This window comes from Bacillus mesophilum (genome assembly GCF_008923265.1).
In the GTDB taxonomy this organism is placed as follows: Bacteria; Bacillota; Bacilli; order Bacillales; family Cytobacillaceae; genus Cytobacillus; species Cytobacillus mesophilum.
The window spans coordinates 57,672-173,014 of the sequence record NZ_WBOT01000003.1 but is presented as its reverse complement, the minus strand read 5'-3'; the positions used below and the strand labels follow the sequence as shown (position 1 = coordinate 173,014).

At 41.4% G+C, this 115,343-nt stretch carries 121 protein-coding genes, 2 pseudogenes and 2 riboswitches (1 of these 125 only partly in view); of the genes and pseudogenes, 22 read left to right on the top strand and 101 right to left on the bottom strand.

Going from position 1 to position 115,343, the window contains the following annotated elements; genetic code table 11:
* Nucleotides 1–4 precede the first annotated feature (4 nt).
* Nucleotides 5–235, bottom strand: a complete 231-nt coding sequence (locus F7732_RS10630) for a hypothetical protein (RefSeq protein ID WP_151573842.1) — start codon at nt 233–235, stop codon at nt 5–7.
* 89 nt (nt 236–324) lie between these two features.
* A riboswitch (cyclic di-GMP riboswitch) is annotated at nt 325–438 on the bottom strand.
* 592 nt (nt 439–1,030) lie between these two features.
* On the opposite strand from F7732_RS10630, the pseudogene F7732_RS23445 reads away from it, so the two are divergent.
* Nucleotides 1,031–1,567: pseudogene (locus tag F7732_RS23445) on the top strand (methyl-accepting chemotaxis protein); the annotation flags it as partial.
* 45 nt (nt 1,568–1,612) lie between these two features.
* On the opposite strand, the gene trhO reads toward F7732_RS23445, so the two are convergent.
* A complete protein-coding gene (gene trhO, locus F7732_RS10620) occupies nt 1,613–2,563 on the bottom strand; it encodes an oxygen-dependent tRNA uridine(34) hydroxylase TrhO (RefSeq protein WP_151573841.1) in 951 nt (316 codons plus the stop codon).
* Nucleotides 2,564–2,982: 419 nt separating this feature from the next.
* Here trhO and F7732_RS10615 point away from each other — a divergent pair, with 419 nt between their 5' ends.
* From F7732_RS10615 to F7732_RS10605, 3 genes are all read left to right on the top strand, one after another.
* Nucleotides 2,983–4,020, top strand: coding sequence for a C40 family peptidase (locus F7732_RS10615; RefSeq protein WP_151573840.1), 1,038 nt, complete (start codon nt 2,983–2,985; stop codon nt 4,018–4,020).
* A 176-nt stretch (nt 4,021–4,196) separates the two neighbouring features.
* Nucleotides 4,197–5,816: an SWIM zinc finger family protein gene (locus F7732_RS10610; protein WP_151573839.1), complete on the top strand. Its 1,620-nt coding sequence runs from the start codon at nt 4,197–4,199 to the stop codon at nt 5,814–5,816.
* Nucleotides 5,809–8,625: a DEAD/DEAH box helicase gene (locus F7732_RS10605; protein WP_151574489.1), complete on the top strand. Its 2,817-nt coding sequence runs from the start codon at nt 5,809–5,811 to the stop codon at nt 8,623–8,625. The genes F7732_RS10610 and F7732_RS10605 overlap by 8 nt, the downstream gene beginning before the upstream one ends.
* Nucleotides 8,626–8,673: 48 nt before the next feature.
* Here F7732_RS10605 and F7732_RS10600 read toward each other — a convergent pair whose 3' ends face one another.
* The 3 genes from F7732_RS10600 to ssb form a co-directional block, all read right to left on the bottom strand.
* The gene (locus tag F7732_RS10600) at nt 8,674–9,027 is read right to left on the bottom strand and encodes a hypothetical protein (RefSeq protein ID WP_151573838.1); all 354 of its coding nucleotides are present in this window, start codon (nt 9,025–9,027) and stop codon (nt 8,674–8,676) included.
* Between the two features lie 273 nt (nt 9,028–9,300).
* On the bottom strand, nt 9,301–9,531 hold the full coding sequence (locus F7732_RS10595; protein WP_151573837.1) for a hypothetical protein: 231 nt from the start codon (nt 9,529–9,531) through the stop codon (nt 9,301–9,303).
* Between the two features lie 5 nt (nt 9,532–9,536).
* Nucleotides 9,537–9,893, bottom strand: a complete 357-nt coding sequence (gene ssb, locus F7732_RS10590) for a single-stranded DNA-binding protein (RefSeq protein WP_151573836.1) — start codon at nt 9,891–9,893, stop codon at nt 9,537–9,539.
* Nucleotides 9,894–10,161: 268 nt separating this feature from the next.
* Here ssb and F7732_RS10585 point away from each other — a divergent pair, with 268 nt between their 5' ends.
* Nucleotides 10,162–10,581: a YwpF-like family protein gene (locus F7732_RS10585; RefSeq protein WP_151573835.1), complete on the top strand. Its 420-nt coding sequence runs from the start codon at nt 10,162–10,164 to the stop codon at nt 10,579–10,581.
* Nucleotides 10,582–10,711: 130 nt separating this feature from the next.
* On the opposite strand, the gene F7732_RS10580 is transcribed toward F7732_RS10585, so the two are convergent.
* From F7732_RS10580 to spoIIID, 8 genes are all read right to left on the bottom strand, one after another.
* Nucleotides 10,712–11,092 carry a hypothetical protein gene (locus F7732_RS10580; protein ID WP_151573834.1) on the bottom strand — a complete coding sequence of 127 codons (381 nt, stop codon included), beginning with the start codon at nt 11,090–11,092 and terminating at the stop codon, nt 10,712–10,714.
* A 312-nt stretch (nt 11,093–11,404) separates the two neighbouring features.
* The gene (locus tag F7732_RS10575) at nt 11,405–11,695 is read right to left on the bottom strand and encodes a hypothetical protein (RefSeq protein WP_151573833.1); all 291 of its coding nucleotides are present in this window, start codon (nt 11,693–11,695) and stop codon (nt 11,405–11,407) included.
* A gap of 451 nt (nt 11,696–12,146) precedes the next feature.
* Nucleotides 12,147–12,569, bottom strand: a complete 423-nt coding sequence (gene fabZ / locus F7732_RS10570; protein ID WP_151573832.1) for a 3-hydroxyacyl-ACP dehydratase FabZ — start codon at nt 12,567–12,569, stop codon at nt 12,147–12,149.
* Between the two features lie 223 nt (nt 12,570–12,792).
* Nucleotides 12,793–13,065: a DNA-directed RNA polymerase subunit beta gene (locus F7732_RS10565; RefSeq protein ID WP_151573831.1), complete on the bottom strand. Its 273-nt coding sequence runs from the start codon at nt 13,063–13,065 to the stop codon at nt 12,793–12,795.
* Nucleotides 13,066–13,078: 13 nt separating this feature from the next.
* Nucleotides 13,079–13,927, bottom strand: coding sequence for a flagellar hook-basal body protein (locus F7732_RS10560; protein WP_151573830.1), 849 nt, complete (start codon nt 13,925–13,927; stop codon nt 13,079–13,081).
* 31 nt (nt 13,928–13,958) lie between these two features.
* Entirely contained in the window at nt 13,959–14,798 is an 840-nt protein-coding gene (locus F7732_RS10555) for a flagellar hook-basal body protein (RefSeq protein ID WP_151573829.1), read from the bottom strand.
* Nucleotides 14,799–15,068: 270 nt separating this feature from the next.
* On the bottom strand, nt 15,069–16,070 hold the full coding sequence (gene mreB, locus F7732_RS10550) for a rod shape-determining protein (RefSeq protein ID WP_066442369.1): 1,002 nt from the start codon (nt 16,068–16,070) through the stop codon (nt 15,069–15,071).
* 499 nt (nt 16,071–16,569) lie between these two features.
* Nucleotides 16,570–16,842 (bottom strand): sporulation transcriptional regulator SpoIIID, encoded by a 273-nt coding sequence (gene spoIIID, locus F7732_RS10545; RefSeq protein ID WP_066442368.1) that lies wholly within the window; start codon nt 16,840–16,842, stop codon nt 16,570–16,572.
* Between the two features lie 717 nt (nt 16,843–17,559).
* On the opposite strand from spoIIID, the gene F7732_RS10540 reads away from it, so the two are divergent.
* Entirely contained in the window at nt 17,560–18,216 is a 657-nt protein-coding gene (locus F7732_RS10540) for a LysM peptidoglycan-binding domain-containing protein (protein ID WP_151573828.1), read from the top strand.
* Between the two features lie 139 nt (nt 18,217–18,355).
* Here F7732_RS10540 and F7732_RS10535 read toward each other — a convergent pair whose 3' ends face one another.
* Nucleotides 18,356–19,345 carry a stage II sporulation protein SpoIIQ gene (locus tag F7732_RS10535; protein WP_151573827.1) on the bottom strand — a complete coding sequence of 330 codons (990 nt, stop codon included), beginning with the start codon at nt 19,343–19,345 and terminating at the stop codon, nt 18,356–18,358.
* A gap of 140 nt (nt 19,346–19,485) precedes the next feature.
* Between F7732_RS10535 and F7732_RS10530 the strand changes: the two genes are divergently transcribed.
* Nucleotides 19,486–19,920 (top strand): VanZ family protein, encoded by a 435-nt coding sequence (locus F7732_RS10530; protein WP_151573826.1) that lies wholly within the window; start codon nt 19,486–19,488, stop codon nt 19,918–19,920.
* A 258-nt stretch (nt 19,921–20,178) separates the two neighbouring features.
* Here the strand turns inward: F7732_RS10530 and spoIID are convergent, their stop codons facing one another.
* From spoIID to glyA, 17 genes are all read right to left on the bottom strand, one after another.
* Nucleotides 20,179–21,198, bottom strand: a complete 1,020-nt coding sequence (gene spoIID / locus F7732_RS10525; RefSeq protein ID WP_151573825.1) for a stage II sporulation protein D — start codon at nt 21,196–21,198, stop codon at nt 20,179–20,181.
* Nucleotides 21,199–21,466: 268 nt separating this feature from the next.
* On the bottom strand, nt 21,467–22,774 hold the full coding sequence (gene murA / locus F7732_RS10520) for a UDP-N-acetylglucosamine 1-carboxyvinyltransferase (protein ID WP_151573824.1): 1,308 nt from the start codon (nt 22,772–22,774) through the stop codon (nt 21,467–21,469).
* Between the two features lie 33 nt (nt 22,775–22,807).
* Nucleotides 22,808–23,557 carry a YwmB family TATA-box binding protein gene (locus F7732_RS10515; protein ID WP_151573823.1) on the bottom strand — a complete coding sequence of 250 codons (750 nt, stop codon included), beginning with the start codon at nt 23,555–23,557 and terminating at the stop codon, nt 22,808–22,810.
* A 230-nt stretch (nt 23,558–23,787) separates the two neighbouring features.
* Nucleotides 23,788–24,048, bottom strand: a complete 261-nt coding sequence (locus tag F7732_RS10510) for a DUF1146 family protein (RefSeq protein WP_151573822.1) — start codon at nt 24,046–24,048, stop codon at nt 23,788–23,790.
* Between the two features lie 357 nt (nt 24,049–24,405).
* Nucleotides 24,406–24,813 carry a F0F1 ATP synthase subunit epsilon gene (locus F7732_RS10505; RefSeq protein ID WP_151573821.1) on the bottom strand — a complete coding sequence of 136 codons (408 nt, stop codon included), beginning with the start codon at nt 24,811–24,813 and terminating at the stop codon, nt 24,406–24,408.
* Between the two features lie 22 nt (nt 24,814–24,835).
* Nucleotides 24,836–26,254, bottom strand: a complete 1,419-nt coding sequence (atpD, locus tag F7732_RS10500; RefSeq protein ID WP_066442358.1) for a F0F1 ATP synthase subunit beta — start codon at nt 26,252–26,254, stop codon at nt 24,836–24,838.
* Between the two features lie 353 nt (nt 26,255–26,607).
* Nucleotides 26,608–27,465, bottom strand: a complete 858-nt coding sequence (locus tag F7732_RS10495; RefSeq protein ID WP_151573820.1) for a F0F1 ATP synthase subunit gamma — start codon at nt 27,463–27,465, stop codon at nt 26,608–26,610.
* A gap of 97 nt (nt 27,466–27,562) precedes the next feature.
* Nucleotides 27,563–29,071 (bottom strand): F0F1 ATP synthase subunit alpha, encoded by a 1,509-nt coding sequence (gene atpA, locus F7732_RS10490; protein ID WP_151573819.1) that lies wholly within the window; start codon nt 29,069–29,071, stop codon nt 27,563–27,565.
* 24 nt (nt 29,072–29,095) lie between these two features.
* Complete coding sequence (locus F7732_RS10485; RefSeq protein WP_151573818.1) at nt 29,096–29,632, bottom strand: F0F1 ATP synthase subunit delta; 537 nt, start codon at nt 29,630–29,632, stop codon at nt 29,096–29,098.
* The gene (gene atpF / locus F7732_RS10480) at nt 29,629–30,150 is read right to left on the bottom strand and encodes a F0F1 ATP synthase subunit B (protein ID WP_151573817.1); all 522 of its coding nucleotides are present in this window, start codon (nt 30,148–30,150) and stop codon (nt 29,629–29,631) included. The genes F7732_RS10485 and atpF overlap by 4 nt, the downstream gene beginning before the upstream one ends.
* Nucleotides 30,151–30,304: 154 nt before the next feature.
* Nucleotides 30,305–30,517 carry a F0F1 ATP synthase subunit C gene (atpE, locus tag F7732_RS10475; RefSeq protein WP_066442353.1) on the bottom strand — a complete coding sequence of 71 codons (213 nt, stop codon included), beginning with the start codon at nt 30,515–30,517 and terminating at the stop codon, nt 30,305–30,307.
* Between the two features lie 69 nt (nt 30,518–30,586).
* On the bottom strand, nt 30,587–31,300 hold the full coding sequence (gene atpB / locus F7732_RS10470; protein ID WP_151573816.1) for a F0F1 ATP synthase subunit A: 714 nt from the start codon (nt 31,298–31,300) through the stop codon (nt 30,587–30,589).
* 5 nt (nt 31,301–31,305) lie between these two features.
* On the bottom strand, nt 31,306–31,695 hold the full coding sequence (locus F7732_RS10465) for an ATP synthase subunit I (RefSeq protein WP_066442351.1): 390 nt from the start codon (nt 31,693–31,695) through the stop codon (nt 31,306–31,308).
* Between the two features lie 599 nt (nt 31,696–32,294).
* Nucleotides 32,295–34,547: a S8 family serine peptidase gene (locus F7732_RS10460; protein ID WP_151573815.1), complete on the bottom strand. Its 2,253-nt coding sequence runs from the start codon at nt 34,545–34,547 to the stop codon at nt 32,295–32,297.
* A 258-nt stretch (nt 34,548–34,805) separates the two neighbouring features.
* Nucleotides 34,806–35,954: a non-hydrolyzing UDP-N-acetylglucosamine 2-epimerase gene (gene wecB, locus F7732_RS10455; RefSeq protein WP_151573814.1), complete on the bottom strand. Its 1,149-nt coding sequence runs from the start codon at nt 35,952–35,954 to the stop codon at nt 34,806–34,808.
* Nucleotides 35,955–35,971: 17 nt separating this feature from the next.
* Nucleotides 35,972–36,601, bottom strand: a complete 630-nt coding sequence (upp, locus tag F7732_RS10450; RefSeq protein ID WP_066442348.1) for a uracil phosphoribosyltransferase — start codon at nt 36,599–36,601, stop codon at nt 35,972–35,974.
* A 215-nt stretch (nt 36,602–36,816) separates the two neighbouring features.
* Nucleotides 36,817–38,058, bottom strand: coding sequence for a serine hydroxymethyltransferase (glyA, locus tag F7732_RS10445; RefSeq protein WP_151573813.1), 1,242 nt, complete (start codon nt 38,056–38,058; stop codon nt 36,817–36,819).
* Between the two features lie 252 nt (nt 38,059–38,310).
* Between glyA and F7732_RS22625 the strand changes: the two genes are divergently transcribed.
* Nucleotides 38,311–38,460, top strand: a complete 150-nt coding sequence (locus tag F7732_RS22625; protein WP_161598862.1) for a hypothetical protein — start codon at nt 38,311–38,313, stop codon at nt 38,458–38,460.
* Nucleotides 38,461–38,496: 36 nt separating this feature from the next.
* On the opposite strand, the gene F7732_RS10440 is transcribed toward F7732_RS22625, so the two are convergent.
* From F7732_RS10440 to prfA, 15 genes and pseudogenes are all read right to left on the bottom strand, one after another.
* The gene (locus F7732_RS10440) at nt 38,497–39,069 is read right to left on the bottom strand and encodes a TIGR01440 family protein (protein ID WP_151573812.1); all 573 of its coding nucleotides are present in this window, start codon (nt 39,067–39,069) and stop codon (nt 38,497–38,499) included.
* Nucleotides 39,070–39,096: 27 nt separating this feature from the next.
* Nucleotides 39,097–39,537, bottom strand: coding sequence for a ribose 5-phosphate isomerase B (gene rpiB, locus F7732_RS10435; RefSeq protein WP_151573811.1), 441 nt, complete (start codon nt 39,535–39,537; stop codon nt 39,097–39,099).
* A gap of 217 nt (nt 39,538–39,754) precedes the next feature.
* On the bottom strand, nt 39,755–40,684 hold the full coding sequence (locus tag F7732_RS10430) for a methyl-accepting chemotaxis protein (RefSeq protein WP_420837692.1): 930 nt from the start codon (nt 40,682–40,684) through the stop codon (nt 39,755–39,757).
* Nucleotides 40,685–40,702: 18 nt separating this feature from the next.
* Nucleotides 40,703–40,996, bottom strand: a pseudogene (locus F7732_RS23440) (HAMP domain-containing protein); the annotation flags it as partial.
* Between the two features lie 80 nt (nt 40,997–41,076).
* On the bottom strand, nt 41,077–41,526 hold the full coding sequence (locus tag F7732_RS10425; protein ID WP_151573809.1) for a low molecular weight protein arginine phosphatase: 450 nt from the start codon (nt 41,524–41,526) through the stop codon (nt 41,077–41,079).
* Nucleotides 41,527–41,637: 111 nt separating this feature from the next.
* Nucleotides 41,638–42,189: a manganese efflux pump MntP gene (locus F7732_RS10420; RefSeq protein ID WP_151573808.1), complete on the bottom strand. Its 552-nt coding sequence runs from the start codon at nt 42,187–42,189 to the stop codon at nt 41,638–41,640.
* Nucleotides 42,190–42,326: 137 nt separating this feature from the next.
* A complete protein-coding gene (locus tag F7732_RS10415) occupies nt 42,327–43,370 on the bottom strand; it encodes an L-threonylcarbamoyladenylate synthase (protein ID WP_151573807.1) in 1,044 nt (347 codons plus the stop codon).
* Between the two features lie 166 nt (nt 43,371–43,536).
* Nucleotides 43,537–43,983, bottom strand: coding sequence for a GNAT family N-acetyltransferase (locus tag F7732_RS10410; protein ID WP_151573806.1), 447 nt, complete (start codon nt 43,981–43,983; stop codon nt 43,537–43,539).
* A gap of 239 nt (nt 43,984–44,222) precedes the next feature.
* Nucleotides 44,223–44,597: a glucose starvation-inducible protein GsiB gene (gsiB, locus tag F7732_RS10405; protein ID WP_151573805.1), complete on the bottom strand. Its 375-nt coding sequence runs from the start codon at nt 44,595–44,597 to the stop codon at nt 44,223–44,225.
* A 152-nt stretch (nt 44,598–44,749) separates the two neighbouring features.
* Nucleotides 44,750–45,436, bottom strand: a complete 687-nt coding sequence (gene spoIIR, locus F7732_RS10400; protein ID WP_192913018.1) for a stage II sporulation protein R — start codon at nt 45,434–45,436, stop codon at nt 44,750–44,752.
* A gap of 128 nt (nt 45,437–45,564) precedes the next feature.
* Nucleotides 45,565–45,894 carry an ArsR/SmtB family transcription factor gene (locus tag F7732_RS10395; RefSeq protein WP_151573803.1) on the bottom strand — a complete coding sequence of 110 codons (330 nt, stop codon included), beginning with the start codon at nt 45,892–45,894 and terminating at the stop codon, nt 45,565–45,567.
* Nucleotides 45,895–46,311, bottom strand: a complete 417-nt coding sequence (locus F7732_RS10390) for an SRPBCC family protein (RefSeq protein ID WP_151573802.1) — start codon at nt 46,309–46,311, stop codon at nt 45,895–45,897.
* A gap of 458 nt (nt 46,312–46,769) precedes the next feature.
* Nucleotides 46,770–46,964, bottom strand: a complete 195-nt coding sequence (locus F7732_RS10385) for a hypothetical protein (RefSeq protein ID WP_151573801.1) — start codon at nt 46,962–46,964, stop codon at nt 46,770–46,772.
* A gap of 108 nt (nt 46,965–47,072) precedes the next feature.
* Complete coding sequence (gene prmC, locus F7732_RS10380) at nt 47,073–47,933, bottom strand: peptide chain release factor N(5)-glutamine methyltransferase (RefSeq protein WP_275670923.1); 861 nt, start codon at nt 47,931–47,933, stop codon at nt 47,073–47,075.
* Nucleotides 47,926–48,999 carry a peptide chain release factor 1 gene (prfA, locus tag F7732_RS10375; RefSeq protein WP_151573800.1) on the bottom strand — a complete coding sequence of 358 codons (1,074 nt, stop codon included), beginning with the start codon at nt 48,997–48,999 and terminating at the stop codon, nt 47,926–47,928. Before prfA ends, prmC begins: the two co-directional genes overlap by 8 nt.
* 369 nt (nt 49,000–49,368) lie before the next feature.
* Here prfA and F7732_RS10370 point away from each other — a divergent pair, with 369 nt between their 5' ends.
* Nucleotides 49,369–50,331, top strand: a complete 963-nt coding sequence (locus F7732_RS10370; protein ID WP_151573799.1) for a DMT family transporter — start codon at nt 49,369–49,371, stop codon at nt 50,329–50,331.
* 44 nt (nt 50,332–50,375) lie between these two features.
* On the opposite strand, the gene F7732_RS10365 is transcribed toward F7732_RS10370, so the two are convergent.
* The 9 genes from F7732_RS10365 to F7732_RS10325 all read right to left on the bottom strand — a co-directional run bounded on the left by F7732_RS10365 (nt 50,376) and on the right by F7732_RS10325 (nt 58,675).
* A complete protein-coding gene (locus F7732_RS10365) occupies nt 50,376–50,834 on the bottom strand; it encodes a YajG family lipoprotein (RefSeq protein WP_151573798.1) in 459 nt (152 codons plus the stop codon).
* A gap of 101 nt (nt 50,835–50,935) precedes the next feature.
* Nucleotides 50,936–51,556, bottom strand: a complete 621-nt coding sequence (locus tag F7732_RS10360; protein ID WP_151573797.1) for a thymidine kinase — start codon at nt 51,554–51,556, stop codon at nt 50,936–50,938.
* A 141-nt stretch (nt 51,557–51,697) separates the two neighbouring features.
* Entirely contained in the window at nt 51,698–51,901 is a 204-nt protein-coding gene (gene rpmE / locus F7732_RS10355) for a 50S ribosomal protein L31 (protein ID WP_066442311.1), read from the bottom strand.
* Nucleotides 51,902–52,077: 176 nt separating this feature from the next.
* Nucleotides 52,078–53,349, bottom strand: coding sequence for a transcription termination factor Rho (gene rho / locus F7732_RS10350; RefSeq protein WP_066442309.1), 1,272 nt, complete (start codon nt 53,347–53,349; stop codon nt 52,078–52,080).
* A 391-nt stretch (nt 53,350–53,740) separates the two neighbouring features.
* Entirely contained in the window at nt 53,741–54,703 is a 963-nt protein-coding gene (gene glpX, locus F7732_RS10345) for a class II fructose-bisphosphatase (RefSeq protein ID WP_151573796.1), read from the bottom strand.
* A gap of 40 nt (nt 54,704–54,743) precedes the next feature.
* The gene (locus F7732_RS10340) at nt 54,744–56,030 is read right to left on the bottom strand and encodes a UDP-N-acetylglucosamine 1-carboxyvinyltransferase (RefSeq protein WP_151573795.1); all 1,287 of its coding nucleotides are present in this window, start codon (nt 56,028–56,030) and stop codon (nt 54,744–54,746) included.
* Nucleotides 56,031–56,346: 316 nt separating this feature from the next.
* Nucleotides 56,347–56,991 (bottom strand): fructose-6-phosphate aldolase, encoded by a 645-nt coding sequence (gene fsa / locus F7732_RS10335; RefSeq protein WP_151573794.1) that lies wholly within the window; start codon nt 56,989–56,991, stop codon nt 56,347–56,349.
* A 246-nt stretch (nt 56,992–57,237) separates the two neighbouring features.
* Nucleotides 57,238–58,095 (bottom strand): class II fructose-bisphosphate aldolase, encoded by an 858-nt coding sequence (locus F7732_RS10330; protein WP_151573793.1) that lies wholly within the window; start codon nt 58,093–58,095, stop codon nt 57,238–57,240.
* A gap of 208 nt (nt 58,096–58,303) precedes the next feature.
* Nucleotides 58,304–58,675 carry a response regulator gene (locus F7732_RS10325; RefSeq protein WP_151574487.1) on the bottom strand — a complete coding sequence of 124 codons (372 nt, stop codon included), beginning with the start codon at nt 58,673–58,675 and terminating at the stop codon, nt 58,304–58,306.
* Between the two features lie 211 nt (nt 58,676–58,886).
* Between F7732_RS10325 and F7732_RS10320 the strand changes: the two genes are divergently transcribed.
* Entirely contained in the window at nt 58,887–59,408 is a 522-nt protein-coding gene (locus F7732_RS10320) for a DUF2529 family protein (RefSeq protein WP_338024099.1), read from the top strand.
* A 61-nt stretch (nt 59,409–59,469) separates the two neighbouring features.
* On the opposite strand, the gene F7732_RS10315 is transcribed toward F7732_RS10320, so the two are convergent.
* From F7732_RS10315 to F7732_RS10275, 10 genes are all read right to left on the bottom strand, one after another.
* A complete protein-coding gene (locus F7732_RS10315) occupies nt 59,470–61,071 on the bottom strand; it encodes a CTP synthase (protein ID WP_066442292.1) in 1,602 nt (533 codons plus the stop codon).
* Nucleotides 61,072–61,385: 314 nt separating this feature from the next.
* Nucleotides 61,386–61,943, bottom strand: a complete 558-nt coding sequence (gene rpoE, locus F7732_RS10310; protein WP_066442288.1) for a DNA-directed RNA polymerase subunit delta — start codon at nt 61,941–61,943, stop codon at nt 61,386–61,388.
* Between the two features lie 317 nt (nt 61,944–62,260).
* On the bottom strand, nt 62,261–62,419 hold the full coding sequence (locus F7732_RS22620; protein WP_161598861.1) for a hypothetical protein: 159 nt from the start codon (nt 62,417–62,419) through the stop codon (nt 62,261–62,263).
* A 178-nt stretch (nt 62,420–62,597) separates the two neighbouring features.
* Nucleotides 62,598–63,263, bottom strand: a complete 666-nt coding sequence (locus F7732_RS10305) for a TetR/AcrR family transcriptional regulator (RefSeq protein WP_151573791.1) — start codon at nt 63,261–63,263, stop codon at nt 62,598–62,600.
* Nucleotides 63,264–63,374: 111 nt separating this feature from the next.
* On the bottom strand, nt 63,375–64,517 hold the full coding sequence (locus F7732_RS10300; protein WP_151573790.1) for an acyl-CoA dehydrogenase: 1,143 nt from the start codon (nt 64,515–64,517) through the stop codon (nt 63,375–63,377).
* A gap of 24 nt (nt 64,518–64,541) precedes the next feature.
* Nucleotides 64,542–65,672 carry an acyl-CoA dehydrogenase gene (locus tag F7732_RS10295; protein ID WP_151573789.1) on the bottom strand — a complete coding sequence of 377 codons (1,131 nt, stop codon included), beginning with the start codon at nt 65,670–65,672 and terminating at the stop codon, nt 64,542–64,544.
* A gap of 30 nt (nt 65,673–65,702) precedes the next feature.
* A complete protein-coding gene (locus tag F7732_RS10290; RefSeq protein WP_151573788.1) occupies nt 65,703–66,554 on the bottom strand; it encodes a 3-hydroxybutyryl-CoA dehydrogenase in 852 nt (283 codons plus the stop codon).
* 16 nt (nt 66,555–66,570) lie between these two features.
* The gene (locus tag F7732_RS10285) at nt 66,571–67,758 is read right to left on the bottom strand and encodes an acetyl-CoA C-acetyltransferase (protein ID WP_151573787.1); all 1,188 of its coding nucleotides are present in this window, start codon (nt 67,756–67,758) and stop codon (nt 66,571–66,573) included.
* 396 nt (nt 67,759–68,154) lie between these two features.
* The gene (locus F7732_RS10280) at nt 68,155–68,901 is read right to left on the bottom strand and encodes a hypothetical protein (RefSeq protein ID WP_151573786.1); all 747 of its coding nucleotides are present in this window, start codon (nt 68,899–68,901) and stop codon (nt 68,155–68,157) included.
* 162 nt (nt 68,902–69,063) lie between these two features.
* Nucleotides 69,064–71,175, bottom strand: a complete 2,112-nt coding sequence (locus F7732_RS10275) for a 4Fe-4S dicluster domain-containing protein (RefSeq protein ID WP_151573785.1) — start codon at nt 71,173–71,175, stop codon at nt 69,064–69,066.
* A 176-nt stretch (nt 71,176–71,351) separates the two neighbouring features.
* Between F7732_RS10275 and cls the strand changes: the two genes are divergently transcribed.
* Both cls and uvsE read left to right on the top strand, forming a co-directional pair.
* Nucleotides 71,352–72,560 (top strand): cardiolipin synthase, encoded by a 1,209-nt coding sequence (cls, locus tag F7732_RS10270; protein WP_151573784.1) that lies wholly within the window; start codon nt 71,352–71,354, stop codon nt 72,558–72,560.
* 59 nt (nt 72,561–72,619) lie between these two features.
* Nucleotides 72,620–73,576 (top strand): UV DNA damage repair endonuclease UvsE, encoded by a 957-nt coding sequence (gene uvsE, locus F7732_RS10265; RefSeq protein ID WP_151573783.1) that lies wholly within the window; start codon nt 72,620–72,622, stop codon nt 73,574–73,576.
* 22 nt (nt 73,577–73,598) lie between these two features.
* Here uvsE and F7732_RS10260 read toward each other — a convergent pair whose 3' ends face one another.
* From F7732_RS10260 to speE, 5 genes are all read right to left on the bottom strand, one after another.
* On the bottom strand, nt 73,599–73,778 hold the full coding sequence (locus tag F7732_RS10260) for a XapX domain-containing protein (RefSeq protein ID WP_151573782.1): 180 nt from the start codon (nt 73,776–73,778) through the stop codon (nt 73,599–73,601).
* Between the two features lie 554 nt (nt 73,779–74,332).
* A complete protein-coding gene (gene argS, locus F7732_RS10255; RefSeq protein ID WP_151573781.1) occupies nt 74,333–76,003 on the bottom strand; it encodes an arginine--tRNA ligase in 1,671 nt (556 codons plus the stop codon).
* Nucleotides 76,000–76,443 (bottom strand): YwiB family protein, encoded by a 444-nt coding sequence (locus F7732_RS10250; RefSeq protein ID WP_151573780.1) that lies wholly within the window; start codon nt 76,441–76,443, stop codon nt 76,000–76,002. Before F7732_RS10250 ends, argS begins: the two co-directional genes overlap by 4 nt.
* 184 nt (nt 76,444–76,627) lie before the next feature.
* Entirely contained in the window at nt 76,628–77,503 is an 876-nt protein-coding gene (gene speB, locus F7732_RS10245; protein WP_080843800.1) for an agmatinase, read from the bottom strand.
* 54 nt (nt 77,504–77,557) lie between these two features.
* Entirely contained in the window at nt 77,558–78,385 is an 828-nt protein-coding gene (gene speE / locus F7732_RS10240; protein ID WP_066442262.1) for a spermidine synthase, read from the bottom strand.
* Between the two features lie 465 nt (nt 78,386–78,850).
* Between speE and F7732_RS10235 the strand changes: the two genes are divergently transcribed.
* Nucleotides 78,851–80,929, top strand: coding sequence for a transglycosylase domain-containing protein (locus tag F7732_RS10235; protein ID WP_151573779.1), 2,079 nt, complete (start codon nt 78,851–78,853; stop codon nt 80,927–80,929).
* A gap of 189 nt (nt 80,930–81,118) precedes the next feature.
* Here the strand turns inward: F7732_RS10235 and F7732_RS10230 are convergent, their stop codons facing one another.
* On the bottom strand, nt 81,119–81,625 hold the full coding sequence (locus tag F7732_RS10230; protein ID WP_151573778.1) for a YwhD family protein: 507 nt from the start codon (nt 81,623–81,625) through the stop codon (nt 81,119–81,121).
* 16 nt (nt 81,626–81,641) lie between these two features.
* A complete protein-coding gene (locus tag F7732_RS10225; protein ID WP_151574486.1) occupies nt 81,642–82,301 on the bottom strand; it encodes a site-2 protease family protein in 660 nt (219 codons plus the stop codon).
* 192 nt (nt 82,302–82,493) lie between these two features.
* On the opposite strand from F7732_RS10225, the gene F7732_RS10220 reads away from it, so the two are divergent.
* On the top strand, nt 82,494–82,682 hold the full coding sequence (locus F7732_RS10220) for a 2-hydroxymuconate tautomerase (protein WP_066442257.1): 189 nt from the start codon (nt 82,494–82,496) through the stop codon (nt 82,680–82,682).
* 47 nt (nt 82,683–82,729) lie between these two features.
* Here the strand turns inward: F7732_RS10220 and F7732_RS10215 are convergent, their stop codons facing one another.
* The 3 genes from F7732_RS10215 to F7732_RS10205 form a co-directional block, all read right to left on the bottom strand.
* On the bottom strand, nt 82,730–83,239 hold the full coding sequence (locus F7732_RS10215; protein WP_151573777.1) for a YwgA family protein: 510 nt from the start codon (nt 83,237–83,239) through the stop codon (nt 82,730–82,732).
* Between the two features lie 55 nt (nt 83,240–83,294).
* Nucleotides 83,295–84,605: an HD domain-containing protein gene (locus F7732_RS10210; RefSeq protein WP_151573776.1), complete on the bottom strand. Its 1,311-nt coding sequence runs from the start codon at nt 84,603–84,605 to the stop codon at nt 83,295–83,297.
* Nucleotides 84,606–84,896: 291 nt separating this feature from the next.
* Nucleotides 84,897–85,121, bottom strand: coding sequence for a YuzB family protein (locus F7732_RS10205; RefSeq protein WP_151573775.1), 225 nt, complete (start codon nt 85,119–85,121; stop codon nt 84,897–84,899).
* A 336-nt stretch (nt 85,122–85,457) separates the two neighbouring features.
* Between F7732_RS10205 and F7732_RS10200 the strand changes: the two genes are divergently transcribed.
* On the top strand, nt 85,458–86,228 hold the full coding sequence (locus tag F7732_RS10200; protein WP_151573774.1) for an RsfA family transcriptional regulator: 771 nt from the start codon (nt 85,458–85,460) through the stop codon (nt 86,226–86,228).
* Nucleotides 86,229–86,657: 429 nt separating this feature from the next.
* Here the strand turns inward: F7732_RS10200 and lipL are convergent, their stop codons facing one another.
* Nucleotides 86,658–87,503, bottom strand: a complete 846-nt coding sequence (gene lipL / locus F7732_RS10195; RefSeq protein ID WP_151573773.1) for an octanoyl-[GcvH]:protein N-octanoyltransferase — start codon at nt 87,501–87,503, stop codon at nt 86,658–86,660.
* Nucleotides 87,504–87,910: 407 nt separating this feature from the next.
* Nucleotides 87,911–88,888: a phosphate acetyltransferase gene (pta, locus tag F7732_RS10190; RefSeq protein WP_066442247.1), complete on the bottom strand. Its 978-nt coding sequence runs from the start codon at nt 88,886–88,888 to the stop codon at nt 87,911–87,913.
* A 351-nt stretch (nt 88,889–89,239) separates the two neighbouring features.
* Between pta and hemQ the strand changes: the two genes are divergently transcribed.
* The 3 genes from hemQ to gerQ all read left to right on the top strand — a co-directional run bounded on the left by hemQ (nt 89,240) and on the right by gerQ (nt 91,134).
* Nucleotides 89,240–89,986, top strand: a complete 747-nt coding sequence (gene hemQ, locus F7732_RS10185) for a hydrogen peroxide-dependent heme synthase (RefSeq protein WP_066442245.1) — start codon at nt 89,240–89,242, stop codon at nt 89,984–89,986.
* Between the two features lie 203 nt (nt 89,987–90,189).
* Nucleotides 90,190–90,612, top strand: coding sequence for a cell wall hydrolase (locus F7732_RS10180; RefSeq protein ID WP_151573772.1), 423 nt, complete (start codon nt 90,190–90,192; stop codon nt 90,610–90,612).
* A 39-nt stretch (nt 90,613–90,651) separates the two neighbouring features.
* Nucleotides 90,652–91,134: a spore coat protein GerQ gene (gene gerQ, locus F7732_RS10175; RefSeq protein WP_240056593.1), complete on the top strand. Its 483-nt coding sequence runs from the start codon at nt 90,652–90,654 to the stop codon at nt 91,132–91,134.
* Nucleotides 91,135–91,191: 57 nt separating this feature from the next.
* Here gerQ and F7732_RS10170 read toward each other — a convergent pair whose 3' ends face one another.
* From F7732_RS10170 to F7732_RS10145, 5 genes are all read right to left on the bottom strand, one after another.
* Nucleotides 91,192–92,145 carry an ABC transporter substrate-binding protein gene (locus F7732_RS10170; RefSeq protein WP_151573771.1) on the bottom strand — a complete coding sequence of 318 codons (954 nt, stop codon included), beginning with the start codon at nt 92,143–92,145 and terminating at the stop codon, nt 91,192–91,194.
* Nucleotides 92,146–92,155: 10 nt separating this feature from the next.
* On the bottom strand, nt 92,156–92,683 hold the full coding sequence (locus tag F7732_RS10165) for a hypothetical protein (protein ID WP_151573770.1): 528 nt from the start codon (nt 92,681–92,683) through the stop codon (nt 92,156–92,158).
* Nucleotides 92,684–92,896: 213 nt separating this feature from the next.
* Nucleotides 92,897–93,085: riboswitch (cobalamin riboswitch) on the bottom strand.
* A 63-nt stretch (nt 93,086–93,148) separates the two neighbouring features.
* Nucleotides 93,149–93,520, bottom strand: a complete 372-nt coding sequence (locus F7732_RS10160; protein WP_151573769.1) for a DUF423 domain-containing protein — start codon at nt 93,518–93,520, stop codon at nt 93,149–93,151.
* 176 nt (nt 93,521–93,696) lie between these two features.
* Nucleotides 93,697–94,014 (bottom strand): YwdI family protein, encoded by a 318-nt coding sequence (locus F7732_RS10155; protein ID WP_240056592.1) that lies wholly within the window; start codon nt 94,012–94,014, stop codon nt 93,697–93,699.
* Nucleotides 94,015–94,269: 255 nt separating this feature from the next.
* Entirely contained in the window at nt 94,270–94,947 is a 678-nt protein-coding gene (locus F7732_RS10145; protein WP_151573767.1) for a uracil-DNA glycosylase, read from the bottom strand.
* A gap of 161 nt (nt 94,948–95,108) precedes the next feature.
* Between F7732_RS10145 and F7732_RS10140 the strand changes: the two genes are divergently transcribed.
* On the top strand, nt 95,109–95,441 hold the full coding sequence (locus F7732_RS10140; protein WP_066442223.1) for a YflT domain-containing protein: 333 nt from the start codon (nt 95,109–95,111) through the stop codon (nt 95,439–95,441).
* Between the two features lie 52 nt (nt 95,442–95,493).
* Here the strand turns inward: F7732_RS10140 and F7732_RS10135 are convergent, their stop codons facing one another.
* From F7732_RS10135 to F7732_RS10060, 17 genes are all read right to left on the bottom strand, one after another.
* Nucleotides 95,494–96,042, bottom strand: a complete 549-nt coding sequence (locus F7732_RS10135) for a chromate transporter (RefSeq protein ID WP_151573766.1) — start codon at nt 96,040–96,042, stop codon at nt 95,494–95,496.
* Nucleotides 96,039–96,617 (bottom strand): chromate transporter, encoded by a 579-nt coding sequence (locus F7732_RS10130; protein ID WP_151574484.1) that lies wholly within the window; start codon nt 96,615–96,617, stop codon nt 96,039–96,041. Before F7732_RS10130 ends, F7732_RS10135 begins: the two co-directional genes overlap by 4 nt.
* 32 nt (nt 96,618–96,649) lie before the next feature.
* Nucleotides 96,650–98,257: a gamma-glutamyltransferase family protein gene (locus tag F7732_RS10125; RefSeq protein WP_151573765.1), complete on the bottom strand. Its 1,608-nt coding sequence runs from the start codon at nt 98,255–98,257 to the stop codon at nt 96,650–96,652.
* Between the two features lie 210 nt (nt 98,258–98,467).
* On the bottom strand, nt 98,468–98,602 hold the full coding sequence (locus F7732_RS23435; RefSeq protein WP_420837684.1) for an Lrp/AsnC ligand binding domain-containing protein: 135 nt from the start codon (nt 98,600–98,602) through the stop codon (nt 98,468–98,470).
* Nucleotides 98,603–98,752, bottom strand: a complete 150-nt coding sequence (locus F7732_RS23430; protein ID WP_420837683.1) for a hypothetical protein — start codon at nt 98,750–98,752, stop codon at nt 98,603–98,605.
* Between the two features lie 525 nt (nt 98,753–99,277).
* Nucleotides 99,278–100,297 (bottom strand): MoeB/ThiF family adenylyltransferase, encoded by a 1,020-nt coding sequence (locus F7732_RS10115; RefSeq protein WP_151573764.1) that lies wholly within the window; start codon nt 100,295–100,297, stop codon nt 99,278–99,280.
* Between the two features lie 6 nt (nt 100,298–100,303).
* Nucleotides 100,304–100,537 (bottom strand): molybdopterin converting factor subunit 1, encoded by a 234-nt coding sequence (gene moaD, locus F7732_RS10110; protein WP_151573763.1) that lies wholly within the window; start codon nt 100,535–100,537, stop codon nt 100,304–100,306.
* Nucleotides 100,530–100,994 carry a molybdenum cofactor biosynthesis protein MoaE gene (locus tag F7732_RS10105; RefSeq protein ID WP_151573762.1) on the bottom strand — a complete coding sequence of 155 codons (465 nt, stop codon included), beginning with the start codon at nt 100,992–100,994 and terminating at the stop codon, nt 100,530–100,532. Before F7732_RS10105 ends, moaD begins: the two co-directional genes overlap by 8 nt.
* A gap of 41 nt (nt 100,995–101,035) precedes the next feature.
* Nucleotides 101,036–102,949, bottom strand: coding sequence for a molybdopterin biosynthesis protein (locus tag F7732_RS10100; protein WP_151573761.1), 1,914 nt, complete (start codon nt 102,947–102,949; stop codon nt 101,036–101,038).
* Nucleotides 102,950–103,034: 85 nt separating this feature from the next.
* A complete protein-coding gene (locus F7732_RS10095) occupies nt 103,035–104,264 on the bottom strand; it encodes a molybdopterin molybdotransferase MoeA (protein WP_151573760.1) in 1,230 nt (409 codons plus the stop codon).
* On the bottom strand, nt 104,261–104,860 hold the full coding sequence (gene mobA / locus F7732_RS10090) for a molybdenum cofactor guanylyltransferase (RefSeq protein WP_151573759.1): 600 nt from the start codon (nt 104,858–104,860) through the stop codon (nt 104,261–104,263). Before mobA ends, F7732_RS10095 begins: the two co-directional genes overlap by 4 nt.
* Before the next feature lie 18 nt (nt 104,861–104,878).
* Complete coding sequence (locus F7732_RS10085; protein ID WP_151573758.1) at nt 104,879–105,682, bottom strand: formate dehydrogenase accessory protein FdhE; 804 nt, start codon at nt 105,680–105,682, stop codon at nt 104,879–104,881.
* 92 nt (nt 105,683–105,774) lie between these two features.
* Nucleotides 105,775–106,461, bottom strand: a complete 687-nt coding sequence (locus tag F7732_RS10080; protein WP_151573757.1) for a formate dehydrogenase subunit gamma — start codon at nt 106,459–106,461, stop codon at nt 105,775–105,777.
* Entirely contained in the window at nt 106,454–107,266 is an 813-nt protein-coding gene (locus tag F7732_RS10075) for a 4Fe-4S dicluster domain-containing protein (RefSeq protein WP_151573756.1), read from the bottom strand. Before F7732_RS10075 ends, F7732_RS10080 begins: the two co-directional genes overlap by 8 nt.
* Entirely contained in the window at nt 107,266–110,253 is a 2,988-nt protein-coding gene (gene fdnG / locus F7732_RS10070) for a formate dehydrogenase-N subunit alpha (RefSeq protein ID WP_151573755.1), read from the bottom strand. The genes F7732_RS10075 and fdnG overlap by 1 nt, the downstream gene beginning before the upstream one ends.
* Before the next feature lie 176 nt (nt 110,254–110,429).
* The gene (gene fdhD, locus F7732_RS10065; protein ID WP_151573754.1) at nt 110,430–111,197 is read right to left on the bottom strand and encodes a formate dehydrogenase accessory sulfurtransferase FdhD; all 768 of its coding nucleotides are present in this window, start codon (nt 111,195–111,197) and stop codon (nt 110,430–110,432) included.
* A gap of 342 nt (nt 111,198–111,539) precedes the next feature.
* Nucleotides 111,540–111,794 (bottom strand): hypothetical protein, encoded by a 255-nt coding sequence (locus tag F7732_RS10060; RefSeq protein ID WP_151573753.1) that lies wholly within the window; start codon nt 111,792–111,794, stop codon nt 111,540–111,542.
* Nucleotides 111,795–111,970: 176 nt separating this feature from the next.
* Between F7732_RS10060 and pdxK the strand changes: the two genes are divergently transcribed.
* From pdxK to bshB2, 3 genes are all read left to right on the top strand, one after another.
* Nucleotides 111,971–112,789, top strand: a complete 819-nt coding sequence (pdxK, locus tag F7732_RS10055) for a pyridoxine/pyridoxal/pyridoxamine kinase (protein WP_151573752.1) — start codon at nt 111,971–111,973, stop codon at nt 112,787–112,789.
* Nucleotides 112,790–112,997: 208 nt separating this feature from the next.
* Nucleotides 112,998–113,345, top strand: a complete 348-nt coding sequence (locus F7732_RS10050) for a YojF family protein (RefSeq protein ID WP_151574483.1) — start codon at nt 112,998–113,000, stop codon at nt 113,343–113,345.
* 50 nt (nt 113,346–113,395) lie between these two features.
* Nucleotides 113,396–114,061, top strand: a complete 666-nt coding sequence (gene bshB2 / locus F7732_RS10045; protein WP_151573751.1) for a bacillithiol biosynthesis deacetylase BshB2 — start codon at nt 113,396–113,398, stop codon at nt 114,059–114,061.
* A gap of 117 nt (nt 114,062–114,178) precedes the next feature.
* Here bshB2 and F7732_RS10040 read toward each other — a convergent pair whose 3' ends face one another.
* Both F7732_RS10040 and F7732_RS10035 read right to left on the bottom strand, forming a co-directional pair.
* Nucleotides 114,179–114,637, bottom strand: coding sequence for an SRPBCC family protein (locus F7732_RS10040; RefSeq protein ID WP_151573750.1), 459 nt, complete (start codon nt 114,635–114,637; stop codon nt 114,179–114,181).
* 72 nt (nt 114,638–114,709) lie between these two features.
* A protein-coding gene (locus F7732_RS10035) for a PQQ-dependent sugar dehydrogenase (protein WP_151573749.1) crosses the window boundary here: on the bottom strand, nt 114,710–115,343 show its 3' portion. It continues 425 nt past the right edge of the window; only the last 634 of its 1,059 coding nucleotides appear in the window; its start codon lies beyond the right edge, outside the window; its stop codon occupies nt 114,710–114,712.

Genomic DNA, 115,343 nt, shown 5'->3' with positions numbered 1-115,343 from the left:
GTTTCTAGCAGGGAATCTTTTCTAGCTTTTGATCCGTGGCTTGAAGCAGTTTTTTTGAAGCCTGTGAAAGATTTTGCAGGCATTCTTTTCTTAAGTCTTCATGGCAAACGAAGTTAAACTTAAGGTCTAATTCCAGATTTTCGGCAATCTGAACAATTTTATTTTTCTCTTCCTTTAAAACATGACGCCGAATTTCCTGTTCAAAGTAAGCTACTGTTCCAAATAATACCTCCATCGTCCTCTCTCCTTGTCTATTTTTTTAACACCCGTTCATGCTGGCAGCCCGACCATCATAGTCCAATATAATTAGAGACACCTCTTCTTTTCGGCAGCAAGACTAATCGTCATTACTTCCATGCCAAAGGTAGAGAATGTCAATCAGACCTTAGATTCGCGGCTTTGCGTCCTTATTTTTCAATAAGTTTGCCTTTAAACATCTGTTACTTTTATCTTAAGTCTTTATTCTCATTATTTCAACAACTTTCAACCATCTTCAACAATTTCCCCGGAAATATTTAAAAATGAGTGATATGAAGCACAATTGATAGGAAATAGTGGCGATATAATAGAAAAGACGACCAAAAATCATAGGGATTGGGGTAATTACATGCTGCTGATAGGAAAGAAAAAAACAAAAATGCTAGAGTTAGATCGGAAAGAGTTAGAAGATTCCATTCGAAAGCAAGTTGAGGAAGAAATGGCATTTAAAGAAGTCGCACTGCAACTGACTATTTCCGAGTTTCTCCATGACTTACAGCACACCCTGCATCAGCACGAATTGGTAAATGGACAGCATCATACACTTGGCTCATTAGTTGGCAGCATTAAAACTCATTTTGATCATGTTAAGTCATTAAGTGAAGACTCCGTTCTAAATTCAAAAGACCTCTCACAAAAAGGAGAGGTTCTCATTCATTCTGCCGGGGAAATGGTATCGCGTTCAAACGATGGGAGAGCTTCTATCTTAAAATCCGAAGAACTGATGAAGCAGCTTGGCGCTCAATTAGAGGAAAATTCCCGTAAAATGGAGCAGCTCAATGAGCGATCGAAGGAAATTGAAATGATTGTAAAAGTAATTAAAGAGATTGCTGATCAAACCAATCTGCTTGCCTTGAATGCTTCGATAGAAGCTGCTCGTGCAGGAGAACAAGGGAAAGGGTTTGCTGTTGTTGCAGAGGAAGTTAGGAAACTGGCGGAAAATACAGCTGAGAGCACAGCAAATATTAGCAGTTTGACTAAAAACATTCAGCAGGATATTGGGGCAACTCTGCAATCAACCCTGCAAAGCTCCAATCTCATTCAAGAAGGAATGAAGATCAGCAGCGGTTCAACTACAGCGATTGATTCCATCAGCAGCATCATTACTGCAGTACAAAAAGAGGTTGGTGAAGTCATTCAGCAAATCGGCAAGCAGACACATCAATCTCAGGAAACAGCAGACGAAATCAGCAAGACGAAACATATTTTTGATGAAGTAAATGCTTTGCTGAAGCAGCATATAGATGATGCAAGTGTTGTAGACGAAAAGCTTGAAAAGGTTATTAATCAGCTTTCCAATAAAGAATAGCAGGAAAAAGGGCATCCAATCTGAATGCCCCTTCTTATTCATGTTTTACGCTTCGATTTTTTCTAAACGATTCTGTACTTCTTCCTCGCTCAATTCGTGCTGAATAATATAGCGGTTGCTCGGGTTTGTACGGCATTCATCTGAGCAGCTGCGCATATATTTATGCTCATTTTCTTCAGAGCATAAGATTTTTTTGTTGCAGGCAGGGTTTGCACAGTTCACATAACGCTCACAAGGTTCGCCTGAAAAATAATCGCGGCCGACGACCACATGCTCTTTCTGATTGACAGGTACGCCAATTCTTTCATCGAATACATACAGCTGCCCATCCCAAAGCTCACCTTGGACTTCTGGATCTTGGCCGTATGTGACGATGCCGCCATGAAGCTGAGCAACGTCTTTAAAGCCTTCTTTCAACAGCCAGCCTGAGAATTTTTCACAGCGGATTCCGCCTGTGCAATACGTAACAATTTTCTTATCTCCAAGCAATTCTTTATTTTCACGCACCCATTGTGGAAGGTCACGGAAGTTTATGATATCCGGTCTGATCGCACCGCGGAAATGACCAAGATCATACTCATAGTCATTGCGCGCATCTAGGACCACAGTGTCTTCATCATTTAAACGCTCATAAAACTCTTTTGGGCTTAAATATTGCCCAGTCAATTCATTTGGATTCACATCATCTTCAAGACGAAGTGTAACGAGCTCCTTGCGATGGCGAACCTTCATTTTCTTAAAGGCATGTTCCTCTGCTTCATCAATCTTGAAAATCATTTCAGCAAAGCGAGGATCAGCTTTCATTGCAGCCATATATTGATCTGTCTGTTCAACTGTACCTGAAACTGTTCCGTTAATACCCTCATCAGCGATTAGAATTCTTCCTTTTAAGCCAAGCTCCTGGCAAAAAGCAAGATGCTCTTGCGCATATTCTTCAGGATTTTCAATTGGGACATACATGTAATACAGTAATACACGATAATTCTTTTCATTCATTCTTTTTTCCACCTATCAATTGTATATTTGCAAGATATATTTGTATTCAATAGGTTTTAAACACAATTCTTACGTTTTACAGTATAACAAAAGTCTATATAAGTGCGCTAGATTACACCTCAAGTAATTTATGCCACCCATTCCAGCCATCAAGGGCTCTCCATAACCCATATTCGACATCAACAGATAAAGAAAATGCAGCGGTCAGCAAGCCAGAATACTGTAGCCAGAGGTTTAAGCGCACTCCTATATTCTTCTAAGCAGGCAGATTTGTGATCTTTTTCCCAGGAGATTATTATTCGATAGTATAAAAAGAATGAAATTTTTTATGAAAATAAACCTATTTTCAGTAAAACTTTCCACTTTTATGCCGATATTAGGAGAAAACACCCGATCTAATAGAAGGAGAGATTAAGAGAGTGAAAAAGGAAATCGTATCTATTGCTGCAATGGCGATCATCTCTTCTGCTTATGCAGCCCATGCTTCCGCCGATACGCATGTGGTTCAAAAAGGAGATACACTTTGGCAGTTATCAAAGAAATATAGTGTTTCTGTTGCAGAGCTTAAGAGTATAAACGGATTATCTTCAGATTTTTTAAAGATCAATCAGCCTATTAAAATCGTTAAAACTGTAACAGCTCCTGCCACAAAACCAGCTCCTCCCGCTGTAAAAGAGCCAAGCAAGCCCAGCAGTAAACCCGTAACACATACATACATAGTGGCATCAGGCGACACCCTATCAAAAATTGCTGTAAAACATAATATAAGTCTGCAAACATTGATGAATTTAAATGGACTGACGACACATCTTATTTTCCCAGGGCAAACATTGAAAGTCACATCTTCATCCAGCCAGGGACCAAAAGAAGAAGTGAAACCAGCTCAGCCTTCACAGCCAGCACCTGCTCTTACACAATACATGGTAAAAAAGGGTGATACATTAAGTAAAATTGCTGCACAGACGAAAACAAGTGTAAGCGACTTGAGAAAGTGGAATGGCTTAAGCGGCGATTATATTTTTGTTGGACAAGTGCTGATGCTTCAGAAAAATACGGCAATTGCTCCTGAAGGTCCTGCCGTTCAGGTTCCAAAGGACGTGCAGGAAATCATCTCAGCTGCTAAAAACCTTCTAGGCACACCTTATATCTGGGGCGGATCAACATTAACTGGGTTTGACTGCAGCGGATTCATCTATTACGTACTAAAGCAGACTGGTTCACAAATGGGCCGGTATTCAACGGATGGCTATTATAGCCGCTCCTACTATGTATCCACGCCGCAGCCTGGCGATATTGTCTTTTTCGAAAATACGTATCGCAAAGGAATTTCTCATATGGGCATTTACTTAGGAAATGATGAATTTATCCATGCAGATTCAACACTTGGAGTCACCATTTCAAACATCAACAGTGCTTATTATCAAAAACACTTTGATGGATTTAAACGTTTTTATTGAATAAAACAGTTTTTGCTGCCTTTATTAAGGCAGCTTTTTTTGCGTTTGATCGCTGGTTTTTTGTCTTCCCTTCTACCTCCCACTTTGAAATGTTATAATAAAGAAATGCAGAAAATGAGGTGACCGCCACCTCACTTTTCATTATTGACCGTGGAATTAAAAGGAGGCTTGGCAGGATGAGAGGAATTCCAGAGCATTTAGAGGAGCCGTTGCAGCTTGCTTCTCAAGAACTTAAGGGCATGCTTCATGCAGATGCCGAGGATGATGTAAAGCTTGTCCATAAAGGTCTGATGCTGTATCGGCAAGGACTTGTCGGCAGCCTTAGTGTACAAGGCGAAACCATCTCGGCCGTAGTTCAGGATGTGACGCCAGCGAATGTTTTGCTCAATCTTGATTTTTTTTCAATGAGTGAATGCTCCTGTCCTGCCGATGGGTTTTGCCGGCATCAAATGGCTGTGTTTCTTCAATTGCTTTCGCGGGCACACAGTGTTTCCGAATGGGTTGAAGAATGGCGCAGACCGCTGAAGGAAATGCAGGATGCTAAAGGCTGGGGTCTGCAGAAAGCACGCGACTTGCTGAAAACAGCAGGTATGATGAAGCCTTCTTATGATAAATGGATTGAAACGTTTGAAATTAGCTTCGAGGAGCTTTTTTATAGCAAAGGCATTATTAAACCTTACATTATTCCTGAAATCTATTCTATTTATATACGCCGCTTACGAGCAGGAGCGCCTGCTGAGCGGGAATGGCGCCTTTTATACGAGCTGATTGGCTCTATCTACACATTCCGGAAGCTCGCAGACTTATCACAGCGATTAGAATATGAAGAGGCTGTGATTCACCGTTATTATGGCCATGTGTTTCAGTCGATCATGGACGATGTTTTCGAACGAATGAGGACTTTATCCGCGCAGTCTTTTCCATTTGCCTTTGATGAATTTATTGAAAGAATGAAAGTTGATTCCATAGAGATTTTAAAGGGAGATGTTCCATTAGAGTATGAACGGATTCATCTGTATCGAATTCTCTGGACGACCTTCTTCACGAAAAAAAACTGGCGTCAGGATGAACGTGAAAGACTGCAGGAAAGCAACGATTCCCACTCCTTCTCTCTAAGTGCTGCAGCAATTCATATTGATTTTCTGCTGCGGCAGGATGAAGATGCCTTACGTGCCCTTAGCGAGAAGGATCCCAGCCTTACCACCTATATGCTTTATTGGATCGAGACGCTGAATTCGCAAAAGGATTGGAAGCGGGCAGGCTTATATCTAGAAGTGTTTATCAGCAAGCTGCACGATTACTTGCAGCAGCAGCCTGATTACTACACTTGCCGCGATTTTACCAGATTGGCGATTAAGGTTATCTCTCCATTCTGTACTGAAACCGGCAGCATGGATCTTTTCGAGCGTGCACTTGAGGAAACTCTGCCATACAGTTATAACGAGTATGAATACCTTCTTTTTGAAAATCAGGAATACGAAAAATGGGGCGATTTGCAGGCGTATATTGGTTTTGATATGGGAATCCTGCAAAATGACCGGATTAAAACATTAGAAAAGGCCGATCCAATCATCCTTCTCCCTCTTTATCACCATGGAATTCAGAGTGATATTGATATGAAAAACCGTGATCATTATAAAGCGGCTGTCAGGAAAATGAAGAAACTGCGCACGCTTTACAAAAAGCTGAAGCGAATGGATGACTGGTCGCTTTATCTTGATGAGATTTTACTTAAAACAAAGCGCCTTCGCGCCTTTCAGGAAGAGTGCAAAAGGGGTAAGCTGATTGATGCTTAAAACAAGATATCTTCATATTAAATTGGATAGAGCTGCTGATGGCCGTTACTTCCTTTATGCCGTGGACGAATATGGAGCTCCATATGATCCTCATCACTGGAAACAGCTGCTCTTTGGCCGTCATGCAGGCAGCTTTTATGGAACCATGCTGACGGAGGACAACCGAAACGGCGTTAGCGGCGTATTGTTAAACGGATGGGAGCTTGTTTCGCTTTTTTCTGCAGAACAGTTCAATAAGCTGATTGAATGGGATTGGGATGAATATACACAGCTTTGTCTCGCAGCTGCTCCAGCCTTATATGATTCAATTATTCATAAGGATTGGATTCCCGACTTTTCCGTCTGGGAACAAGATGAGTTTCGCTGGGAGCTGCCTAAGAATGTACTGCATGAATTTGATCCATCCTTTTGGGAGCAGAATGTGGAGGGTATCCCTGTACAAAACTTCATCGGTGACATGTTCCATTATGCACTCGGAGAATATTTAAACCGCAACCGGGAAGCACGTTCAAGCTTTGGCGAAAAACTTGAGAAGCTGAACAGTGAACATTTATCCGCAGCGCATCTTGCTGCCTATTTTGATGAAGAAAGCTTTCAGCGCTGGATGGGGATCAAAGAAGACGATACGCCTTTTACGATTGGTCTTAAGCTTGAGGAGCCTGGTGAAGCAGAACTTCATTGGAATGTGACGGTTTTTCTGCGCGGAAAGGCTGACCCTGAACTTTTTGCCGATTATAAAGACTACTCTAATTATCAAACAGATTGGCATGACCATGAAGATAAAGTAGAGCTTGAGCTCGAGAGATGGCTAAAGCTGTTTCCATGGCTTAGTAATGGTAAAAATGGGATTACCTCTTTTCTGACTGAAGATGAGGCTTGGATGTTCCTAACAGAAGCTAGTGAAACATTGCTTGCACTAGGTGTGGACATTCTGCTTCCTTCCTGGTGGCAAGCCATGAAAAATGCGAGCATGAAGGTGAAAGCACGGGTAAAGAGCTCTCAAAGTCATCGCCCTTCCTTTGTTGGCCTTCAGTCGATGCTGGATTATGACTGGCGCATTTCAATGAATGGAGTCGATTTGACCGAGGAAGAATTTCACGGCATGGTCGAGGAAAAAAGAAAGCTTGTATACATTCGCGGCCGCTGGATCAAGCTCGATCCGCAGTTTATTCGTCATATTCAGGATATGATGAAAAGAGCGGAAAAGGAAGGCTTGCATGTACGGGATCTTATTGAACAAGAGCTTTTAGCGGAGGAAGCTGGATATGATGAAGAGCTTGAAAATCCGCAAAGCTATGCACGCATTCAAATTGAATTAAATCGTCAATGGAAGCAGATGATCAAGCAGCTGAGAAATCTGAAGGAGATTCCTTTAGCTGATAATGCAGAAGGCTTCCACGGCGAGCTTCGTCCGTATCAGCAGCTCGGAATGAGCTGGCTTCTGTTTCTGCGCCGGTACGGATTTGGCGCGATTCTCGCCGATGATATGGGGTTAGGAAAAACGATTCAGCTTATTTCTTACCTTTTAAAAGTACGGGAGATGGAAGAAGGACCGGCATTGATTATTTGTCCGACCTCCGTGCTTGGCAACTGGCAAAAAGAGATCGAACGATTTGCACCAGACATGAACGTTTATTTGCATTACGGTCCAAATCGTCCAAAAGGTGAAGCATTTGCTGAGACCTGTCATGGTGCAGATGTGGTCCTTACCTCTTATGGTCTGACACACTTAGATCTTGAGGAGTTTGAAGCGATGGATTGGAGCTCTATTTCCATTGATGAAGCCCAAAATATTAAAAATGCTGGGACAAAGCAATCAAGAGCAGTGCGCAAATTAAAGGGTAAACACCATATTGCTCTTACCGGAACACCTATGGAAAACCGCTTATCGGAGCTATGGTCCATTTTCGACTTCACCAACCACGGCTATCTCGGCAGTCTTGGACAATTTCAAAATAAATATGTTCTGCCCATCGAAAAGGACGACGATAAGGACAAGGTTCGCCAGCTTCAAGCCTATATTCGCCCCTTCCTTTTGAGAAGGACGAAACGGGATGAAGAGGTTGCTCTGAATTTACCGGATAAGCTCGAGCAAAAGGAATATTGCCCGCTGACAGCCGAGCAGGCTTCCCTATATGAACAGCTTGTCCGCGATACGTTTGCGCAAATCGAAACATTAACCGGGCTTGAACGCCGCGGTATGGTCCTGCAGCTGCTTGGCCGCTTAAAACAATTATGCAACCATCCAGGACTGTATTTAAAAGAAGAAAAACCAAAATCCATCCTTTCGCGTTCTTCTAAGCTCGAAAAGCTGCATGAGCTGATTAGCGCTGTTCGGGAACAAGGGGAAAGCTGTCTTATTTTTACTCAGTATATTGAGATGGGCAGGATTATTCAGCAGATGCTGAAAAATGAATTCCAGCTTGATGTGCCATTCTTAAATGGGAGTGTGCCAAAACAGGAGCGCGACAACATGATTGCCCGTTTTCAAAACGAAGAGTTCCCTGTCTTTCTTCTGTCTCTAAAAGCCGGAGGAACTGGGCTGAACTTAACAGCAGCAAGTCATGTCATCCATTTTGACCGCTGGTGGAACCCAGCAGTAGAGAACCAGGCAACTGACCGCGCTTATCGGATTGGCCAAAAACGATTTGTTCATGTTCATAAGCTGATCAGCACTGGAACTCTTGAGGAAAAAATAGATGTGATGCTTGAGAAGAAACAGTCCTTAAACGATCAGATTATTCAAAGTGAAAGCTGGATTACTGAGCTTTCAAATGATGAATTGCATGATCTTGTTTATTTGAGTTGATTTAGCTTAAAGCAAGCGGGAAAAATTTCAAGTTCCCGCCTGCTTTTTTTATAGCAATCGATCCACGTTCCCTTTCGCCAGTGGTTTTTTTCTTGCTGCTGGATTTAAAACATAGCTGACCCAATTTCCCTCTTTAATTAAAATACTATAGAAAAATTCCTTTCCATCTGGCTCAGGGAAACAGATTTCTAAATGATTATTATGTAGTTGGTATTGAACCTGATTCTTTGGGTGATTTGTATTATATTGAAGTGTCAGCGGCATGTTTTCTATTAGCGGGAGTCTTTGGTAGGATTTGATCTTTGGACGTTTACTCAGAAGCACCGCATCTCCAAAACTTGGACGATGCATCGTGTCAATTTCATTACAAACCCCTTTATAAAAAAGAAATTTCTCTTCCATGATTTCACCTCCTCGTTCCTAAATTATTTACTCATGTAAACCGGGTGTTTCTTCTCAGTTCTTTTCTCCTATAACTTTCCATAATCCTCCTTTTTTCTTTGTTTTTCCTCTTTTTTTATGTCAATTTTGTGAATGCATTATTTATATTCTTATAAAATCAGTTAGAAAAAACCAGTGCAGCTGCACTGGAAAATGGGGATTGGGGGCGTTATTTGATTTTCTCTAATGAGGGTGTGTTTGGGGAATTCCTTTTAGCAGTATTGAATGTCATCTTTATTGAGCTTGCTGGCTTTGTGCTTTTTGATGTGTCAATTCTCTCCTTTCTTCCTCCATGTCAACCAGCTGGCGGGCATGCTCATTTTTGCATTGCGAAAGAATGATGAGCTCAAGCTGCCCCACTCTTTTTGACAGCTCTTCTACTCTTTGATTCGATTTTCCCAGCATTCTAATCAAACTCTCAAGCATGCATTCGACGGTGTTATCTGAAGCAGCTCTATCATACATACTTGTTAAAACTCCCTTCCTGCTGGTACTTCAATTGGTTCCTTCCGTCTTTCAAGGAAACGTACGCTCTCTGCAACCACCTCGGTTACATAAACTCGTTTTTGTTCATTGTTTTCATAGTGCCTCGTTTGGATTCTGCCTGTAATGCCAATCAGTGAGCCTTTTTTGCAATAGGAGGCTGTGTTCTCAGCCGTTTTCTTCCATAGTGTGCATTGAACAAAATCTGCGTCAATTTCTCCCTGCTGGTTTTTGTATTGACGATTGACGGCCAGCACCACATTTGTGACCGGCTTGCCATCCTGTGTTCTCTTCAGCTCAGGATCTCTTGTAAGACGCCCAACTAAGGTGACTTGATTAATCATTTGTATTTCCAGCTCCTTTCTTTTGATGATCCCAGCTTAATGGAAATCTGCAGCATATGTAAAATCGCCGAAATTTAATTTTTGGACAGAAGCGATTGCAAATACTTATATATTTTCTAGTAAGAAATAACGTTTTTGTCTTTTAATAATTCAATTTTACAATTTCAGACAAAAAAATCGTTAGATCAATTCTTTTAGGAAAATTCGCTTTCATTCGCCAATGTGTTATACTTTTACTAATAAATAGGATCGAATGGAGGCAGCGCGCATGAAGACGTTTAAGTTAGTTTCTATGCAGGTGGTCGAAGAGGATAAGCTTACGGATATTGAGCTTGATGACGGTTTGATCATTAATAAAGAAGACGAGAATAGCACATGGCTTTTGGAAACATATATAAACAGTCAATATAAAAGCTATTTTCAGCAGAAGTCAGATCAAGAACTTGTTGTTCAAGTAGTCATTTCTAAAAAGGAAAACGATCCGGCTGCTTTCTTAACAACCATTTTATCAATGAACGAATTTGATGACCATATTAGCATTTTATTTAAAGGTCAATTAAAGCGCACAAGAAGTGATTTCGCTGAGACTCTTCTCCAAGATCTATTAACACAAGGTTTAACTGGCGAAGACCTCATGAATGAATTTAAACTAAAGATGCGGAGCCGCCCGAAATTAGCCGCTAAATAACGTTGCTATATGCCGCACGATTTCTATAAAAGCTTTACTAAATACAAAAAAACAATCCCTTTATGAGGATTGTTTTTTTATTGTGCTGTCACTTTTGGTCGATCATGCCTTATTCGGCAGTGTGACATTCTTAAGCATTTTTCAATTGCTCAATCACATATTTTGCTTCCATTTTACAGGAATAGTCCATTTCCTTGCCCGTCTGCTTTTGGAGAGATTCGATCTCCTCCATTTGTTCATCTGATGGCTTTTCTGAGAAGATTTTCTCGATTATTTCGTTAATTTTCGCAGCAAGTTCTTGATGAAATTCAGGGTCGGCTTTCATTTCGTCACTGACCTGACTATACCAGGAAGAATGATTCTGTATATACTCCTGCCACTCTGAAACAAAGCGCTGAATATCAAATTGCTCTTCGTCCCATTGAATATTGCTCATATACCGTTCAAAAGAAGTTGTAATGGAACGAGATACACTTATTTTGATTCCTTGCGAAAGATCTTTAAACGCCATGCTTTTAAAAGTACCCCCAATCTAAGCTCTGCAAATGAATAAAGTCTATTTGTAATCATACCATAAAAATATTGTTATTAGTAAACAGTAAGTGTCATAAATAGTCGATTCCTCTATAGTTTTTTACATAATTAGAGAAAATATGTCTTACTTTTCTTCTTTAGGTCACACTATTTTAAGCATAACATGTATCGAATTTTGTTTAAAGGAATATTGGTGTGTGTTTGGGTTACTGGAGGAGGTTTGAGCTTTTTCTTGTTGAGCAGGTTATTTGAAGAAGGACAGGCCCTAAAGCCTGTCCCTTAATTAGAATTACTGATTGTTTTCTTCGTCGTTGTTTTCCATTTCATCTTCGATCATATCTTCGCCAGGATTTTCTTCGTCATTCATGATTCCATCGTCATTATTGTCATCTTGGTTCATATCTGTATCGCCGTTGTTGTCATCATTCATGTCCATATCCATGTCCATGTCCTCGTCACCAGCTGGATCCTCCACATTGTTATCCTCTGGCGGCGGGTCCTGCTCGTCATTTCCGCATCCTGTAAGAAGCATGGCTGAAAGCAGAGAACCTCCAACGATCTTTAAAAGTTTGTTATTCATAATGTTAGCTCCTTTCTTCGCTGTTTATTGTCGACCTGTTATTCGGTCTTTTTTTATGTTTCCCAAAACAACAAACAACTTGCATGAAATATTTTAAAAGCAGTTAATTTCTGATCTTGCCCTTGCATATTACATACATACACTTTTTGGAGAGGTTATAAACGCTGGTTGGTTGTCCAATAATATCCAGTTTATTTGGTAAAGAAAGCGGTTAATTTATATGATTTAACTTTTCCCATCTAAAAAAGGGAGGAAGCAAATCCTCTCCAGCAAGTCTACAGGATCTCAGCTCTTTCTTTTTGAGCAGCAGGGTTTCGATTACTACATTTCAACCATGTGTAAAAGTAATGTGAAACAGCAGAAATTAAAAACCCGAGTGATAAGAAATGTTATTCTTTCATCACTCGGGTTTATAGTTGATTTTAAATTTAAGCCAGCATATACCTAATTCTTATTTCAACGCAAACATGATTTCTGCTTCGCATACGATTTCACCGTCTACGGTTGCAGTGCCTTTGCCTTTGCCGATTGGGCCTTTCACACGAATAATTTCAACTTCAAGGCGAAGCTGGTCTCCTGGTTTTACTTGGCGTTTGAAGCGGCAGTTATCAATGCCTGTAAAGAAGGCAAGGCGGCCTCTATTCTCTTCTTTCTTTAGCATAGCAACTGCTCCGACTTGTGCAAGAGCCTCAACGATCAGGACACCAGGCATCACTGGATAATCAGGGAAATGACCATTAAAAAACTCTTCATTCGCCGTCACATTTTTAAGGCCAATCGCTTTTTGCCCTTCCACAACCTCTAACATTTTATCAATAAGCAAAAACGGATAACGATGCGGAATGATTTCTTTAATTTGTGTAATATCGAGCATTGTTAGTACCTCCTCCTATTATTAGGTATTATTGTACTAAAAAACCCGTTGAACCGCAAAGTTAAATAGGGAAAGAACAAGGAAGAGAGCTGTTTTTGTTTTAAAAAAATTATTTCCGCCGTTATTTCAATATATCCGCTGAAAACACCCAGATCTCCGCCGAACTACAGCTCACCCTCCGAACATAAAAAAGCAGACCTCCTAATTAAAGTCTGCTAACAATTTATTCTTTTTCGACGAGATCGATAATATGAGTCCAGGTTGACTTTTTAAAGATGTCCTTTGCATCGCCATCCCCCATGACTCCATACCCGACTGCAGCACCTGCAATGGCACTGATTACAATCAAGGCAGCGACAATTATAATCCGAAGCCAGATCGGAATAAGACGAATGCGGATCCGTCTTGCACGCGGTTTTTCTTCGTTTACTTTTCGTTCTTTTTTAACTTGTTCGCGCGTTTTCGCCGCTTCTTGATTATGACTGTTTACTGACATGTTCTAAGCTCCTTTAGCGAATTCCGTTGACTAGACCCATCATTTGGTCTGCCATCGAAATCGATCTGGACTGAAACTGGTAGGAACGCTGAAGATTGATCAGCTCGGTCATCTCTTTTGATAAATCAACATTGGATTGCTCTAATACCCCTTGAGCGATTCCAATCTGATTACGAAGAGGTCCATTCAGCTCTGTTAAAATCTCCTCTGCTTCTACTCCCAGATCAGCCATATTTTCAGGCAGACCTAATAGGTTTCCGCCCTTTTGTTCTAAAAACTGTGGCTTATTCACATATGAAATTCCCAAATCATAACTTGCCGTTCCTCCGCCAGGGACATCAACGGTTAGTCTGCCTGTTTCCGAAAGAGCAAAGTTAGAAGCTTGTGCGTTAATGGTGATTGGATTATTATTTTCATCCAGAACAGGATAGCCATTTCCCGTTACAAGCATTGTTTCGTTTTGAGAGATCGGCGTTAAATAAAAAGCACCGTCTCTTGTATATCGAATGGCAGAACCATTATCATTCTGCTCAAGCACTCTGAAAACCTGTCCTTCTGCTGTTAGCGCCATATCAAGCGGGCGATCCGTTGTTTTCAGGTTGCCCTGCGCCATCACAATCTTTGAAATCGCAAGCTTTGCACCTGTTCCCTGACGAATGCCATTCGGTGTCAGCCTCCCAGCATCCCCTGCCCCTGGAGCACCTGGTCCATTGTTAAATTGCTGAAACAGCAGATCAGTGAAGTTCGCTTCTCTTCTTTTGAATCCATTTGTATCAATGTTGGCTACATTGTTGCTGACAATGTCCATTTGCTTCTGCAGCTGTGCCAATGTATTGGTTGCCGTGATCATCGTTCTATTCATTGTTCTTCTCCCTTAGAAAGTGTAGACATGATTATCCGATGCGCCCAACTTCATTTGCAGCCTTTTCCATGCTGCGGTCATATGCCTGCAGAACCTTCTGATTCGCTTCAAACGCACGATAGGCTGTCATCATGTCGGTCATCGTGCGGCTGACATCTACATTTGAGCGCTCAAGGAATCCCTGCTGAAGGTTAAACTGCACACCGCCAGCCAGATAGGCACTAGGCAAATTGTTGCCATCTTCAGTCCGGTAAAGGCCATCTCCTTCTTTAATCAAGCTGTTGGCATTGTCCGAATAAGCAACTCCAAGACGAGCCACTTCGCCATTTGCACCTGTCAGGATACCTTCCTCATTAATGGAGAAGTCATCACTTGTCAGCTGAATCTGCTGCCCAGCATCATTAAGTACATACAAGCCGCTGGCAGTTGTTAAATATCCTGCTCCATCGAGAGTGAAGTTTCCGTTACGTGTATAACGCTCTTCTCCAGAAGGTCCAGTAACAGTGAAAAATACAGAACCAACTGCACCATCCTCCCCATTGTCAGGGACATTCACATTGATTAAGGATACATCTGTATTTAAACCTGTTTCTTTTATATCACCTTGAAGGAAATTAGGAATCACTTCCTGCATATAGACCCCTGTGCTTATACTGCCAATTGTTGTGTTTCCTGGTATATTTAAACCCTTCTCTGTCGGAATAGATTGCTGATCCATACGCTGAAGCAGCATTTCCGGGAAGCTTCTAATAGCAGACTGATCCGCTTTAAATCCTGGTGTATTCGCATTCGCCATGTTATTTGAAAGCATTTCTGTTCTCCGCTGCTGAGCAAGCATTCCGGAAGCCACTGTATAAAATCCTTTAAACAAAATTCTCACCTCTTAAAATACTGAACGTCTCTTGAAAAAGACGAAGCAGCGGATCGAAAACGCAGAAAAAATAGAACCTCTTTACGTCTTACTTTTATTATAAAAAAAAAATCAACAATATACATTAAAAAAATAAAGGAAAAAGTCATATTTTGATAAAAATTGGCGAAGCATCTGCAAGCTATTATGAATTTCCGATAATGCATGTCTGCATGTTTCACTGTGATACTGAAAAAAAGCTGCCAGAATTTTTCACTGGCAGCTTTTTAATTAACTAAATTTCCGCTTAGGCAGCTTGTCAATATTATCAAGCATAATGCCTGTTCCGATTGCTACACAATCCATTGGATTTTCGGCTATGAGCACAGGAACCTTCAGCTCTTCTGCTAAGAGCATATCGATGCCGTGAAGCAAAGCACCGCCGCCTGTTAAAATAACACCGCGGTCAATAATGTCTGCTGAAAGCTCAGGCGGTGTACGCTCAAGTACGCTCTTAGCTGCCTGAACAATAACAGATACCGATTCTCTTAACGCCTGCTCAATTTCTTCTGAATACACAGTAATGGTTCTTGGCAGACCTGAAACCATATCACGGCCGCGAATATCCATCTGCTCACTTCTTGAACCAGGAAAAACAGTTGCGATCGTTGTTTTAATATCCTCTGCCGTTCTTTCCCCGATTAAGAGTTTATATTTTCTTTTGATATACTGAAGAATTTCATTATCAAATTTGTCGCCAGCCATTTTAATGGATGAAGACGTGACGATGTCGCCCATTGAAAGAACTGCTACGTCTGTAGTACCGCCGCCGATATCAACTACCATGTTTCCGCTCGGAAGGAAAATATCCATCCCCGCACCAATTGCAGCGACTTTTGGTTCTTCTTCAAGGTATACTTTTTTGCCGCCGCTCTTTTCTGCTGCTTCTTTAATGGCTTTTTGCTCAACGCTTGTAACATTTGTCGGACAGCAAATTAAAATGCGCGGTTTTGATAAAAATCCTTTGACATCAAGTTTGTTGATAAAATATTTTAACATTGCTTCTGTTACATCAAAATCAGCAATTACGCCATCTTTTAAAGGACGAATTGCAACAATATTTCCCGGTGTACGGCCAACCATGCGGCGGGCTTCTTCGCCAACGGCAAGTACCTTGTTTGTATTTTTATCAATTGCCACAACTGAAGGCTCGTTCAAAACTATTCCGCGGCCTTTCACATGTATGAGCACATTGGCCGTCCCTAAATCAATTCCAATATCCCTAGCAAACATTCTCTTTCTTTCCTCCTTGAAATTTTGGCCCGCATTGTCCGCAGCGGCTTAAGCAGTAAGACACAGACATTGATGATCACTTCAAAGCCTGAGGTGGCCTATATCAGTTTTATTGCAGTACATATCTCTAATTACCTCTGAGAAGTTCTTAACAATTGTCGCAAATCATTCTCAGCAAACGATGTCTTTATGAAAAATTGCGAGCAGAAAAAGACAGAAAAAAAAGAGCCTTTTTTCCCACATCTATTAGCTAAACTAAGTTATTATCCTAATTGTATATTTTAGCACATCTATCTATAATAAAGTAACTTTTTGTCAAATTATATAGAACAAATTAAAGAATTTGTCGAATTCGTTCCTATCCAGTTTGTTGTCCCAATTTCTGGAAGAACCTAGGTCCCTTGTCCATCATATAAAAAACACAAACGGTATACATAGAATACAGAAAACATTCTTTGCATACCGTTTGTGTTACGTCTTCTTTTGTGTGGTTCCCTTATTAATTGATGGGCTCCCCCTCTAGCTCTTCCTTTTTGTACTTCATTTTAGTGGCTTCTCCCCCACGGAGATGTCTGATGGATTTATGATAATCTAAAATTTCCTTTACTTCATTTGCAAGATCGGGATTAATTTCAGGAAGTCTTTCTGTTAAATCTTTATGGACTGTACTTTTGGATACGCCAAACTCCTTCGCAATCACGCGAACTGTTTTTTTCGTCTCCACGATATACTTTCCAATCTTGATAGTTCTCTCTTTGATGTAATCGTGCACACCACTCGCCCTCCCTAAATTGGATGTGAGAAGTGTGAAATGAGACTCGCTTTTATCTTTGTCCTATACGATAGTCCGCACAATTTACCTGCGGAAGAAAGGCAAAACCTTTCCATTTACCTGCTGTAAATAATCATCTGCCCCTGCTCATTCACTGATAGCATTAAAACGATACCCACCTCAAACATTCTCTTTGTAAGGTTTGTAACATTTTATTAGCTTGGATGAAGATATATGCACGATTTCATGAATCGGGACAAGTCATTGCTTATTTTTTTCAGAAAACTTACAAATTTGCTTGTTTTTTACGTAGCTTTTAAAAAAAATTCTGCTATATCATCCGTATTAGTTCGATAGATTCGTGTATTATGACCCATTTCTTTCAGCTGATTAAAAAATACCCTTAGGACAATATCTCTTAAATTTCTTCAGTCTTTCCCCCATTTGCATTATAAAAAATAACAAACCTTATTCTCCCCGTATCCATCTGCCTACCGATTCAATAATTCCTTTCCAAATTTGCAGTTCTATTCGTCTATTGATTAGTTTTGTATTCACTGTTTTCGTGTATATAGTAACAAAAACCGCTATGATTTCTTGCCTATTGTCGCTTTGGGTCTATTCACATACACTTATGCTGACCAAAACGTTCATAAATATGGGTATACAACCAGAATCACCCAAACATATATAAAAGATAAATAAAGGAGATTTGAGATGGAAAAAGCTGTTTTAAGACCTAGGAAGGCACGGATTGATGAAATGCGGAAGAAAAAAATGAAGAAAAGAAACGTACAGCTTGCGACAGTTACGGTGGCAGCCGCTGTCACCGCCTCTAGTATTGGTCTCGGCGGTAAAGAAGCAAAGGCTTCTGCGGGCATGTATGAAGTGGAAAAAGGCGATACTTTGTACCGGATTTCGAAGGATTTTGATTTAACCGTTCAGCAGCTCAAGGAAATGAACGACTTACATTCGGATAAAATTTTTCCAGGACAGAAACTGGAGGTGCCAACTGAATATCACACAACGGAAACTTTTCTTCAGCACGCCGCTATTTACACAGTAGTCCCAGGTGATACATTGTGGAGCATCGCAGATCGTTATGGCGTGCCAGTATCTGAATTAAAAAGCTTGAATCATCTTCAAAATGATATGGTACTCATCCACCAGCGCCTGATCATTATGGAGGATATTGCTGTTCAATCTGCTAAAATTATCGGAGCTGCTGATAATTTTACCGTTGAATTTCAAGCAGGCGGCCGCCATTTCGCATTAAAAGTTCCTTATGGCACGGCCCAGGAATATCAGCGCCTTGCGGGTAAAACGGTCATTGTGACACATAAAAACGGATCTGTTATTAATATTCAGAAATAGAAGTGAAATTAAGTTTATCGTGGTGAATGTAAAGCTGCTGCTGTACCTCCTATTCTTGAGCGTCATGCACAAGGCTGAATCTATTTGCTAAACAAGAACAAAAACCCGCACATTATGTCGGGTTTTCGTTTTTATCATCTTATGCGTTAGCTGAGTCTTCTTCAGAATGGTCACCAGTATGGTCCCCTTCTTCTTCAGAACCGCCTTCTGTTTCAGTTTCTTCATCAGAAGTGCCTTCATCTTCAGCTTGGTCATTTGGATTTGTTGTGCTGTCTTCACCAGGTGCTGTTTCAGTGCCTTCTTCTGGAGCAGAGCCGTCTTCAGGCGCTGTTTCTTCTCCATCTTCAGGTTTTGCTTCTTCATCACCTTCAGGAGCAGAACTTTCTTCAGAACCATCTTCATTGTCAGCTGTCTCTGTATCTCCAGATAAATCAGCTTCCTGTAATGCACTTAGAGATTTGTTAAAATACTCATGCGGATTAACTGCCTGTCCATCCTTGCGAATTTCAAAGTGGACATGTACACCTGCATCTTCATTAAATAGGCTTTGTCCTGCTTTAGCTAAAACATCGCCTTGCTTAACTTGATCGCCAACCTCAACATTCATCTCAGTAACAGATTGATATTGTGTTACAATACCTTCTGTATGTTCGATTTCAATTTTGTTTCCAAGCGTTCTATCTTCCTCGACCTTTGTCACTGTACCGCTTAGTGATGCAAGGACATCAAATGTCTCCCCATCCTTCATAGCGATATCTATACCAGTGCTAGGGTGGTAGATGTTATTATAAACGATGAGCGCAGCCTCTTGATCTGCAGTGTCAGCACTATGATCATAAAACTGTGTTTGAATAACAGCAGTGTCTTCATCAGCTACAGGCATTTTGAAGTCTTCTAGTGAATTTGTTACTTCAATTGCCGGTTCTTCTGTTTTGCCAGTAATATCGGTAGCTTCATGATTAAATTCATCTGACTCTATCGCGCTATCACTGCTATTTTGATACCATAGAACCGCCGATAAAATAATAGCTGCACTTGCAATGTAGATTGCTGGGAATGCCCAACGCTTCTTTAAAAAACGCTTAAAACTTGAATCTTGAGAAGATCGTTTCTTTTCTTCCTCTCTCATTATCATCACCTCAGCAATCAGTCTGAACAGATTGCAAGGATTATATACCTTTTTAAAAATATTTTTTTAGATGTTATTTTTCGACAAAGCTGATTAAATTATTCATATTTCTTATAACTTTTTTCAAAGGAGTTTTTATCATGTTAAAATGGCTGCTTCGCCTCCTTCCTATTTCTTATATGATTCTTATTTGGGTTCTATCAAGTCTCCCGCATAATGCAGTAGTAGAGTTGCCTGACTCCGCTTTTGATCGTTTCTTCAAAGAATCGATGCACCTTGTTGAATTTGGCATCCTGTATCTTCTGCTTGTTGGAGCTGCTTTTACTTTCAAACAACCCTTTACGTCTAAAATCAACCTTCTCCTGGCCGTCCTAGCCTGCCTCTATGGCGTTACAGATGAAATACATCAGTATTTTGTGCCGTACCGTTCTGCAACCCTTATTGACGTTGTGAAGGATGTTATAGGTGTGGCAGTTGCCTATTGGGTAATTTCTCAAGCTGTTTTTGGAAAAAGGTTTCAAAAAATCGGCCGCTTTCTGGAAAGTATCAAAAGGGTGACGGCTGCGGGGAAGTAATTGTTTGTTGTATTTAGGTGAAAAAAATAAGTGGTTCTCTGCTGTAAAATGGAACAGTGCTCGCGATATAGCAGAGTTCGCCACTTGGATATTCGCTGTCCTGGAAACATAATCGCCGTTAGCATAACCTTATTCGCTGTTAAAACATTATTATCGCCGTTATCTCCATTTTTTCGCCCAAAATAATAATATATTCGCCAAACCCAATTTTACCGCAACAAAGCCGCCGAATGCCTTCGGCGGCTCTTTTGTTTCTGTCTATTTTTTCGCCATCACTTTAGCGAGCATCGTATCAGATGTTGAGATCTCGACTCCCTTATAATAGTGATTGACGATTTCTTTATATGTTTTTCCTTCTGCAGCCATGCCATTGGCTCCGTATTGGCTCATGCCAACACCATGTCCGTACCCCTTCGTTTGAATGACCACATTATCGCCTTTTCTTTCCCAAGTAAAATCAGTTGATCTTAATCCTAGTTTTTCACGGATATCGACACCTTTTAATTCCTTGCCATTAATATTCACCTTGGAGACTCTTTTTCCTGCTGTTCGCTCTGTTACACTTCCGATTGCTGGACCTTCGGGCAATGACACGCCCAGCTTTGCTTCAAAGTCGGGCACTGCTATGACCAATTGGTCTGTAAACTCTGGTGATTTCTGGTCCCATGGGCTCTCAACACTTTTTAAGTAAGGAATGGCATTTGTCCATACGGACTCTGAATTTTCGGTAAAACCATTGCTCGTTGAAAAGAATTGTGCCTGTATAGGATTACCTTCATAAGTAAGGATCTGACCTGCTGTAGCACGAACAGCTTCTGTCACCTTCTTAATATTAGAGTCATATTCTTCTTTCCACTGCTTCTTTAGCTCTTCTTTATTTTTATATACCTGATGGTCGACTGTATCATATACTTGTGCATCTCCAGGAATATTCAGATCTTGATCCTTCATTAGATGCTGAACAATATAGGTTCTTGCTGTCAGTGCCTGTGCTTTTAGAGCTTCATTTTCAAACTCTGCAGGCATCTCAGCTGATACGACTCCAACTAAATAATCTTCCATTGCCAGATTTTCAACCTTTTTTGTCGCTGTTCGGAACACAGCCACTTCAATGGCAGGTTCAGTGCCTGCTGGTTCAGCCACCGTTTCCTCCAGTTCCTCATCCAGCTTTCCTGTCTCTTCATTATTTGAAAAGGGGATAACCAGAAGAGACGGAACAATGATCGTGACGGCAAAGAGAATCGACGCTAGTAGAATGAATGGTTTGATTTTTGTCATATGTAAGCCTCCGTAGTTTCAGTCTCATTCCATTCATATGGGACTGGACAAGCTAATATGACAAGTATTCGAAGAAATTTTGAGTAGCCGTTTCTGCCGCAGCCTTAAGAGTCCAGCTTTACTATTATAGCTAAAGAGCATTTGGTTTAGCTGCTTTTATAATTCCTCATATTAAGCAGCGAGGCAATCATACATAATAAAAAAACCGCAAACCGTTCTGTCCTTACAGACAAATCAGTGTTGCGGTTTTTCAATATATCCCAGTTGATTAAGCGTTTAAATCTGTTACAAACTTTTCAGTTTGCTGCTCTTCAACTTCTGTAATACGTTCAATATCTGCACCTAACGCAGCCAGTTTCTCATGGAAGCTTACATATCCGCGATCAAGATGCTTTAGTTCTGTAACGCGTGTAATTCCATCAGCAACAAGACCTGTTAAAATTAACGCAGCAGCAGCGCGAAGATCCGTTGCAGCTACTTCTGCTCCCTGCAGATTAGAAGGGCCATTCATGATAACCGAGCGGCCTTCAATTTTAATTTCAGCGTTCATGCGGCGGAATTCTTCGACATGCATAAAACGGTTTTCGAACACCGTTTCTGTGATCACACTAGTGCCGTTTGCATGAAGCAATAACGCCATCATTTGTGCTTGCATATCAGTCGGGAACCCAGGATGAGGCATTGTTTTAATATCTACTGCTTTCAGCTTTTCAGGTGCTAATACACGCACACCTTCTGCCTCTTCAATAAATACAACACCCATCTCTTCCATTTTTGCGATTAAGGATGTAGAATGCTCTGGAACTGCTCCTTTAATGAGTACATCTCCACCTGTAATCGCTGCAGCAACCATAAATGTTCCTGCTTCAATGCGATCTGGAATGATGTTGTGGTCTGCTCCGAAAAGCATTTCCACTCCCTCAATGCGGATCGTTCCTGTACCTGCGCCTCTTACTTTTGCTCCCATGCTGTTTAGGAAATTAGCAAGGTCTACAATTTCAGGTTCTTTTGCAACATTCTCAATTACTGTTGTGCCAATTGCAAGTGTTGCTGCCATCATAATGTTTTCCGTTGCGCCTACGCTTGGGAAATCTAAATATATTTTTGCTCCGCGCAGACGGCCATCTGCTGCTTCAGCTTCAACAAATCCATTTCCAACCTTTACTGTCGCTCCCATTGCTTCGAAGCCCTTTAAATGCTGATCAATAGGGCGAGAGCCGATTGCACAGCCCCCAGGCAATGCCACTCGTGCACGGCCATTTCTAGCAAGAAGCGGTCCCATTACTAATGAAGACGCCCGCATTTTACGAACATATTCAAAAGGTGCTTCTTCTCTTAACTCTCTTGATGCATTAACGATTACTGTATTATGATCAAACTCCACTTCGGCGTTTAAATAGCGTAATACTTCATTAATTGTAAATACATCGGAGAGAGTAGGGACATCACGAATTATGCTTTTTCCATCACTTGCTAACAGTGTAGCAGCGATAACCGGCAAAACAGCATTTTTTGCGCCTTCAACTTTAACAGTTCCGCTTAGCCGATTCCCGCCGCGGACGATGATTTTTTCCAAAGTGTATTCCCCTCCGCGTCCATTATCTCTATATTAATATTCAATCGTAATGATGGGTGTGCCAATAACTATGGTTGTATTAGCGCCCATCCCTTCAGTTCTTAATCCAATTTGTACATTCATTTTCTGTCCGCCAGCTGCAACCGATTCATGGAACATCGGTGAATTAGCAGTTGTCGAAACAAAGCTTTCTTCTTCTAACGTTTCAATTTCTTCTGCATCAAATACTTCTAGTAAATGACTTGCAGTATTTGACAAAGACCCATTAATTTTATCATTGAATTCGCCTTTCATACAAGAGAAAATTGTGGTATTTCCGCGAAATAAGTCGGAAAGTCTGCTTTTCAGCTTATTTTCAGCCAACTGCTCAGTATCGCTGTTCCATAAGCTGCCTTTCATCTCATATGTCAAGTAGGATTGGATCTCTCCGCCAGCTTCTGCAGACATCACTTTAATGCTTTCAGCTATGCCTTCATCATCTGTTTTTGAAGCAGTTGCTTCCCATTGATCAGACTCTGACTTTACTGTCCATTCCCAATCAGCATATGCCTTTTTTAGCTGATTTGTGTATCCTTCAGCTTGGTCAAGCGTTTCAAAACTTTCCATTTTTTCTCTTGCATGTAAAGACCACTCAGATATCATAATATTCTCGTCTTCCATTACAGAAGCAAACTTTGATAGGTCAAGTTCTTCATATGCTACAATCGTCTTATTCCCAGTCGTTAAGCCCATAAAACCAATTACGGTAATAATTGCTAATAAAATCGCTTTTTTATCTTTCATTTTGAATCTCCTCCCCTTAGTATCATTGTTACCAAGGAGAAGCACGACATACTTAAAAACTCTCGTCACTTTTTGACAATCATCAAATATGTACTCGTCAAATTCAGAATGTACTCTGTCTTTTGTCCAACTTTGAAAAATGCTTCACAAGAGTATAAAAACGCGTAATATTTTTTCACAACAAGAGAATCATACTGAAAAATGGCATAAAAGAAAACATGCACGAAGACCTATATTTGAGATAAGCCTATTGTTTGTAAAATCAGAGGCAGCTGCTGTGACCATAATAAATAGTCAAGGAAAAAATTACTAGCAGCAGAACCAATTATAATGGATAAAAGGATATACAGAACTCTTGCCTGCACAACCCGATTTGGCTTTAATAATTGGTCTAGACGAATAGCCTGCAATGCCCACCAGGCAAGGGCAATAAATACAAGATGCGACATAATGCTGATGAGCGCCTGCTGCCCAAAGTCTCCTGTAATCATCTTAACTCCTCCTCCAGTTTAAAGGCATCCATAATAGACACTCCAAATCCATCCTATCATTCGACGTATATTCAAGCTAGTAAGTTACACTTTATTTAAAAAAAATTTACATTCATCCATATTTTTTCTTTATGAATGCTTTTTAACTGCAGCTAAACTTGTTTTATTCTTGCACCGAATTGAGCGGTCTTCTGTAAACTTGCCCACTATCAGATCTTACACTAGGGATTCGAGGCAAAAGTGGTTGATATACATTGCGAGGTTTTTATAACGGATGGATACGGTGTAATGAGCTAAATCGGCAGTATACTAAAAAAACACCTCACAGTTAGTTCTGTGAGGTGCCTTTAACATTCATTAAAAATGTCTCTCAGATACGTTAATTCGATTCATGGCACGCTGAAGAGCAAGTTCTGCTCTGCGGAAATCGATATTCTCACGCTTCTGTTGGTGAAGACGTTCTTCAGCTCGAAGTTTTGCACCTTTAGCTCGTTCTACATCGATTTCTTCAGACTGCTCAGCTGATTGCGCCAAGATCGTCACCTTTTCAGGCTTTACTTCAATGAATCCGCCACTAACAGCGACTAAATCCGTTTTTCCGCCGTTTTTTAAACGGACAGCTCCAATTTGTAACGGCGCTACCATTGGAATATGGCCAGGCAAGATCCCGAGCTCACCGCTTGCGGCCTTTGTACTCACCATTTCTACGTCTGATTCATACACCGGGCCGTCAGGAGTAACAATATTGACATTGATTGTCTTCATTTTTTACCCTCCTGGTCCAGATTTAGACCTCTACGCCCATTTTCTTTGCACTTTCGATCACTTCTTCAATTCTTCCTACAAGACGGAAAGCATCTTCTGGTAAGTGATCGTATTTGCCTTCAAGAATTTCCTTGAAGCCTTTTACAGTTTCTTTAACAGGTACATATGATCCCGGCTGGCCAGTAAACTGCTCAGCAACGTGGAAGTTTTGTGATAAGAAGAACTGAATACGGCGAGCACGTGCAACGACTAATTTATCATCGTCAGAAAGCTCGTCCATACCAAGAATCGCAATGATATCTTGAAGTTCTCTGTAACGCTGTAATGTTTGCTGTACTTGACGAGCAATAGAGTAATGCTCTTCCCCAACGATTTCAGGTGATAGAGCACGGGAAGTAGAAGCCAACGGATCTACCGCTGGGTAAATTCCCATCTCAGAAAGCTTACGTTCAAGGTTTGTTGTTGCATCTAAATGAGCAAATGTTGTAGCTGGAGCCGGATCCGTATAGTCATCGGCAGGTACGTAAATCGCTTGGATAGATGTAACAGAACCTACGTTAGTAGATGTGATACGCTCTTGTAGTTTACCCATTTCTGTAGCAAGTGTTGGCTGGTAACCTACCGCTGAAGGCATACGGCCTAATAGGGCAGAAACCTCAGAACCTGCTTGTGTGAAACGGAAGATGTTATCCATGAAGAAAAGAACGTCTTGTCCTTGGTCATCACGGAAGAATTCAGCCATTGTCAGACCCGTTAGTGCAACACGCATACGTGCTCCAGGCGGCTCGTTCATTTGTCCGAATACCATCGCTGTTTTCTTGATAACTCCAGAGTCAGTCATTTCATGGTAAAGGTCATTACCTTCACGTGTACGCTCTCCAACACCGGCAAATACAGAGATACCACCGTGCTCTTGTGCGATATTATTAATCAATTCCTGAATTAAAACGGTTTTACCTACTCCGGCACCACCGAATAGACCGATCTTACCACCCTTAATATAAGGTGCAAGCAAGTCTACAACTTTAATACCAGTTTCTAAAATCTCAACTTCAGTTGAAAGCTGTTCAAATTTAGGTGCTTCTCTGTGGATTGAGTCACGGCGAATATCGCCAGCAATGACAGGATCCAAGTCAATTGTTTCACCAAGTACGTTAAATACACGCCCCAGTGTAACATCACCTACAGGAACAGAGATTGCTGAACCAGTATCAACAACTTCGCTTCCTCTTGTTAGACCATCAGTTGAAGACATTGCGATTGTACGTACAGTATCGTCACCTAAATGAAGGGCAACTTCAAGGGTTAAGCTGATTCCAGCTCCAGACTCACTCGCCGAATTGGAAATAGTCAAAGCATTATAGATCTCAGGAAGCTGACCGCTTTCGAACTTAACGTCAACAACTGGACCCATAACCTGAAGAACGCGTCCTTTATTCATCTTTTTCCCTCCTACTACGAAAAGCGTAAGCGTCTCGCCCAGCCCCGACAAGCATAAGGCAAGATGGCCAGAAGGTTGTTCTTTAACCTTTTGGACAGATTGACTTATGACCTCGAGGGGCTAGACGCTGAAGCTAGACACCATTCAAATTTTAAAGTAATTATACAATGTTATCTCTTTAGAAAAGCGTAAGCGCCTTTATAGATGCTGAAGCTAATCATTAATTTAAATATACATCTATTACATAATCTCTTATTCATAGAAAATGACGCCGGCAGCCGTAAAAACGGCTTGCTTTCAAACACAGAAGCCAGAGCAACATCTCCAGCTTCCCCGTTTCATTCGTCATCTCTCTATTCTAATGCAGCTGCTCCGCCAACGATTTCCGTAATTTCCTGGGTAATCGCTGCTTGTCGAGCACGGTTGTATACCAGACTAAGAGAGCTGATCAGATCACTTGCATTATCAGTTGCATTCTTCATAGCTGTCATCCGGGCAGCATGTTCGCTTGCTTTGCTGTCCAGCAGTGAGCCATAGATGAGGCTTTCAGCATATTGAGGAAGAAGCACTTCCAAGATCTCTTCAGCATTTGGTTCGAATTCATATGAAGTCAAAGTGCCAGTAGATGAGATATCTGTAAGCGGAAGAAGTTTTCTCTCCGTTACATCCTGCTGAATCGCGCTGACATAATGACTGTAGTATAAATTAAGTTCATCAAATGTTTCATCTAAGTACATTCCGACTGTTTTGCTGGTAATATCTTTAATTTCCGTAAATGACGGCTGATCAGATACTGCAACAATATCAAGAATCACATTCATGCCACGCTTCTTGAAGAAATCACGGCCAGTTCTGCCAATTGCGATGATCGCATATTCATCAGTAGATTTATGACGTTTTTGGATTGTTTGATATACAGTTCGGATAATATTGCTATTGTATGCACCAGCTAAGCCACGATCAGATGTTATTACTAAATAACCAGTCTTTTTAACCGGCCGGCTAGTAAGCATCGGATGATTTGCATCCTGGCTGCCAAGTGCGATTGAGGCAGTAACCTCTTGAATCTTTTCCATGTAAGGAACAAATGACTTAGCATTCATTTCTGCACGGTTCATCTTAGCTGCAGATACCATCTGCATGGCTTTTGTTATTTGACTCGTCTTCTTTGTAGAAGTAATACGAGATTTTATATCGCGTAATGATGCCACAGGTTCTCACCACCCTCATTCAAAGTTTGTTGACTAAAATAGGAGCCTGATAGGATTTTAGGAGAGGCTTCCCTCTCCAATACTCGAAAGACTTCTATTATTCAGATACTGCGAACGTTTTCTTGAAATCATTGATCGCAGCAGCCATATCGTCATCAGAAGGAAGCTCTTTCGTTGTTACGATATGATCAAGCAACTCTTTGCGGTTGTGGTCTAACCATGTTAAATATTCATCTTCGAAGCGGAGGATATCATGTACAGGGATATCATCCAGGAAGCCGCGTGTAAGTGCATAAAGAATCGCAACTTGCTTTTCAACCTTTAGAGGTTTGTTCAAGTCTTGCTTCAACACTTCAACCGTACGAGCACCACGATTTAATTTTGCTTGTGTAGCTTTATCAAGATCAGATCCAAACTGAGCAAATGATTCAAGTTCACGGTAAGAAGCAAGGTCAAGACGCAGGGTACCTGCAACCTTTTTCATTGCTTTGATCTGTGCAGATCCACCTACACGTGATACAGAAAGACCTGCGTTAATCGCCGGACGAACACCAGAGAAGAAAAGGTCAGACTGAAGGAAGATTTGTCCATCAGTTATGGAAATAACGTTTGTAGGAATATAAGCAGATACGTCACCTGCTTGTGTTTCAATAAATGGCAATGCTGTAATAGAACCTGCGCCCTTTGCATCGCTCAATTTAGCTGCACGCTCTAATAGACGGCTATGCAAGTAGAAAACATCCCCTGGATATGCTTCACGGCCCGGAGGACGACGCAATAATAGGGAAAGCTCACGGTATGCAGATGCTTGCTTAGTTAAGTCATCATACACAACAAGCACATGCTTGCCGTTATACATGAACTCCTCAGCCATTGATACACCAGCATAAGGTGCTAAATAAAGCAATGGTGCAGGCTGTGAAGCAGATGCAGTAACAACAATTGTATATTCTAAAGCACCATTTTTACGCAATGTTTCAACTGCGTTACGAACTGTAGATTCTTTTTGTCCAATCGCAACATAGATACATACCATATTTTGATCCGCCTGGTTCAAAATAGTATCAATTGCAACGGATGTTTTACCTGTTTGACGGTCACCGATAATAAGCTCACGCTGTCCGCGGCCAATTGGCACAAGAGCATCGATCGCTTTAATACCCGTCTGCAATGGTTCATGAACAGATTTACGATCCATAACACCAGGAGCCTGGCTTTCAATTGGACGTGATTTAGTTGTGTTGATTGGACCCATTCCATCAACAGGCTGTCCAAGAGGATTCACTACGCGGCCAATCAGTTCTTCACCAACCGGTACTTCCATGATGCGGCCTGTGCGGCGCACTTCGCCACCTTCACGGATTTCTGTGAATGGTCCTAAAATGATAATACCAACGTTATTTTCTTCCAGGTTTTGTGCCATACCCATAACGCCGTTTGAAAATTCAACAAGTTCTCCAGCCATGACATTGTCGAGGCCATGAACACGGGCAATTCCATCTCCAACAGAGATTACAGTACCCACTTCACTTACTTGAATTTCCGACTGATAGTTTTCAATTTGCTTCTTTATCAGTGCACTGATTTCTTCAGCTTTGATGCTCATGAGTTTCACCCCTATCTACGAATCTTATCCTAACAATTGACGCTCAAGACGATCTAACTTACCGCGCAGGCTTCCATCGAAAATAGTGTTCCCAATTCGAAGCTTAATACCGCCCAGCAGATTAGTGTCTATAATATTGTCAATACGAAGTGATGTTTTTCCAATCTTTGCTGCAAATGTTGCTGATAAAGCTTCTTTTTCAGCGTCAGTCAATGGTCTTGTTGTATAAACCTTTGCTTCAGCAATTCCTCTAGCTTCATTTGCAAGTCCGATAAATTGGTCTGCCACTTCAGCAATAATATCCTCGCGGTGGCGTTCAATTAATATCATTAATGTATTTACAACGAAAGCGTTTAACGAAGCAAAAGCATCCTTCACAATCTCTTTCTTCTTTTGAATAGAAATTTTCGGAGATTGAAATAGCATTTGGAATTCTTCACTATTTTGAATGACATTTTTTACTACGAGTAACTCTTGCTCCATGCTGTCGATCAGCTGGTGTTCTTTGGCAAGGTCAAAAAGAGCAATTGCATAGCGTTTTGAAACCGCAGCGCTCTTCATCGTTTTTCCCCTGCCTCTTTAATATATTCATCAATTAACTGCTGTTGGTCTTCTGCAGTTAATTCTTTTTCGATAACTTTAGACGCAATTAAAACGGAAAGTGATGCTACTTGATCACGAATTGCCGCTACAGCCTTTTCCTTCTGCTGTTCAATTTCCAGTACAGCAGATTCTTTCAGACGCTGTGCTTCTTTTTGTGCCAACTCAGTAATTTCCTGGCCTTGAATGTCTGCTTGCTTCTTTGCATTGTCAATTAATGTTTGTGCTTCTGTACGAGCTTCTGTTAATAACTGACGCTGTTCGTCCAGATACTTTTTCGCCTCAACTCTGCTAGTTTCAGCTGCTGTAATTTCGTTTGCAATGTATTCTTCACGCTGCTGCATCATGCCCATTAATGGACCCCATGCAAACTTTTTTATTAGAAATAGCAATATAATAAATGTGAAGATTGTAAAAATGATATCTCCACCGGTAAATACACCAGAAGATGCCCCTAAGGCAAAACCATTTAATAGCACGGACGAGTTCACTCCCTTCAGAAATCTTCATCTGGAATCTAAGATAGTATCTATATTTCGTTCGATAATTGATTCACTAATCCAAATATTAGGCATAAAGGAATGGCGAAGGTTCTTATCGATCGACTTCGCCATTTCTAATTTTATATACCGATTATTGACCCATTACCATAAACGCGATAACAACCGCCATGATTGGAATCGCCTCTACGAAAGCTACCCCGATGAACATTGTAGATTGAAGCATACCACGAGCTTCTGGCTGACGAGCGATTCCTTCCACTGTACGAGAAACGATCATACCGTTACCTAAACCTGCACCTAATGCTGCTAAACCAATTGCGATTGCTGCTGCTATTGCACCCATTTTGTATTTCCTCCTTGAATTGTATATAGTTTATTTTTGTTTTGTTCAATAAGCTGAACATATAATATATTAATGGTCATGATTTACTTTATGAGACATGTAGACCATTGCTAACAGAGTAAAGATAAATGCTTGGATAGAACCGATAAATACGGAGAATCCTTGCCATACTACCGTTAATGGAATTGCTAGTATGGTTCCCCACCAGGTTGAGTATGCGAGGGAAGTAGAGAGTAGAGAAAGTAAAATTTCACCTGCATATATATTTCCATATAAACGAAGACCTAGTGTTAGTGTGTTTGAAAATTCTTCTACAATCTTCAGCGGAAACATAAACGCCTTTGGCCTGAAGAAGTCTTTTCCATATTCTTTTAACCCCTTCATTTTAACACCATAGTAGTGTGATAGTGCGATCACCATCGCCGCAAGGGTTAATGTAACAATTGGGTCAGCGGTAGGTGATTTCCACCATAGTTCATGGTCGAGGACTACAGCGAATGGCAGACCTAACATGTTGGAAACGAATATGAACATAATAAGCGTGATTCCCAACACATGGAATCTTCCACCTGTTTTCCAATCCATTGAACTGTTAATAATGTTTTTAACGAAGTCCATAACCCACTCAATGAAATTCTGCTTGCCCGTTGGTTTCATAGAAAGGTTGCGGGTACAGACGTACGCTATAATAAATACGATAATACTAGCTACAGTTATCATGAGTATATTAGATAAATTAAAATGCAAACCCATGATTTCTACAGTAGGAGCACCATGATTCAAATTTTTCACCTCTCTCCCTTGCTGAGTGCTGATTGTAATGTCTGAATGGCAAAATCTATCATAATGACGATATAAGCTGTCATTAATCCTATAATTACACTGATGAAATGCACTTGATCAGGATATCTCGTGGCAATCAGCACTGCTAATGCAGCTACTGCCATTCTAGAGATCATGCCGATTGAATACACTTTCCGGCCAGTGGCAACCGCTTCTCCAAATTGATCTATTTTTCTGACCATTGACCATAAAATATACATACTCAAGGCTGTTCCTATGATCAAACCTAAGTATATATGCTGATGGGAAGTGAATCCCCAGCCAAGAACATAGATCGCTAGAAGATAAAACATATACTTTCTTTGCCTAATAAACATTAATTTAAATTCTGGCATATCCCTTTTCTCCTGTCCGCCGTAGAGAACCATTTACCAACGGCCGTATTCATCCTCTTATTAATAGTATGTATGGATTTCTTTTTAAAAGAGGGAGAAGTGCCTGCGCCAAAAACAACAAGAAAAGAGCAACAGAAAGAGCTTATTAATTGATCGGATTTATACAGCAGGTTAAAATTCTCCCCTTCAAATCAACACGATTTTATGTATAAAAACCAAAAGCAAAGGGAGGTTTTAAACCTTAACAACATGCCAATATTGCTTTGTAAACCCTATCAATTATACCCTTTGTAAGCATACAATAGGGGCTTGTCAATGTCAATGCGTTTCAAGCCAAAAAGTTCACAACCTAAACCTGGAAAAATCAGAGTTCACATATTGTTCATATTTTTTCTTTTTTACCTCTTGCAAGCGCTTTACAGCTATGATTCTTATATAAACTCTGGTTTTAAAATGCAGTTTATAAGAGAAGGATTATTAAATAAAACTATTTAAAGAGAGACTGCTTTATTTGCGCAAAGGCTGCTGCTCTTCGGTTACAAAAAGAAATCCACTGCCCATTTGCTCTGGATAGTGAATTTCTTTATTGATATATATAGTCAGTTTAAATCTTTGTTCCCATCCTTCTCGTTCTGCTGTGTTAATTCACCATGCGGTCCAACAACTAAATAGGTTTCAATCCAGTCCTCTTTCCCTGATTTCTTTGCAAATATCTTCGTTAAGTAAAGGCCAGTTGCCGGCAGCTTCGATTCTTCAATCTCCTCTTCCAGCTGTCCTTTCTTCACTTTCCGTTTCCAATCAAGAAAACCAATAAACCGGAGACTTTCAGGATCAAACAAAGCGATTCCGAATTCTTCTGCACCTCCAGGAAGATATGCTTCGTAGCGGTATACACCCGGTTTATCGCCTTTCCCAATTGCAAAGCCCATCACTCGTGGATAATTAGGTTCCTCTAATACATATAAGTAAGGAATCTTAATCTTGTCTGCTCCGGCGTTTAACGTAAGACTACCATCATATATTTTTTCGGTAAGTTTTCTCGGGTCGGCTGACATTTTGATATCAACTTTCTTTCTTTTACCTGGTGCGATTTGAAAAGAAAGCGGCAATTCCCACTGAATCCCTTCAACTTTGTGCGGAATGTTAAATGAATAGGTTATATCTGATCTGCTTGTATTCTCTATTTCAATCGACGTTGTATGCATATGCTGCTGATCGGCAAGCTTGAACTTTCCAAACTGCAGAGAACCCGGCATCACCAGCGACTCTGTTTTCAAGGCTTTTTCCAGCTGAATCCTTCCTGCACCTTGTTCGTAAGTTTTGTATGGAAGTCCTGTCTGGTTCACAAGCTGTTTCGCCGTATTCATTAAGGCTGACTTAATTTGTACAGGTCCCCAATCAGGATGGGCCTGTTTTAAAAGTGCACATGCCCCTGCTACATGCGGCGCTGCCATACTTGTTCCCTGCAGCGGGAGATAACCGCCTGGAATAGTACTTTTAATTGCTACTCCAGGAGCAACTACATCCGGCTTAATTTCCCATGTAGAAGTCACAGGGCCGCGCGAACTGAAATCGGCTAATAAATCTTTTTCTTCTATTATATTGGTATGAGCTAACAAGGTTTTGTTTTTCATTTTTTTGATAAGACGGTTTCCATCTTTTTTTGAAAGCGATGCTACAGGAATATGATGTTTACCTTCAAGATTTCCTTGGAAATGACCATTTGTATTGTTATAAATCACAACAGCTTCAGCACCTGCTTCAAACGCATTTTGACTTTTTTCCGAAAAAGTCAGCTCGCCTCTTTCAATAAGCACTATTTTCCCTTTCACATTCTTTAAATCCGCTTTTGTGCCGATCCCTCCATCTGCAAGTGGATATGATTTATCAAGCTTCCATGCAGGAGAACCCTGCAATAGCTGCAGGCGTGTGTTTCTTCCTTCTACTTTTAGATACGGAATCATGAGAGAGGGAGTGGATGCACCTACAGAGATGGCTTTCGTAGCAGTACCTGGCGAGCCGACACTCCAAATATTAGGACCTGAATTGCCTGATGATGCGACAGCGGTAATTCCTTCGTCAACCGCCTTATTTAAAGCCATGCTAATCGGCAAGTCTGGCCCGTTAACGTTGTTGCCTAGTGATAAATTCAATACATCTACCTTATCTTTGATTGCTTCTTCGACCGCTGCAATAACTTGCTCCGTTGTGCCGCTGCCTCCTGGCCCTAATGCACGATAGGCAATAATCGTCGCTTCTGGCGCAACCCCTTTTAATCTGCCGTTCGCAGCAATAATGCCCGCCACATGAGTGCCATGCAGAGTGGATTTCCCTGCATCAGCCCTTGTTTCCATCGGATCGTCATCCTCGTCAACAACATCATGGCCGCCTCCATAATTCCTGGCCAGATCCGGATGATGATAATCAAGACCCGTGTCAATAATACCTACTTTTACTCCCTTCCCAGTTAACCGATGATCTTCGTCATCAAAATAACCACGGATTAAATCCCCGCCAATTAATTCAATATTATTTTCTGAGTGAACAGAATACGTGTTAACAGAAGAGATAAAGGAAACGGCGGTCTCCGCCTGCAGTTCTTGAATTGCGGATGAATTTCCTTTAACAGAGATTGCGTTTAAAGCAATATGATAAGTACGGCGGACCTCAAGCCCAGCTTCAATAGCACGCTTTTTCACGTTTTGAACATTTTGCCCGTCCTTTAGTACAATGATTGCAACCTCTTCACCATCCTCCTTGCTGGGAATCGGCGGTGTCTCCAGTGGGGTGCTATATGCAGATAAGGGGAAAATAAGGATAAAAACAAGAAACAATAGAAGAAAATATCTCATAGTGATGCACCTCTTTTTACTGCTTAGCGTTTTCTTTTTGAGATGGGAGTATGCATCTTTTGCTGAAATGCATGATTAGGTGGTGGGAACGTGTAAGAACGGTCCTATTAGGCTGCCTTTTTAATATCCTTAATTAGCAAAGTCTTAAATTTCATAATAATTTACAAAAAAAGCAGTCCAATTCAATAAGAATTAGACTGCTTCTGCTGCATTAATAATCCAAAGCTGATACCACAGTGCGTCCGAGTTAATCAGCACTTATTGCGGATTATATTCTTCCGGACGGTTTTCCAGCTGTTTAAAATGATAGCGGATTGCTTCGCAAATACGATAAGAAGCATGCCCATCGCCATACGGATTGACAGCATGAGCCATTTTTTTGTAGGCCTCTTCATCTGTCAAAAGCTCCGTTGCCATTTCATAGATTGGCTGTTCTTCAATTCCGGCTAACTTTAATGTACCTGCTTGGATTCCTTCTGGACGCTCTGTTGTATCACGAAGGACAAGAACCGGTACACCAAGAGAAGGAGCCTCCTCTTGAACACCGCCAGAATCTGTCAAAATTAAATAGGCACGGGAAGCGAAATTATGGAAATCAATCACATCAAGTGGTTCAATTAAGTGAATGCGATCGTCATTTCCTAAAATTTCCCCGGCAATTTCCCGAACAGCAGGATTCATATGAACTGGATATACGACTTGAATATCTGACTGCTCGTCTACAAGCCGTTTAATCGCTTTAAACATATTGCGCATCGGTTCACCAAGATTTTCACGGCGGTGTGCTGTTAGTAATACAAGGCGATCAGATCCAATCTTGTCGAGCACTTCATGATGATATTCATCTTTAACTGTTGTTTTCAAAGCATCGATTGCGGTATTGCCAGTTACAAAAATGCTTTCTTCCTTTTTGTTTTCACGAACTAAATTCTGTGATGACTGCAGAGTTGGAGAGAAATGCAGATCAGCCATCACACCTGTAAGCTGACGATTCATTTCTTCCGGGAATGGCGAGTACTTATTCCATGTCCGCAGTCCTGCTTCAACATGTCCTACAGGAATCTGATTGTAAAATGCAGCAAGTCCTGCAATAAAGGTCGTTGTTGTATCACCATGCACTAGAACAATGTCAGGCTTAACTTCCTTCATAATAGCATCCAAGCCTTCCAAACCTCTTGTTGTAACATCAATCAGGGTTTGGCGGTTCTTCATAATATTTAAATCATGATCAGGTGTAATACCAAAGATCGTCAGCACTTGGTCAAGCATTTCACGGTGCTGAGCCGTAACAGTAACAATAGATTCAAAGTGCTCAGGATATTTTTGCAGTTCAAGAACAAGCGGCGCCATCTTAATCGCTTCTGGTCTTGTCCCAAAAATCGTCATTACTTTTATTGGACGTTTCATGATCATCGTCTCCTCCCTTATTTTGTGCCAAATAAACGGTCGCCGGCATCGCCAAGACCTGGAACAATATAACCATGGTCATTTAACTTTTCATCGAGTGCAGCAATATAGATATCAACATCAGGATGTGCTTCCTTCACTGCTTCTACCCCTTCTGGAGCAGCAATTAAGCACATAAATTTAATATGTTTGCCGCCTCGTTTTTTCAGGGAATTGATCGCTTCAATCGCAGATCCTCCTGTTGCGAGCATCGGATCCACAACGATAAAATCTCTTTCTTCCACATCACTCGGAAGCTTTGCATAATATTCAACCGGCATTAATGTTTCAGGATCACGGTAAAGTCCGATATGTCCAACCTTTGCAGCTGGAATCAGCTTCAGAATTCCATCTACCATCCCAATGCCCGCACGCAGAATCGGAATGATCCCCAATTTTTTACCGGACAGTACTTTTGACTTCGTGGATTTTACTGGTGTTTCAATTTCGATTTCTTCCAAAGGCATGTCTCTCGTTATTTCAAATGCCATTAACGTAGCCACTTCATCAACAAGCTCCCTGAATTCTTTTGTACCCGTATTCTTTTCACGTATGTATGTTAGTTTATGCTGAATTAATGGATGATCAAATACATATACCTTTGCCATCGAAATCTCTCCTTTTTTGTTTAAAATAGTTCTGTTTGCACTTCGTCTAATTTTACAGAAAAATAAATACGAGGGCAACTATCAAAGCAAATTGTTAAGGAAGTGTCATGAAAGAAAGAATATAGGTGAAGGAAGACGCACGCCTGCGGTCTGTTTCTCAGCAGTAAAAAATCCCGGCCAGGTGAATCTGACCGGGATTTCAATTTATTTTCATGTTATCTATCAGGATAAAGTGTAAATTGGCTTGTCAAAGCTTCTACACGCTGTTTTGCTTCTGAGAGCTTTTCAACATTCTCATGATTCTTCAGCGTTAATGCAATAATAGAAGCAATTTCATCCATTTCTTTTTCACCAAAACCGCGTGACGTAACAGCAGCCGTTCCAATACGAATACCGCTTGTGACAAACGGACTTTGCGGATCAAATGGGATAGTGTTTTTGTTGACAGTAATACCGATCTCATCCAAAACTTTTTCCGCTACTTTTCCAGTTAAATCTAAAGAGCGTAAATCAATAAGCAGAAGGTGATTATCAGTTCCGCCAGAAACTAGGTTGATTTCTTCTTTCGCAAGTGACGCCGCGAGATGCTGAGCATTTTGAATAATGCTGCCCGCGTACTCCTTGAAGCTGTCCTGCAGCGCCTCACCAAATGCAACTGCTTTCGCAGCAATCACATGCATAAGCGGTCCGCCTTGAAGACCAGGGAAGATGGATTTATCAATCTTTTTAGCAAACTCCTCTTTGCAAAGAATCATGCCGCCGCGCGGTCCGCGTAATGTTTTATGTGTTGTTGTTGTGACAAAGTCAGCATAAGGCACTGGATTTTCGTGAAGGCCTGCAGCAACTAAACCTGCGATATGAGCCATGTCCACCATTAGATAAGCGCCCACTTCATCGGCAATTTCACGGAATCGCTTGAAGTCAATCGCACGAGGATATGCACTTGCACCCGCAACAATCAGCTTCGGCTTATGCTCACGCGCTTTTTCTAGGACATCATCATAGTTAATGTATTGCGTCTCTTCATCAACACCGTATTCAACAAAGTTATATTGAATTCCACTGAAGTTTACTGGACTTCCGTGTGTTAAATGCCCGCCATGTGAAAGATTCATACCAAGAACGGTATCACCATGCTGAAGTACAGTATAATAAACCGCCATGTTTGCCTGTGCACCAGAATGCGGCTGCACATTGGCATGCTCCGCTCCAAAAATTTGCTTCGCGCGGTCACGGGCAAGATCCTCAGCTACATCCACATGCTCACAGCCGCCATAATATCGGCGTCCCGGGTAGCCTTCTGCGTATTTATTGGTCAGTACAGAGCCCTGTGCTTCCATTACGGCTTCGCTGACAAAGTTTTCGGACGCAATTAACTCAATTTTTGTTCTCTGTCTCTTAAGCTCATCTTGAATCGACTGAAAAACCTGCTCATCCTGCTGTGCTAAATGCTTCATTTATAATCCTCCCCTTGTCCAACAGCTTATTATCGCGTTCTTCACAAGCAGTCTTGTTCCTATAAAGGCAAGTCATCCCGACGTGATGCCATGAAAAACCTTGTTCTGCTTGTTAAAACGCGTCCTATGTACCAAAAATCTCTTTCATTTTAACATGTTTTTCTGTTTTAATCTTTAAAAAAATCGAATCGTTTTTGGGGCTCTCGTTCTTTATAAACAATCTGTTTTTTTGGAGGATGCACCATTTACAAGATGATTGAAGCAATGATTGGGATTTTTCAAGCCATTGTTTGGTGCTATGACTGTCTGCCAAAAGGGGTGCATGCTGGATTTCTCCCTAAAATGGGGTTGTTCCGTTTTTTCGCTGCAAAAGGAATATATTCGCCAACCGATCAAACCTAACTTCAGTCCATAAAAAAACCTTTGCATACGCAAAGGTTAGCAGGATTCATTTTCTGTCTTTTTTTCATAGACAGCTCGTACTCCGCCGATTAATTTAGGCCGTGTTGTTGCTAGTGTGACATGCGCTGCACCAACATTTTTCTGCGTTGTTCGAATAGGGACAGCTACATGTTTTAAATGCATGCCAATGAATGTGTCTCCTATATCAATGCCTGCATCAGCTTTTATATGTTCTACAACTACAGGGTTACTCATTGAGCCGTAAGCATAGGTCGCCATGGCACCTCCGGCTGTTCGAACGGGAATGACACTGACTTCTTCCCACCCTTTAGACCCAGCAGCCTGCCTCTCGATCACAAGTGCTCGGTTCAGGTGTTCGCAGCATTGAAATGCCAGGGAAGCTCCGGTCTCACTGGTCAATTTCTTCAGCGAATGAAAAATCATTTCTGCGACCTGCTCTGTTCCAGCTGTTCCGATCCTGCTTCCAGCAACCTCACTTGTGCTGCAGCCGATAACAACCACACTTTTTTCATTTAAAAAAACTGCTTGTAAAAATTGCTCAACAATCTCGTCCAGCTCTTTTTTCCATGTCTGCAATTCTTCTGCCATTGTCTTCACGCTCCTGAGACAGGTAGATTATTTATTTTCATATGCCGAAACTTTTCCAACGCGCGTTTCATGACGGCCGCCTTCAAAATCTGTACCAAGCCATATGCTTGCAATTTCACGCGCGAGACCAGGTCCGATTACACGCTCGCCCATCGCCAGCATATTACTGTCATTATGTGCCCGCGTCGCTTTTGCACTAAACGTATCGTGTACAAGCGCACAGCGAATACCTTTCACCTTATTAGCTGCAATACTCATGCCAATGCCTGTCCCGCATATTAAAATGCCGCGGTCAAATTCTCCACTGGCCACCTTTTCAGCAACTGGCAAAGCATAATCCGGATAGTCAACAGATGTATCACATTCACAGCCAAAATCTTCATACTGTATGCCCATTTCATCCATTAAGCTTTTTATTTCTTCTCTAATGTTAATTCCGCCGTGATCTGATGCAATCGCTACCTTCATGTTAACAGCCTCCTCTATTTTCTACTCTTATTTTTACATAAAAGCGCTTAATTATAAAGTTTATATTCGGGGCGCGATTCGGCGTGTGTTTTGGGCGTATTCGGGGCGTCACAGTGACGCCCCGAATACGCCCCGAACCATGTCGCAACATGTCGAACCCCCGCCCCTCAAAATTCTTCATCCGCCACTCCACAAAAAAAAGAGCCCGCAGGCCCTTTTAGGAAGTATGAAATCTGGTGATGGTGTTTTTAAGTTTTTCTGCTTGTGTTTTTAGTTCGTTGGCAAGGACTTCAACGTTTCCAATGACATTTGTTTGCTGTTGAGAAGAAGCCGCCACTTCTTCTGCACCAGCAGAGGTTTCTTCTGCGATGGCTGCAACCTCTTGGGATTGCTGAGATGTGTGATGAATGCTCTCCATCTGTTGACCAACAAGTCCTGTAATTTCAGAAACAGATTCAGCCATTTCATTGACCGTTTTCGTCATTTCTTCGATTACTGCATTTGTTTCAGTCCCTTTTTTTGCTTCCATATTAGCTGATTGAACTTGCTGACTGATTTGACTCACAACATTTTTCACTTCTTGCTGGATGTTTTTAATCAATTCGGAAATGCCCTGCACTGCCGTCGCACTTTCATCCGCAAGCTTGCGCACTTCATCCGCAACAACCGCAAAGCCTTTCCCATGCTCACCCGCACGCGCCGCCTCAATGGAAGCATTTAATGCAAGAAGATTGGTTTGAGCTGCAATATCGCCAACAAGTTTGATAATCTGTTCGACCTTGGAGGCATTATCTTCTAATCTCTTAACCGTCTCTAATGACTGTTCATTTCCAGCTGCAAGCTTTTCAATGCCAGAGATCAAAGAATGAATCACCTTCTTGGAATCAACAAGGTCATCGATTAACTCCTTTGAAACGCTTTCAGAATCTTCGGCTTTTTTCTGTACAATTTGGGCAATCTGTATGACACTCTCCACTGACTCAGCCGTTGACTGAATAGAAACCGCTGAATGATCGGCACCAGCTGAAATTTCTGCAATAGTTCTGGAAATGACCTCAGCCTGCTCAGCCGCTGCTGTTGATTCACGTGAAATGGAGATTACCTTATCATTGGTTTCTTGAAAGTTCTCTTCTATTTTCTGAACCATATCCTTCAAGTTGTAGAGCATATGATTAAAAGCTAAACCCAATGAACGGATTTCATCATCAGATTTAGAAAGCTCCACTTCCGTATTTATATCGCCATGTGCTGCTTTTAAAGCCGTTTTTTCCAGCTTTTTCAGCGGGTTAATGAGGAATCCAGCTGCAAAATAAGCCAGGATACCAGACCAAATTGCACCGAGGCTCAGCGTAATAATCGTAAAAATAACTTGTCCAACTGGAACTAAATCTTTAATAAACGGATAAACCACATATAAAAACAAGGCACTTGTCGTGTATGTAATGATGGCCAAAGTCATTATAAATACAACAAGCTTTCTGCGCAGACCAAACTTATACTTCGTTTTCTCTTCCATAACTTTCCCCCTGCAAAGCCGATTTAGTTGCGTTCCTGCTTTTCCCAAGATTTCTCTACCAGATCAATCGCTTCTTTTAAATCATTGAAGGTGGCTCTGTAAATCTCAAGAGATCCTCCGAATGGGTCAATAATATCTTTTGCTGCATTCCCTGCAAATTCCTTCAATGTAAAAACCTTTCCCTCAACCCCATTAAAACGGTCTAAAATTAGCCGCTTATGATCGGAAGTCATAGTAAACACATAATCGGACCACTGCAGAAGCTCAGCTGTTAATGGTGATGATTCATGGTTAAATGGAATGCCCTGCTCTTGCAGAACTTGCTGCGCATGCAGAGAGGCTTTGTTTCCAGCACCTGCATAAACACCGGCAGATTTCACCTGGAGCCCCGGAATTCCTTTGCTTTTTAAAATGGCTTCAGCCATCGGGCTTCTACAAGTATTGCCTGTACAAACAAATAGTATATTCTTCATATTTGCTGCCCCCTCTCCTATATTATAAGACAAAACACCCAAATCCCATAGACTAGAATGCAAAAAAGGAGAGAAAAGTCACACCTTCCCCCCAAAGTTTTCTATATATTGTCACATAAACAGCAATTTAATGCCAAAGGCGAGCAAGATCGCTCCACCTAGAGTTACACTGTATGAGCCCAGCCAGCCTTGCACTTTCCGGCCAATGAAAAGTCCGACCCATGTTAATATAGCAGCTGCAGCGCCGAACATGGTTAAAACAACCGCTGTTTTAGCTCCGAATATTCCCAGCGATAAGCCGACTGAAAAACTATCCAGACTCACACTCACCGCGAATAATAGCAAACCAAATCCTACAGGTGAAATTAAGCTGTTTTCTTCTTTTTTAAAGCTTGATAACACCATTTGAATTCCGAGTAAAATCAGCAATCCTCCGCCAATATAGGCGGCAATTTCCCCAAACTTGTCCGACAGGAATCTGCCGGTAATTATGCCTAACATGGGCATGAGGACGTGAAACAGTCCTACGGTCAATCCAATCTTCACAATTTGCCGCAAACGGAGCTTAAACATTCCCATTCCCAATCCTATTGAGAAGGCATCCATTCCTAGCGCGAATGCCATTAAGCCGATTGTGAGTAATTCGCCAAATATTTCTGCCATGTTGTATATCGCCCCCTTGGACTTGCTAATTCAAGATATGCAAGTCCAAGATCATTTAGACGATGTTTTTCACAATGTCCAGTTTTTCTCGTTATAGCAGCACAAAAAACCGCCTCACTTGGAGACGGCTAAAAAAATTATAAGGAAATAACACGATACCCGGCCGCTTTAACAAGACGATTCATAATAGCCTGTCCAACACCTTCGTCTGGAAACATTTCACTTAGAATAAGGTCAAGATCCGCGCTGTTAAAATTCCTTAACGTATCATATAAGGAGCCAGCAACTGATTCCAGATTTTCTCTGCTTCCGCATGCAATAACCTTGTCTGCCTGATAAAAAGATTCATTTTCCTCAGTTGTCAGGACACCAACCTTTAGTCCCTCCTGCTGCTTTTCGAGTATAAGCCGCTGAATATCCTCCCGTTCTCCTTTAACCAGAACAAGCGCTGCATCTGGAGCATAGTGGCGATACTTCATCCCAGGTGACTTTGGTTTCTGCCCGCTGTCAAGCAATGCAGGATCAACCGTAATTTCCCCAATAACTTCTTCAATTTGCTGGGCAGTAATCCCGCCTGGACGCAATATGACTGGCACCTCTTCTGTACAATCCAGAACGGTAGATTCCAGCCCTACTCCCGTTGGCCCGCCATCGACAATTCCAGAAATTTTTCCATGCAGGTCGTCCCAGACATGTTCAGCGGTTGTGGGACTTGGTCTTCCGGAAGAATTGGCGCTAGGTGCGGCAATAGGAAGATTTGTACTCTGTAATAAAGCAAGAGCTACTGGATGATCTGGCATGCGGATTCCCACTGTGGATAACCCAACCGTTGCCTTTTCAGACAGTACCCCCTCCTTCATTTTTAAGATGATCGTAAGCGGTCCTGGCCAATATGCCTTCATCAATTGCTTAGCCTTTTCAGGAATTTCCTCCACAAAGTCTGAAACCACCTCTTCATCCGCAATGTGGATAATAAGCGGATTATCCGCTGGCCTGCCTTTTGCTTCAAAAATTTTTGCTACAGCCTGGTCATTTAAAGCATTGGCTCCCAATCCATATACCGTTTCTGTTGGGAACGCAACAACTTCATTATTTAATAAAAGATCTGCTGCCTGTGTTATTTGTGGGTAACCAGTTAAATTATCCACATTTTTATCCACTGACCATCTTTTTGTATCCATCTAAATTCACCTTCAATATTTCTTCTTATGAATGCCTATATTGCTCACTTTTCTACGAATCACTTTTGAAAGTATAAAAGAAGTTAGAGGATAACTCAAGCTTTTATCCACAAATTGTGCATAAAAAAGGCTTTTTTGTGTATAACTTTGGCATTTTATCCACATTTCATATGGAAAACTTCAAGAAATACGAGTTATCCACAGAAAGGATGTGTTTGACATGTTCAGATTCGTATAAGTCCGCGGGCAGCTTAGTGGAATCATGAGGCTGAAACCCCATTAGCGTAAAGAAGAGAGCAGCACTTTGTTTGTTTGAAGCCATGTACAGCTCCGTTAACCCCTTATCTCTAGCCAACATTAAAATTTGTTCCAGTAATATAAACATATCCTTTTCAGTAGAGTTCGGGCTAAGCACCAGAGATCGCAGCAAACCAACCTGCCCATGAGGCTCTATCCCTAATGATGCCTGAATCTGGCCCATATCATTCTCACTCAGTAAGAAATAATCAATGGAATCTTTAATCCCTTCAGAACTTACCTTTGCATTCTGTAAAAATAATGATAACTTTTCAACATCCTCAATACCAGCACAACGAACTTCTGCGTTATTCATTCCTCTCACCCCATCTTCAAATAATGAACTTAATCTATGAATATGATTGATAGGAAGACAAATAGAACAGAAAATGATAGAAAAGATGAAATATATGTTGGGGAAAACTAAAAGCTATACAAACCCGATAGTATCAAAGCACAATTAAACACTCAAAGTACAAAAAAAACACGGCAGCCACTGGTTGACTGCCGTGCTATGCTGGACGCATATCGATATCCTTTAGAATACCAAATCTATTAATCGTTAGAGTTTCCGCCTTTACGGCCGATCTCGCGATAAAAGTCTTTATCATGATTTTCACTTGTTGCTTCCCCGCCTTTGCGGCCAATTTCCTGATAGAATTCTTTATCATGATTTTGACTCGTTGCTTCTCCGCCCTTGCTGCCAATTTCCTGATAGAATTCTTTGTCATGATTTTCGCTAGTTGCTTCTCCGCCTTTGCGGCCAATTTCCTGGTAGAAATCTTTATCGTGATTTTCGCTAGTTGCTTCTCCGCCTTTGCGGCCGATTTCTTGGTAGAATTCTTTATCGTGGTTATTGCTAGTAGCCTCTCCGCCTTTACGGCCTCTTTCCTCACGAGACATTTTACCGTTATTGTTGTTGTTAGCCATTGTATCCATCTCCTTTGTTGTTTGATGTTACATTCATATAAATATCCGATTTTGATAGATTGAAACACCTTAAAGAAAGTTACTATAATTTTCCTCTATACTTTACAAGAAAAAACGCAGAGAAAAAAGTCATCTCTGCGCCCCACAAATGCTTATCCAAAAATCTTATTCCAAATTTCCACTAGGAAAAACTTAACCTCTACCTCTTCTTCATCCTGTTCCCCTGTGTATACCGGTTCTTCCTGTTCTATCTTTTCTTCCTTTTCAATTTTTTCATCTGTATTCACTTCTTCAGCAGAAGCTTTTTTTCCATCTTCCTCAAACCCTTCACCAACAGCTACGCCATTTGAAAAATCAAGGAAGCACAGTGGAGGAAACAGGACACACCACCAGTTTGCTCCGTCGCCATCTCCAAGCGTGATTAGAATGGCTTCATATTCACCGGCTGGATATAAAAACTGACCATATAGCTTTGTAGGGAACTCGACATTGCCAAACTCTGCTTTGACTGACTGCGGGACATTCTGCTCTTCCACCACTCTCTCAGCAATTGCTTGGATCTCCGGCAGACGTGACTGAAGCAGTTTGCGTGATTCTTCAACAGATGTTAAATCAGACACCCATTCTGTAATTTTTTCATTGACTGCATCTCGTACCAGTCTTTTCACGTTTTGATCTGCTTCTGAATCACTGTTGGCAAGAATCCGCAGCCGAATGGCTTCATTAGGAATCACCAATTCTTCATCAGCCGTTACCTCTGTCTGCGGAATATATAAACTAAAAATTGTTCCAATCGATAATAATAAAATGTATAAGTTCACAGTCCATTTTGTTTTCATTTCCGGCACCACCCTTTCGATATCCTCATTGTGGACAGATTCGGAAATTCTTAAACTAGTAAAATGGAAAAAAATTATTTGTTCTTTATTAAATAGAAAAACTGCTTAAAATAAGCAGTTTTAGGAAGTCATCTATTTTGGCTGTCGTCGCTTTCAACGATATGTTTTAGAATTGACAGTTTGTTATGCCAAAATTGCTCGTAATAAGAAAGCCATTGCTGAACCTCTGTCAGCGGCTCAGGATGAAGTGTGTATATTTTTTCTCTTCCTACCTTTTTTCCGGTAACCAATTTTGCCTCTGACAGGATATGAAGATGTTTGGCAACCGCTGTGCGGCTAATCGGAAAGTGATCGGATATCTTTGAAATTGGCAGTTCCTCGTTGGCCAGCAGACGAAGCACTTCTCTTCTCGTAGGGTCTGCAATAGCCTGAAAGACATCATGTTTAACTGCAGACATTTAACCTTCAACAGCCTTGCGAAGGTTTTGAACAATGCCGGCCCAGCCGTGATCCATTCGATCTCTTATAACAGAACTTTTTTCATTCGGCTTTGGAAGAATTACATCTGGAGCCTTCCATCCGCCATGGATAAGAGTGAATTCTGTTAGATTCCCCACCTCTTTTAATAGAAAGGTAACAACCCAACCATCTGTATCCCAAGAAAAAGAAATTTTGTTAGGCTCATCAATTTCTAAAACTTTGCATGGTGATGGTCCGAAAGGAGATTGAACATGAAACTCATAGCCCTCCTCAAGTTTAAAATTATTAGGCATAAACCATAATTCAATTCCTTCTGAAGTTGAAACTTTATCCCACACTTTTTGAATTGGCGCTTCGATCATCACTGTTTGATTAATATCTTGTAAAGCTTCCATTGGAAATCCTCCTTAAATATAACCATTTGGTTTCACTTTCGTATAATATAACACCTTTCGGTTATATGTCAATTATATGTATCGTTAAGATTATTTCCTTAAATGATTGATTGTATGAGTGGATGTGAGGAGTTGGTTGCATGTGGTTTGCAGGAGTGGGATGGAGTGGTTTGGGTTATTTTCATGAGTTTTTTGATCATTTCGGTTTATCAATTAGACTCGCAATAGAGTCTTATTTAGGGGCCTATTTTGCACGGAGAAGTGCGTACCCCAGTTATTTCCATGGGTTTTTCCGATCATTTCCCAGGTCAATTCGATCATTTGAATCGGTTTTTCGGTCTTTTTGCTTGGTTTTACGATCATTTCCTTCGCGTTTTCGGTCAAACTCTCATTTTGGTCTTATTTAGAATGGTTTTAGTGCATGGAATGTGCGAATTTCGATTTTTTCTCTAGATCTCTCAATCATTCGAACCGGTTTCCGCTCTTTTTATTGAGCTTTCCAATTCATTTCCTCTCTTTCCTATCAATTTTTTTAACTTTCCTATCAAACTAAAGGGGTTTCCTATCAAATTTTCTGGGTTTCCTATCAAATTTTCTGGGTTTCCTATCAAAATTTTCGTTTTTCCTATCAAAATATCATCTTTTCCTATCAAACTGTCTCTTTTCTCTTAAATCCGATATCTCCCAGCTAGCCGAGGAAAGCGCTCCAGCAAAGATCCCACATTATATACAAAAAACTATCCCCGCCCAGAGATAGTTTTTTACATTTCCGCAAAGACCATACGATCTTTGCCATTGATATCATATACAACTTGAATAGCTGCTTTTGGAAAAGTATCCTGCAACAGCTGCTTGACTGCTTCACTTTGTCCTGCTCCGACTTCGAAGCCCACAATGGCTGATAGATTTAAGACAGCGGGCAGCTGCTTTATGAGATCACGATAGATCGTCAGTCCATCTACGCCTGCAAACAAAGCCCGATGAGGTTCATGCGCTGTAACAACCTCGGACATCCAGCTTTTATCACTGTCTGGAATATAAGGCGGATTTGAAAGAATAACATCAAAGGTTCGGCCTGCCTTAGTGAAAGGTTCAAGCAGATTCCCTTCAATGAATTCAATATCAGCATGAAGCTCCCCAGCATTATGTGCAGCCATTTGAAGTGTCGGTGCATAAATGTCTGTGGCTGTTACTCGAAGTTTGGGCATTTCAAGCTTTAAGGTGACCGCAATGGCTCCGCTGCCTGTGCCAATATCCGCTGCAGTGATCTCAGGCTGATTAAATTTGCGCTCTATCCTTTTCATCGCTTCTAAAACCAGTTCTTCTGTTTCCGGCCTTGGAATAAGCGTATCCTCATTCACTCGAAACATACGGCCGTAAAAATACTCATACCCCATAATGTACTGAACCGGTCTTCCTTCACCATGAAGAGTCACAGCATCTTGAAATTGAGCGAACAGCTTCTCATCAATGACATCCTGAAGGGAAGCAAGCATTTGAGCATAACTCATCTCTAAGAAATGCCTCAGCAAAATGTCTCCCGCATTTTCATCTCTTCCTTTATCCTTTAAAAAGGAAGAAGCCCAATTAAGGGCTTCAAACACTCGCATGCTATTACTCATTCGAAGCCGCTTCCAGCTTAGCGGATTGCTCTTCCATAATAAGTGTATCAATCACTTCATCAAGCTTTCCTTGAAGGATTTGATCCAGCTTTTGAATCGTTAAGCCGATGCGGTGATCGGTAACGCGGTTTTGCGGGAAGTTGTACGTGCGGATACGTTCTGAACGGTCGCCTGTCCCTACCGCAGATTTACGCTGCTGATCATATTCCGCTTGAGCTTCTTGCTGGAATTTATCATATACACGCGCACGAAGAACCTTCATTGCTTTTTCTTTGTTTTTGATTTGTGATTTTTCATCCTGACATGATACAACAACACCAGTCGGCAAGTGAGTCAAACGGACAGCTGACATCGTTGTATTAACACTTTGCCCGCCTGGACCGCTTGATGCGAATGTATCCACTCGGATATCCTTATCATGGATGTCGATCTCCACTTCTTCTGCCTCTGGAAGGACAGCAACGGTTGCTGTTGAAGTATGGATACGGCCGCCTGATTCTGTTTCAGGGACACGCTGTACCCGGTGCGCACCGTTTTCAAATTTAAGCTTTGAGAAAGCTCCGTTTCCGTTAATCATAAAAATGATTTCTTTGTAGCCGCCAACGCCAGTTGAACTTGCTTCAATGACATCAATTTTCCAGCCCTGAACTTCCGCATAGCGGCTGTACATCCGGTATAAATCCCCAGCAAATAGAGCGGCTTCATCTCCGCCTGCTGCTCCGCGAATTTCCATGATAACGTTTTTATCATCATTCGGATCCTTAGGTATTAAAAGAATTTTTAAGCGCGCTTGCAGCTCTTCAATGGTTTCTTCGAGCTCAGATAGCTCTTCCTTTACCATTTCACGCATGTCTGCATCCAGCTTTTCTTCCAGCATTGCTTTTGCATCCTGAAGCTGTTCTTTTACACTTTTGTACTCTCTATAAACTTCTACTGTTTCTTGAATACCTGATTGTTCTTTAGAATACTCACGGAGCTTTTTCGGATCGTTGACAATTTCCGGATCACTTAAAAGCTCATTCAGCCGGTCATAGCGGTCTTCGACTGCTTGAAGACGATCAAACACAGTTCTTCACCTCAATTGTTATTAAGAAAAGTTACGCTTCATAGGAAGTGCTTGACTCCCTGGGAAGATAAACTTTATGTAATTTTTTCTAAAAAATGCATGGCTGATATCTAGCTATCTTGAAACATTTACAATCAGCCAGCAGATCAAACCGTATGGATAACATTCTAATTATAGTATAGCCGTATTCTACAGTCAAAATGAAATCAAAATAAGGTCTTGCTCCCTCTTCCTATATCCCTTATAGTAAATGGAAAGAATGGGAAGTTTATTATACTTCATACGTTATACTAAGCCCGCTGCTTAGGTTAAACAAGGTTTCCTGCTCTCTTATACTTTATCGCTGTAAATGGTTAAGGAGGTTTTACAATGAAGGCTATACTGCTCGGAGTCTTGTCTGCTTTTTTCTTCGCTTTTACGTTTGTCCTGAACCGCTCAATGGAGATGGCAGGGGGCAGCTGGCTTTGGAGTGCATCACTCCGCTATTTTTTTATGATTCCGCTTCTAATTATTATTGTTTCGTTTCGAGGGAAACTAAAGCCTGTTTTCACTGAGTTGAAAAAGGCACCGGGAAAATGGATGCTCTGGAGCACTATCGGCTTTGGACTGTTTTATGCCCCCCTCTGTTTTGCAGCCGCCTACGGTCCTGGCTGGCTCATTGCAAGTACATGGCAGATTACAATTATCTCGGGCTCCCTGCTTGCACCACTATTTTATGAAAAGATCACAACGCCCAATGGAACGATACAGGTGCAGGGCAAAATTCCTTATCGCGCCCTTTCCATGAGTCTGATCATTTTGGCAGGTGTCGCCATCATGCAGTGGGATCACGCTTCAAGTATTTCTATTAAAGAAATGCTGCTATGCATAATTCCAATTGTAATAGCGTCGTTTGCTTACCCTCTCGGAAATCGCAAAATGATGGAGGTTAGTGCAGACAGATTAAACGCCTATCAGCGCGTGCTTGGCATGACGATCGCAAGTTTACCGCTTTGGATCATTCTGGCGATTGTCGGCTTTGTCACATCTGGTATGCCAAGCACGGCTCAATTAACACAATCAGGTCTTGTCGCTCTTTTATCAGGCGTATTCGCAACGGTGTTATTTTTTGCAGCTACTGACCTTGTGAAAAATGATATGCAAAAGCTAGGTGCCGTCGAAGCCACACAGTCAATGGAGGTCCTTTTCGCCCTTGCAGGTGAGATCCTCTTTTTATCTGCAGCTTTCCCAACCCCGATTTCGCTTACCGGCCTGTTACTTGTTATGATTGGAATGGCTTTGCAAAGCTATGTATCTGTTTCAAAACCCTCTTTAAAAAAGAAAGCCGCTTGATCCGGGCTATAAAGTAACGGCAGCAGCTGCTGCCGTTTTTTGTTTTACCGTTCTTCATTTACTCGTACTTCTATGTCATAACGAGGCAGCGCCTTCACAAGTGCTTTATGCAATTTTGCTTCTGCATCAATTTTTTCTTCCTGGTTCATCCTGTCATTGTGATAAGCAGTTACCCACAGCTTTTCTCCATTTATCCATACCTGGTCCGTTTCAAAGCCAGCTATACGCACCGTTTCTTTCGCATGATTGATATCATCAGATTGATTAACTGCATTGCCGTCTAAATTTAAGAAGTTGGGATTTTGTTCGTCCATCGTATGCTCCCGTGTACGCTGAATTTGCTCGTCCCGCTCATTATTAGTATTTGAAAGAAACGTGGTACCTTTTAAGGTTTCGTTTTGACCGTAAAGGCTGCGCGTATTTTGTACATCGTTTTGGGTTCCATTTTGCGCACATCCTGCCATAAAAAATGCCGCAAAAAGCATAATAAAGAACACTTTCATGCTAACACCTCCTGTTATTAGGATATCCGCTGAGACGAACGTTTCTCAGTCCAAATAAAGGAAGTAAAAAAAGCTGTCTGGCAAGATCCAGACAGCTTAGCTTAAGATAATGTTTCTGTTTCAGTTGAATTCTTTAACGTATTAGGCGATTTCGGTACTTGATGGTGATGTCTGCAGCGAGGCTCATACGCTTCGGATGCGCCAACAAGGATAATTGGATCATCATATGAAGCTGGTTCGCCGTTGATTAGCCGCTGTGTTCTGCTGGCTGGTGACCCGCAAACAGCACAGACAGCTTGAAGCTTCGTCACTAGCTCGGCAATAGCCATCAAGCGCGGCATAACTCCAAAAGGCTCACCGCGGAAATCCTGGTCTAAACCTGCTGCAATCACACGATGTCCGCTATCAGCCAGATGCTGAATAACATTCACAATCTCATCGTCAAAAAATTGAACTTCATCTATAGCAATCACTTCAATGTCAGAAGTGATATTCTGAAAAATTTCAGTGGAATGAGCAATCGGTTTTGCCATAACGGATGAGCCGTCATGTGACACAACAGCTTCCTCACTATATCTGTTATCTATTTGCGGTTTGAAAACAGCAATCTTTTGCTTTGCAAACTGAGATCGTCTGACACGACTGATTAATTCCTCAGATTTACCAGAAAACATACTGCCGCAAATTACTTCCACCCACCCATGATGTTTCATTACATACACAAACGGCATCTCCTTCCTACAGCCTCATCTGCATGCAAAATGCAGCGATGATAAGGGAAAAATCAGGTTTATAAGTAGTATTATTGCAATAAAAAACAGGCAAGAGAGAAAACTTGCCTGTTTTTGTGTTGTTTATGTTTATTATTTCTTAATGCCGTATTTTTTATTGAAACGATCAACACGTCCGCCAGCTTCAGCGAATTTTTGACGTCCAGTATAGAATGGGTGGCACTCAGAGCAAGTTTCTACGCGGATTTCTTCAAGTACAGAACCCGTTTCGAATTCATTACCGCATGCACATTTCACCATTGCTTTTTTGTAGTTAGGATGAATTCCTGCTTTCATTCTTTTCATCTCCTTCCGCCCTGAATCATGCTGAGACAGAGTTATATGTTACGGATAAACCGTAAATTAAAAACGCACTGGAATCATTATAACAAGTACAAACATTTTTTGCAAATATCATTTTTCATCTATTGTCGAAACATAAATGATTTTAACATTTACATATAAAACAAATTTTATGACTGCGAACGCTTAGACTTCATTTCTTCAGCAAGATTAGCATAAAATTCTTCATTTGATTTTGTCTGCTTTAACTTGCGCAAGAATTTATCGGCAAAATCTGGTGAATCTGACATGGACTTGCGAATCGCCCAAAGCATATCAAGATGTTCCTTCTTAATAAGAAGCTCTTCTTTTCTTGTGCCTGAACGGCGAATATCAATTGCAGGGAAGATTCTTCTTTCAGCAAGAGCACGATCAAGATGCAGTTCCATATTTCCTGTACCTTTGAACTCCTCATAAATCACATCATCCATACGTGAGCCTGTGTCTACTAGCGCAGTTGCTAAGATCGTTAAGCTGCCGCCTTCTTCAATATTACGGGCAGCACCGAAAAAGCGTTTTGGACGATGGAAAGCAGCCGGATCAATACCGCCTGATAAGGTTCTTCCGCTTGGCGGAATGACCAGGTTATAAGCACGGGCAAGTCTAGTAATACTGTCCATAAGGATGACAACATCACGCTTATGCTCAACAAGACGCATTGCTCGCTCAAGCACCAGCTCTGCCACTTTGATATGATTTTCAGGAACTTCATCGAAGGTTGAACTGACAACGTCACCTGCTACAGACCTTTCAATATCAGTTACCTCTTCCGGACGCTCGTCTATTAAAAGAACAATTAATTCTGCTTCCGGGTGGTTTGTTGTAATGCTATTGGCAATTTCCTTTAACAGCATTGTTTTCCCAGCTTTAGGAGGGGCTACGATTAAGCCACGCTGTCCAAATCCGACTGGCGCCAAAAGGTCCATTATACGTGTAGAAATATGCCTTGTTGTCGTTTCAAGGTTCATCAGACGATTTGGATATAATGGCGTCAAACCAGGAAAGTGAACACGTTCCTTAGCCGTTTCTGGATCATCATCATTAACAGCCTCAACTTGCAGTAAGCCAAAATAGCGTTCATTTTCTTTTGGAGGACGCACTTTTCCTGAAACTTTATCTCCGTTTCTTAAGTCAAATCGGCGGATTTGCGATGCAGAAATGTAGATGTCCTCTGAGCTTGGGGAGTAATTAATTGGTCTTAAGAATCCAAAGCCTTCCGATTGGATAATTTCCAGGATTCCTTCCATGAAGAAATAGCCTTCTTGCTCCGCTCTTGCTTTCAAAATGGCAAAAATAAGCTCTTTCTTTGATAATTTGCTATAATAAGAAACTTTATATTCGCGTGCTAGCTCATAAAGCTCCTTTAATTTCATATTTTCTAAACTCGATATATTTAATCCCATATCAAACAACACCACTCTTTTGAATTTTCAATCAATATCCCTATACGGTTTTATAAACTGAATCAATTTAAATAAGGAAAGATAAATAAGCATGAGGTTTCTAGAAGTTATTGAAGAATCCTTGATTTATGTTTGAGAGATCACCGCAGCACGGATTGTATTGAGGGGTCCCGTAAAACAATCTCTATTTTACCCTTTACGTTCAGTGTTAATCAACTGTATTTTTTTGTAATTATTTATGAAGGAATGGAAGGGTTGGAGCTAAGCAGCGATCCAGCTAATGTTTAAAAACAGAGGCTTCGCTTATTTTTAAACTGTTTATGTTTATCAGGTTAGAAAAAGCAGGGGAAACTGCATCTTTCCCAGTTCCCCAATATTGTGATCTATGCAATTATCTCATAACAAGATTTGGTTTCTTTTTCAAACTATGACGGCCTTCAATGAAACGGACGGTTCCTGACTTTGCTCTCATAACAACAGAATGTGTAGAACCATATGAGCCTTTAAATTGCACCCCTCTAAGCAATTCGCCATCTGTTACACCTGTAGCAGCAAAAATGGCGTCATCTCCTTTTACGAGGTCTTCCATTAAAAGTACATTATTCACATCGAGACCCATTTTTAAACAGCGTTCTAATTCAGCATCATTTTGAGGAAGCAATTTCCCTTGAATTTCACCGCCTAAGCTTTTTAGGGCCACTGCTGCTAAAACACCTTCTGGCGCTCCGCCTGATCCGAATAATATATCAACACCCGTATGATCAAATGCAGTATTAATGGCTCCAGCCACATCTCCATCATTGATTAGCTTTATTCTTGCACCAGCTTCGCGAAGCTCGTTAATAATATGAGCATGACGCTCTCTGTTTAAAACCGTTGCCACAACGTCCTCGATATCTTTATTTTTTGCCTTGGCAACAGCCTTTAAGTTATCTAAAACAGATGCATTAATATCTATTTGGCCAACCGCTTCAGGACCAACCGCAATTTTATCCATATACATATCAGGTGCATGAAGCAAATTCCCATGATCTGCTACTGCTAAAACGGCAAGAGCATTCCAGCCGCCAGAGGCGACAATATTAGTTCCTTCCAACGGATCTACTGCAACATCTACACGCGGACCATAGCCAGTTCCAAGCTTCTCACCAATATAAAGCATTGGGGCTTCATCCATTTCGCCCTCTCCAATGACAACCGTCCCCTTCATAGGTACGGTGTCAAAAACGTCTCTCATTGCAGATGTAGCAGCATCATCGGCTTCATCCTTTTTACCTCTGCCCATCCAGCGTGCTGAAGCAAGCGCAGCTCCTTCAGTTACTCGGACAAGTTCCATTGATAAGCTTCTTTCCATCCGTTGTTCCTCCCCAGATAACGACATTTCTCTCTATTATTTACGCATTATTTAATTGCTCAATCTCTTCTTTCGTCAGCTTCTCGCGCCAGATGGTCGCACCAAGACCGCAAAGCTTGTCCACCAGATGACTATATCCGCGGTCGATATGCTCTAGTCCGGTTACCTCTGTAACACCTTCAGCCATAAGTCCGGCTATGACAAGAGATGCACCTGCTCTAAGGTCACTTGCCTTCACTTTTGCTCCCTGCAGCTTAACTGTGCCATTTATGATGGCTGAGCGTCCTTCTACCTTTATATTGGCATTCATTCTTCTTAGTTCATCAATATGCTTAAAACGAGCGCCATAGATCGTATCTGTCACCATGCTTGTTCCTTCAGCTGCTGTTAAAAGCGACGTAAATGGCTGCTGGAGGTCTGTTGGAAAACCGGGGTATACAAGCGTTTTTATATCAACCGCTTTCATTTTGTCTGCCGGCCCCACAAATACCTGATCATCGTTTGCTTCAATCTGAACGCCCATTTCTCTGAGTTTTGCGATCAAAGATTCTAGGTGATGAGGAATCACATTGTCTATCAGCACACCATCTCCAGCTGCTGCACCAAGAATCATATAGGTCCCTGCTTCAATACGGTCAGGAATAATTGTATGTCTGCAGCCATCAAGGCTATCCACACCATCGATGCGAATGACATCTGTTCCTGCTCCCTTAATTTTAGCACCCATATTGGTTAAAAGTGTGGCTACATCAATAATTTCAGGCTCTTTTGCTGCGTTTTCAATAATCGTTCTTCCCTTAGCCCGAACAGCAGCAAGCATAATATTAATAGTCGCTCCTACACTTACTACGTCCAAATAGATTCTTGCACCGCGCAGTTCATCTGCCCGCAAATAGATCGCACCCTGCTCGTTGGTCACATGTGCACCTAATGCTTCAAATCCTTTGATATGCTGATCAATTGGGCGAGGACCGAGATGGCATCCTCCGGGCAAGCCAATCACGGCCTTTTTAAAACGGCCGAGCATCGCACCCATTAAATAATAGGAAGCCCGTAATTTTTTTACCTTCCCATTTGGCAAAGGCATGGAAATCATTGAAGATGGATCAACAGTCATATCATTATTCTCGAAACTGACTACCCCGCCAATTTCTTCAAGAAGTCCTTTTAAAATCTGAACATCAGAAATATCCGGCAAACCTTCAATCGTCACAGGCGACTCTGCTAATATCGTTGCGGGTATTAAGGCGACGGCGCTGTTTTTTGCACCGCTGATTCTGACCGTCCCTTTTAATGGACTGCCGCCTGCAATCATAAGCTTTTCCATTATGATCTCCCTTCTTTTGCCTGGTATGTCAATGCAATAGTTGCAATTGCAGTCTTTCCTGCGGACAGGCATGTCCTCGTCTAATCCATAATTTTTGATAACACCATCTGAATCCGGCCTATCCTTACACTACAGTTTACACGAAAATTTACCAGTCATATACTGATATAAAAAAAGTGGTTATATTTTGAATAGCGAGTTAATTGTTATCTATAATTAAAACTTTTTTATGTCATCAACTACCGCATTTTTAAGCTGTTGAGAAAAGTTTTGTCCAAATGCTGACAAAAACGATGAAAATATGAAAATCGTTTAATTAAGACCGAGAGTTCCAGTCTGCTAGGAAGGCTTCAATGCCTTTGTCTGTTAATGGATGTTTGAAAAGCTGCTGAATTACTTTGTATGGAATCGTGGCAATATGCGCTCCCCGCAAAGCCGCGTCCGTTACATGCTGAGGATGTCTAATAGAAGCTGCAATAATTTCAGTGTCAATATCATGGATGGCAAAAATCTCAGCAATGGTTGAAACTATATCAAGACCATTATGACCGATATCATCTAATCTTCCAAGGAATGGGGAAACATATGTAGCACCTGCTCTGGCAGCAAGTAATGCTTGATTAGCACTGAAAATAAGCGTAACGTTTGTTTTAATGCCTTCTTTTGTAAAAACATGGACTGCTTTTAGTCCTTCTGGTGTCATTGGTACTTTAATTGTGATATTTGGAGCAATTGCGGCAAGCTCTTTTCCTTCTTTAATCATGCCTTCTGCATCAAGAGCGATAACTTCGGCACTTACCGACCCGTCTACCAGCTCTGTAATTTCCTTTAAGCGATCATGAAAGGATACGTCTTTTTCTTTTGCAACAAGTGATGGGTTTGTTGTTACCCCTGCTATAATCCCTAAAGCGTGTGCTTCTTTAATTTCTTCCATATTAGCTGTATCAATGAAAAATTTCATTTTAATTCCTCCCTATTTTCAAACCGTACCATTTTTATGAACAAAAATCGTTGAGTTTCAAAACTATCCCAGTCTCACTTTTAATCTCTTATGTATGTCAATGAAAGAATCAATAATGATCAAGAGGCTAAGAAAGAAGAACCAGGGGAATATATCTGTTCTAAACTAGTAAACATTAAGGAAGATTACCTTTTTATAATGAAGGGAAACCGCCTTTTGGTAAAGGCGGTTCCTTTTCACGTTCAATTATGCTTTTGCAGATGAACCAAATTCACGCATTTTGCCGATAACTGTTTCTTTAATCGCCTCACGTGCAGGTCCTAAGTATTTGCGCGGATCATATACTTCACTATCCGCTGCAAGTACTTCGCGAACGCGTTTTGCAGATGCAATTTGGTTTTCTGTATTTACGTTGATTTTTGCAGTACCTAGAGAAATTGATTTTTTGATATCGTTAGTTGGAATTCCAGTTCCGCCATGAAGTACAAGTGGCACACCAGTCAGGTTCCCAATCTCTTCCATCTCTACAAATCCTAGGTTTGGTTCACCCTTGTAAGGACCGTGAACAGATCCTAATGCTGGAGCAAGGCAATCAATGCCTGTGCGTTTTACAAGCTCGTCACATTCTTTAGCATCAGCATAAATAACGCCTTCAGCAACGACATCATCTTCCTGTCCGCCTACTGTTCCAAGCTCAGCTTCTACAGAAACACCTTTTGAATTAGCATATTCAACAACTTTAGTAGTTGTTTCAACATTTTCTTCAAATGGGTGGTGTGAAGCATCGATCATAACAGATGTGAAACCAGCATCAATTGCTTCTTTACATTTGTCGAAGCTTGAACCGTGATCTAAATGAATGGCAACTGGGACAGTGATTTTATAATCTTCAAGAAGTCCTTCTACCATTTTTACAACTGTTTTGAAGCCGCCCATATAACGAGCTGCACCTTCTGATACTCCTAAGATAACAGGAGATTTTTCTTCTTCTGCTGCTTGAAGAATCGCTTGAGTAAACTCAAGGTTGTTTAAATTAAATTGACCTACTGCATAACCTTCTGCTTTTGCTTTATTCAGCATGTCAGTCATAGAAACTAAAGGCATTATACTTCCTCCTTAATAATGATCGCTTGTTGATACAGGTTGTCTGCATTTAAGTTTACCCTATCATGCTGCTGATTATGTAGCAGAGAAACCTGAAGCGACCTATGGAATTCATTTGTATCATACCAAAATGGACAAGGAATTGCTATTATTCCATTGCAATTTTATAAACTGTCATAAAGCAAGCGCTACCATTGGAAAATCATGCTTATTGCGGGACAGGCAAGTACTTTTTAACGGCAGCTCTAATGTCATCAATATCAAACGGTTTGGCAAAATGTGTTAAAGCACCTAGATCTTTTGCTTCTTGAATCATATCTAATTCGCCATACGCTGTCATAATAATGACGCGGATTTCTTTGTTATCGACGCGCATTCTTTTTAAAATTTCAATCCCATCCATCCCGGGGATCTTCATATCTAATAGGACCAGGTCCGGTGTATGCTTTGCGACAATATCAAGAGCTTGAACTCCATTAGCAGCTTGAAATGTTTCGTAGCCTTCTTTCTGCAATACTTCGTTCAGCAATATACGGATGCCAAACTGGTCATCGACAATTAATATCTTCCCTTTCAAAATAGCCACCTCATTGATTATATTTTTTCGAAGAGCTTGTAAATACTATGTAAAAATGTAGCTTTCGCCCAGTCTCATCTTGTAAAATTCTCCTTACCCAATGATAATTCCTGCCTTATTCTTAATTTCGCGTTTTTAATTTCACCTTTTCCACTTGTTTTACTATAATTAAAATTCATACATGCTTAAGAAGGAGGAAATTCGTTTGTTAAAAATGTTTTCTACACAGCTGACAGGTGTCTTTAACACCCTGCAGGAAAAAGAATCTGAGACCATTGAAGACGGTGCACGGCTGCTGGCTCAAGCGGCTGCAGGAGCAGGTACCATCTATATATATAGCACACACGAAATGAAGGCTATTGCTTATGAGGCGACAGAAGGGGCAGAGCCGCTGCAGAATGCTAAAATCTGGAGCGAGGAGATGCCGCTTAGCGAGATCCATGATACTGATCGCTTTTTAATCGCTGCGCGAAGCGGAAATGACGAAGAAGCTCTAAAGCTTGGACGGGCACTATCTGATCGGTATATTCCTTTTGTTGCGATTTGTGCTAATAGCAAGAGTGATGCAGGAGAAACGCTTGAGGCTCTTGCAGATGTCTGCATATCGCTAAAGCTGACAAAAGGACTTCTGCCGGATGATGTTGGGAACCGTTTTGGTTTTCCATCCGCTATTGCTGCTTTATTTGCCTATCATGGCATTAAATTTACTTTAGATGAAATCATGGCGGATTATTAATTTATTCCTTTTATTAGAGAAAAAAGCGGAGAAAACACAATGTTTTCTCCGCTTTTTAATATTATTCACCTTGTTTAAGTGACGCACCTATAAAGTCGCGGAATAGCGGCTGCGGGCGTGTTGGTCTTGAAATGAATTCTGGGTGGAATTGTGAAGCAACAAACCAAGGGTGATCTTTTACTTCAATGATTTCTACAAGTCTTCCGTCTGGACTAGTACCAGAGAAGACAAATCCTGCCTTTTCCATATCTTGACGATAATGATTGTTAAATTCATAACGGTGGCGATGACGCTCATAAACAACTTCATCCTGATATGCATCAAAAGCAAGCGTATCTTCCACAAGCTTACATGCCTGCAGACCAAGACGCAGTGTACCGCCAAGATCTTCAATATCTTTCTGTTCTGGCAATAAATCAATAATTGGGTGTTTCGTATCTGGGTTAATCTCAGCAGAATGAGCTCCATCAAGTCCTAAGACGTTACGGGCAAACTCAATGGATGCCAGCTGCATGCCAAGACAAATGCCTAAGAATGGTTTCTTTTGTTCACGGGCATATTGAATCGCAAGAATCTTCCCTTCAATTCCCCGATCTCCAAATCCGCCTGGCACCAAAATACCGTCAGCATCACTTAAAAGCTCAGAAACATTTTCAGCTGTTACATTCTCTGAGTTAATCCACTTTACATCAATATCTGCATCATGAGCGTAACCTGCATGCTTTAATGCTTCAACAACGGAAATATACGCATCCTGCAGTTCAACATACTTTCCAACAAGTGCAATCTTTGTTTTCTTCGATAAATGCAGAACTTTATCAACCAATTGCTTCCATTCAGTCATATCTGCTTCCTTACAATCAAGCTTAAGGTGCTGACAGGCGATTTGATCAAGATTTTGTTCCTGCAATGCCAGCGGTACTGAATATAATGTTTCCGCATCCTGGCACTCAATAACTGCCTCTTTATCAATATCACAGAATAATGCAAGCTTGTCCTTCATTTCTTGGGAAATTGGCATTTCTGTTCTGACAACTACTACATTCGGCTGAATGCCAAGGCTTCTTAGTTCCTTAACACTATGCTGTGTAGGTTTTGTTTTCATTTCACCAGCAGCTTTAATATAAGGAACAAGCGTACAGTGAATATACATCACGTTATCACGGCCGATATCGCTCTTAATTTGGCGAATCGCTTCAAGGAAAGGAAGAGACTCAATATCTCCTACCGTTCCGCCGATTTCAGTGATCACTACATCTGAATTTGTTTCATGACCAGCGCGGAACACTTTATCCTTAATTTCATTTGTAATGTGCGGAATTACCTGTACAGTGCCGCCATTGTAATCTCCACGTCTCTCTTTTCTTATTACAGTGGAATAAATTTTCCCTGTAGTAACAGAGCTGTACTTTGTTAAATTGATATCTACAAAACGCTCATAGTGTCCTAAATCCAGATCTGTTTCCGCTCCATCACCTGTTACATATACTTCTCCGTGCTGATATGGACTCATCGTTCCCGGGTCAACATTAATGTATGGATCAAACTTTTGAATGGTAACGCTCATGCCCCTATTTTTTAATAGACGGCCAAGTGAAGCAGCTACAATTCCCTTTCCTAATGACGATACAACACCGCCTGTAACAAAAATATATTTTGTCATTTACTATTCCCCCTTCAATACAGTTTGTGCAATTTTTTCTTTCTTTAAGGCTGTTTTTGTAAACTTTGTTGCTTTTAGAGGGAGATGACTTTTATAGATTTTACTGCCCCGATCTGCATGTGTTTACGCGTGGTCATGTACCTCACTCATCTCCAGCCATACCTTAAAAATGAATTGGACACTTCCGCAGAAAAAACAAAAAGCGCTCCACTTACTATTTTTCAAGTAAGGGAGCGCTGTAAGCGTATCATTTATCGTTCCTTTTTTAAGGAGCCCAAAAATGATTCTACAAGCCTTATATAAAAAAGTCAAGATTATAAATCCTCTTCGTCCTCATCTTCATCCAGGTCTTCGTCGAGGTCATCTTCATCGTCTTCTTCATCAATATCTTCGATTAGATCGTCGTCTTCTTCTTCAAACTCATCAAGATCATCATCAAGAAGATCATCGTCTTCATCGTCATCTTCATCAATATCATCGTAATCTTCAATGTCGTCGTAATCGATTTCTTCTTCATCAAGCTCGTCATAATCTTCCAGTTCAAGATCATCATCAGCCGTTTTCTTCGCCTTTTTCTTTTTAGGCTTAATGACTGTAACAACTTCCTCTTCATACTGATCAACAGGATACCATGTACGAAGTCCCCAGCGATTATCTCCAAGGCCAATAAAGCGGCCATCAATATTCATATCCGTATAAAATTGTGAGATTTTCGCTCTCACTTGCTCATCCGTCATTTCTAAAAGATCCTTCACTTCATTCATAATATCATTGAATGCAGCAGGTTCTTTCTTTCCTTTTAAAATTTCATATGCGATTTCAATTAAAGACATTTCCTGCAAATCTTCTTTTGTGAATCCCTGTAAAGCCATCTTCGCACGTCCTTTCACTATGTAAGGCTTTATGCAAGCCGATTAATCATATCAGTAAACCCTTTTATCCACTGCATTTATAGGCAGTGAAGGCATATTCTTCATTATAAACAAATTTCAAGGGTTTATGCTAGTTATATCTTTTAGGATTATTCTTTTTTAGACGACAAAAAAACACAAATCAGCCAAAAGCTGTTATTTTTACAGCGGCCAATTTGCATATAAAAACAGAGTCTAAAAGGAGTGCTTTCAAGTTTTGGTCTGCTGACCGTTCGGAAGATTTACAGCGCATGAAAGCAAGACAGGGCAGGATAGGATCATCTATTTCCGCCTGTCTCTTTCATTTGTTTATATGCAAGCCGGCTAAAGTAGATCGCTAACATAAAGAATGGAATGGCGCCAAGCTGCCATTGATATAATAGATAAAAGAATATGATAAAACATGAAATCGCGCTAAACCAAATAATCCGTCTCAATTACTCACATCCTGAATATCAATATCTGTGAAGTTCAAGCCAGAATACAATCAATTTTATTATAAAGGATATTGTATGCCATTGTATAATATTAATGTCAGAAAAGTCACTACTAAGTAGAAAAGGTCTGCGATAGACTAGTGCAGACCTTTTAAATTATCATAATATTTAACTACTATTACTTTTGTGACCTACTATCTGGCTGAAACTCCACAGCCGAGGCACTTCCTTGGATGCCTTGAAAAAGCAGCTCGGTCTGCAGCTGAATATATTGCTCTAAGCTATACATTTTTTGCAGTGTCCAACGGCGGAAAGCCCACATTTGTCCTTGAACGAAAATGTTATGAGCGATCATCTTTACTTCTTCCATAGCCAGATCCAGTTCCCCGTTCTCCACACAGAGCGTAACCACATGCTCAAACATAGCAACCATCTCAAGCTCTTTTTTCAAAACATATGGCAAGGCATCTTTAGATAAGGACTTCACTTCCTGATACATGACCAGTACTTCATCCTGCATTTCATCCACTACTTTGAAATAATCAGAAATTCCTTGCTTTAGACTTTCAATTGTCCCTTTTTTAGTATCCAGTCCTTCATACAGCCTCTCTCGCACTTGATCATATATGCTGTCGCAGACAAGATAGAGGACATCCTCTTTTGTGCGAATGTATTCATATAAAGTGCCAATGCTAAATCCAGCCGCCTTTGCAATTTCCCGTGTTGTTGTCCGATGAAATCCTTTCTGGATAAAAAGTGTAACAGCGCCTTTAATCATCTGATCACGCCGTTTTTTAACAAGACGTTCATCTTTTACGGAAGCCTGCACCTGTCTTTTTTTCATTTTATCAACACCTTTTATTTCATCCATTGCTAATTAGTTGTGTAGGATAAAATCTTGGCTGTAACACCACTACTTTTGTTGAACCTTAATAAAGACTGTTCCATAAGTTTATCAGGATTGGGTGAGCATTCTTGAGATGACGAGGCGCTGGATTTCTTGGGTGCCTTCATAGATTTGGGTGATTTTGGCGTCGCGCATGTAGCGTTCTGCTGGATAGTCTTTGGTGTAGCCATAGCCTCCGAAGATCTGGACTGCTTCTGTTGTCACTTTCATGGCCGTGTCTCCTGCGAATAGTTTGGACATAGCAGATTCTTTGCCATATGGGAGACCAGCGGATTCTAGCCATGCAGCCTGGTAGGTCAGCAGTCTAGCTGCCTCAATGCCTGTTGCCATGTCAGCCAGCTTAAAGCCGATGCCTTGCTGGGCTGCAATTGGCTTCCCGAATTGATGACGTTCCTTGGCGTAATCACTAGCGGCATCAAGCGCACCTTGTGCAATGCCGACCGCTTGTGCTGCTATGCCATTTCTTCCTCCGTCGAGGGTTTTCATCGCAATTTTAAAGCCTTCTCCCACTTTTCCTAACACATTCTCAATAGGCACTTTGCAGTCTTCAAACATAATTTCAGTTGTCGGAGAAGAGCGTATGCCTAATTTCTTCTCTTTTTTGCCCACAGAAAACCCTTCAAAATCAGCTTCTACAATGAATGCAGTTGTTCCCCTCTGTTTTTCCTCGGGGCTTGTTAGTGCAAACACCACATAAATATCAGCAATTCCGCCATTTGTAATAAAGATCTTTGAACCATTTAGAATATAATGATCGCCTTCTAAACGGGCCGTCGTTTTCATGCCGCCTGCATCTGATCCGCTTCCAGGCTCTGTTAATCCGTAGGCGCCAATTTTTTCCCCCAGCGCCATAGGCTTTAAGTACTTTTGCTTTTGTTCTTCATTTCCAAATGTATAAATAGGCCAGCCAGCAAGCGACGTGTGCGCGGACAGTGTCACGCCAGTAGAGGCGCATACTCGAGATAATTCCTCGACTGCAATACAGTAGGCTAAATAATCACTGCCAATTCCGCCATACTCTTCCGGCCAAGGAATTCCTGTTAATCCGAGCTCAGCCATCTTATCGAAAATCTCACGATCAAAGCGCTCCTCTTCATCACGCTCAGCAGCGGTAGGAGCCACTTCATTGCGGGCAAAATCACGGACCATTTTCCGAATCATCTCATGCTCTTCTGATAATTTGAAATTCATTTTCTCCCCTGCCTTCTTCATTCACTAAAGGTTTTTGCTGATCACAATCCGCTGAATCTCACTAGTACCTTCATATATTTCTGTAATTTTGGCATCCCGGAAATAACGTTCGACAGGATAGTCCTCTGTATAGCCATAGCCTCCAAAAACTTGGATGGCCTCTGTCGTCACTTCCATCGCTGTTTTTGATGAAAACAGCTTTGCCATGGACGCTTCTTTCCCGCATTTCTCTCCATATTGGCGCATCTGTGCAGCACGATAGATTAATAGTTTAGATGCTTCAACACCCGTTGACATATCGGCGAGCTTGAAACCAATTCCCTGCTGAGTAGCGATTGGCTTGCCAAATTGCTGCCTCTGGGTAGCATAAGCGGTGGCTGCTTCCAAAGCGGCCTCTGCAATGCCAAGCGATTGCGCAGCAATTCCAATACGCCCTGCATCAAGGTTGGCAAGAGCGATCTTAAATCCTTCTCCTTCTTGCCCGAGCAGATTTTCCACTGGCACTTTCATATCTTCAAAGCTTATTTGAACAGTCCTTGAGCCATGCAGCCCCATCTTTTTCTCATCTTTGCCAATTACAAAACCAGGAGTATTTTTTTCAACAATAAAAGCCGAAATGCCCTTACTCCCGAGTGCAGGATTAGTAGAAGCAAAAACAATATAAACATCCGCTTCGCCGCCGTTTGTTATAAAAACTTTCGAACCATTTACAATATAATGATCTCCGTTACGAATGGCTTTTGATTTTAAAGCCGCAGCATCAGAGCCTGCGTTTGGCTCTGTCAGGCAGAACGCACCTAAATATTGTCCGGATGCGAGCTTGGTGACATATTTCTGCTTTTGCTCTTCTGTTCCAAAATAAAGGATCGGATTCGTTCCTACGGAAGTGTGGACAGATAAAATCACTCCTACCGTTGCGCTCACCTTAGAAATTTCATGAATCGCAGTAATGTATGAAACAAAATCCATCCCTGAACCGCCGTATTTTTCAGGAATTGGGATGCCCATTAAGCCTAACTCACCCATTTTATTAAGGATATCGCGAGGAAAGACACCGCTTTCCATTTGTTCAACAAAAGGGGCAATTTCCTTTTGCGCAAAGTCACGCACCATCACCCTCATCATTTCCTGCTCTTCAGAGAATCTTAAATCCATCATTTGTTCCTCCCAGATGCTCACATTGAATTAATTGTATTCATAAAAGCCGCGGCCCGTTTTTTTGCCGAGCCAGCCTGCCTTCACATATTTTCTCAGCAGCGGACACGGCCGGTATTTATCGTCACCAAACCCTTCATGAAGCGTTTCCATAATATAAAGGCAAGTATCTAAGCCGATAAAATCAGCAAGTGTGAGCGGTCCCATCGGATGATTCATGCCGAGCTTCATCACCTCATCAATTGCTTCTTTTTCAGCGACTCCCTCATACAGTGTAAAAATGGCTTCATTAATCATCGGCATAAGCACACGATTTGAAACGAACCCAGGAAAGTCATTTACTTCAACCGGCACTTTTTTCAGCCTGTGTGTTACGGCTTCAATCTCTTCATATACTTCGTCAGCTGTCGCCAATCCGCGGATAATTTCAACCAGCTTCATGACCGGAACCGGATTCATGAAATGCATGCCAATGACCTTCTCTGGGCGATTTGTACTGGCTGCAATTTCTGTAATCGGCAAAGAGGATGTATTGCTCGCTAAAATGGCATGTGTTGGTGCCCATTCATCCAGCTGTTTAAAAATGCGCGACTTAATTTCCATATTTTCAACAGCCGCTTCAATAATCAGGTCACATTCCTTGGCATCTGCAATATCTGTAGACACGGTAAGTTTGTTTAAAGTGGTGTTCAATTCTTCTTCGGCCAGCTTTCCTTTGCTGACCTGCCGAGATAAGTTCTTTTGTATTCCTGTCATGCCGCGGTCAAGGTGATCGTCGGTTAAATCATTTAGAATGACCTCGTAGCCAGCTGCAGCGCACACCTGTGCGATACCTGAGCCCATTTGCCCTGCACCAATGACCATAATTTTTTCAATCTTCATCTTTACTCCCCCACCTTTACGATTTTGGAACTTCAATCATGATGGCATCTCCTTGACCGCCGCCGCTGCAAATGGCTGCGATTCCGATGCCGCCGCCTCTTCTCTGCAGTTCATGCATGAGTGTTAAAATAATTCTCGTCCCGCTCGCACCAATCGGATGCCCAAGTGCAACAGCTCCGCCGTTTACATTAACTTTATTTTCATCCAATCCTGCTATCTTCTTGCTCGCCAACGCTACAGCTGCAAAAGCCTCGTTAATTTCAAACAGATCAATATCTTCCAGTCTATGCCCTGTCTTTTGAAGCAATTGATTGATGACAAGTCCTGGTGTTTGCGGAAAATCCTTTGCTTCAACAGCCAATGCTGTATGTCCAAGAATGTATGCGCCGATTTTTTTCCCTTCCTTTTGTGCTCGTTCTTCGCTCATGAGCACTAAAGCGGCAGCTCCATCATTGACTCCCGGTGCATTTCCGGCAGTAATCGTGCCTCCGTGACCAAACGCAGATCCAAGCTTAGACAGCCGTTCAAGTGAAGTATCCTTTCGTGGCGATTCATCCTCTGCCACCATAACCGGTTCGCCTTTGCGCTGCGGTACCTCAACGGAAACGATCTCTTCGGCAAGTTTTCCTGATGATATCGCTTCTATCGCACGCTCATGGCTTCTTAAAGCCCACTGATCCTGCTCTTCACGGCTGATTTCCAATTCTTCCGCTGTACTATTTCCATACGTGCCCATATGTGCACCTGTAAAACTGCAGCTAAGTCCGTCACTAATCATTGAATCCTGAACAGTTCCATCCCCCATCCGCAATCCCCATCTCGCTTTTGCCAGGAGGTATGGCGCATTGCTCATGGACTCCATTCCGCCAGCTACAATAACCTCTTCATCTCCAGCACGAATGATCTGATCGCCGAGTGTCACACTTCTCATACCTGATGCACACACCTTGTTAATGGTTTCCGTCTTGACATCCCAAGGCAATCCGGCTTTTCTGGCAGCCTGGCGGGAAGGAATCTGCCCCTGTCCTCCTTGAAGCACCGTTCCAAGAATCACTTCACCGACATCCGCTGGACTCACATCTGCCCGTTTCAGAGCCTCCCTGATCGCAGCGCCCCCTAAATCTGATGCTGTTAAACTGCTTAAACCTCCAGCAAACTTTCCTAAAGGTGTTCTAACTCCTGCTAAAATAACAGTTTTCCCCATGTTTGTTCGCTCCTTTTTTATTTGATTTTAGCTAATTCACCGGAATTCATATAATGACTGAACGCTCACTCAATTTTCAGCTGTAAAAATGCATCTGATAAAAAGGATGTTTATTGCCTTTTCGGGATGTTAATAGTTCACTTTTTGAAAGCGCTTTAATTTTATTCTATTTTACCTTAAAAGTTATTAGAATTGAAATACTTTACTTAATTTTCTTAAAAATAGTTAGTTTTATTCAAATAGATAGTCATTAATGATCCCTTGCTGTTAGAAATCCCCTGAATGATAAAAGCACGCCGTAACGGCGTGCTAAGAAAACGTATTGGTCATGTTCCCATTTCCATCTGAATTGTCCTAAGAATCTGCTTGTATTAAATGCTTAGGCGTCTTTAATCATCAAGGACAATTACTTACCACCAATTCACCATTTCCAAGCTGTGTTGTAGAAGCTGTAAATGTGTTGGTGCCATTAATTGTTAATGAGATGCTCTTGTTATTCATAACACCATTTAACCGTAAGATATACGTCGGCGCATTTCCAAACAATTGAGGATTATTTGTTACTCCTTGACCAGTAATGACTACTTCACCAGTCGGACAGTGCGGAACATCAAAAGTGACCGCTGTAAACGTAAATGGCGGTACGCCATCTGCACCAAAATAGGTAAACGTGAACTCATTATCGTCGAAACAATTCTCACATGTGTGGCCATTATACCTAACTCGCCCATGATCATTGCTGGGTAATAATATTCCATTAATACTTACTGTTGTGTTGTTAGCACCATTTCCTCTGTTAATATTGAAGTTATTACCTGCTTGGTTAGATGTTTCACATCCGCAATCTCCAGGTGGTGGTGGCGGCGGGTTTGGCACTACTTTGCTGAAACCGCAAATGCAGTCGCAGTCTAAGATAAGCTCGTGCAGTTCATATGTGTAATCAGCCGGCAGCCAGTAATAAAATAAAGCACAGCCATTTTTGTCAATTACGCCCGAAAACCAGAATTCTTGATTTTGCCCTACAGTCAGGAATTCGTTCCCTTTTAGAAGAATACGGTACCAGCCTGGTCCTGATTTTTTTAATAGCTTACAAGCACAGTCTTTACAATGATCTTTTGGGTTTAACCAATTGCATAAACACATAATCTTCACCTCCTTTATGGCATAATATGCCAACAAGAAGGTGTGGACAGGGTGCTTGTACTATCAGATATAAAATAGGCTTGAATTTGTGTTTCTGTATAAAACTAAAGTTAGATCCAGCAAAGAGTAATTTATCTTAGCTGGATCTCTGTATATATTTTTTTAAGAAGCAAGCTCCTCTTTTTCTCCAACAACAGCTTTCTCCAGAATTTCAGCCACATCATATGTGTGTACCTGCTCTTCTACTTCCTTCGCTTTTGTGCCGTCAGACAGCATCGTTAAGCAATACGGACACCCTGAGCTGATGACTGAAGGGTTCACGGCCAGTGCTTGTTCGGTACGAGCAACGTTGACGCGATGGCCTGTTTCTTCTTCCATCCACATCAAACCTCCTCCTGCACCGCAGCACATGCCGGTATCACGATTTCTTTCCATTTCAATGAGCTTAACACCAGGGATTGCCTTTAAGATCTCACGCGGCGGATCGTATACCTCGTTATATCGTCCTAAGTAGCAGGAATCATGGAAGGTAATGGTCTCATTCACCTCAAAGATTGGCTGCAGCCTTCCCTCTTCCACAAGTTTTGCCAGCAGTTCTGTATGGTGATAAACCTCTGCCTGTAAACCGAAATCTGGATATTCATTTTTAAAAATGTTATAGGCATGCGGATCAATTGTAACAATTTTTTTCACTTCGTTTTTCTCAAATTCCTCTATATTTTTCACTGCCATCTCTTGGAATAGAAACTCATTCCCAAGTCTTCTTGGTGTATCTCCAGAGTTCTTTTCCTTATTGCCGAGAATGGCAAATTTGACGCCGGCTTCGTTTAAAAGCTTCGCAAATGACAGCGCAATTTTTTGACTGCGGTTGTCATAAGAACCCATGGATCCAACCCAGAATAAATACTCAAACTCTTCGCCTGCTTTTTTCATTTCCTTGACTGTTGGCACATGTACATCCTCACGTGCTTCTCTCCAGTCTTCTTTTTCCTTGCGGTTCAGTCCCCAAGGATTGCCCTGACGTTCGATATTCGTCATGGCCCGCTGTGCATCTGCGTCCATTTTTCCTTCAGTTAATACTAAATAACGTCTTAAATCGATGATCTTATCCACGTGCTCATTCATTACCGGACATTGATCCTCACAGTTGCGGCATGTTGTACACGCCCAGATTTCTTCCTCTGTAATAACCTCGCCAATTAGGCTCGGGCTATATGCAAGGCCGGCAGCCGCTTCTTCTGCTCCTTGTCCTGCAGCAGCAAGTGCAAGCTGATTTCCTTTCGTATTCGAAAATGCGAATGTTGGCACCCATGGCTGCTTCTGTGTAACCGCTGCACCGTGATTTGTCAGATGATCACGCAGCTTCAAAATGAGATCCATCGGTGACAGCATTTTCCCTGTTCCTGTGGCCGGACACATATTCGTACAGCGTCCGCATTCTACACATGCATAGAAGTCAATCATCTGATGCTGTGTAAAGTCTTCAATTTTCCCAACACCAAAGCTCTCTTGTGATTCATCTTCAAAATCAATCTTCTGCAGCTTGCCAGGGTTTTCAAGACGGTTAAAATAAACATTGGCAGGACCAGCAATTAAATGAGCATGCTTTGATTGCGGCACATATACAAGGAATGCGAGCAAGAATAACAAATGCATCCACCAGGCCGCATAGAAAACTGCAATGGAAGCTGTCTCACCTATCCATGAGAATGCGATGGCAAATAGAGATGCGATTGGTTCTGTCCAGACTGGATCATGTCCATGCCAGATTAAACTCATCCCATTTCCCAATAGCACTGAAAGCATTAATCCGCCTATAAAAATTAATACTAAACCAGATTTTAATCCTCTTTTTAAACGAACGAGTTTTTCAATGTATCTGCGGTAAAATGCCCATACAACCGCAATGAGGATCATGAATGTCACGATTTCCTGGAAAAACGTAAAACCTGGATATAGCGGTCCAAGCGGCAAATGTGCACCAGGTTTAATTCCTTTTATAATGAAATCAATGGCTCCGAATTGGACAAGAATAAATCCATAGAAAAACATGACATGGATGATGCCGCTTTTCTTATCCTTCAGTAATTTCTTCTGACCAAACACATTGACCCAAATTTTGTTCATTCGCTCTTTAATATTGTTGTCAAACTCCACCTTTTTCCCAAGCTTGATATACTGTATCCTTGTTCTAATGACATACACAAACAACCCTATTGCGTAAGCGGTTACAAAAACAAATGCAATCAGATTGAGCCAAAGCAAACCGTTCATGATAATCTCCTTCCTATTTTCAGTTAAATATCTAATTTTCTGAATTTATACTTAGTCCTATCATATATAATGAATGAGCATTCAGTCAATACATAAACACAATTTTCTCGATAATAATTCATCTATGATAGAAATGTTATTTGCGGAGATACTATAGAGAAACGCTTAAGGAGCTGATGCTATTGACTATACTTCAAACGATTTTATTGGTTTGCCTTGTTTTAATCGTCTGGATCGTTATTGATTTTCAGCTCGGTAAAAAAGCACATAAAAAAAAGACGGATATGTTCGATCCAATTACACGTGAAAGCGAAATTCAATTATTTACATCAGGTCTTGAACTCTACACGGATCTTTTTACTGGAATGCGAACAGCGAAACAACATATTCATGTGATGTTTTATATTGTAAAAGATGATGAAATCAGCAAGGAGTTTTTTGGCATTTTATGTGACAAAGCGAGAGAAGGAGTAGAAATTAGGGTGTTACTCGATTGGGTCGGCAGCTTTCCTCTTCGCAAGAACGTCGTTCCAATGCTGAAGAGCCAAGGAATACAATTTTCATATGCTAACGCGCCAAAGCCTCCTTTTTTGTTTTACTCCTCTCAAACACGCAACCATCGTAAAATTACCGTTATCGATGGAAAAACAGGCTATATCGGCGGATTTAATATTGGCAAGGAATACATGAACAACGATCCGAAATTGTCACCGTGGCGGGATTATCATTTAAAAATAACTAATGATGGTGTCCGAGATCTTCAGGCCGGATTTCTAAAAGATTGGCATAAAGCAACCAAAACCAATTTATTAAGCAATTCCATCTATTTTCCCGAATTGCCTAAGGGACCCATCCGCCATCAGATCATGCCGACAGATGGTGTTTATTTGGAAGGAAGTTTTTCTGCTTTCATTAGAAATGCTAAATCTTCAGTGATCATCGGCACTCCTTATTTTATTCCAAGCAAAAGACTGATGGATGACCTTTGCCATGCCTTGAAGAGGGGCGTAGATATTCACATACTTGTTCCTAAAAAAACAGACCATTTACTTGTTAAGGAAGCTTCTTTTCAGCACCTGCGAAGGCTCATTAAAGAAGGTGCATACGTTTACGAGTATTTACATGGTTTTTACCATGCAAAAGTCATGGTCGTTGACGAGAGCATATGCGATATTGGAACTGCCAATCTGGACAAAAGGAGCTTATTTTTAAACGAAGAAATCAATTGCTATATTTTTGACGAAGCATTTATTAAAATGGTGAGGGATGTCTTGAAGAAGGATATCTCGAACTCAAAACGGGTAACGTTAAAAGAACTAAATACGCTCAATCCAGCTACCCTATTTAAAGAAACCATCGCACGCAGTGTTGCCAGTTTCCTTTAATGGAAGCGGAAGCCATGGTACATATGGCATTAGGTGTATAGAAAAAGCAGGTGTTTTACATGAAAATACGATTTGGCTATGTATCAACAGCAATTAGCCTATGGGACTCCTCCCCTTCAAAGGCATTAACCTTTGCCCGCTACTCACAGCTCGGCAAGGAAGAACGGAAGGAAAAATTACTTTCCGTAACGGCAGCCAACTTAGCGAATACGAAACGAATGCTGCATTATAATATTGCTCATCAGCTGGAAATATACCGCATGTCCAGTTCAATTGTTCCGCTGGCTACACATCCTGAGGTAATGTGGGATTTTACCACGCCTTTTCGGGACAGCTGGTTAGAAATCGGCCAGCTTGTCAAAGAGCATCAATTGCGGGTCAGCTTTCACCCCAATCAGTTCACGCTATTTACTTCTCCGCGCGAAGAAGTAACAGCCAATGCGGTCAAGGATATGGGATATCATTATCGGATGTTTGAAGCAATGGGACTGGCACAGCAAAGCTATATCAATATTCACATTGGCGGTTCTTATGGAGACAAGGAAAAAACCATTGTTCGCTTTTATGAAAATCTGAAAGAGCTGCCGCTGCACATTAAGAAGCAGATGACGCTGGAGAACGATGATAAAACGTATAATACAGACGAAACTTTGCTTGCCTGTGAAAAAGAAAGCGTTCCGTTTGTCTTTGATTATCATCATCACATGGCCAACCTGGGAGAATTGACGCTAGAAGAGTTCCTGCCGCGCACCTTTGCAACTTGGGGACATACCGGACAGCCTCCCAAAATCCATATTTCCTCTCCTAAAAATGAAAAAGCCTTCCGCTCCCATGCGGACTTTGTTGATGTTGAATTTTTAAAACCGCTGCTGAGCGTACTTCATAATTTGAATGTGGATGTTGATTTTATGATTGAAGCGAAAGCAAAAGATCAGGCTGTATTAAAGCTTATTGAGGATATCAGTAAAATTAGAGGGGTAAAAAGAATATCTGGCGGAGCAGTAGAATGGAAATAAAAGCGGCCTGGGGCCGCTTTTTCTATTTCATTAATTCCTGAAACCATGGCGCAATCACTTCAAACGCTTTAAAGCCTAAATAAATACCCACAATCCCCATAATCCCCGGTAAAGCCGGCGGAGCTGGAATCGGCAGCTTTAATAGCGCAAAAAGAAATCCTACTAAAAAACCGGTAAGTGTAGCCAAAATAACAATTTTCATTGTAATCCTCCTCGTTTAACATCCATTTTTGATAGTATTTCCCTTAATGAAAATAATATATGGAGAGATTTTATACAAGAGGAGTTGAAGTTTGTCAGCTTTAGATATGTTATTATTTTTGGAATTTCGGTAATTTATTCTGGACTTTTGGTTTCTCGATATTAGGTGAGCTGTAACCGCTCAAATCAGCTGATAATTTCATGAATGAGCTGGCATTCGGTCATTTCCCAGAGGTTTTCGATCATTTCCCAATGTTTTTCGGTCAAATTGGTTTGCTTTTCGGTCATTTCGAACCTGTTTTCCGTCATTTACGCCGTTTTTTCGATCAATCCCTGGATTTTAGTGATTACAGAAGTTACTCCTTTTTGGTCTGGATCGTGTTCCTATCAAATATATGTGCTTTCCTATCAAATTTGAGCAATTTACCATCAAATTCTCCAGCTTTCCTATCAAAAATTATGATTTTCCTATCAAACAGAACGACTTTCCTATCAAATCGCTATTTTAGCACATAAAAAAATCCCCCTGCTCTCTCGCAGGAGGACAAACTGTACTTACATTTTTTCTGGTGCAGAAACGCCGATTAATGCAAGGGCATTTTTTAATGTGGTTTGGACGGCTTTAATAAGAGCCAGTCTAGCTTTTGTTCTTTCCGGATGTTCAGCATCCAGTACTTTTTCAGCATTATAGAAGCTGTGGAAAGTAGAAGCTAAATCAAAAATATAGTTGGTAATTCTGTGCGGTGTACGTCTTAACGCTGCCTCTGAAACGGCTTGCGGGAATTCACCGATCTTTTTCAATACGTCCATTTCTTTTTCCGCTTCAATTAATGAAAAGTCAGCTTGGTGATCGAATTCGAAACCTTGCTCACTGCCTTGACGCAGAATGCTTGAGATCCGTGCGTGTGCATATTGCGCATAATACACTGGGTTTTCATTTGATTGTGATACAGCAAGATCCAAATCAAAATCAAGGTGCGTATCAGCACTTCTCATCGCAAAGAAGTAACGAGTTGCATCTAATCCAACTTCTTCTACCAGATCACGCATGGTAACAGCCTTACCTGTACGTTTGCTCATTTTCATTTTTTCGCCGTTTTTGTATAAATGAACAAGCTGAATGATTTCTACTTCCAGTGCATCTTTATCATAGCCTAATGCCTGGATCGCTGCTTGCATACGAGGGATATAGCCATGGTGGTCTGCTCCCCAAATATTAATCAGCTTTTCAAAACCGCGCTCAAGCTTGTCTTTGTGATAAGCAATATCTGGTGTTAAATACGTATAAGAGCCGTCATTTTTAATTAAAACGCGGTCTTTATCATCACCAAAAGTAGTTGAGCGGAACCATGTTGCACCGTCTTCTTCATAGATATGTCCGTTCTCTCTTAGCGCATCAAGAGCGACGTCGATTTTTCCATTATGATATAAGGATGTTTCTGAATACCAGACATCAAATGGAACACGGAAATCTTCAAGGTCATTCTTTAACTTTTCCATTTCATATTTCAATCCGTATGAGCGGAAGAAGTCAAAACGCTCTTTTTCATCCGCCTCAACATATTTGTCGCCATATTCTTCAGCAAGCATTTTCCCAATGCCAATAATGTCTTCGCCGTGATATCCATCCGCAGGCATTTCTTTTTCTAAGTCCAGAGCCTGGAAGTAACGCGCTTCAACGGATAGTGCCAGGTTGTTGATTTGGTTGCCGGCATCATTAATATAATATTCTCTTGATACCTCATAGCCTGCTTTTTGCAGGATGTTGCTTAGAGAGTCACCTACTGCTGCACCGCGGGCATGTCCAAGATGCAGATCTCCTGTCGGGTTTGCAGAAACGAACTCGACTTGAACCTTCTGACCATTGCCAGTTGCTGTTTCCCCATAGCTGCTTCCTGCTTCCAACACCGTTGGAATGAGATTCGTTAGATAACTATTGTCCATGTAGAAATTGATAAAACCAGGACCCGCAATCTCCATTTTTTTAATAGAAGCCTTCGATTGATCAAAGCCTTTAATTAATTCTTCAGCGATCACACGCGGTGCTTTTTTGGCCACACGCGCAAGCTGCATTGCCATATTTGTGGAGTAATCCCCATGAGCTTTTTCCTTTGGTGTTTCTAAAACAACAGCGGGAATCTGCTCTTTTTCTGCCAGACCTGCTTTCACAACCGCCGCTTCAATTTCTTCTTTTAACTTACTTTGAACTTGTTCGACTATATTCACTTTGCATCCTCCTCAAACGTAATCTTTAGATGATAAGTGCCTGTATTCGCACCTTGTGTTTTCAACTCATATAGAAGCTCAATCGAGCCTTGTTTTGTTGTTTCATTATATGTATGGTCAAATCTCTTCGTTGTGGTTAACATCTCAAGAGTGCCATATGGCAGTTCATAGCTGCCTCTCATTTTCTTGTTAAGCCGAAATGGCAAGCGCATTTTGACAGCGCCGCTTCTTAAAATGACCCCATCTTGATCGCCCATTTTAATAATCGTTTTTGCCGTGCCAGCTTCCATGTTTTCATCATATTGCAAAAAGTGTGCTTCTCCTTTTTGATGAAAACGGCCAAAGGCTGTCAGATCGAAGGTTTGCTTTTCGCCACGGTCTCGGATAACCGTCTTTACGTTTATTTTTACCGGCATTTGCTCTGCAGGAAGATTCGCCATTCTTACACTTCCTTTGCTTATATTTCTTGGATAACCTTTTTAGTATAGTACAAAAAAGGCTCGTTCACCACCTAGAATTGCTACTAATAATGCATTTTACCCTATTTTCACTTATTTCATTAGTTCTAGAATGCTGAATCCTTTAAAGTACAAAAAAACGGAGACCATCGTCTCCGTTCATTTCTTATTTCTGAATCCACCCAAGAATCATCTCACGCAGAAGTTTGCTTGCTGTATTTGCTGTTTGTTCTGAGTGATCGTAAATCGGAGCTACCTCTACAAGGTCAGCGCCGACAACATTTACTTCAGAACGGGCAATTTCATGAATCGATGCGAGCAGTTCACGAGAGGTGATGCCGCCTGCATCAACTGTTCCTGTTCCAGGAGCGTGGGCTGGGTCGAGCACGTCAATATCGATTGTTACGTATACCGGTCGGCCAGCAAGCTTAGGCAGAATTTCTTTTAGTGGCTCAAGCACTTCAAATTTTGAAATGTGCATGCCAGCTTCCTTTGCCCATTGAAATTCCTCTTTCATGCCGGAACGGATGCCAAAGGAGTATACATTTGGAGGGCCGATTAACTGTGCTGCCTTTTTGATCGGTGTTGAGTGTGATAAAGGCTCGCCTTCATAATCATCGCGAAGGTCAGTATGAGCATCCATGTGAATAATCGCCAGGTCAGGATATTTTTTATACATTGCCTTAATAACCGGCCATGAAACGAGATGCTCACCGCCGATGCCAAGTGGAAACTTGCCGTCTTTTAAAAGTCCATCGACGTATTCTTCGATCATCTCAATGCTTTTTTGCGGGTTACCGAATGGAAGTGGAATATCGCCTGCATCAAAGTATTTTACTTCCTCTAGTTCACGGTCAAGGTATGCACTATATTCTTCAAGTCCAATTGATACCTCGCGTATGCGCGCTGGGCCAAAGCGTGAACCTGGGCGATAGCTGACGGTCCAATCCATCGGCATTCCGTATAATACCGCTTCGCTTTCCTCGTAATTCGGATGACTTTTAATAAACACATTACCAGAATAAGCTTCATCAAAACGCATGTCTTTTATCCCTCGCTTTATGTATAAAAGCAGGCATGAGCCTGCTTCCTTTTATTATTTCACTAGATCTTGTACAAATTTAGGCAATACGAATGCAGCTTTATGAAGCTCCTTCGTGTAATATTTCGTTTCAATCTCATGGAAGCGCTCTTCGCTCACTTCTAATGGATCATGCTTTTTTGAACCTACTGTGAATGCCCACATTCCGCTTGGATATGTTGGAATGTTTGCCGTGTAAAGGCGTGTGATCGGGAAAATTTCTTTAACATCCTTTTGAACGTCGCGAATTAAATCTGCTTTGAACCAAGGATTATCTGATTGTGCAACAAAGATTCCGTCTTCCTTTAATGCCTTTGAAATGCCTGCATAGAAGCCTTTTGTGAATAAGTTAACCGCTGGGCCAACAGGCTCAGTTGAATCAACCATGATGACATCATACTCATTTTCGCTATTGGCAATATGCATAAAGCCATCATCGACTTGAACATCCACACGAGGATCATCAAGCATGCCTGCAATTTCCGGCAGATACTTTTTAGAGTATTCGATTACTTTCCCATCGATATCAACAAGTGTTGCTTTTTTCACGCTTGGGTGCTTCAGCACTTCACGAATAACGCCGCCGTCACCGCCGCCTACTACAAGAATATTTTCTGGATTTGGATGTGTGAATAATGGAACATGCGCAACCATCTCATGGTAAACGAATTCATCTTTCACAGAAGTCATGACCATATCATCAAGTAAAAGCATGTTGCCCCATTCTTCTGTCTCGACCATATCTAGTTTTTGAAAATCTGTCTGTTCTGTATGTAAAGTGCGCTTAACCTTCATTGTAATACCAAAATGATCTGTTTGTTTCTCAGTAAACCAAAGACCCATTTTATTCAACCCTTTCTTTTTAAAAAAGTATTTTCCTTCTAAAAGGAAACAAAGATTCAACCTTTATAGTTCCCTAAAGGCATAAATACAAACATCAGAAAAAGTATAGTTGATTCTAGCGAAAATGCAAGAGAAAAAAATCTTATGAGTGACTGTTTTGTCCTGTTTTACAAAACTATGGAACGGAAGGGCGCGAGACTCCTGGGGGATAATTGGATAGGTTGAGTCCCGACAGGCGTGGGAGCGCGATGAGGCTAAGGCTTCCATCCGAAAAAAGCGATTACCCTGAAGTGGAAATCTACCAACCCCTCTTTCTCTTCTATAAACCTGAAAACTAATACTTTTTATTTTAATGGTTACCGGGAATAAGCATTCTTTTTAACACTTTCATGTTTAAAATAACAAAGTTATTTAAATACTAGTAGAAGTGGAAATTTATACAAAGATGAAAGCGGGGTGGCTTGAATGGAGATTATGACGGATCAGCGGTTTCGGAAAACGTTTAAATATTTGCGTGCCTTATTTTTTGCGGCGCTCATTATGCTCGGGATTTCAATCCTTTTGGTGATCGGTATTTTAGTCTACGCAAAGGTACTCGGGCCGCCGCCGCTGACGGTGCCTCAATCTTCTTTAATTATGGCTGATGACGGAACAGTCATCGGTGAAAGTCATAATGGGGAGAAGCGATATTGGGCAAGACTGAAGGACATGAGCCCAGAACTGATCAATGCCACCATTGCCATTGAGGATAAAAGCTTTTATGAACATAACGGCTTTGACTATAAACGAATTGCCGGTGCTGCTCTTGCTGATCTTAAAGCAATGGCAAAGGTTCAAGGAGCAAGTACCATCACTCAGCAATATGCCCGCAATCTCTTTCTCGCCCATGAAAAAACATGGAAACGAAAACTGCGCGAAGCGTTTTATACGATTCGCCTGGAAATGAATTATACAAAAGATGAAATATTAGAAGGCTATTTAAACACCATTTATTACGGAAATGGTGCGTATGGTGCACAGGCGGCAAGCCAGTTTTACTTTGGGAAGGATACTGGTGAGCTTACACTTGCTGAGGCCTCCATGCTGGCAGGCATTCCGAAAGGGCCAAGCATTTACTCACCCCTTTCCTCTCTTGAAAAAGCAAAATCGAGACAAAAGATTATTTTAACGACCATGCATGAGGATGGTTACATTCAAAAAGCTGATATTGAAACAGCCATTAATGAACAGCTTACTATCATTGGCGAGCACCCTCACAACCAGACGGAGACCGCACCGTACTTTCAGGATGCCGTCCGCTCAGCATTAAAAAATCAGCTGAAGCTGGATGAACGCACCATTGAAACAGGGGGACTAAAGGTCTATACGACACTTGATCTAAAACAGCAAAAAATAGCCGAAGATACCGTGGAAAAGATCCTATCTTCTGAAAGTGATATCCAAACGGGGCTAGTGGCGATGGATCCAAAAACGGGCCATGTAAAAGCATTGGTTGGCGGCCGGGATTATGAAGAAAGTTCTTTTAACAGAGCCATACAAGCGGTAAGACAGCCTGGTTCTACCATTAAGCCGCTTCTCTATTATGCAGCCCTCGAAAATGGTTTTACGCCCGCTACAATGGTTCGCAGTGAACCAACGACCTTCCGTTTTGATGATGGGAGAGCTGAATATTCTCCGCATAATTTTAATAGCAAATATGCGGATGGCGAGATTACGATGATGCAGGCACTCGCCCTCTCGGACAATATATATGCGGTTAAAACTCACTTGTTTTTAGGAGAAGATACGCTTGTAGACACCGTGAAGAAATTCGGTATTTCATCTGAAATGGCTGAGGTTCCATCCCTTGCCCTTGGAACCTCGGGCATTCGGGTAATTGAGCTTGCGGGCGCCTATAGCATGCTTGCAAACGGAGGAAAAGATGTCTCCCCTGTTTTAATCACCAAGGTTGAAAACCATAAGGGCGAAATCATCTATGAAAATAAAAACAGCACAGAGCAAATATTAAAGCCAGATTTGGCGTTTGTTACCGCCCATATGATGACAGGCATATTTGATAGAAGATTAAATGGGTATACCAGTGTAACCGGCAGCACCTTGAGTGATGAACTGACCCGACCTTATGCCGGCAAATCAGGATCAACAGAAACAGATAGCTGGATGGCTGGCTTTTCGCCTCAGCTTGTGACAGCCGTGTGGACAGGCTATGATCAGGGGCAGAAAATAGAACTTGCGGCCGATAAAGTCTATGCAAAAGATATTTGGGCTGAATTTATGGAGGAAGCGCATAAAGGAATGACTGTAAAAGGATTCAAAGCGCCAAAAGGCACAGTTGGCGTTTATATTGAACCAGAATCAGGCCTGCTGGCTACACAGAACTGTCCTGTAAAACGGCTCACCTACTTTGTATCCGGGACCGAGCCGACTGAATATTGCTCTTCCCACCTTCCTCAATATGAAGAATCTGAACAGAAACAAGATGATCACAAGGATGAGAAATCAGAGGAAGATGTACCGTGGTTCCGAAGATTTTTTAGCTGGTAGAAGTATACATGTGATAAAAATGTGAAAAACCTCAAGGAAAAAATCCTTGAGGTTTTTCGTGTCCTAGTTCTATACCGTGCATCTGCACTGTAAATTAGTTTACTTTTTTTATTTCCATTGAGCAAGTGTTTCGAAAAGTACGTCAACAAACTGTCACAATTTAGACAAATTTATGGACTTTTTTACCTTTTACCCTTGCAAATCTTTTTTTAGCTGATCTGAAGATCTTTCCCACATAGACTCATCATGGCTTTTTAAGAATTGAGCTAAAATCTCTTTCGATTTCGCATCCATATGATCGACGATGATATGATGTTTCATTGATTTATCCATTCTGTTTACATGCTCCGGCAGTGATTTATAGCCTCTGCGAATGGAACGGTCAACCGTCATTTCACAGGCAGTAACACCTGCAAAATATGGGCCGCCTTCTTTTCTGTCAATCGTCACCCAAATAAGCCAGTATGGCTTTCCGTTTGGCACTTCTTCTTTTGTTTTCAAAAATTTAATGCCGCGCTCCACTGCACTTCTCGCATGCATCGCCCCAATTTCAATGGAAGCTTCCCCTGCATCGACATCAATAATAACCGGTGAAACATTATCCAGACTGAAACTTCCCGCTCCAAAGCCGCCATGCCCTTCAGTTGGATCATTTTTGATAATGTTAAATTCTAAGCTTTTCTTTTTCTCAGACATCTTCTAAACCTCCGTATTAAGTCATTAATAATCGATAAAAGAACTCATCTAATCCTTGACTAAGGAAAGGTAAAACTGTTGCAAAAATCGGCTGAATCGTATAATTGCCTAAAGGCGTAATTACGAGAATAATAAAAATGAGTGACCCATACACTTCAAATTGTGTCATTTTCGCTCTAATGTTAGCTGGAGCTAAGTCTTCTATTATTCGATAGCCATCTAATGGAGGCAGAGGCAGCAAATTAAAAACAAACAGCACCAGATTTAAATTAATGAATGTATCTAAAAATTCAATAACAAACAATGGGGTTGATGGTAATACCCCAAGACCGCCCAGTCCATAAAAGATGATAAAAGCTAAAATGGCCATCAATAGATTGCTCAATGGTCCGGCAATGGATACCGTTATACCGGCTAGCTTCGGGTTCTTAAAATGATAACGATTGACAGGCACCGGTCTCGCCCATCCAAAACCAGCGATTAAAATTAAGATGGTTCCGATTGGATCCAAATGCTGGATGGGATTTAATGTGACTCTTCCCTGATTTTTTGCCGTCGGATCTCCAAACTTATAAGCTGTGTAAGCATGGGCAAATTCATGCACCGTAAAAGCAATCATCAATGTGATGATAACAAATGGGAGTTGACTGAGAGGAAACGCCAACACACTCTCCAAAAAATCCAAAGCTCCAGCTCCTCACTGAATATATTCGATCATTCTTTTATATGTATGGAATCATCTAGTAAAATTATACATGATCTACTCCCTAATGTGAAAATATCACGGCAGAAACAGCGCTTGCATATAAGGCGATTTTATGAAAAACTACTTTTAGAATGCAAATTATTTCAAGAGGAGGTTTTACATATGCCATATGTAACAGTTAAAATGCTGGGCGGCCGTACCGAGGATCAAAAGAAAGCACTAGTAGAAAAAGTAACAGATGCGGTCAGTGAAACAACTGGAGCTCCAAAAGAAAATGTAGTCGTGTTTATTGAAGAAATGCAAAAAAACCACTATGGTGTTGCAGGCGTGCGTTTAAGCGACAAGGAATAACCAATGAAAGCCGGACTCTATATAAGTCCGGCTTTCCATTTGCTTGCTCAGTGCACTCTAGCTTTATTTTTAAGAGACTCTATATACGCATAAGCCTCTTCGATTTCCTCATCCGTATAACGCTGTTTGCTTTTGAGAGTAAATACTTTTTCCGATACCTCTTCTTTAGGAAGATTATCAAAATATAAAACCGTCGAAACAAGCTCAAGAAATCTGGCATTCTGCTCGTTCATATCTTTTAAACATTCCTGCAAAAAAGGCATATCTGTTTCATGCAAGCCTAAAAATTCACGGCCGCTTTCCGTCAATGTATAGCGGTATTGATAATAGCCGCCTTTTTTCTCTTTTACTTCATTTACAAATCCCATATTGCACAGCTCTTCCACCCTTAAAGTCAGTTCTTCTGAATAAGGTCCGTAAAAATGAAATTGAAACCGCTCTTGAAATGGAAAATCTATTTTCCTCGCAATATAGATCATTTTCTGCAACTTTTTGCGTCCAATAATTTCATCGGCATCAGCAATGGCCTGCATTAGCTTTGCGTGGTCTTTCAACAAGGCAAGTCATCTCCTACTTCAATTAGTACTGTGTCTATTGCATATCGGGGCCTGATTACATTCGTTCACTTATTTCCAAAAGCTCTCGAATTTGCTTTTTGATTTTGGGGTTCGTGCTATTGTCTCTTAATACATCAACAGGATAATAAAGCTTATGATCTGTTCTTCTTTTTCCTGAGACAGCTTCCACAATAGAAGATTCACGCGACAGTTCACGGATATCCCCATTTTTCATCTGTAAATTGATTGGCAGACGCTCTTCTTCTTCGCCTGGACGGTAAAAATCGTACGGCAAATCAGACGATGAGTCGACAACTAAGTAATATTCAGGGTCAAGACCCACTTTTTCAAACAGCCTTGACAGCTCAGCCAGCTTTTTATATTCCTTGGCAGGATCAAATTCGGCATACTTAAAGAGATTGCGATCCATAAACCGGCAGCAGAGATCTCTGAGGATCGAATCTTCCTCTTCCTGCCACATTTGAAAATAATAAAGAACAATCGATTCGTCCAGCTTAACATAATCTTCAACTGTTACTTCGCCTTTAAAGAAGGAATAAAAGTGAGTAGGCTCCAGCTTAAATGCATACTTTTGCTGAAATAAATCCTTTGCACGGTGCAGGATTTTTGTGAGGATAACCTCTGCACTGCGGGTAACAGGATGGAAATACACCTGCCAATACATTTGATAACGGCTCATGATATAGTCTTCAATTGCGTGCATGCCGCTATGCTTGATCACGACCTGATCTTCCTGCGGCCGCATAACACGCAGAATTCTCTCCATATCAAAATGACCATAGCTTACACCGGTAAAATAAGCATCACGCTGCAAGTAATCCATCCGGTCTGCATCAATCTGACTGGAAATAAGACTAATGACCAGCTTATTTTTTGAGGTTTTAGCAATGACTTCCTGAACTTTCTTCGGAAAATCTTCTCCAGCTCTGCGAAGCACTTTGTTCACTTCGGTATCTCCTAAAATGATCGCCTGTGTAAAATATTCATGATCTAAATCAAACACCTTTTCAAAGGAATGAGAAAAAGGACCATGTCCTAAATCATGAAGCAAGGCAGCACATAAAGATAAGAGGCGATTTTCGTCGTTCCACTCCGGCCTCCCTCTAAACACATCGTCAGAAATCCTGCGTACAATTTCATACACCCCAAGGGAATGGTTGAAACGGCTGTGTTCTGCTCCATGGAAGGTTAAATAGGTAGTGCCGAGCTGTTTAATTCTTCGAAGTCTCTGGAATTCCTTTGTGCCAATTAAATCCCAAATCAGCCTGTCTCTCACATGAACATACCTGTGCACGGGATCTTTAAATACTTTTTCTTCGCTTAATTTTTCCGACGAATAAGCCATTCTTTCCCTCCGTCAACTTGAAGATCAGTTCTAATGGCTGTGGATTGAGACAGCCACTCTAATATATGTGTTTCGTCCATTATAGCTAAAATTAAGTATCCGTTCACGCGGCATTTTTCCAACAAAATTGGAAAACTGCTTCATGACAAGGCTTCTGCACAGCAAAAAAAATTTTCGACTTTTCCCATTTACCCCTAACAGGTAATCTACTAACTAACAGCTGCCTCCGAAATACCTAATCTATAATCGAATTAAAAAAAATCACCTAAAGACGAATGGTCAGGAGGCGATTTATTTTTTTAGCTTGTTATTGATTTTTTCCATTAATTCTTCTTCCGTCAGTGCTGCAAGCGGACGATTATTAACAAAGGCGAATGTTTTCTTCCTGCCTGGACCGCAATAGGATTGACAGCCAATATCGATCTTTGCCTCTCCATCAATATCCTTCAGCTTCGGAATCAGCGTCTTTAAATTCACTGCCTGACAATCGTCGCAAACACGAAATTCGTTTGCCATCTTTACAACCCTCTCTTCGTCATAAAACGACATAAGCTAAAGGGTATTTTACAATTTTTCAAAACTGAATGCAAGCTGCAGAGATTAGCATGAAAGACGTATTTAACCAGTTTAATGGATAGTAAAGCGGATGATGACAGGGATTTGCTTCATTTACTGACGGAAGGTTGTCTATTTGTCCTTTTTGTGAAATTTTCATGTGCATGTAAGAAAACATACCTATCTATTGAAAAACTCTACTATCCTGTTAAACATCGATGTATAAATACTTTCAATGTTGTCAATCCTTTAGATAGAGCTTCAGAAAAAGTGAAAAGATATATGGGAGTTGAGGATATGAAAATACGTCAAGATGCATGGACTGATGAAAATGACTTATTGCTCGCAGAAACGGTATTAAGACATGTTCGTGAAGGCAGCACGCAATTAAATGCGTTTGAAGAGGTTGGAGATAAACTGAATCGGACTTCGGCAGCTTGCGGTTTCCGCTGGAATGCAGTGGTTAGACATCGCTATGAAAAAGCTTTACAGCTTGCCAAAAAACAAAGAAAGCAGCGCCAGAGAATGCTAGGCAAAGAACAAGCCGGCAAAAAGAAACTGCTCTATTCACCGCCAGTGCCAAGTATGCAAGAGATTGAATCTATTATTCCACCAGCAGAAGAATCCTTTGAGTTTGAAATGCCAGCACTAGAGGGCACTGCAGAGCTTACAGAGGAAGCAGAAGGCATGGAGCTGGAGGAAGAAGCAGTTTACCATGTTCCTAGCTATTCTTCTATTCCGCAGCCAAGCACTCGGTCTGGAATTGAATTAGACGATGTAATAGCTTACTTGAAAACTTTAAATCACACGGATATTCAAACAGATATATTAAAATCGGAGAATCAAAGACTCAAACGCGAAAATGCCGATTTGAGATCACAGAACCAAGAGCTGGAAGCCAAAATCAGCAAACTTGAACAAAACACCGTCACTATTCAAGAGGACTACGAAACACTCATGAACATTATGAACAGAGCCCGAAAACTCGCCATCCTAGACGAAGACGAACGCCCAGCCACCAAATTCAAAATGGACCGAAATGGCAACCTGGAAAAAGTAGCTGAGTAACAAGAAAAGCGGAGGGCGCTCGTTCAGCCCCGACAAGCATAAGACGAGATGGCATAAAGGTCGTTTCTTTGACCTTTAGGACAGATTGGCTTATGACCTCGAGGGGCTAGCGCCCGGAGCTAGACATCTTGAAAAGCGGAGGGCGCTCGCCCAGGGGCGACAAGCATAAGACAAGATGGCATAAAGGTTGTTCTTTAACCTTTAGGACAGATTGGCTTATGACCTCGAGCCCCTAGCGCCCGGAGCTAGACATCTTGAAAAGCGGAGGCGGCTCGTTCAGCCCCGACAAGCATAAGGCAAGCCGGCCAGAAGGTCGTTCTTTGACTGCATCAAATTTTATAAAATAGATAGCCTTAATGGAGAAGTTGGCAGCAGCACCAATTAAAGAGCCGTGAGCAGATTTGCTCACGGCTTTTGAATGATCAGATATTAAATAATGTCTGCCATAATCTTGGCATTCCGTTCAACGACTCTTTTCAAGTAGCCTTCATATAATGACGTTTCCTCAGGAGACATTCCTGCTGAATAAAGGTGCTCGCTTCTATTTTTAATAGCATTAAGAATGCGGAACATTAGATCGTTAATTGTCAGCTCTGTATTTAGCAACTCTGAAAGCGAAGCCATAACACCCGGTTCAATGTCCGGATATACGAGCTTTGTGACAGCATCCTTTTTTGCTCTTCCATAAAACTCTTTAATTAGTTCGGCGCGTTCGCTTCCGCTTTTGTTTACGCAAAGATAAATTTGAACGGCAATGCCTCCCCGCAGCCTGCGCTGAGATATACCGGCAAATTTCTTGCCGTCAATACTCAAATCATAGCTGCCAGGGCAATAAGAACCAACAATTTCCCGCGCTTCTATCTCTTTATGAAAATCAGAAAACATTTCCTTAATAAGCTGCCACATGGCTTCATATCCGCGATTGATGTCAATGCTTTTTTCATGCTCAGAAAATAGCAATGATAGATTCAATACACCTTCATCCAAAACAACAGCAAGACCGCCCGAATTCCGGACAATAACGTCATAGCCTTGATCCTTTAAAAAAGCCACTCCCTCTTTTAAGTAGGGCAGCTTTGTATCCTGAATGCCAAGAACGACTGTATTCCCGTGCACCCAGCTCCTCGCTGTCGGAGGTGATATTCCAGCTCCAATGGAGGCGCATAAGCTATCATCCATTCCAAAAGAATGCAAGGCGCTTAAGTGAAGTCCTGTTACGGATTCATCGATAATTCTCCATTGCTTTTGCTGCAATAAATCTTGAACAGCACTCATATTATAAATCCCCTTTTCGGAAAAACATTTCTAGTAAACAAGAGTATTATAGCAAGAATGAAGCCAATAGTGAAAGGCTGTACAAAAGGGAATGCTTAGAGGGAAATACAGGGTGAATTCCTTTTTCAGGCACAAAAAATAGAATGGGGTCACAACCTTGGGTCCATTTTAATGAAAATGAGCCATTTTAAAGTTTGGATTGTCTTAAATATAAGAAAAAATAAGAAAAACCAACTCTAAAATACCCAAGAATTATGGATCTCCGCCGTTATTTTAATATATCCGCCGTTAAATTTTTTTATCCGCAAAAACACGCATTTGTCCGCCAAACTCAAACTCCCCGCCCCTACTCCATGCTTCCCCCATAAAAAATGGCCAGACCCATTCGGGCCTGGCCAGCATCTATTTTATTGATTTAAAGCCTGTGCTGCTGTAATTAAGGCAAGTTTATAAACGTCTTCTGCATTGCAGCCGCGGGAAAGGTCATTCACTGGACGGTTCAATCCTTGTAAAATTGGACCAACCGCTTCAAAGTTGCCTAAACGCTGCGCAATCTTGTAGCCAATGTTTCCTGCTTCAAGGCTTGGGAATACAAATACATTCGCATCACCCTGCAGCGGAGAGTTTGGCGCTTTCTTTTCAGCAACAGATGGAACAAATGCTGCGTCAAATTGAAATTCTCCGTCTAAGATTAATAGAGGATCGCGTTTTTGTGCTTCTTGAACAGCAGCTGCAACCTTTTCTGTTTCAGGAGACTTTGCAGAACCTTTTGTGGAGAAGCTTAACATCGCAACGCGTGGTTCAATATCAAACATTTTTGCCGTTTTTGCACTTTCAATCGCGATCTCAGCAAGGTCATTGCTGTCTGGTGCGATATTGATGGCACAATCCGCAAATACATATTTTTCTTCATCGCGTACCATGATGAATACGCCAGACGTTTTGCCTACGCCTTCTTTTGTTTTAATGATTTGCAAGGCCGGTCTTACCGTATCAGCTGTTGAATGAGCTGCTCCGCTGACAAGCCCGTCTGCTTTGTTTAAGTATACAAGCATTGTTCCGAAGTAATTTTCATCCAGAAGGATTTTGCGTGCATCCTCTTCTGTTGCTTTTCCTTTACGTCTTTCAACAAATGCAGCTACAAGCTCGTCCATCATCGCAAAGTTGTTTGGATCATAGATTTCAGCTGATTCTAAAGAGACATTTAAATCTTTCGCTTTTGCTTCAATTTCTGAAATGTTTCCGATTAAGATCGGTGTAATAGACTTCTCTGCAGCAAGACGGCCTGCTGCTGTTAAAATTCTTTCGTCAAGTCCTTCAGGAAAGACAATCTTTAAATTGTTACCTGTTACTTTTTCTTTTAATCCTGAGAATAAGTCACTCATATTATTCAATTCCTCCAAGCAATTAAAATTTATGTATATACCCTAAACACAAATCGAAATGATCTACATTTTCTAGCATACCCCACACATAATAAATTTCAAGGATTTCACCATTTTGTTATCGCTTACACCCGAAATGTCTTTCTTTTCTGTCATCTATTGTTCACATTACCCGTTTCTTACGTTAATATTTCATTTCTTGTTTAAAAATATCCATTAAATTATCGCAGCCTCTTTTCGCTTTTTTAAGATCCATTATCAATGTGTTTTCTTCAAGTTTTATTCACATGATATATGGCCAAACTATGTTATAGTTATTTTGTGATAAGTACATATATAGGAGTGATTTTCATGAGTGAAGCAGCCAAGACACTAGACGGCTGGTATGTGTTGCATGATTTTCGTACTGTGGACTGGACTACTTGGAAGATGCTTTCAAGCGAAGAGCGCCAGGAAGCCATCCATGAATTCTTGTCGTTAGTGGAAAAATGGAATAAGACGCAGGCAGAGAAAAAAGGAAGCCATGCGTTATATACGGTTGTTGGCCAAAAAGCAGACTTTATGATGATGCTTCTACGTCCAACAATGGAAGAACTGAATGAACTTGAAACTGAATTCAATAAAACAAAGTTTGCGGAATTTACAATGCCTGCTCACTCTTATGTTTCAGTAGTAGAGCTGAGCAATTATCTGCCATCTGATCAGGATCCTTATCAAAGCCCTGAAATCCTGGCACGCTTGTATCCAATTCTTCCAAAAGCAAAATATGTTTGCTTCTACCCAATGGACAAGCGCCGCCAAGGGGAAGATAACTGGTATATGCTTCCGATGGAAGACCGTCGCAGCATGATGAGAAGCCACGGCATGATTGGCCGTCAATATGCAGGAAAAGTAAAACAAATCATTTCCGGTTCTGTAGGTTTTGATGATTACGAATGGGGCGTTACCTTATTCTCAGATGATGTCCTTCAATTTAAGAAACTCGTATATGAAATGAGATTCGATGAAGTAAGTGCCCGCTATGGCGAATTTGGTTCTTTCTTTGTTGGCAATCTGCTTGAAGAAGACAAGGTCAGCCACTTTTTACATGTAAATTAATACTTGCAGCTCCCCAGGCAAAACTGCCTGGGGAGTTTTTTATATTCAATTTCATGGCTGCCCTTATTTCATCTCGCATTATGATTTTGTTGGCATAAAAAAACAAGCTCCATCATAGGAATGAAATAGTGAGTTGAATTATTTTGATAACCCAGATTTTACATTTCACCAATCAGCCAGAAAACATCTTAGGGGGTGAATGGATGGGTGTTATTGCGTACAACGAAGAAGATGTCAGACTGTTGGCAAGATTGATGAGAGCAGAAGCCGAGGGAGATGGAAATCTTGGCATGCTGATGGTCGGCAATGTTGGCGTAAACCGGGTGCGGGCAGACTGTCTTGATTTTCGCGATATCCGATCCATTAGGCAAATGGTCTATCAAACTCCAGGCGGCTTTGAAGCGACTCAGAAAGGTTATTTTTATCAGGGAGCCAGACAGGGTGAAATTGATTTAGCCCGAAGAGCCATTAAAGGGCAGAGAAATCATCCTGCAAGCAATTCTTTGTGGTTTTTCCGTCCTGCAGGTAATTGCCCTGCTCAATGGTATAACCAATGGAATTCCGGGCGGTTTAAGGCACATTGCTTTTATCAGCCGACGCGGCAGGATTGTCCAACTGTTTTTTAGCATGTTGAAATTATAGGAATCATTAGGAGGGGAAAAGAAGTGAGTCAATCAAATTTTAATCAATATCCTTATTATGGTTACCAGCAGCAGCAACAACCTTACACAGCAGCACCTAAAGCAAATACTTATCCTGTTCAGCAGCCTGTTGCCTATCCGCCGCAAATGCCATCTGGAGCAGTGCTTCCAGCCACTGGCGGTCAAGCGCCAACTCAGGCACCGCAAGTACCTGGCATGCTGCCAATTGAGCAATCGTATATCGAGAACATTCTTCGCTTAAATAAAGGAAAGCTGGCGACAGTTTACGCTACATTTGAAAACAATACAGAATGGAATGCGCGCATTTTTAAAGGTCTTATTGAAGCAGCTGGAAGAGATCATCTCATTTTGAGTGATCCGGAAACAGGTATACGATACTTAATCCCAATGATCTACTTAGATTATGTAACATTTGATGAAGAAATTGAGTATGATTATCCTACGTTCGGCGGGGTGCAGGGATTAACTCAATATAATCCTAGATAAATACATCCATACAAAAAGCGTGAAAGGATCTTCTTTCACGCTTTTCTCATTGGACGATTATTGAAAAACTTCAGGATATACGGTTTCTGCCACCAATTGCACAGCTTCTCCGATTCGCGGTCCTGGTCTTGATGTAATATCACTGTCAAGCTGGTACACAGCATCGCCAGAAATAGCAGTAATTTGGTCCCAGCCTGTACGGCTCTTTAATTCTTCAATTGGATTATCAACATAGTTAACGGTAGTTGCAATCACTTCTGGATTACGGCTGATGATGTCTTCTTCTGATACTTTAATCCATCCTTCTTGATCTCCAAACACATTACCAACATGTGCAGCCTTTAAAATTTCCTGCTGGAATGTGTTGCTTCCTGTTGTATAGATGTCTGGAGCAGGACTAATCTCTAAATAAAGCTGTTTGTCTTCTTCCACTCCTGCCAGCTTTTCACCAACTGAAGCGATTTGATCCTGAATGCTTTGAACAAGCGCTTCGCCTTTCTCCCCTACACCCATTACATCAGCGATTTGCTGAATATCTCCATATACATCTTCAAAAGTTAAAGCAGACTGAATGACAAAAACAGGGATACCTGAATCAATGATCGGCTGCAGCTGTTCTTCCGCACCAACCGTATAAGCGATCACGACATCTGGGTTCAGTTCAATGACCTTCTCTGCATTTACTGTCATCGAATCAGAAACCTTTTCGATTTCCTGGACTTCTTCAGGATAATTATCTACATCTGTTACACCGACTACTTTATCTCCGGCATCTAAAGCAAAAAGAATTTCCGTATTACTGGGCTGCAGTGAAACAACGGTTTCTGGCACTTGTTCGAACGTCACTTCTGTTCCCATATCATCTGTTACAGTATAAGAAGCTGATTCTTCTTCCTGCGGCTGTTCTGTTTGATCATTATTGTCCGCGTTATCTTCTGCTGTGTTACACGCAGCCAAGAAAAGAACCAGCATGAAGGATGCGAACCATCCTGCGAATTTTTTGTTTTTCATTTTTATTCTCCTATCTGACTTTATATGATTTGCTTGTAAATTTTATTTCTTGTACGCCGTTCATCTTATTGACATACACTGCCATCACAAATAAAACATTGGCCAGCAAATGCGTATAATCAAACAAGATTTCTGGAACATTTCTTTCCAGGCTGACTTTATGTAAGGCACGAACTGACTTCTTTGCTTCACTTCGGCAAACATGTAAAACGCATGCCGCTTGCGTTCCTTGAGGAAGGAGAAACGTTTTAATCTCTTCTTTCACTTCCTCTGCGTATTCATCGTAAAGACTGCTGAGCGCCTGTAAATCTTCCTCTGCAATCGCCAGTTTTCCGCGAACTGAACCATTCAGATGATACGCCATCGGCAAAAGACCCATTAAATCCTGATGCACTTTTGGAATATCTTCAGTTAAAGAAGCAGCTTCTCCAATTCTTGTTGTCAATGAATCTGTACGAATCTCATAATCAACCGTAGAAGCCGCTTCACGCATAAACGGATAGCATAAAAAGCGATTATCTTTTCTCTCCATGTTCATCCACCTCCCTTTTTTAAAAATGCGAATGCTTTCAATGCTATTGGGCAGACTTGCCTTTAATTTTAGGCAGGGCATCCAGCCAAAAAAAGTGAATGATCTTTTACTCCATATAAAGAAGCCGCCCAAAAAATTGGCCGGCTATTTATCCATATTTGATTACACACCAAATACAATCAAACTAACACCGTACAATTCTCTTAACTTCCGAAGAGTAAAATACTTGCAGAGCTGGCAGGTATCCTGGCTTGTGCTTCATCCTAGTTTAAGACCTTCCCATTTGCGAGAAACAAACAGTGGTTTTCTTCTTATTTCGTCAGCACTTACAGTTGCGGAAACAGCTTCGGTTTTACACCGAATTCCCTATTAAGCTGATTGCTCAGCACCAATTCCTTCGTTTCTATTCACTTACAATCAGTTTACCATATTATAAGCAATACATATGATGTCTTCTGACGGATTCTAGTATTATAAATATTTCACTGCTGCAATAATAAGCAATACCCATGCAGCTAAAAAGGACAAACCGCCAAGCGGGGTAATCGCTCCCAGCACACTAATTTTCGTGAGTGTTAACACGTATAAGCTTCCAGAGAATAAAATTATTCCTCCTATCATCAGCCATCCTGCAGTTGATAGAAGGGAACTTGCCGGCAATTTCCCAAGCAAAACTCCAATAATAAGCAGGCCAGTTGCATGGAACATTTGATAGGTAACACCTGTCTTCCATGTTTCCAAATATTTAGGCTCTACTCTGCCTTCTAAACCATGAGCACCAAATGCACCTAGAGCCACAGATAAAAAGGCATTCACTGCTCCAAGAATAATAAACAATTTCATCCCAATTCCCCATTTCGTTTCTATATGATTAAAGCTCCTATACATATTAAAGAGATTTACTGATTGGCAGCCTGTCAGGCGAAGCCAAAGGCTTCGCAGCACTTATCCTTTATTCTTAATTAGCTGCTGCGCCGGTTTTTCTCCTATGCCGAGACTAATATATACTTTTTAAGGTATTAAAAATCAAACAGCGAATCTCCGTTTGCCTCATCCTCCATCTCTAAACGCTTTGCCGGCTGAATGGCTGGCGCAGGATTCTGCGGCAGGATCTGGGGCATTGGCAGCGGCTGTGATACGGGCACAGAATAAGAAACAGGCATAGAACTTAGCTGTTGTGTTTCTTCTCCGCCATCTTCTAGAATCAGCTCACAAATTGATTTTATAGCATGTACTCTTTCTCTTACTAAAGAGCTTTTAGAAAGACCCTTTGCTTCCTTTAGTTCTTTTTCTATTTTCCCTAAAAGCTGCTGAATAGATATACTCAAGTTTTTCACCTCTGATCATCATTAATATAAATTTTATCAATTTTTCTTTTCAAAACGCAAACATCGCTGTCCTGAAGCTCTATAAACGTCAAGCGAAGGCAGGCGGCTCGTCTTAAACTCAAATGCCCTGCAGCCTTTTGGATAGCGCTGATCCCAGGTAATATAGAAGAATTTACACTTAAAACAATCCACTCTCTTGTTGTCCATCCTGCTTTCAGCCTTTCGCAAATTTTGTCTGTTTCACATGAAACATACGAGATTTTGTCAAATGTCGTCTATTTTCCAGTCAATTTCTTTTTGCCCTTTTGCTCTTAAAAAGGCATTCACCTTCGAGAATGGCCTGCTTCCAAAAAAGCCTCTTCTTGCCGAGAGCGGGCTTGGATGTGGAGATGTAATTACCTGATGCTTTTCCAGATTTAACAGTTTCATCTTCTCTTGAGCTGGCTTGCCCCAAAGAATAAAGATAACGGGTTCTTCCCGTTCATTCAACCTTTTAATGATTTCATCAGTAAATTGTTCCCATCCTTTTCCGCGATGAGAATAAGCTTCGCCTTCCCGAACAGTTAACACGGTATTTAACATTAATACACCTTGCTTTGCCCATTTGACTAGGTACCCATTATTTGCAGGCTGGATGCCTAAATCACTCTCGAGCTCTTTATACATATTTCGTAGAGATGGGGGAATTTTCACCCTAGGCTTTACCGAAAAGCTCAATCCATGAGCCTGCCCTGGTCCATGGTATGGGTCCTGACCTAATAAAACCACTTTTGTTTCAGCATAAGCGGTATCATGTAAACTATTAAAAATATCCTGTTTAGGAGGATATACAGTTTCCTGTTCATATTCTTTCTCAATAAACTCAATCAGATGCTGAAAATAAGGCTTTTCCATCTCTTTTTTCAAGATTTTCTGCCAGTCGTTATGCAATAACATGCACATCTCTCCTCCTCTCTCATTCTAGTTATTACGTTCCCTTCATTCATCTAGTATAAAGCAGAAATAAAAATAATAGGTTTTAAAATTTTCATAGCGGATAAATATATACTAGCAGGGACAAGCTCCCGACTATCATAAAATTAATTGAATGGAAGGTGCTAAATATGTATAAAGTTGAAGTTGTAGAAAATGGTGTGCAAGCTACAAACACAATCGATATGTTAAATAATCAAGGTTATTCAAAAGAGCATATTTATATTTTTGCTCATGACAAAGATCGTTCTGAGAATCTAACAGATGCAACAGATACTGGCTCTGTCGGCATGAAAGAGCAAGGATTGTTTGATTCTGTTGGTAATGTCTTCAAAAAGCGCGGAGATGAGCTTCGCACAAAATTTGAATCACTTGGTCTAACAACTACTGAAGCTGAACAATATGAAGAAGTTCTTGACCAAGGCAAATTAGTCATTGTAGGATCTGACTCTGCAGAGAAATAACAAATTCACATAAAAAAGCCCGAATCTGCTGATTCGGGCTTTTTTGTGTTCGTTAGTGAATACCGTATTGAATAATCCCAGTGACCGCTCCTACTGCAAGGGCAATCACAATGACTAGAGCCGGATGCAATTTCACTTTCTCCATTAAGATATAACTGCCCACCACAAGGAGCAATGTGTAAAGCGTTCCCGTACTAACAATAGAATCCTTAACAAACTGATACGTCAGCACACCAAGTAAAATAGCGATGACAGGTCTGACATTGTTCGAAATGTTTTTCACCTGCGGGGTATCTTTATATTTTAATAGAATGGCCATTAATAGGAGCATTAGCAGAATAGATGGTGCTACTGTGGCAAATAGCGCAACTAAACTGCCGATGATCCCGCCTTCAGTGTACCCAATATAGGCTGCCATTTTTGTTGCAATTGGTCCAGGCAGCGCGTTCCCAGCTGCAAGCACTTCACTGAATTCTCTTGAGGTCATCCAGCCATATTGGCCAACCACCTCATTTTCTACAAGCGGAATACTAGATGGTCCCCCGCCATAACCAAGGATACCAGGAATAAAAAAGGCTAAAAAAAGCTGCCAATAAATCATGAGGTGCCCTCCTCCCTTTTACGCTCCGGGATAAAAGCAATCAGAATCATCAGGACAATTAAAATGCCTGGATGAATATTTAAAAATTCCATAATGACAAGAGATCCTGCCAAAAACGCAATGGCCTTCTTCCATCCAAGGGAGCTGCCAGATTTTTTGATAAAGTCCCAAGTCATGACGGCTAGCATTACTGCAACAACCGGAACAACGGATGCAGACATATGCTGCACCCAGGGAATATCTTTAAAGGCCTGCAGGAGCTGCAATAAGAGAATCATCATAACTGCCGTGGGTGCAATAGTTGCAAGCAAGGCAATGATGCACCCCAGCGCTCCGCCAACGCGATAACCAATATAGCCAGCCATTTTCGTATTAATTGGGCCTGGCATTGTGTTAGCAAGCGCAAGAGTGTCACTGAACTCCTCATCATTCATCCACTTATATTTTTTAACGACTTCTAGGTGTACTAGAGGAATTGCGGATGGGCCGCCGCCAAATCCAAGTATACCGGATCGAAAAAAGCCAATGAACAGATCTAGGTATTTTTTCCCTTTATTTCTTGGGCTTGATGGCAGAGGAGCATTATATTGGGTATTTAATGTTGTATTTACCAAGCAGCAATAGCTCCATCCGTTCTAGATTCTGTTCCGCCCATTAGTACACCCGTTTGCTCATTCCGCCAAATGATTTGTCCGCGCCCAAAACTTCCTCCATCTGCTGTTACATGGATCTCATGACCTTTTCGAGCCAGTGCCTGCACCAGATAATTCGGAAACTCGGGTTCTACATGTACTGATTTGCCTTTCATCCATTGCCACCTTGGCATGTCTAATGCTGCCTGCGGATTCAGCAAATAATCAACCGTATTTGTTACGACTTGAAAATGACCTTGCGGCTGCATATAGCCGCCCATAACCCCAAATGGGCCCACTGCTTTTCCGTCTTTTGTTAAGAAGCCCGGGATAATTGTATGATAGGTTCTCTTGCCGGGCTGAAGAACATTCGGATGATCGCTGTCGAGCGAAAAGTCATGACCGCGATTTTGCAGACTTATCCCTGTTTCAGGAATGACAATCCCTGATCCAAAGCCCATATAATTACTTTGAATATAAGAAATCATATTGCCTTCTTCATCCGCTGCAGCCAGATAAACAGTTCCTCCCTTTGGAAGTTCATAAGGCTTCGGATCGGATGCTTCTTCGCCAATCACCCTGCTTCTCTCTTTTGCATACGCCTCAGATAATAGCTCTTCCGCTGAAATCGGCATATGCTCCGGTTCGGTAATAAATGCCTGACCGTCTGTAAAAGCCAGCTTCATTGCCTCAATTTGCTCATGCAGGGTTTCGGCATTTTGCCATGAAGGACCTGAAGATTTCTGCGCATATACATTCAACGCCATTAAAGCCACCATTCCTTGGCCATTCGGCGGAATTTCCCAAACATCATAACCTCTATAATTTGCAGAAATAGGCTTAACCCATTCCGGTTTATATGCTGCAAGATCTTCTTTTGTTAAAAATCCATTATGTTTTTTCATAAAATCATCGATCTGATCCGCTAAATCCCCTTCATAAAAGGATTTCGCATTGGTTTCTCCGATTGATTTTAACGTTGATGCATGCCCCTTAGAGCTCCACATTTCGCCGATTTCCGGTGCTCTGCCATTCGGCGCAAACGTTTCAAACCATGCGGCATATTCTGCAGAGGTAAAGTCCTTTTTAAAACGCTCATAAGCCTTTTTCCAGTACTTCCCTAGGATTGGTGTGAGCGGATACCCTTCTTCCGCATATCGGATGGCAGGCTTTAATGCTTCTGCAAGAGAAAGCTTTCCGAATCGTTCTGATAATGCTGCCCAAGCAGCAGGCACACCAGGCACTGTCACAGGAACAGTTCCGAATACAGGCATTTTTTCATGGCCAAGCTCTTTCACTTTTTCTGCTGAGATGGATTGTGGAGCTGGTCCTGATGCATTTAATCCATGAAGCTCATCTTTTACCCAAACAAGAGCAAATGCGTCACCGCCAATTCCGTTCGATGTTGGCTCAACAACTGTTAAAGCGGCAGCCGTGGCTATCGCCGCATCGATGGCATTGCCTCCTTTCTGCAGAATTTCAAGTCCTGCTTGTGCAGCAAGCGGCTGTGATGTAGCCACCATTCCTTTCTTAGCAAAAACCGTATTTCTTTTTGATGGAAATGGGTGGTGTAAGTAATCCATATGTATTTCCTCCTCGGCACAGTATATTGATTTTCTAAAAATTAAAACGAACATATGTTAATCATTTTTTCGTTTTTAATTATCATATGATTATTAAACATAATATGATTATAAAACATAAATATTCAGAAATCTATGATTTTTTATCTCGATTTACTTTGAAAAGCGAAAGATCTCAATAAATTTATAGCTTTAAACGGCGGATGCTTTTTATCTGCTGAGAAGTATGTTGCTTTCAACAACGAGAATGCCTGCGAGTGCATATAATTCTTCATTAATAAAGCGTTCAAGCGCAGCAAAATTGTTAAAAATGATCTGTTTGTGAAGGGGGAATGGTCCTGTCATTTAGCAGCAGCAGCTCCCTGCATTTTGATTTCCGGCAAGTACTTCAACAACCTTCACAAGGAAAGTTAGCTCTCCGCCGATTTCAAAAAAAGCTGATACTTCCTTTTCAGCCTTGCTGCTGTTGAGCACAAGTATAAACTGCTCAATCACACCTTTTTCCTTACGAGATTGACTCTTTCCCGCACAGCAAATCTGGAAAGGCCCAGTTTTTCCTAATATTCACATAAGATAAACGTCCGTTATCACTTAAAAGCTGCAGAAAATCACGATCTACTTTGTCCCTATGAATTTTAGTTCTTCTCTATTTTCAACACTTTTAAGAACGCCAGTTCCAATCTGAGTTAAACTTTTTATTGATTAAGCGCAAACAACCTATAGACAAAAAGAAAGTTAAATATGTATTTTTTGATCATATGTTAATATAATACACTGCGAATATTTGTTATAAAAAGGAAACAGAAGTTGCGGAAAAAGGGGAAAAAGAGAAAAGAATGCAGAATAATAGGGAGTGATTGGGAGAGAGGACAAACATTATAGCAAAGAATGACAGCGTGAAGAGGGGAAGAAGAGCAGATCATAACAGCTGCTAAGAGGGAGCAAAAAGAAAAGCTGCACAAAAAATAGCTCTAAGCTATGCGCTGCCTAGAGCTATTTATTTCTAGCTATCATAATCGCTTATCCAAGGATACGCTGATACACCGATTTCGCATGAGTAATATCCTTTGTGCCATGGATCAGTGCTCTGCCATCCTGAAAAAGAACCATACGCTGCTTCCCCATTTCAATAGAGAGCAAGTAGGGATTTCCTTTAATCTCATAGCCTAATGCTTTTAGTTGCTTTGAGAGAGTTTCAAGACTAATGACCGTGTCAAGCGGCGGTCTAATTTGGACTGTATCTCTGCCGCATAGAACGGCGGTTTTGGTTCGATTTTCACTTTGCAGATACGGATATGTTCGGCTGGTGCCACAAGAGAGGCAGCCGTCATCCTTTGCTTTTGCAATTTTAATATTTGTGTACTGATTGTTCCAAAGGTCGAAGCTGACAAAGGATTGTCTAATATGCTCCCAATCTTCTACTAAAATTTTCAGAGCTTCAGCAGATTGATGGGCAATGACCATCTGTGCAGCCGGACCAATGATTCCCCCGGTATCACAAGTCATTCCCTGAATTGGAATTTTCTTTAATAGACAATTTAAGCATGGTGTTTTTCCAGGGATAATCGTAAGGCTCATGCCATAACTGCTGACACATGCTCCATAAATCCAAGGAACCCCATGCTTTTGAGAAGCATCATTTATGAGCATCCGTGTTTCAAAGTTATCGGTGCAATCGAGGATTAGATCCACTTCCTTGCATAAATCCTCTATCACTTCAGGTGTCGCATCGCCAATAACAGCCTTAATGTTTAGATCATGGTTAATTTCTAGTAATCTCTTTTTGGCTGCTGCTGCTTTTGGAAGCTTTTCAATGACATCCTGTTCCGTATATAGCTGCTGCCGCTGGAGGTTGCTTTCTTCGACATAATCACGATCAATGATGGTGAGTTTGCCAACACCTGCTCTTGCAAGCACTTCGGCATTCCCGGATCCAAGCGCTCCAGCACCAATTAGCAAAACGTGCTTCCTGCTGATCATCCTCTGGCCTTCAACTCCAATTGGTGCAAATAGTGTTTGCCGTGAATAGCGATCACTCATAGCAGCTTACCCTCCACTGACAGGCGGAATAAAGGCAATGATATCTCCCTTTTGGATCACTTCATCGTCTCCTGCAAATTCTTCATTAATGGCTGACATTGTACTATCCAGCTTTGTTAGGTTATATTTTTCTGCTATTAGCACTTTAACTTCTGAAACTGTTTTTCCTTCTGCCTGGATTTCAATATATTCTGCACCTGCTTCATCACGCAAGTGAGCAAAAAGCATAATTTTATTCATTTAGATCACTCTCCTCTGGTTTACCTGAAGGATAGGCTACCGTCTCAAGCTGATTGCCAATCCACTTTTCTCCATCCTCCCAATGTTCTTTCTTCCAAATAGGAACGATCTCCTTGATGCGCTCAATGGCATAGCGATTCGCTTCATACGCATCGTTGCGGTGAGGAGTGGAAACAGCAATGACAACAGCGATATCCGTAATATCAAGCTTTCCAACACGATGAGTAATGGCAACTTCAGCACCAGCCCATTTGTCTTTTATTTCATTCCCAATCTGCTCGAGTTTTTTCACAGCCATTGGTTCATACGCTTCATAAACTAAGAATAATGTTTTCTTCCCATGTGTCAGCTCTCTGACGGTGCCAATAAAGGTTGTGATGGCACCAGCCTCACGCTGAACAACTTTATCGATCACAGCTTGTGTGTTAATCGGTTCTTTTGAAATTTCAAAGTTCATTGCTGATCACCTCTAATTAGTCTGGAGAGATTACTAACCTTTTAAAAAAATAAAGGTTCAAGTTCTTGCACAAGAGAATAGCCGCCTATTTGTTCAACAGCCTGCTTAAAGTCATCAGATTGAATGACTCTAATAAGTGTCTGTCCCTGTTCACTTTCGAAGAAGCTTTTTGTCATAAGCAGATCGTAATGTTCATCTGCCACTGGGATAAAGTCGAGCTTCATCACCTTAGCAGCAGAGTAAATGCCAAGACCAACTCCATTAGGGTTTCCTTTCACCTCTGCAGCAACACTTAAGTGTGAAAACATTTCACGTTCATATCCAGTGATCTGCTCAGGGCTAACCCCATCTTCTTTCATCATCATATCAAAAAGAACTCTTGTGCCTGCACCTTTTTGCCGATTGGCATACTGTGCCTGTTTTTCAACGATATCAAGCAGCGATTGTATGTTAAGCGGGTTGCCTTGTGGCAATAGCCAGCCTTGTTTTCTTCTTAAGAAAGGATATAAGACAACTTCCGTTTCCTGCAAGAATCTTTTTATATAGGAAGTGTTATATTCTTTTGTTTCAGGGTCAAGCAAATGCACTGCAGCTAAATGTGCTTCCCCTTTTTTAATAGCCATCATACCGGCCATGCTGCCTGTATGTGACGCCTGTATACTGAACGACCGATTTTGTGCTTTTAGTTTTGATGATAAAAGGTCGATTGTCAGATCGTGACTGCCGCTGAACACAATGGCATTTTCAATTTCATGCTTTGGTTTATAAAGTTCTGCTTCCGCGTATTCTCCTTGCTCATATCCTAAAATTTCAGGAGGAATAACAAGCAGGCCGTCAGCACGCACAAGCGACATGGTCACTCCAGCAGCTCTTGATAAGGGGTTTGCCACATATTCCCCATTAATATACCCTATACTCACTCGAATAAAATCTTCAGCACCCATAGACCCTACCATTCGCCGGCCAATTTTCACTTTCAGCTTTTGCCGTTCGGGTTCATTTACACCTAAGTACTCACAAATAAGCAAACGCACAAACCATTCTAAGCTTAAATAGGCTGACACAGGGTATCCTGGAATGCCAACAACGATTGTGCCATTCACCTTGCCGATAATGACAGGTTTACCAGGTCTTGCTGCGATTCCATGCGTATAAACGGTGCCAATCTCCTGTAAAATATGAACAGTATAATCCTTTGACCCCGCTGAAGATCCGGCATTGATAACGACAATATCTGAGGTATTTGCCGCTTCGAGCAATGCGGCTTTTATTTTCTCCGGATCATCCTTAACGACTGGTGTGAGAAACGGATCTCCTCCCCACTCTCTTATATAATTGACAAAGGCACTTCCATTAAACTCAATAAGCTGTCCAGCTGACGCAGCATCCGCCGCGGAAACTAGCTCATTACCAGTGGGAATAACTGTAACAAACGGTTTTTTAAGGACCTGAATCGTTAAAGTTCGAGCGGCAACTAATGCTCCAATATCAACTGGTCTGATTTTATGGCCTTGCGGAAAAAGCATTTCCTCTTGTACAATATCCTCCCCAATCGGACGGATATGCTGCCAGGGAGCGGCTGGTTCAATGATCTCCACAATACCTTCATCCAGCTCTTCTACGTTTTCAATCATGATTACCGCATTAAATGGAGGAGGCACTTCATTTCCAGTATCCACATAAATAAAATCTTCATTTTCCCTTAGCAGCAGCGGGTTGTGTTCATGAGCTGAAAAGGTCTCTTCTGCAACAATCGCTATGCCATCCATCGCTGAAGCATGAAAATGAGGCATCGAGCTCTGTGCAAAAACAGGTTCTGCCGTAATCCGCCCAAGAGCAGACATACTTGGTATCCACTCCACTTTCCGCTTCGGCTGAAAATTTGCGAGCATTTCATACTGTGCCTCTTGGCGGGGTTTATTCTCTAAATATATTTTTCGTTTGTATGGTGACATGTTAACACTCCTTAATACCAGGGCGCCTTAACCTTCTCTATCCAGACCTTTTATAAAATGATAAGCGCTGGAGCTGTTAATGTTCTTAAAGAAATAATTTAATAGCGACAAGATTTCCTTTTTGCACACCTTCACTGCGGGCCGGAATTTCAATCAGCCCATCACTATTGACCAAGGTTGAAATAAGTCCCGATTTTCCGAAAATAGGTTCAGCCAGCCATTGTTCTTCTTCCTGAAAGAGACGAGTTCTCACATAATCTGTTCGTCCCGCAGCAGAAGGGATATTTCTAGTGGTTTTTGCAAATGTAACCGGAGAGTCTAAACCTTCATATCCTTGCAGTTGATTCAAGATTTTTTTGGCGAAAATATGGAAAATAACCATTGCTGAAGCTGGATGACCGGGCAGTGCAATCACAGGTTTTCCTTCTGCACTTGCCATAATCGTTGGTTTCCCAGGTTTAATCGAAATGCCATGTACAAACACACCTGGTTTTCCCAGCGAATTCAGCACATCACATGAATAGTCCATAATACCAACAGAACTTCCCCCTGAGATAAACAAACAGTCTGCTTCAGCCAGCATTTGCTGCATTCTTCTTTTTAAATCATCAAAATCATCATTCACAATACCGCCGTATTTAAATTCATATCCCCATTCTTTTACAACGGCTCCAATTGTCATACCGTTCATATCACGAACCTGGCCGGGCAATAGCTCTTTGGTTTCGAGTGCCTTCACTTCATTTCCCGTTGATAAGTAACCAATAATGGGTTTGCGTACAACTGGGACTTCTGCTATTCCTTGCGAGGCAAGTGCACCTAGTTCCTGGGCCCGAAGCAAGGTTCCTTTTTTCAGCAAAAGGCTCCCCATCCGAAGATCTTCATCTGCTTCAATCACATTTTCTCCAGGCATGACATGTTTATATAAATTTAGAAGACCATCTAAATCTTCACAATGCTCAATCATAACTACCGCATTACTATGCTCTGGAATCATCCCGCCAGTGGGGACATAAAAGGCTTCCCCGCTAAAAAGAGGCTTTAAGGGCATTTCCCCCATTTTCACTTCACCTGCAACATTTAAATAAGCAGGAAGGTTCTCAGAGGCCCCGAATGTATCCGCCGCTAGGACAGCATAGCCATCAACAGCCGACCGGCGGAAGCCAGGCACATTTTCTTCTGCGTGTATATCCTTTGCAAGGATGTGCTGTACGGCCTCTTCAAGCGGCACCATCTTCCATTCGGAAATGGGAGAATAATATTCTTTTATTAGCTTGAATGTTTCTTCTACTGTTTTTACATTAAAAAATTTCATGGCTGCTCTTTGCCTTCCGAAGAAATCTGTGCTGCTTTTTTATATTCTTCCGGGTAATTCATATTAAAAAGGGTTAACTCGTTGATAGGTATCTTCATAGATTCAACTCTTATATACACTGTCTGAATATAGTTTAGCATATTGCGAATAGCCAGCTTTTCTTCCTTTAAGAACATTTCCGCACAATTTCTTGCTTCCCTTCTATATGCAGCAAATAACGGGTGTTTTTGGCCGTCTCGCTCTGGAACGGCAGCTTGGTAATCATCCAGCTTGCTTAATAAATAACTTCCGAGTGATGCAGATATAAAAGGCATATCACAGGCAACAATTAAGTTTTTTTCCGTTGCTGATAAAGACAGACCTGCTTCAATTCCGGCAAGCGGCCCCTTTCCTATATAACGGTCTGCAATCATCGGCAATTGCAAAAATGCATAATCCTCAGGTGTATTCGTTACGACAATGACATGATCGACAATGGTTGCGAGCTCTTCTGCAATCCGCTCAATCACCGTTTTTCCGTCTATTTGCAGCAGTGCCTTGTTGGTGCCCATCCGGCTTGATTTCCCGCCTGCTAAAATAATGCCTGTTGTCTCCACTTTTATCACCAGCCAATCTTAATGGTATTTGCCATCAACAGCCGTGCCAAACCCCTTTTCTTGCGCAATATAGTCCAGGTGAATTGTTTTTATATCCATGAGGGCAGGTGTTTCCTTCTTCAGCAGCTTTCTCATATCAATCACCTTTGTATACCCTTTGCATGTTTGACAGCCGTGAATTTCCGCTCCTTCTTCGCCATCCACCTTCATAACAACCATTTGGGTATGATCTTCTGTGCCGCAATGTGCACAGCGCAGCTTTTTCTCTTCCCTGCTATGCAGACAGCGCGGGCATTTAAGCTCTTTTTTCCCTTTTTTTCCTACAACAGCAAAACGCGAAGGCTCACCGCATGCCGGGCAGCATGGGTCATGCTGAAATTTACTCAGGACCGTTTCCAGCTCTGCTGCAGCCTTTTGTAAGAAAGGGCGGGCAGCTTGTTCTGCTGCAAACAGCGGGAGCCATTCCGGTACCTGATATTGTTCTGCAACTGCATGAAAGTAGTATCGATTTACAGCGACCACTTCTTTAAACCATTTACTCACTATGTCAATGGTTAAATTCTCTTTTAAGATATCACAATACTCATGATTTCCTGGTTGCCTTTCAGCTAAAAAACCAAACAGTTCAATGATAAAACGATGATATTGATTCATATCTGCTGCAAGGTCGAGCTGTGGAATAAGGGGTGAGGAGATAAGTTCAAACGAAGATTCTTTCACTACAGCTGTTTCATTTATAGACTGGCGCCACTCTTTTATTAATTCTTCTATTTCCGCCTGCAGCTTCTCATAGCTTTCCTCTACTACATTCGTGTTCGGCATAAGGATCCCTTCTTTCAATGTTCTTTTTTAAAAAAGCAGGAAGAGCTACCCGATAATGGGTAGCTTCCTCATATAATTAGGTTTGTTTGCCATTAAGCCCGCTTCTGCTCTTGTTCCTGTTCTTTTTCCTGTTCCTTAAGCTCATCATACCAGCGGCCGTGATGGTCGCGGGCAAATTCCTCGGGTATATCTCCTTTTGTCATCCCTCTAATCGAAACGCGGGAGCCTGGATGTCCAATAGATAAATAGATATGGCCAACTACAACCGCTGTCGATAGCCCAAGTCCGATATTATGAAGCGGATAGGCCCACATCACAAGCCCTTGAGGAAAGTACTGCGGAAACCACATAACAAGACCGGAACCAATGAGCATAATGGCTGTCATAATTGTCAGCAATGAATTTAACTTTTCACCTGCATTATAAAAATCTTGCTTTGGTATCTTCGCATGACCGCCGAAAAACTCTTTTGGAAAATGTAAAAAGAATTGAAAGTCATGTTTTTTCCAGGAAAAAATCTGTTTCATCCAGTGAATAAAGCTCTTTGGATCTGTAAATAAAATATAGACAACAGGCAGGATGAAAAACACAGCTGCTATTCGATGAACAAGACGTGCTCCTGCCGGGCTTCCAAAAACAACATAAAGCCAGTCAAAAAACTCTGTATAAAGCGGCAGACCGGTCAAGTACAGAACAAAAAATGCCAAAGCATTTAACCAGTGTGCAAATATGACATGCTTTGAGAATCGCTTAACCATCTTTGGTTCTTTTTTATTCATGGTCATGATCCCCTTCCGATCGGTCTTTTCTGACAGCATTTGATATAGCAGCACCAATAACAGCCATCGTTGTAGCTCCAAGCATCATTTTGCCAAGCGGCTGAGCATAGTCCTTCCAAACCACTTGGGATAAAGCCACTTTTGGATTCTCAGGCAATCCATAGACAGATGGTTTGTCAGCGAGAAGATAAATGGTATTGGTGCCTTCAATTCCTTGCGGGTTATAAATATTTGCATTCGGAAAACGTTCCTTCACTTCACTTAGCCGCTTGTTTGCTTCAGCTAAGACAAGTTCCTTTTCTTCATAAATTAAGCAGTCTGTATGGCAGGCAACCACACAAGCCGGCTGCAGACCTTGCTCAAGCCGGTCTGTGCAAAGAGTGCATTTTTGGGCTTTTCGGTATTCACTGCCGTTTTTATCTTTATAGGTTGCAAGCTGCACAACTCCAAAGGAACAGTTCTGAACACAATAACCGCAGCCAACGCATTTTTCCGGATCAATAACGACGGAATTGAATTTTGTATAGCTGATCGCACTCTCTGGACAAGCCTTTTCACAGGCAGCCTGATTACAATGCAGACAGGACATATGGCGGAAAAGCCACTCAAAGTTTCCATCCGATGTTTCCTGCTCATTAAACGTAATGACATTCCAAGTGTTTGCCGTTAAATCCATGTGTGACTGTATACTTCCGTTAAAGTCCTCCGGCTCTGCCGGCAGGTCGTTCCAATTTTTACAGGCAACCATACATGCCCGGCAGCCATCACATTTCGTTACATCCACAAATTTAATATAATCTGCCATTATTTCGCCCTCCTAACATCACATAGGAACGCTTTATACTCAGGAATTGTCGTATTTGCATCTCCAATATGAGGGGTCAAGCGGTTAGCTGTTGCACCTGTTGCGATCCCTTTATAGCCAAAATGCCATGGCATGCCAATTTGGTGAATGGTTTTATCTTTTAATTTGTACGGTTTAAAACGTTTGGTGATCATGGCAAAAGCCTCTATTTCTCCACGGGCCGTTTTTACGATCACCCGATCCTTGCTTAATATCCCCTTTTCCTGTGCCAGCTCTTCACTTATTTCAATGTACATATGCGGCATCAGCTCAGCCAGCCAAGGGATATTCCTTGTCATCGCTCCAGACTGCCAGTGCTCTGACACGCGATAGGTTGTAGCGACAATTGGATATTCTGACACATCTCCTTGTGCATTCATTTCCTTCTCGCCAAACTTCACAGCCGGATTCAGCTGAATACTTGAAAACGCATTGGAAATTGGGTTTTCATAAGGCTCATAGTGCTCTGGGAATGGCCCTTCATTAACGCCGCCAGAAAACAAAGCTCCTTTTCCGCCCGCCATCATAATGAATGGGTCATTAAATGTAGGATCATCCGGTCCTTTCGTGGCAACAAAGTCTGGAACATCAAAACCGCTCCATTTTTTCTCCGCTGCATTCCACTGTATTCCGATACGATCCTTGCTCCATGCCTTTCCATTTAAATCAGCACTTGCACGGTTATAAAGGATTCTCCTATTTGCCGGCCATGCAAAAGACCAGTTTAAGAAGTTACTCATACCTTCATTTGTATTATCTCTTCGTTTTGATAGGTTCTCAGATTCTGGGTAAAATCCGCTGTAAATCCAGTTGCCGCTGCATGTAGAACCATCATCCTTCAAATCTCCGAATCCTTTAATCTGCTGTTTTGTTTTCATATCATAGCCGTTAATTTCACGGCAGACGATATCGATATCAGGGTGATCCGATTCTCCATAATCCCATGTTAAAGCCTTCATCGGCATATCCTGCTGCTTTGGACTATTTTCATATAATCCTTTCAGCTTTCTAGCAAGCATATGAACGATTTCCAGGTCAGCTCTTGATTCACCCTTTGGTTTAATCGCTTGCCAGCGGTATTGCATCCAGCGTCCTGAGTTTGTAACAGAGCCTTCTTTTTCAAAAGATCCGCAGGCAGGAAGGAAAATCACCTCTGTTTGGATCGCAGCCGGGTCTGCACCAGCTTCCTTTTGCCAAAAAGCTGATGTCTCTGTTTCAAATAGGTCAACTGCAACCATCCACTTTAGGTTGCTCAATGCCTCTTTTTCTTTCCCTGCATTTGGTCCGCCGACAACAGGATTGGTGCCAAACATTAACAGCCCTTCAAGCTCTCCGCGGTACATTGCATCAAATAAGCGCATATGTGAATAATCCTTGCCTGGCGTCAGTTTTGGCATCAGATGATAGCCAAATTCATTTTGCTTAGTTGCAGAATCGCCGTAGTAAGCTTTCAACATGCTTGTGTAAAACTTCGGTTTGTTGGAGAAATACCCGGATTCAGGTGTAATCCGCTCTAGAAATCCTTTATACTTTGAGTCCTGATCCGATCCTGTAGGTACTTCCATATAGCCATTGACATTGTGATATAACAGCCCAAAATCGGTTGATCCTTGTACATTTGACTCTCCGCGCAGGGCATTGACACCACCGCCGGCAATGCCAATATTTCCGAGTAAAAGCTGTAAGATCGCATATGCGCGGATATTTTGGGTGCCGACAGTATGCTGTGTACCGCCCATAGCATATAGGATCGTACCCGCTTTGCCTGTTTCACTAGTTCCTGTGAATGTTTGACAGATTTCGAGATACGTATCTTTATCCGTGCCTGTAACACCTGTTACTGTGTCAACATCATAGCGTGCATAATGTTTTTTCATTAGCTGAAAAACGCAGCGGGGATCCTTTAAGGCTGGATCCTTAACAATCTCGCCATTTTCATCCTTTTTAAAGGCCCATTTTGTTTTATCATAATTCCTTGTTGTTTCATCGTAGTCGTTAAAAATGCCATCTTCAAAGGAGTATTGTTCATCTACAATAAATGATGCATTTGTGTAGGCTCTTACATATTCTTTATGATACATGTCATTTTCAAGCGCATAATGAATCATGCCGCCAATAAAAGCAATATCTGTTCCTGAACGAAGCTGACCGTAGATATTGGCCATTTGCGACGTTCTTGTATATCTTGGATCCACTGAAATGAGCTTTGCTCCCTTTTGCTTCGCTTTTGAGATCCATCTAAAGCTGATTGGATGATTTTCAGCTGGGTTTGCTCCTATGACCATTAGGGCATCCGCATATTGCAAATCATTCCAATGATTTGTCATTGCGCCTCTTCCATACGTAGGTGCCAGACCGGCAACCGTAGAACTATGTCATATTCGGGCCTGATGCTCGATATACGTTAAGCCCAGTCCTGCACGGAAAAGCTTAGAAAGCAAATACGTTTCTTCATTATCAAGTGCCGCTCCACCCATATAAGCAATCGCCTCTGTCTTGTTGACAGTATAGCCATTTTCTTTTTGTACAAAGGTGCGATCGCGGGTATCTTTAATATTTTTCGCTACTTTATCGAGCGCAAAATCCCAATCGACTTCCTCCCATTTTCCGCTTCCTGGTGCCCGGTATAATGGCTTTGTGATACGCTTTTCTGTTGTGTATACTTGCCTAACGGTTGTACCTTTACTGCAGAGCGATCCTTCATTGATCGGATGATCCGGATCTCCTTCTGTATATACAACATCTTTTCCGTTTGAATACACTAAAATCCCACAGCCCACAGAGCAATAAGGGCAAATGGTTGGTGTCGGTTTTAACTCTGAAATTTTTAATTCCTTTGCTTTTGCTCTGGCTGTTTTATCATCAAAACCCAGCTCTACCACTGCTAATGTAGCAGCTACTGCACCTGATATCTTCAGAAACTTCCTTCGTGTTACATTTAGTTCCACTTTTTCTCCCCCCAATTCCAAGATTGAACTTTAGCTTGTTCATTTCCAGTGAAGTTCATTGTCTAGTTCCGACGGTTAGCTCCTCGAGGTTATAAGCGAATCAACCATAAGCCCAATGAACAGCCCCCGTCCAATTCGTCTTATGATTGTTGAAGCTGCAAGCACCATCCACTTTTCTATTTTTCTCTAACACTTTCAAACGGCCGATTTTCTAGATCATTGATAACTCTGCCAGCAGAAGTGTATGGAATGGCCATTTTCCCTCGTAAATAACCAATTACTTCTATGTTTAGAAATTTGGCAAGCTGAACTGCCTGCTTTGTTGCAGCCGTTCTTGACCCGATCACAGGAAACCCGAATTTTGCTGCTTTAGAAAGCATTTCATAAGACACTCTTCCTGTTGTCAAGAGCAGCAAATTTGAAGGCTCTAATCTATTGCGCAACGCAAAACCAATCACTTTATCAACAGCATTATGCCTGCCAATATCTTCTCGCACTGTAATTTCTCCCGACACATGAACAATACATGCCCCGTGCATACCGCCTGTCTTTAGATACAATGGGGAATTCTTTGCAAACTCACTTCTTTTTTTCAAAAGAAAACTCATTGTGAACGTTCTCATACTGTTAATCTTGGGAAACGCTTTCACATCTGTCATTGAGAAGAATGTGACCCCTCTTCCACAGCCAGCGGTGTAATGCTTTTTCTTTGTGATCATCCAATCAGGCTGAAAATCATTTTGAAGTTCCACATAAATTGTGTTGGAATCCTCCACAAATTCAAAGGTGCGAATATCTTCTGCCTTTTCAATTAAGCCTTCAGAATACAAATATCCGTAAGCCCAATCCTCTAAGTCCTCGTTCGTCAGCTGAAACACCGCAATCTCAAACCCATTAATAAGCAATGTAATAGGGAATTCCTCAGGACTGCCTTTGTAATTCATGGCTTTTCCCCCTTTTAAAAGCACACACAAGTTGTATATAGTTCTATCCTACACATCATCTCCAGAAGCAAATGTAACTTTTATCACTTTCGAAAGGAGAAAATGAAGATTATCGCCATAGGTCACAAAAAATTCATAATTTCTTCTTTAAATCGACAATTTTCATGAAATACAGCAGAGTAGTACACACTTTAAGATGGAAAAGAGCTGAATTATGTATTGGACTGTTTAACACTTTTGCAGAAAGAAACATAAATTTATTCAACAAATAAAAATTGGTACGCCAAAAAGCGGATTTCATGATTCTGAATCCGCTCCCGTTCCTTACTTCCATTAATATTCCTATCTTATATGCACACCAGCAAAACCTGCTCCGCCGATATGTCCGATCGCTGGTGCAGTTCCTATATGAGGTGCAGCCGCAAATCCACCGGTCCCTGAAAAATGACCACCTGCAAAATTTCCTGTCAGCGGTACAAAGGATTGTCCGCCATAATAATGATATAAATGTGAGTGATGATACGGAGCATATGGATTATATCCATACCAGGCATTATAAGGAACGCTATACGGATTCATCATGAATTGTCTTTTCACTTCTGATTCCCCTTTCTATTTATCCGACATGATGGAATACCCAAAACCGGATACAACAGTATATGTAATTGGATGAAATGGGTTTGTCGTTTTTTCCGAGAACTTACACTTTATTACGTTAATCGAAATTGATATACTGAAAAGAATGAAATGATATATTCAGGGAGGAAAGACAGATGACAATGAAAAAAGTATTAACAATAGCAGGCTCTGATACGAGCGGCGGTGCAGGTATCCAAGCTGATATTAAAACCTTCCAAGAGCATGGCGTTTATGGGATGACTGCTCTTACAACCATCGTTACAATGGATCCTAAAAACGACTGGCACCATAACGTCTTCCCTATCGATATAGAAACACTTCAAACACAATTAGAAACCATTCTTTCTGTTGGCGTAGACGCGATGAAGACCGGAATGCTTGGTTCGGTAGATATCATCAAGCTTGCTGCTAAAACGATTACTGAAAATGATATTAAACATGTGGTAATTGATCCAGTTATGGTCTGCAAAGGGGAAGATGAAGTCCTTCACCCTGAAACAGCAGATGCATTGAGAGATATATTAACGCCGCTTGCAACAGTGGTCACACCTAACCTTTTCGAGGCATCGCAGCTTGCTAAAACAGCTCCGCTTAAAACGATTGAAGATATGAAAGAAGCAGCTGTTAAAATCCATGAGCTTGGACCGAAATACGTTTTAATCAAAGGCGGCAGCAAGCTTCAGCATGAAAAAGCAGTCGATGTCTTGTATGATGGCTCTGATTTCACAGTACTTGAAGGTGAAAGAATTCAGACAACCTATACACATGGAGCAGGATGCACATATTCATCTGCCATTACAGCTCAGCTGGCAAAAGGAAAATCAGTTATCGAAGCTGTTACTGCTGCCAAGGAATTTATTTCAGATGCCATTAATCATGGATTTAAATTGAATGAATATGTAGGACCGACTAGACAAGGTGCTAGCCGCCATTTAAAAGCAGAAGAAAAATAAAGTAATCGAAACAGAGCCGGAGACGGTTCTGTTTTTTTAACTCTGTCTCGGTGTCCTTTAAGGACTTGCCAATCGGCAAGTTTTCATGATTCCTTAATCTCATTTTTAGCTTTTCCTCGGATTTTTTAGTAAAATAGGGTTTGATTTACTCAAGGTAACAACACTTTATATAGATATGAATCTTTATGAAAAGGGGGTGTAGCAGATGATGGAACCAGTGATAACCCAAGATGTTCAAACAGAACTGGACCGACATGCGAAAAAGCCGGTTTATATTCATCTTGAAACAACCAATGGAGCGTATGCTTCCCATTTTGATGAAACGTTCTTTTCATCAGGAGCATATATACGAAATGCACAGCTTGAATATGAGCACGGAAAGATCACAGGCAGCGGGCCCTTTCGAGTGGGACTAAAGACAGCGATCGGGTGGGTATATGCGGAAGGAATCACTCATTTTGAAAAAGATGGAACTGGGAGACTTTTGCTTGCCGGCCATGACTTCAGCGGAAAACTTGCTGTTGCCCTGCAAATAAGCGAGACACCTTTTGAATAGATGAAAATAAAGGTTCAGAGAATTATTGGAAACGAAAGGAGGAGCTTATCGTGGAAAAAGAAAGACATGTTTTAGTTATTTTTCCTCATCCTGATGATGAGGCATTTGGTGTTTCTGGAACGATTGCGACTCATGTACAAAACGGCACTCCTGTTACATATGCCTGTCTGACTTTAGGAGAAATGGGACGCAATATGGGGAACCCTCCATTTGCTAACCGTGAAACATTATCAAAAATCCGCAAAAAAGAGCTTCAGGATGCTGCGGCTGTAATGGGCATTCAGGACTTACGCATGATGGGATATCGTGACAAGACCATCGAGTTCGAAGATGATGATAAGCTTACAAATGAACTTGCTGCAATTATCGATGAAGTTCATCCGTCCTTAATCATTACCTTTTATCCTGGCTATTCTGTTCACCCTGATCATGATGCAACAGGGGCTGCAGTTGTCAGAGCTGTGAGAAATATGCCGGCAAACGATCGACCTAAGCTGCAATGTGTTGCTTTTTCGCGTAATTGTGAAGAGGAAATCGGGCAGGCTGATATCGTTAATGAGGTTAGTGCTGTCGCACATATTAAAATTGCTGCAATCAAAGCACATCTTTCTCAAACACAGCTAATGGCACAGGAAATGGAAGAACAGCTGAAAAAGCAAGATCCGCAAGTGATGGCAAGAGTTCATAATGAAAGATTCTGGACATATCCGCTATAATTGAACAACTAAAGATGGTGAAGACTATAAGAATGACCATCTTATAACAACATAAAACCCGAACCATTAGACAGTATGAAAGATCTGCTGATGGTTCGGGTTTCTTGTTGATCTATTTTACTCTTCTTCTTTTTCACTCTTGTCCTGCTCAAACATTTCTTTTAAATAGACAAGCTGATTGCCGTCTTCCCGTTTGATCATTTTTACTAAGATGGGCTTTGTTAATCTCATTTTTAATCCTGTTGTCGTAATTGTAGCCTCAAGGTCCACTTGAGTGCCTTCTTCGACGGGATGAAAATGGTATTGATATTCCGTAATCAGGCCGTTTGAATTAGTTTTTGTAGCAAATGACCGATTTTCTGTATACTCCGTCATTTCGACCTCTGCCTGAATATTTCTTCCGCTAATTAGCCTTGTTTCTAAAAATATGGTGCCAGCTTTAAACGGCCCCTCCGTCTGTTTCTCCATTTTTACTACATTTGGCATAAGCTCGTGCACATTTTCCATGCTCACGACATAATGAAATACTTCTTCTACTGGCTTATGAATAACTACGCTTGAACGAAAATCTGCCATCTATCTGCACCTCAATTAGTCTCAGTATTATATGCTTAGTATATAACAAAATACTGATCTTTTCATGAAACGTTATAATGGGATGCTGTAGAGCTGATCATCATTTTCGCCCGGTGTACCGCGGCCATCTGTATTATTGCTGATGAAGTAGAGCTGTCCATTAGTAATATACACATCGCGAATTCTGCCAAGATTGGAAATCTGCTCATCATTTTCGCCCGTTTCCAGATCAAAACGCAATACGGCTTCTCCCCTTAGTCCAGCAACGAATAGCTGATTTTCATAGTATGCCATCCCAGAAGGTGCCCATGTCTGGTTATCACCAGAAGTGAAAATTGGAGTTTCCATTCCATCCTTGCTTTCATTCCCTGTTATTTCCGGCCAGCCGTAATTTGAGCCAGCTGTGATCCTGTTGATCTCATCATTCGCAGATGGACCATGTTCACTTGCATACATTGTACCGTCCTCTGCCCATGTGAGCCCTTGCGGATTGCGATGTCCATAGCTGTATACATACGAGTCCTTAAAAGGGTTATCATCAGGGATCGAACCATCTAAATTTATCCTTAAAATTTTCCCTGCCAGTGAATTTAGATCTTGTGCCAGTTCTGGATTGGAGGCATCTCCTGTAGTAGCGTATAGCTTTTCATCCGGACCAAACGCAAGCCTCCCGCCATGATGAAAACTGCCGCTTGGTATTCCATCT

Bases quoted from the DNA above. Each gene is read 5' to 3' on its own strand.
- F7732_RS10630 (WP_151573842.1), bottom strand. From the start codon at position 235: ATGGAGGTATTATTTGGAACAGTAGCTTACTTTGAACAGGAAATTCGG.
- trhO (WP_151573841.1), bottom strand. From the start codon at position 2,563: ATGAATGAAAAGAATTATCGTGTATTACTGTATTACATGTATGTCCCA.
- F7732_RS10610 (WP_151573839.1), top strand. From the start codon at position 4,197: ATGAGAGGAATTCCAGAGCATTTAGAGGAGCCGTTGCAGCTTGCTTCT.
- F7732_RS10605 (WP_151574489.1), top strand. From the start codon at position 5,809: ATGCTTAAAACAAGATATCTTCATATTAAATTGGATAGAGCTGCTGAT.
- F7732_RS10600 (WP_151573838.1), bottom strand. From the start codon at position 9,027: ATGGAAGAGAAATTTCTTTTTTATAAAGGGGTTTGTAATGAAATTGAC.
- F7732_RS10595 (WP_151573837.1), bottom strand. From the start codon at position 9,531: ATGTATGATAGAGCTGCTTCAGATAACACCGTCGAATGCATGCTTGAG.
- ssb (WP_151573836.1), bottom strand. From the start codon at position 9,893: ATGATTAATCAAGTCACCTTAGTTGGGCGTCTTACAAGAGATCCTGAG.
- F7732_RS10585 (WP_151573835.1), top strand. From the start codon at position 10,162: ATGAAGACGTTTAAGTTAGTTTCTATGCAGGTGGTCGAAGAGGATAAG.
- F7732_RS10580 (WP_151573834.1), bottom strand. From the start codon at position 11,092: ATGGCGTTTAAAGATCTTTCGCAAGGAATCAAAATAAGTGTATCTCGT.
- F7732_RS10575 (WP_151573833.1), bottom strand. From the start codon at position 11,695: ATGAATAACAAACTTTTAAAGATCGTTGGAGGTTCTCTGCTTTCAGCC.
- fabZ (WP_151573832.1), bottom strand. From the start codon at position 12,569: ATGCTCGATATTACACAAATTAAAGAAATCATTCCGCATCGTTATCCG.
- F7732_RS10565 (WP_151573831.1), bottom strand. From the start codon at position 13,065: ATGTCAGTAAACAGTCATAATCAAGAAGCGGCGAAAACGCGCGAACAA.
- F7732_RS10560 (WP_151573830.1), bottom strand. From the start codon at position 13,927: ATGAATAGAACGATGATCACGGCAACCAATACATTGGCACAGCTGCAG.
- mreB (WP_066442369.1), bottom strand. From the start codon at position 16,070: ATGTTTGCTAGGGATATTGGAATTGATTTAGGGACGGCCAATGTGCTC.
- F7732_RS10540 (WP_151573828.1), top strand. From the start codon at position 17,560: ATGGAAAAAGCTGTTTTAAGACCTAGGAAGGCACGGATTGATGAAATG.
- F7732_RS10535 (WP_151573827.1), bottom strand. From the start codon at position 19,345: ATGAGAGAGGAAGAAAAGAAACGATCTTCTCAAGATTCAAGTTTTAAG.
- F7732_RS10530 (WP_151573826.1), top strand. From the start codon at position 19,486: ATGTTAAAATGGCTGCTTCGCCTCCTTCCTATTTCTTATATGATTCTT.
- spoIID (WP_151573825.1), bottom strand. From the start codon at position 21,198: ATGACAAAAATCAAACCATTCATTCTACTAGCGTCGATTCTCTTTGCC.
- F7732_RS10515 (WP_151573823.1), bottom strand. From the start codon at position 23,557: ATGAAAGATAAAAAAGCGATTTTATTAGCAATTATTACCGTAATTGGT.
- F7732_RS10510 (WP_151573822.1), bottom strand. From the start codon at position 24,048: ATGATTACAGGAGACTTTGGGCAGCAGGCGCTCATCAGCATTATGTCG.
- F7732_RS10505 (WP_151573821.1), bottom strand. From the start codon at position 24,813: ATGAAGACAATCAATGTCAATATTGTTACTCCTGACGGCCCGGTGTAT.
- atpD (WP_066442358.1), bottom strand. From the start codon at position 26,254: ATGAATAAAGGACGCGTTCTTCAGGTTATGGGTCCAGTTGTTGACGTT.
- atpA (WP_151573819.1), bottom strand. From the start codon at position 29,071: ATGAGCATCAAAGCTGAAGAAATCAGTGCACTGATAAAGAAGCAAATT.
- F7732_RS10485 (WP_151573818.1), bottom strand. From the start codon at position 29,632: ATGAAGAGCGCTGCGGTTTCAAAACGCTATGCAATTGCTCTTTTTGAC.
- atpE (WP_066442353.1), bottom strand. From the start codon at position 30,517: ATGGGTGCAATAGCAGCAGCAATCGCAATTGGTTTAGCAGCATTAGGT.
- F7732_RS10465 (WP_066442351.1), bottom strand. From the start codon at position 31,695: ATGCCAGAATTTAAATTAATGTTTATTAGGCAAAGAAAGTATATGTTT.
- F7732_RS10460 (WP_151573815.1), bottom strand. From the start codon at position 34,547: ATGAGATATTTTCTTCTATTGTTTCTTGTTTTTATCCTTATTTTCCCC.
- wecB (WP_151573814.1), bottom strand. From the start codon at position 35,954: ATGAAACGTCCAATAAAAGTAATGACGATTTTTGGGACAAGACCAGAA.
- upp (WP_066442348.1), bottom strand. From the start codon at position 36,601: ATGGCAAAGGTATATGTATTTGATCATCCATTAATTCAGCATAAACTA.
- glyA (WP_151573813.1), bottom strand. From the start codon at position 38,058: ATGAAGCATTTAGCACAGCAGGATGAGCAGGTTTTTCAGTCGATTCAA.
- F7732_RS22625 (WP_161598862.1), top strand. From the start codon at position 38,311: ATGATTGAAGCAATGATTGGGATTTTTCAAGCCATTGTTTGGTGCTAT.
- F7732_RS10440 (WP_151573812.1), bottom strand. From the start codon at position 39,069: ATGGCAGAAGAATTGCAGACATGGAAAAAAGAGCTGGACGAGATTGTT.
- rpiB (WP_151573811.1), bottom strand. From the start codon at position 39,537: ATGAAGGTAGCGATTGCATCAGATCACGGCGGAATTAACATTAGAGAA.
- F7732_RS10430 (WP_420837692.1), bottom strand. From the start codon at position 40,684: ATGGTTCAGAAAATAGAAGAGAACTTTCAAGAAACCAATGATAAGGTA.
- F7732_RS10425 (WP_151573809.1), bottom strand. From the start codon at position 41,526: ATGAAGAATATACTATTTGTTTGTACAGGCAATACTTGTAGAAGCCCG.
- F7732_RS10420 (WP_151573808.1), bottom strand. From the start codon at position 42,189: ATGGCAGAAATATTTGGCGAATTACTCACAATCGGCTTAATGGCATTC.
- F7732_RS10415 (WP_151573807.1), bottom strand. From the start codon at position 43,370: ATGGATACAAAAAGATGGTCAGTGGATAAAAATGTGGATAATTTAACT.
- F7732_RS10410 (WP_151573806.1), bottom strand. From the start codon at position 43,983: ATGAATAACGCAGAAGTTCGTTGTGCTGGTATTGAGGATGTTGAAAAG.
- gsiB (WP_151573805.1), bottom strand. From the start codon at position 44,597: ATGGCTAACAACAACAATAACGGTAAAATGTCTCGTGAGGAAAGAGGC.
- spoIIR (WP_192913018.1), bottom strand. From the start codon at position 45,436: ATGAAAACAAAATGGACTGTGAACTTATACATTTTATTATTATCGATT.
- F7732_RS10395 (WP_151573803.1), bottom strand. From the start codon at position 45,894: ATGTCTGCAGTTAAACATGATGTCTTTCAGGCTATTGCAGACCCTACG.
- F7732_RS10390 (WP_151573802.1), bottom strand. From the start codon at position 46,311: ATGGAAGCTTTACAAGATATTAATCAAACAGTGATGATCGAAGCGCCA.
- prmC (WP_275670923.1), bottom strand. From the start codon at position 47,933: ATGAGTAATAGCATGCGAGTGTTTGAAGCCCTTAATTGGGCTTCTTCC.
- F7732_RS10370 (WP_151573799.1), top strand. From the start codon at position 49,369: ATGAAGGCTATACTGCTCGGAGTCTTGTCTGCTTTTTTCTTCGCTTTT.
- F7732_RS10365 (WP_151573798.1), bottom strand. From the start codon at position 50,834: ATGAAAGTGTTCTTTATTATGCTTTTTGCGGCATTTTTTATGGCAGGA.
- rpmE (WP_066442311.1), bottom strand. From the start codon at position 51,901: ATGAAAGCAGGAATTCATCCTAACTACAAAAAAGCAATGGTGAAATGT.
- rho (WP_066442309.1), bottom strand. From the start codon at position 53,349: ATGGGATTAAATATATCGAGTTTAGAAAATATGAAATTAAAGGAGCTT.
- glpX (WP_151573796.1), bottom strand. From the start codon at position 54,703: ATGGAAAGAAGCTTATCAATGGAACTTGTCCGAGTAACTGAAGGAGCT.
- F7732_RS10340 (WP_151573795.1), bottom strand. From the start codon at position 56,030: ATGGAAAAGCTTATGATTGCAGGCGGCAGTCCATTAAAAGGGACGGTC.
- fsa (WP_151573794.1), bottom strand. From the start codon at position 56,991: ATGAAATTTTTCATTGATACAGCTAATATGGAAGAAATTAAAGAAGCA.
- F7732_RS10330 (WP_151573793.1), bottom strand. From the start codon at position 58,095: ATGCCTTTAGTTTCTATGACTGACATGCTGAATAAAGCAAAAGCAGAA.
- F7732_RS10320 (WP_338024099.1), top strand. From the start codon at position 58,887: ATGTTTTCTACACAGCTGACAGGTGTCTTTAACACCCTGCAGGAAAAA.
- F7732_RS10315 (WP_066442292.1), bottom strand. From the start codon at position 61,071: ATGACAAAATATATTTTTGTTACAGGCGGTGTTGTATCGTCATTAGGA.
- rpoE (WP_066442288.1), bottom strand. From the start codon at position 61,943: ATGGCTTTACAGGGATTCACAAAAGAAGATTTGCAGGAAATGTCTTTA.
- F7732_RS10305 (WP_151573791.1), bottom strand. From the start codon at position 63,263: ATGAAAAAAAGACAGGTGCAGGCTTCCGTAAAAGATGAACGTCTTGTT.
- F7732_RS10300 (WP_151573790.1), bottom strand. From the start codon at position 64,517: ATGAATTTCAAATTATCAGAAGAGCATGAGATGATTCGGAAAATGGTC.
- F7732_RS10295 (WP_151573789.1), bottom strand. From the start codon at position 65,672: ATGGATTTAAGATTCTCTGAAGAGCAGGAAATGATGAGGGTGATGGTG.
- F7732_RS10290 (WP_151573788.1), bottom strand. From the start codon at position 66,554: ATGAAGATTGAAAAAATTATGGTCATTGGTGCAGGGCAAATGGGCTCA.
- F7732_RS10285 (WP_151573787.1), bottom strand. From the start codon at position 67,758: ATGGGGAAAACTGTTATTTTAGCAGGAGTTAGAACACCTTTAGGAAAG.
- F7732_RS10280 (WP_151573786.1), bottom strand. From the start codon at position 68,901: ATGTGTTTATGCAATTGGTTAAACCCAAAAGATCATTGTAAAGACTGT.
- F7732_RS10275 (WP_151573785.1), bottom strand. From the start codon at position 71,175: ATGAACGGTTTGCTTTGGCTCAATCTGATTGCATTTGTTTTTGTAACC.
- cls (WP_151573784.1), top strand. From the start codon at position 71,352: ATGCTATTGACTATACTTCAAACGATTTTATTGGTTTGCCTTGTTTTA.
- uvsE (WP_151573783.1), top strand. From the start codon at position 72,620: ATGAAAATACGATTTGGCTATGTATCAACAGCAATTAGCCTATGGGAC.
- F7732_RS10260 (WP_151573782.1), bottom strand. From the start codon at position 73,778: ATGAAAATTGTTATTTTGGCTACACTTACCGGTTTTTTAGTAGGATTT.
- F7732_RS10250 (WP_151573780.1), bottom strand. From the start codon at position 76,443: ATGGCGAATCTTCCTGCAGAGCAAATGCCGGTAAAAATAAACGTAAAG.
- speB (WP_080843800.1), bottom strand. From the start codon at position 77,503: ATGCGTTTTGATGAAGCTTATTCTGGTAATGTGTTTATTAAAAGTCAT.
- speE (WP_066442262.1), bottom strand. From the start codon at position 78,385: ATGGGTCTTTGGTTTACTGAGAAACAAACAGATCATTTTGGTATTACA.
- F7732_RS10235 (WP_151573779.1), top strand. From the start codon at position 78,851: ATGGAGATTATGACGGATCAGCGGTTTCGGAAAACGTTTAAATATTTG.
- F7732_RS10230 (WP_151573778.1), bottom strand. From the start codon at position 81,625: ATGTCTGAGAAAAAGAAAAGCTTAGAATTTAACATTATCAAAAATGAT.
- F7732_RS10220 (WP_066442257.1), top strand. From the start codon at position 82,494: ATGCCATATGTAACAGTTAAAATGCTGGGCGGCCGTACCGAGGATCAA.
- F7732_RS10210 (WP_151573776.1), bottom strand. From the start codon at position 84,605: ATGGCTTATTCGTCGGAAAAATTAAGCGAAGAAAAAGTATTTAAAGAT.
- F7732_RS10205 (WP_151573775.1), bottom strand. From the start codon at position 85,121: ATGGCAAACGAATTTCGTGTTTGCGACGATTGTCAGGCAGTGAATTTA.
- F7732_RS10200 (WP_151573774.1), top strand. From the start codon at position 85,458: ATGAAAATACGTCAAGATGCATGGACTGATGAAAATGACTTATTGCTC.
- lipL (WP_151573773.1), bottom strand. From the start codon at position 87,503: ATGAGTGCTGTTCAAGATTTATTGCAGCAAAAGCAATGGAGAATTATC.
- pta (WP_066442247.1), bottom strand. From the start codon at position 88,888: ATGAGTGACTTATTCTCAGGATTAAAAGAAAAAGTAACAGGTAACAAT.
- hemQ (WP_066442245.1), top strand. From the start codon at position 89,240: ATGAGTGAAGCAGCCAAGACACTAGACGGCTGGTATGTGTTGCATGAT.
- F7732_RS10180 (WP_151573772.1), top strand. From the start codon at position 90,190: ATGGGTGTTATTGCGTACAACGAAGAAGATGTCAGACTGTTGGCAAGA.
- F7732_RS10170 (WP_151573771.1), bottom strand. From the start codon at position 92,145: ATGAAAAACAAAAAATTCGCAGGATGGTTCGCATCCTTCATGCTGGTT.
- F7732_RS10165 (WP_151573770.1), bottom strand. From the start codon at position 92,683: ATGAACATGGAGAGAAAAGATAATCGCTTTTTATGCTATCCGTTTATG.
- F7732_RS10160 (WP_151573769.1), bottom strand. From the start codon at position 93,520: ATGAAATTGTTTATTATTCTTGGAGCAGTGAATGCCTTTTTATCTGTG.
- F7732_RS10145 (WP_151573767.1), bottom strand. From the start codon at position 94,947: ATGTGCATGTTATTGCATAACGACTGGCAGAAAATCTTGAAAAAAGAG.
- F7732_RS10140 (WP_066442223.1), top strand. From the start codon at position 95,109: ATGTATAAAGTTGAAGTTGTAGAAAATGGTGTGCAAGCTACAAACACA.
- F7732_RS10135 (WP_151573766.1), bottom strand. From the start codon at position 96,042: ATGATTTATTGGCAGCTTTTTTTAGCCTTTTTTATTCCTGGTATCCTT.
- F7732_RS10125 (WP_151573765.1), bottom strand. From the start codon at position 98,257: ATGGATTACTTACACCACCCATTTCCATCAAAAAGAAATACGGTTTTT.
- F7732_RS23435 (WP_420837684.1), bottom strand. From the start codon at position 98,602: ATGACAGGACCATTCCCCCTTCACAAACAGATCATTTTTAACAATTTT.
- F7732_RS10115 (WP_151573764.1), bottom strand. From the start codon at position 100,297: ATGAGTGATCGCTATTCACGGCAAACACTATTTGCACCAATTGGAGTT.
- moaD (WP_151573763.1), bottom strand. From the start codon at position 100,537: ATGAATAAAATTATGCTTTTTGCTCACTTGCGTGATGAAGCAGGTGCA.
- F7732_RS10105 (WP_151573762.1), bottom strand. From the start codon at position 100,994: ATGAACTTTGAAATTTCAAAAGAACCGATTAACACACAAGCTGTGATC.
- F7732_RS10100 (WP_151573761.1), bottom strand. From the start codon at position 102,949: ATGTCACCATACAAACGAAAAATATATTTAGAGAATAAACCCCGCCAA.
- F7732_RS10095 (WP_151573760.1), bottom strand. From the start codon at position 104,264: ATGAAATTTTTTAATGTAAAAACAGTAGAAGAAACATTCAAGCTAATA.
- F7732_RS10085 (WP_151573758.1), bottom strand. From the start codon at position 105,682: ATGCCGAACACGAATGTAGTAGAGGAAAGCTATGAGAAGCTGCAGGCG.
- F7732_RS10080 (WP_151573757.1), bottom strand. From the start codon at position 106,461: ATGAATAAAAAAGAACCAAAGATGGTTAAGCGATTCTCAAAGCATGTC.
- F7732_RS10075 (WP_151573756.1), bottom strand. From the start codon at position 107,266: ATGGCAGATTATATTAAATTTGTGGATGTAACGAAATGTGATGGCTGC.
- fdhD (WP_151573754.1), bottom strand. From the start codon at position 111,197: ATGAATTACAAAGGCAGTCCTGAGGAATTCCCTATTACATTGCTTATT.
- pdxK (WP_151573752.1), top strand. From the start codon at position 111,971: ATGACAATGAAAAAAGTATTAACAATAGCAGGCTCTGATACGAGCGGC.
- F7732_RS10050 (WP_151574483.1), top strand. From the start codon at position 112,998: ATGGAACCAGTGATAACCCAAGATGTTCAAACAGAACTGGACCGACAT.
- F7732_RS10040 (WP_151573750.1), bottom strand. From the start codon at position 114,637: ATGGCAGATTTTCGTTCAAGCGTAGTTATTCATAAGCCAGTAGAAGAA.